This window comes from Pseudomonas serboccidentalis (assembly GCF_028830055.1).
Classification (GTDB): Bacteria; Pseudomonadota; Gammaproteobacteria; order Pseudomonadales; family Pseudomonadaceae; genus Aquipseudomonas; species Aquipseudomonas serboccidentalis.
Window position 1 is genome coordinate 1,343,852 of sequence record NZ_CP101655.1, and the last position, 115,343, is coordinate 1,459,194.

General features: G+C 60.5%; 98 protein-coding genes (2 of these 98 running past the window's edge). 43 read left to right on the plus strand and 55 right to left on the minus strand.

Annotated features, from left to right (window positions below):
* From NN484_RS06200 to tssA, 12 genes are all read right to left on the minus strand, one after another.
* Window positions 1-16: the beginning of a sigma-54 interaction domain-containing protein gene (locus NN484_RS06200; RefSeq protein ID WP_127648118.1), read on the minus strand. 1,505 nt of this gene lie to the left of the window's left edge; the window shows 16 of its 1,521 coding nt (coding positions 1-16); the start codon lies at window positions 14-16; its stop codon lies off the left edge, out of view.
* Window positions 17-26: 10 nt separating this feature from the next.
* A complete protein-coding gene (gene tssH / locus NN484_RS06205; RefSeq protein WP_127648119.1) occupies window positions 27-2,684 on the minus strand; it encodes a type VI secretion system ATPase TssH in 2,658 nt (885 codons plus the stop codon).
* 11 nt (window positions 2,685-2,695) lie between these two features.
* Window positions 2,696-3,703 carry a type VI secretion system baseplate subunit TssG gene (gene tssG / locus NN484_RS06210; protein WP_127648120.1) on the minus strand — a complete coding sequence of 336 codons (1,008 nt, stop codon included), beginning with the start codon at window positions 3,701-3,703 and terminating at the stop codon, window positions 2,696-2,698.
* The gene (gene tssF, locus NN484_RS06215; RefSeq protein ID WP_095667998.1) at window positions 3,667-5,454 is read right to left on the minus strand and encodes a type VI secretion system baseplate subunit TssF; all 1,788 of its coding nucleotides are present in this window, start codon (window positions 5,452-5,454) and stop codon (window positions 3,667-3,669) included. The genes tssG and tssF overlap by 37 nt, the downstream gene beginning before the upstream one ends.
* Before the next feature lie 69 nt (window positions 5,455-5,523).
* Window positions 5,524-5,946, minus strand: coding sequence for a hypothetical protein (locus tag NN484_RS06220; protein WP_274658740.1), 423 nt, complete (start codon window positions 5,944-5,946; stop codon window positions 5,524-5,526).
* 270 nt (window positions 5,947-6,216) lie between these two features.
* Entirely contained in the window at window positions 6,217-6,603 is a 387-nt protein-coding gene (locus NN484_RS06225; protein WP_215500527.1) for a hypothetical protein, read from the minus strand.
* Window positions 6,600-7,592 carry a DUF6402 family protein gene (locus NN484_RS06230; RefSeq protein WP_215500526.1) on the minus strand — a complete coding sequence of 331 codons (993 nt, stop codon included), beginning with the start codon at window positions 7,590-7,592 and terminating at the stop codon, window positions 6,600-6,602. Before NN484_RS06230 ends, NN484_RS06225 begins: the two co-directional genes overlap by 4 nt.
* Window positions 7,593-7,603: 11 nt before the next feature.
* Window positions 7,604-8,128 (minus strand): PAAR domain-containing protein, encoded by a 525-nt coding sequence (locus NN484_RS06235; RefSeq protein ID WP_274658741.1) that lies wholly within the window; start codon window positions 8,126-8,128, stop codon window positions 7,604-7,606.
* An 11-nt stretch (window positions 8,129-8,139) separates the two neighbouring features.
* Window positions 8,140-8,547: a type VI secretion system baseplate subunit TssE gene (tssE, locus tag NN484_RS06240; RefSeq protein ID WP_003229582.1), complete on the minus strand. Its 408-nt coding sequence runs from the start codon at window positions 8,545-8,547 to the stop codon at window positions 8,140-8,142.
* A gap of 9 nt (window positions 8,548-8,556) precedes the next feature.
* A complete protein-coding gene (gene tssC / locus NN484_RS06245; protein WP_064589845.1) occupies window positions 8,557-10,032 on the minus strand; it encodes a type VI secretion system contractile sheath large subunit in 1,476 nt (491 codons plus the stop codon).
* A 25-nt stretch (window positions 10,033-10,057) separates the two neighbouring features.
* Complete coding sequence (tssB, locus tag NN484_RS06250) at window positions 10,058-10,561, minus strand: type VI secretion system contractile sheath small subunit (protein WP_003229587.1); 504 nt, start codon at window positions 10,559-10,561, stop codon at window positions 10,058-10,060.
* A 32-nt stretch (window positions 10,562-10,593) separates the two neighbouring features.
* The gene (gene tssA, locus NN484_RS06255) at window positions 10,594-12,156 is read right to left on the minus strand and encodes a type VI secretion system protein TssA (RefSeq protein ID WP_274658742.1); all 1,563 of its coding nucleotides are present in this window, start codon (window positions 12,154-12,156) and stop codon (window positions 10,594-10,596) included.
* Window positions 12,157-12,871: 715 nt separating this feature from the next.
* Between tssA and tssI the strand changes: the two genes are divergently transcribed.
* From tssI to NN484_RS06270, 3 genes are read left to right on the plus strand one after another with little or no spacing between them, the layout of a single operon-like run.
* Window positions 12,872-16,222: a type VI secretion system tip protein TssI/VgrG gene (gene tssI / locus NN484_RS06260; protein WP_274658743.1), complete on the plus strand. Its 3,351-nt coding sequence runs from the start codon at window positions 12,872-12,874 to the stop codon at window positions 16,220-16,222.
* Complete coding sequence (locus NN484_RS06265) at window positions 16,215-16,886, plus strand: DUF2931 family protein (protein WP_274658744.1); 672 nt, start codon at window positions 16,215-16,217, stop codon at window positions 16,884-16,886. Before tssI ends, NN484_RS06265 begins: the two co-directional genes overlap by 8 nt.
* Window positions 16,873-17,574 (plus strand): DUF2931 family protein, encoded by a 702-nt coding sequence (locus NN484_RS06270; RefSeq protein ID WP_274658745.1) that lies wholly within the window; start codon window positions 16,873-16,875, stop codon window positions 17,572-17,574. The genes NN484_RS06265 and NN484_RS06270 overlap by 14 nt, the downstream gene beginning before the upstream one ends.
* Window positions 17,575-17,876: 302 nt before the next feature.
* Here NN484_RS06270 and NN484_RS06275 read toward each other — a convergent pair whose 3' ends face one another.
* The 4 genes from NN484_RS06275 to NN484_RS06290 form a co-directional block, all read right to left on the minus strand.
* A complete protein-coding gene (locus tag NN484_RS06275; protein ID WP_215500519.1) occupies window positions 17,877-19,151 on the minus strand; it encodes a glycoside hydrolase family 68 protein in 1,275 nt (424 codons plus the stop codon).
* Window positions 19,152-19,572: 421 nt separating this feature from the next.
* Window positions 19,573-19,848, minus strand: coding sequence for an HU family DNA-binding protein (locus NN484_RS06280; RefSeq protein ID WP_003213368.1), 276 nt, complete (start codon window positions 19,846-19,848; stop codon window positions 19,573-19,575).
* Window positions 19,849-20,038: 190 nt separating this feature from the next.
* The gene (locus tag NN484_RS06285; RefSeq protein WP_215500518.1) at window positions 20,039-21,187 is read right to left on the minus strand and encodes an NAD(P)/FAD-dependent oxidoreductase; all 1,149 of its coding nucleotides are present in this window, start codon (window positions 21,185-21,187) and stop codon (window positions 20,039-20,041) included.
* A 20-nt stretch (window positions 21,188-21,207) separates the two neighbouring features.
* A complete protein-coding gene (locus NN484_RS06290) occupies window positions 21,208-21,375 on the minus strand; it encodes a rubredoxin (protein WP_003229600.1) in 168 nt (55 codons plus the stop codon).
* 199 nt (window positions 21,376-21,574) lie between these two features.
* Here NN484_RS06290 and NN484_RS06295 point away from each other — a divergent pair, with 199 nt between their 5' ends.
* Window positions 21,575-22,135: a chorismate--pyruvate lyase family protein gene (locus NN484_RS06295; protein ID WP_274658746.1), complete on the plus strand. Its 561-nt coding sequence runs from the start codon at window positions 21,575-21,577 to the stop codon at window positions 22,133-22,135.
* Window positions 22,135-23,025 carry a 4-hydroxybenzoate octaprenyltransferase gene (gene ubiA, locus NN484_RS06300; protein ID WP_127649604.1) on the plus strand — a complete coding sequence of 297 codons (891 nt, stop codon included), beginning with the start codon at window positions 22,135-22,137 and terminating at the stop codon, window positions 23,023-23,025. The genes NN484_RS06295 and ubiA overlap by 1 nt, the downstream gene beginning before the upstream one ends.
* A gap of 88 nt (window positions 23,026-23,113) precedes the next feature.
* Here ubiA and NN484_RS06305 read toward each other — a convergent pair whose 3' ends face one another.
* A complete protein-coding gene (locus NN484_RS06305) occupies window positions 23,114-23,497 on the minus strand; it encodes a COG4315 family predicted lipoprotein (RefSeq protein WP_127649603.1) in 384 nt (127 codons plus the stop codon).
* Between the two features lie 151 nt (window positions 23,498-23,648).
* Here NN484_RS06305 and phoB point away from each other — a divergent pair, with 151 nt between their 5' ends.
* From phoB to NN484_RS06320, 3 genes are all read left to right on the plus strand, one after another.
* Window positions 23,649-24,338 (plus strand): phosphate regulon transcriptional regulator PhoB, encoded by a 690-nt coding sequence (gene phoB, locus NN484_RS06310; protein ID WP_007896474.1) that lies wholly within the window; start codon window positions 23,649-23,651, stop codon window positions 24,336-24,338.
* Window positions 24,339-24,475: 137 nt separating this feature from the next.
* Entirely contained in the window at window positions 24,476-25,762 is a 1,287-nt protein-coding gene (phoR, locus tag NN484_RS06315) for a phosphate regulon sensor histidine kinase PhoR (protein ID WP_252191522.1), read from the plus strand.
* Window positions 25,763-25,885: 123 nt separating this feature from the next.
* Window positions 25,886-27,226 (plus strand): hemolysin family protein, encoded by a 1,341-nt coding sequence (locus NN484_RS06320; RefSeq protein ID WP_003229612.1) that lies wholly within the window; start codon window positions 25,886-25,888, stop codon window positions 27,224-27,226.
* A gap of 179 nt (window positions 27,227-27,405) precedes the next feature.
* On the opposite strand, the gene NN484_RS06325 is transcribed toward NN484_RS06320, so the two are convergent.
* The 8 genes from NN484_RS06325 to NN484_RS06360 all read right to left on the minus strand — a co-directional run bounded on the left by NN484_RS06325 (window position 27,406) and on the right by NN484_RS06360 (window position 38,051).
* Complete coding sequence (locus tag NN484_RS06325) at window positions 27,406-28,302, minus strand: peptidoglycan DD-metalloendopeptidase family protein (RefSeq protein WP_215500517.1); 897 nt, start codon at window positions 28,300-28,302, stop codon at window positions 27,406-27,408.
* A 185-nt stretch (window positions 28,303-28,487) separates the two neighbouring features.
* A complete protein-coding gene (locus tag NN484_RS06330) occupies window positions 28,488-29,444 on the minus strand; it encodes a response regulator (RefSeq protein WP_274658747.1) in 957 nt (318 codons plus the stop codon).
* A 180-nt stretch (window positions 29,445-29,624) separates the two neighbouring features.
* Complete coding sequence (gene phoU, locus NN484_RS06335) at window positions 29,625-30,386, minus strand: phosphate signaling complex protein PhoU (RefSeq protein ID WP_007962290.1); 762 nt, start codon at window positions 30,384-30,386, stop codon at window positions 29,625-29,627.
* Window positions 30,387-30,458: 72 nt separating this feature from the next.
* A complete protein-coding gene (gene pstB / locus NN484_RS06340; protein WP_007962289.1) occupies window positions 30,459-31,292 on the minus strand; it encodes a phosphate ABC transporter ATP-binding protein PstB in 834 nt (277 codons plus the stop codon).
* Between the two features lie 93 nt (window positions 31,293-31,385).
* Window positions 31,386-33,056: a phosphate ABC transporter permease PstA gene (pstA, locus tag NN484_RS06345; RefSeq protein ID WP_215500516.1), complete on the minus strand. Its 1,671-nt coding sequence runs from the start codon at window positions 33,054-33,056 to the stop codon at window positions 31,386-31,388.
* Window positions 33,057-33,071: 15 nt separating this feature from the next.
* On the minus strand, window positions 33,072-35,105 hold the full coding sequence (locus tag NN484_RS06350) for an ABC transporter permease subunit (RefSeq protein ID WP_215500762.1): 2,034 nt from the start codon (window positions 35,103-35,105) through the stop codon (window positions 33,072-33,074).
* Window positions 35,106-35,593: 488 nt separating this feature from the next.
* The gene (locus NN484_RS06355; protein WP_127649597.1) at window positions 35,594-36,595 is read right to left on the minus strand and encodes a phosphate ABC transporter substrate-binding protein PstS; all 1,002 of its coding nucleotides are present in this window, start codon (window positions 36,593-36,595) and stop codon (window positions 35,594-35,596) included.
* A gap of 157 nt (window positions 36,596-36,752) precedes the next feature.
* Window positions 36,753-38,051 (minus strand): MFS transporter, encoded by a 1,299-nt coding sequence (locus NN484_RS06360; RefSeq protein ID WP_274658748.1) that lies wholly within the window; start codon window positions 38,049-38,051, stop codon window positions 36,753-36,755.
* Between the two features lie 377 nt (window positions 38,052-38,428).
* On the opposite strand from NN484_RS06360, the gene NN484_RS06365 reads away from it, so the two are divergent.
* Together NN484_RS06365 and NN484_RS06370 are read left to right on the plus strand one after the other, a co-directional pair.
* A complete protein-coding gene (locus NN484_RS06365; protein ID WP_003229628.1) occupies window positions 38,429-38,833 on the plus strand; it encodes an acyl-CoA thioesterase in 405 nt (134 codons plus the stop codon).
* A gap of 58 nt (window positions 38,834-38,891) precedes the next feature.
* On the plus strand, window positions 38,892-39,791 hold the full coding sequence (locus tag NN484_RS06370; RefSeq protein WP_215500515.1) for a D-hexose-6-phosphate mutarotase: 900 nt from the start codon (window positions 38,892-38,894) through the stop codon (window positions 39,789-39,791).
* Window positions 39,792-39,874: 83 nt separating this feature from the next.
* Here the strand turns inward: NN484_RS06370 and NN484_RS06375 are convergent, their stop codons facing one another.
* The 4 genes from NN484_RS06375 to purE form a co-directional block, all read right to left on the minus strand.
* Window positions 39,875-40,411, minus strand: a complete 537-nt coding sequence (locus NN484_RS06375; protein ID WP_064379774.1) for a DUF3299 domain-containing protein — start codon at window positions 40,409-40,411, stop codon at window positions 39,875-39,877.
* 101 nt (window positions 40,412-40,512) lie between these two features.
* A complete protein-coding gene (locus tag NN484_RS06380; RefSeq protein ID WP_008030708.1) occupies window positions 40,513-40,758 on the minus strand; it encodes a GlsB/YeaQ/YmgE family stress response membrane protein in 246 nt (81 codons plus the stop codon).
* Window positions 40,759-40,872: 114 nt separating this feature from the next.
* Window positions 40,873-41,955: a 5-(carboxyamino)imidazole ribonucleotide synthase gene (locus tag NN484_RS06385; protein ID WP_127649592.1), complete on the minus strand. Its 1,083-nt coding sequence runs from the start codon at window positions 41,953-41,955 to the stop codon at window positions 40,873-40,875.
* Window positions 41,956-41,965: 10 nt separating this feature from the next.
* Window positions 41,966-42,457 carry a 5-(carboxyamino)imidazole ribonucleotide mutase gene (gene purE, locus NN484_RS06390; protein WP_003229641.1) on the minus strand — a complete coding sequence of 164 codons (492 nt, stop codon included), beginning with the start codon at window positions 42,455-42,457 and terminating at the stop codon, window positions 41,966-41,968.
* 509 nt (window positions 42,458-42,966) lie between these two features.
* Between purE and NN484_RS06395 the strand changes: the two genes are divergently transcribed.
* The gene (locus NN484_RS06395) at window positions 42,967-43,536 is read left to right on the plus strand and encodes a zinc metalloprotease (RefSeq protein WP_274658749.1); all 570 of its coding nucleotides are present in this window, start codon (window positions 42,967-42,969) and stop codon (window positions 43,534-43,536) included.
* A 63-nt stretch (window positions 43,537-43,599) separates the two neighbouring features.
* On the opposite strand, the gene NN484_RS06400 is transcribed toward NN484_RS06395, so the two are convergent.
* On the minus strand, window positions 43,600-44,511 hold the full coding sequence (locus NN484_RS06400; protein WP_215500512.1) for a LysR substrate-binding domain-containing protein: 912 nt from the start codon (window positions 44,509-44,511) through the stop codon (window positions 43,600-43,602).
* Between the two features lie 180 nt (window positions 44,512-44,691).
* Between NN484_RS06400 and aspA the strand changes: the two genes are divergently transcribed.
* The 8 genes from aspA to NN484_RS06440 all read left to right on the plus strand — a co-directional run bounded on the left by aspA (window position 44,692) and on the right by NN484_RS06440 (window position 62,023).
* The gene (gene aspA, locus NN484_RS06405) at window positions 44,692-46,116 is read left to right on the plus strand and encodes an aspartate ammonia-lyase (protein WP_127649589.1); all 1,425 of its coding nucleotides are present in this window, start codon (window positions 44,692-44,694) and stop codon (window positions 46,114-46,116) included.
* Between the two features lie 447 nt (window positions 46,117-46,563).
* Window positions 46,564-48,012: an alanine/glycine:cation symporter family protein gene (locus tag NN484_RS06410; protein WP_127649588.1), complete on the plus strand. Its 1,449-nt coding sequence runs from the start codon at window positions 46,564-46,566 to the stop codon at window positions 48,010-48,012.
* Between the two features lie 171 nt (window positions 48,013-48,183).
* Window positions 48,184-49,188, plus strand: coding sequence for an asparaginase (locus NN484_RS06415; protein WP_274658750.1), 1,005 nt, complete (start codon window positions 48,184-48,186; stop codon window positions 49,186-49,188).
* Window positions 49,189-49,390: 202 nt separating this feature from the next.
* Window positions 49,391-50,383: an AraC family transcriptional regulator gene (locus tag NN484_RS06420; protein ID WP_215500510.1), complete on the plus strand. Its 993-nt coding sequence runs from the start codon at window positions 49,391-49,393 to the stop codon at window positions 50,381-50,383.
* Between the two features lie 207 nt (window positions 50,384-50,590).
* A complete protein-coding gene (locus tag NN484_RS06425; protein WP_274658751.1) occupies window positions 50,591-51,616 on the plus strand; it encodes a histone deacetylase family protein in 1,026 nt (341 codons plus the stop codon).
* Entirely contained in the window at window positions 51,613-52,713 is a 1,101-nt protein-coding gene (locus tag NN484_RS06430) for a polyamine ABC transporter substrate-binding protein (protein ID WP_274658752.1), read from the plus strand. The genes NN484_RS06425 and NN484_RS06430 overlap by 4 nt, the downstream gene beginning before the upstream one ends.
* 152 nt (window positions 52,714-52,865) lie before the next feature.
* A complete protein-coding gene (locus NN484_RS06435) occupies window positions 52,866-57,467 on the plus strand; it encodes a coiled-coil domain-containing protein (protein ID WP_274658753.1) in 4,602 nt (1,533 codons plus the stop codon).
* A 26-nt stretch (window positions 57,468-57,493) separates the two neighbouring features.
* Window positions 57,494-62,023, plus strand: a complete 4,530-nt coding sequence (locus NN484_RS06440) for a hypothetical protein (protein WP_274658754.1) — start codon at window positions 57,494-57,496, stop codon at window positions 62,021-62,023.
* Between the two features lie 34 nt (window positions 62,024-62,057).
* On the opposite strand, the gene pdxR is transcribed toward NN484_RS06440, so the two are convergent.
* Complete coding sequence (gene pdxR, locus NN484_RS06445) at window positions 62,058-63,614, minus strand: MocR-like pyridoxine biosynthesis transcription factor PdxR (protein ID WP_274658755.1); 1,557 nt, start codon at window positions 63,612-63,614, stop codon at window positions 62,058-62,060.
* A 92-nt stretch (window positions 63,615-63,706) separates the two neighbouring features.
* Between pdxR and NN484_RS06450 the strand changes: the two genes are divergently transcribed.
* Genes NN484_RS06450 through NN484_RS06460 form a run of 3 tightly spaced genes read left to right on the plus strand, consistent with a single transcriptional unit; the run spans window position 63,707 to window position 65,470 of the window.
* Window positions 63,707-64,330 (plus strand): FMN-binding negative transcriptional regulator, encoded by a 624-nt coding sequence (locus NN484_RS06450; protein ID WP_127649579.1) that lies wholly within the window; start codon window positions 63,707-63,709, stop codon window positions 64,328-64,330.
* A gap of 9 nt (window positions 64,331-64,339) precedes the next feature.
* Window positions 64,340-64,786 carry a GNAT family N-acetyltransferase gene (locus NN484_RS06455; RefSeq protein WP_127649578.1) on the plus strand — a complete coding sequence of 149 codons (447 nt, stop codon included), beginning with the start codon at window positions 64,340-64,342 and terminating at the stop codon, window positions 64,784-64,786.
* A gap of 12 nt (window positions 64,787-64,798) precedes the next feature.
* Complete coding sequence (locus NN484_RS06460; protein WP_127649577.1) at window positions 64,799-65,470, plus strand: GNAT family N-acetyltransferase; 672 nt, start codon at window positions 64,799-64,801, stop codon at window positions 65,468-65,470.
* Window positions 65,471-65,553: 83 nt separating this feature from the next.
* Here the strand turns inward: NN484_RS06460 and NN484_RS06465 are convergent, their stop codons facing one another.
* Window positions 65,554-66,450 carry a homocysteine S-methyltransferase family protein gene (locus tag NN484_RS06465; protein ID WP_127649576.1) on the minus strand — a complete coding sequence of 299 codons (897 nt, stop codon included), beginning with the start codon at window positions 66,448-66,450 and terminating at the stop codon, window positions 65,554-65,556.
* A 110-nt stretch (window positions 66,451-66,560) separates the two neighbouring features.
* On the opposite strand from NN484_RS06465, the gene NN484_RS06470 reads away from it, so the two are divergent.
* The 3 genes from NN484_RS06470 (at window position 66,561) to NN484_RS06480 (ending at window position 70,711) form a co-directional block, all read left to right on the plus strand.
* Window positions 66,561-67,382, plus strand: a complete 822-nt coding sequence (locus NN484_RS06470) for an ABC transporter substrate-binding protein (RefSeq protein WP_274658757.1) — start codon at window positions 66,561-66,563, stop codon at window positions 67,380-67,382.
* Window positions 67,379-68,215, plus strand: coding sequence for an amino acid ABC transporter permease (locus NN484_RS06475; RefSeq protein ID WP_127649574.1), 837 nt, complete (start codon window positions 67,379-67,381; stop codon window positions 68,213-68,215). The genes NN484_RS06470 and NN484_RS06475 overlap by 4 nt, the downstream gene beginning before the upstream one ends.
* A gap of 237 nt (window positions 68,216-68,452) precedes the next feature.
* Window positions 68,453-70,711: an autotransporter outer membrane beta-barrel domain-containing protein gene (locus NN484_RS06480; protein ID WP_274658758.1), complete on the plus strand. Its 2,259-nt coding sequence runs from the start codon at window positions 68,453-68,455 to the stop codon at window positions 70,709-70,711.
* A gap of 170 nt (window positions 70,712-70,881) precedes the next feature.
* Here the strand turns inward: NN484_RS06480 and oadA are convergent, their stop codons facing one another.
* Both oadA and NN484_RS06490 read right to left on the minus strand, forming a co-directional pair.
* On the minus strand, window positions 70,882-72,690 hold the full coding sequence (oadA, locus tag NN484_RS06485; protein WP_127649573.1) for a sodium-extruding oxaloacetate decarboxylase subunit alpha: 1,809 nt from the start codon (window positions 72,688-72,690) through the stop codon (window positions 70,882-70,884).
* Between the two features lie 98 nt (window positions 72,691-72,788).
* Window positions 72,789-74,204: an acetyl-CoA carboxylase biotin carboxylase subunit gene (locus NN484_RS06490; RefSeq protein ID WP_090287702.1), complete on the minus strand. Its 1,416-nt coding sequence runs from the start codon at window positions 74,202-74,204 to the stop codon at window positions 72,789-72,791.
* Window positions 74,205-74,394: 190 nt separating this feature from the next.
* Here NN484_RS06490 and NN484_RS06495 point away from each other — a divergent pair, with 190 nt between their 5' ends.
* Entirely contained in the window at window positions 74,395-75,357 is a 963-nt protein-coding gene (locus tag NN484_RS06495; protein ID WP_127649572.1) for a LysR family transcriptional regulator, read from the plus strand.
* On the opposite strand, the gene NN484_RS06500 is transcribed toward NN484_RS06495, so the two are convergent.
* The 3 genes from NN484_RS06500 to NN484_RS06510 form a co-directional block, all read right to left on the minus strand.
* On the minus strand, window positions 75,299-75,511 hold the full coding sequence (locus tag NN484_RS06500; protein ID WP_215500500.1) for a PA3496 family putative envelope integrity protein: 213 nt from the start codon (window positions 75,509-75,511) through the stop codon (window positions 75,299-75,301). The genes NN484_RS06495 and NN484_RS06500 overlap by 59 nt on opposite strands.
* A 182-nt stretch (window positions 75,512-75,693) precedes the next feature.
* Window positions 75,694-76,560 (minus strand): transcriptional regulator HexR, encoded by an 867-nt coding sequence (gene hexR, locus NN484_RS06505; protein WP_007962240.1) that lies wholly within the window; start codon window positions 76,558-76,560, stop codon window positions 75,694-75,696.
* Between the two features lie 127 nt (window positions 76,561-76,687).
* Complete coding sequence (locus NN484_RS06510) at window positions 76,688-79,618, minus strand: putative bifunctional diguanylate cyclase/phosphodiesterase (RefSeq protein ID WP_215500499.1); 2,931 nt, start codon at window positions 79,616-79,618, stop codon at window positions 76,688-76,690.
* 201 nt (window positions 79,619-79,819) lie between these two features.
* Here NN484_RS06510 and uvrD point away from each other — a divergent pair, with 201 nt between their 5' ends.
* The 4 genes from uvrD (at window position 79,820) to NN484_RS06530 (ending at window position 84,186) form a co-directional block, all read left to right on the plus strand.
* On the plus strand, window positions 79,820-82,003 hold the full coding sequence (gene uvrD / locus NN484_RS06515) for a DNA helicase II (RefSeq protein WP_127649569.1): 2,184 nt from the start codon (window positions 79,820-79,822) through the stop codon (window positions 82,001-82,003).
* A 147-nt stretch (window positions 82,004-82,150) separates the two neighbouring features.
* The gene (locus tag NN484_RS06520) at window positions 82,151-82,591 is read left to right on the plus strand and encodes an EamA family transporter (RefSeq protein ID WP_016984014.1); all 441 of its coding nucleotides are present in this window, start codon (window positions 82,151-82,153) and stop codon (window positions 82,589-82,591) included.
* Window positions 82,592-82,766: 175 nt separating this feature from the next.
* Complete coding sequence (locus tag NN484_RS06525) at window positions 82,767-83,642, plus strand: Tim44 domain-containing protein (protein WP_007962237.1); 876 nt, start codon at window positions 82,767-82,769, stop codon at window positions 83,640-83,642.
* A 136-nt stretch (window positions 83,643-83,778) separates the two neighbouring features.
* Window positions 83,779-84,186, plus strand: coding sequence for an SMI1/KNR4 family protein (locus tag NN484_RS06530; protein ID WP_215500497.1), 408 nt, complete (start codon window positions 83,779-83,781; stop codon window positions 84,184-84,186).
* A gap of 21 nt (window positions 84,187-84,207) precedes the next feature.
* On the opposite strand, the gene NN484_RS06535 is transcribed toward NN484_RS06530, so the two are convergent.
* Window positions 84,208-85,971: a cation:proton antiporter gene (locus tag NN484_RS06535; RefSeq protein WP_215500496.1), complete on the minus strand. Its 1,764-nt coding sequence runs from the start codon at window positions 85,969-85,971 to the stop codon at window positions 84,208-84,210.
* Between the two features lie 283 nt (window positions 85,972-86,254).
* Between NN484_RS06535 and NN484_RS06540 the strand changes: the two genes are divergently transcribed.
* Window positions 86,255-86,737 (plus strand): acyl-CoA thioesterase, encoded by a 483-nt coding sequence (locus tag NN484_RS06540; RefSeq protein ID WP_003229693.1) that lies wholly within the window; start codon window positions 86,255-86,257, stop codon window positions 86,735-86,737.
* Window positions 86,738-86,830: 93 nt separating this feature from the next.
* On the opposite strand, the gene pdxY is transcribed toward NN484_RS06540, so the two are convergent.
* Entirely contained in the window at window positions 86,831-87,703 is an 873-nt protein-coding gene (gene pdxY, locus NN484_RS06545) for a pyridoxal kinase PdxY (protein ID WP_127649565.1), read from the minus strand.
* A gap of 117 nt (window positions 87,704-87,820) precedes the next feature.
* On the opposite strand from pdxY, the gene NN484_RS06550 reads away from it, so the two are divergent.
* Window positions 87,821-88,234 (plus strand): DUF3301 domain-containing protein, encoded by a 414-nt coding sequence (locus NN484_RS06550; RefSeq protein ID WP_215500495.1) that lies wholly within the window; start codon window positions 87,821-87,823, stop codon window positions 88,232-88,234.
* Between the two features lies 1 nt (window position 88,235).
* Here NN484_RS06550 and NN484_RS06555 read toward each other — a convergent pair whose 3' ends face one another.
* Window positions 88,236-89,207: a CobW family GTP-binding protein gene (locus NN484_RS06555; protein ID WP_215500494.1), complete on the minus strand. Its 972-nt coding sequence runs from the start codon at window positions 89,205-89,207 to the stop codon at window positions 88,236-88,238.
* Between the two features lie 28 nt (window positions 89,208-89,235).
* On the opposite strand from NN484_RS06555, the gene NN484_RS06560 reads away from it, so the two are divergent.
* The gene (locus NN484_RS06560) at window positions 89,236-89,592 is read left to right on the plus strand and encodes an NADH:ubiquinone oxidoreductase (RefSeq protein ID WP_215500493.1); all 357 of its coding nucleotides are present in this window, start codon (window positions 89,236-89,238) and stop codon (window positions 89,590-89,592) included.
* Window positions 89,593-89,596: 4 nt separating this feature from the next.
* Here the strand turns inward: NN484_RS06560 and NN484_RS06565 are convergent, their stop codons facing one another.
* Both NN484_RS06565 and zigA read right to left on the minus strand, forming a co-directional pair.
* Window positions 89,597-90,247 carry a DUF1826 domain-containing protein gene (locus NN484_RS06565; protein ID WP_274658759.1) on the minus strand — a complete coding sequence of 217 codons (651 nt, stop codon included), beginning with the start codon at window positions 90,245-90,247 and terminating at the stop codon, window positions 89,597-89,599.
* The gene (gene zigA, locus NN484_RS06570; RefSeq protein WP_274658760.1) at window positions 90,247-91,452 is read right to left on the minus strand and encodes a zinc metallochaperone GTPase ZigA; all 1,206 of its coding nucleotides are present in this window, start codon (window positions 91,450-91,452) and stop codon (window positions 90,247-90,249) included. The genes NN484_RS06565 and zigA overlap by 1 nt, the downstream gene beginning before the upstream one ends.
* A gap of 236 nt (window positions 91,453-91,688) precedes the next feature.
* On the opposite strand from zigA, the gene NN484_RS06575 reads away from it, so the two are divergent.
* The gene (locus tag NN484_RS06575; RefSeq protein WP_215500490.1) at window positions 91,689-92,063 is read left to right on the plus strand and encodes a glutamine synthetase; all 375 of its coding nucleotides are present in this window, start codon (window positions 91,689-91,691) and stop codon (window positions 92,061-92,063) included.
* Here the strand turns inward: NN484_RS06575 and NN484_RS06580 are convergent.
* On the minus strand, window positions 92,060-93,262 hold the full coding sequence (locus tag NN484_RS06580) for an N-acetylmuramoyl-L-alanine amidase (RefSeq protein ID WP_274658761.1): 1,203 nt from the start codon (window positions 93,260-93,262) through the stop codon (window positions 92,060-92,062). The two genes, NN484_RS06575 and NN484_RS06580, sit on opposite strands and share 4 nt — an antisense overlap.
* Window positions 93,263-93,346: 84 nt before the next feature.
* Here NN484_RS06580 and folE2 point away from each other — a divergent pair, with 84 nt between their 5' ends.
* From folE2 to NN484_RS06610, 6 genes are read left to right on the plus strand one after another with little or no spacing between them, the layout of a single operon-like run.
* Complete coding sequence (folE2, locus tag NN484_RS06585; RefSeq protein ID WP_127649557.1) at window positions 93,347-94,243, plus strand: GTP cyclohydrolase FolE2; 897 nt, start codon at window positions 93,347-93,349, stop codon at window positions 94,241-94,243.
* Window positions 94,240-94,908, plus strand: a complete 669-nt coding sequence (locus NN484_RS06590) for a metal ABC transporter ATP-binding protein (RefSeq protein WP_274658762.1) — start codon at window positions 94,240-94,242, stop codon at window positions 94,906-94,908. The genes folE2 and NN484_RS06590 overlap by 4 nt, the downstream gene beginning before the upstream one ends.
* A complete protein-coding gene (locus tag NN484_RS06595; protein ID WP_127649555.1) occupies window positions 94,908-95,774 on the plus strand; it encodes a metal ABC transporter permease in 867 nt (288 codons plus the stop codon). Before NN484_RS06590 ends, NN484_RS06595 begins: the two co-directional genes overlap by 1 nt.
* A gap of 11 nt (window positions 95,775-95,785) precedes the next feature.
* Window positions 95,786-96,661, plus strand: coding sequence for a metal ABC transporter substrate-binding protein (locus NN484_RS06600; RefSeq protein WP_274658763.1), 876 nt, complete (start codon window positions 95,786-95,788; stop codon window positions 96,659-96,661).
* Window positions 96,658-97,218 carry a gamma carbonic anhydrase family protein gene (locus tag NN484_RS06605; protein ID WP_215500485.1) on the plus strand — a complete coding sequence of 187 codons (561 nt, stop codon included), beginning with the start codon at window positions 96,658-96,660 and terminating at the stop codon, window positions 97,216-97,218. Before NN484_RS06600 ends, NN484_RS06605 begins: the two co-directional genes overlap by 4 nt.
* 3 nt (window positions 97,219-97,221) lie before the next feature.
* Entirely contained in the window at window positions 97,222-98,553 is a 1,332-nt protein-coding gene (locus NN484_RS06610) for a dihydroorotase (RefSeq protein ID WP_215500484.1), read from the plus strand.
* 82 nt (window positions 98,554-98,635) lie between these two features.
* Here NN484_RS06610 and NN484_RS06615 read toward each other — a convergent pair whose 3' ends face one another.
* A complete protein-coding gene (locus tag NN484_RS06615; protein WP_215500483.1) occupies window positions 98,636-99,154 on the minus strand; it encodes a DUF3617 domain-containing protein in 519 nt (172 codons plus the stop codon).
* Window positions 99,155-99,286: 132 nt separating this feature from the next.
* Between NN484_RS06615 and cls the strand changes: the two genes are divergently transcribed.
* Complete coding sequence (gene cls / locus NN484_RS06620; protein ID WP_215500482.1) at window positions 99,287-100,726, plus strand: cardiolipin synthase; 1,440 nt, start codon at window positions 99,287-99,289, stop codon at window positions 100,724-100,726.
* A 37-nt stretch (window positions 100,727-100,763) separates the two neighbouring features.
* Here the strand turns inward: cls and cfaB are convergent, their stop codons facing one another.
* The 8 genes from cfaB to hflK (NN484_RS06660) form a co-directional block, all read right to left on the minus strand.
* Window positions 100,764-101,951, minus strand: coding sequence for a C17 cyclopropane fatty acid synthase CfaB (gene cfaB, locus NN484_RS06625; protein ID WP_215500481.1), 1,188 nt, complete (start codon window positions 101,949-101,951; stop codon window positions 100,764-100,766).
* Window positions 101,952-102,038: 87 nt separating this feature from the next.
* Window positions 102,039-102,824 (minus strand): HvfC/BufC N-terminal domain-containing protein, encoded by a 786-nt coding sequence (locus NN484_RS06630; RefSeq protein ID WP_274658764.1) that lies wholly within the window; start codon window positions 102,822-102,824, stop codon window positions 102,039-102,041.
* Entirely contained in the window at window positions 102,815-103,660 is an 846-nt protein-coding gene (bufB, locus tag NN484_RS06635) for an MNIO family bufferin maturase (protein WP_215500479.1), read from the minus strand. The genes NN484_RS06630 and bufB overlap by 10 nt, the downstream gene beginning before the upstream one ends.
* 64 nt (window positions 103,661-103,724) lie before the next feature.
* Window positions 103,725-103,976, minus strand: coding sequence for a BufA2 family periplasmic bufferin-type metallophore (gene bufA2 / locus NN484_RS06640; RefSeq protein ID WP_025112611.1), 252 nt, complete (start codon window positions 103,974-103,976; stop codon window positions 103,725-103,727).
* A 109-nt stretch (window positions 103,977-104,085) separates the two neighbouring features.
* A complete protein-coding gene (locus NN484_RS06645; protein ID WP_215500478.1) occupies window positions 104,086-105,993 on the minus strand; it encodes a heavy metal translocating P-type ATPase in 1,908 nt (635 codons plus the stop codon).
* On the minus strand, window positions 105,990-107,051 hold the full coding sequence (gene hflK, locus NN484_RS06650; RefSeq protein WP_215500477.1) for a protease modulator HflK: 1,062 nt from the start codon (window positions 107,049-107,051) through the stop codon (window positions 105,990-105,992). Before hflK (NN484_RS06650) ends, NN484_RS06645 begins: the two co-directional genes overlap by 4 nt.
* Window positions 107,048-108,088, minus strand: coding sequence for a protease modulator HflC (hflC, locus tag NN484_RS06655; RefSeq protein WP_127649544.1), 1,041 nt, complete (start codon window positions 108,086-108,088; stop codon window positions 107,048-107,050). The genes hflK (NN484_RS06650) and hflC overlap by 4 nt, the downstream gene beginning before the upstream one ends.
* Window positions 108,085-110,052 (minus strand): protease modulator HflK, encoded by a 1,968-nt coding sequence (hflK, locus tag NN484_RS06660; protein ID WP_274658766.1) that lies wholly within the window; start codon window positions 110,050-110,052, stop codon window positions 108,085-108,087. Before hflK (NN484_RS06660) ends, hflC begins: the two co-directional genes overlap by 4 nt.
* A gap of 210 nt (window positions 110,053-110,262) precedes the next feature.
* Here hflK (NN484_RS06660) and lpdA point away from each other — a divergent pair, with 210 nt between their 5' ends.
* A complete protein-coding gene (gene lpdA / locus NN484_RS06665; protein WP_274658767.1) occupies window positions 110,263-111,663 on the plus strand; it encodes a dihydrolipoyl dehydrogenase in 1,401 nt (466 codons plus the stop codon).
* 101 nt (window positions 111,664-111,764) lie between these two features.
* Here the strand turns inward: lpdA and NN484_RS06670 are convergent, their stop codons facing one another.
* Window positions 111,765-112,238, minus strand: a complete 474-nt coding sequence (locus NN484_RS06670) for an Lrp/AsnC family transcriptional regulator (protein WP_007960832.1) — start codon at window positions 112,236-112,238, stop codon at window positions 111,765-111,767.
* A gap of 144 nt (window positions 112,239-112,382) precedes the next feature.
* Between NN484_RS06670 and NN484_RS06675 the strand changes: the two genes are divergently transcribed.
* Complete coding sequence (locus NN484_RS06675) at window positions 112,383-113,012, plus strand: LysE family translocator (RefSeq protein WP_274658768.1); 630 nt, start codon at window positions 112,383-112,385, stop codon at window positions 113,010-113,012.
* Here NN484_RS06675 and NN484_RS06680 read toward each other — a convergent pair.
* Complete coding sequence (locus NN484_RS06680) at window positions 113,009-115,141, minus strand: tetratricopeptide repeat protein (protein WP_274658769.1); 2,133 nt, start codon at window positions 115,139-115,141, stop codon at window positions 113,009-113,011. The genes NN484_RS06675 and NN484_RS06680 overlap by 4 nt on opposite strands.
* On the minus strand, window positions 115,128-115,343 hold the 3' end of the coding sequence (locus NN484_RS06685) for a DUF3142 domain-containing protein (protein WP_274658770.1). Its footprint extends 972 nt past the window's final position; 216 of the gene's 1,188 nt are visible here — the last part of the coding sequence; its start codon lies beyond the right edge, outside the window; the stop codon is at window positions 115,128-115,130. Before NN484_RS06685 ends, NN484_RS06680 begins: the two co-directional genes overlap by 14 nt.

The window sequence follows — 115,343 nt, forward strand, 5'->3', positions numbered from 1 at the left end:
GCACTTGAGTGAACATCACACCCACCTCAGGCGAACTCGCACGTCACGCTGGCGTTGCCATCGAGCGTGGCATGCACACGCTTGAGGCTTTCACCGGTGGCCATCGCATCGAGCAAGCGGTCAGCCACCAGCGGCAGCACGTGCTGATCGAGCAGATGGTCGATCAGGCGCGCACCGCTTTCGCTTTGCGTGCAGCGCTCGGACAGGTGATCGACGAGGTTCTGGCACCAGCTGAAATCCAGCTGACGACGGTTCAGGCGCTCGCCCAGACGACCGAGTTTGATCTCGATCAGCTCGCGCAGCACCGGGCCGCCCACCGGGTAGTACGGCACCACTTTCATCCGCGCCAGCAGCGCCGGTTTGAAGTGTTTGCTCAGCACCGGGCGAATGGTCTCTTCAAGCAGCTCGGCGGTCGGGCGTGCGCCGTCTTCGCAGAGGTCGCTGATCTTGTCGCTGCCCAGATTCGAGGTCATCAGGATCAAGGTGTTGCGGAAGTCGATTTCGCGACCTTCGCCGTCGTTGGCCACGCCCTTGTCGAAGATCTGGTAGAACAGGTTGAGCACGTCCGGATCGGCCTTCTCGACTTCATCGAGCAGCACCACCGAGTACGGCTTCTGGCGCACCGCTTCGGTGAGCATGCCGCCCTCGCCGTAACCGACGTAGCCCGGTGGCGCACCAATCAGACGCGATACGGTGTGCTTCTCCTGGAATTCGGACATGTTGATGGTGGTGATGAAACGGTCGCCGCCGTACAACAGGTCAGCGAGGGCCAGCGCGGTTTCGGTCTTGCCGACGCCGCTCGGGCCGACCAGCAGGAATACGCCGACCGGTGCATCCGGTTTGTTCAGACCGGCCGCCGTGGCGCGCATCGAGCGGTCCAGTGCGTGCACGGCTTGTTCCTGACCACGGATGCGCGTGCGCAGGTCGGTGGCGAAACTCGCGACCTTGGCGTTGTGCTCGCGTGCCAGCTGTGCCAGCGGCACGCCGGTCCAGGCGCTGATCACTTCGGCCACCAGACGCGGGCAGACTTCGAAGCTGACCAGACGCTCCTTGACCTGTGCGGCGGTCAAGGCGCTGTGGGTTTCGTTGAGCTGGGCTTCCAGCGCTTCGACGCTCTGGCCTTCCTCGACCTCGGCAACGAGGGTTTCGATCACGGTGCCTTCGGCGTCTTCTTCAACACTGACGGTCGGCTCGACGGCGGCGGCTTCACGGGCCTTGGCCAGTTGCTGACGCAGTTCCAGCAGGCGCTCGGCCAGTTGTTTCTGTTCAGTCCACAGGCTTTCCAGCGCGACCATTTCGCTTTCGGCTTCGTCCAGCCGCGCTTCCAGTGCATCCAGCGCTTCGTGGTCGATCAGCAAACCGGCTTCGGCATCACGACGCAGGGCCTGACGCTGACGGCCACCTTCGGCCAGTTCGCCACGCAGGCGCTCAAGGCTTTCCGGGGCGGCGGCGAGGCTGATGCGCACGCGGGCACACGCAGTGTCGAGGACGTCGACAGCTTTGTCCGGCAGTTGGCGACCGGCCAGATAGCGGGCGGACAGCTCCGCGGCGGAGACCACCGCGTCATCACGCAGGTAAATGCCGTGGCTCTTCTCGTAAACCTGCGCCAGACCGCGCAGGATGGTCACCGCTTCGCTGACGGTCGGTTCGTGCAGCTGCACCGGCTGGAAACGACGGGCCAGCGCCGGGTCTTTCTCGAAGTATTTCTTGTACTCGGCCCAGGTGGTGGCGGCGATGGTGCGCAGTTCGCCACGGGCCAGTGCCGGTTTCAGCAGGTTGGCCGCATCGGAACCGCCGGCATTGCCGCCAGCGCCGATCAGGGTGTGGGCTTCGTCGATGAACAGGATGATCGGTTTCGGCGAGGCTTTGACTTCGTCGATCACGCCTTTGAGACGACGCTCGAACTCACCTTTGACGCTGGCGCCCGCTTGCAGCAGGCCCATGTCCAGCGACAGCAGTTCCACGCCCTTGAGCACTTGCGGCACTTCACCGGCAGCGATGCGCGAGGCGAGGCCTTCGACGATGGCGGTCTTACCGACACCGGCCTCACCGACCACAATCGGGTTGTTCTTGCGCCGACGGGCGAGGATGTCGACCATCTGGCGGATCGCGCCATCGCGGCACAACACCGGGTCGAGTTTGCCGTCGCGGGCCTGTTGGGTCAGGTTGTGGGTGAAGCGCTGCAGCAGCGATTCGCCCTGGGCCGCCGGCTTGCCGTTGGCGGCTGGTTGCTCCTGTTGCGACAGGGCGAACTCTTTCAGGCGATCGATGTTCAACTTGGCGAGCAGCGGCTGATAACGGCTGCCGGCATAGCGCATCGGGTTACGCAGCAGCGCGAGGATCAGCGCAGCGTCTTCGACCTGGGTCTGGCCCAGTTCGAGGTTGGCCACCAGCAGCGCATCCTGCAGCCACTGCACCAGCTCCGGGGCGAACACCGGGTTACGCGAGGCACTGTGTTCAACGCGAGATTGCAGCGCGGCGCTCAGTTCGCCGGCATCGACGTCTGCATCCTGCAGCGCGCGCGACAGCAAGCCATTCGGCCGCTCCAGCAGCCCCAACAGCAGGTCTTCGACGAGGATCTTGCTGCCGCCACGGGCAACGCAACGTTCAGCCGAACGCTCCAGATCGCGACGGGTTTCGGCGTCCAGCGCCTGGATGAGTTGTTGCAGGTCTACGTTGATCATGGCTCACGTCCTTAATGAATTTTGCTGCCCAGAGTCACCACGCCGTCTGCTTTTTCGCAGCCCAGCCAACTGGTCCACCCCAGGCGACAGTCGTTCTTTTCACCAATGCGCAGTTCGCGGATTTCTTCCGGGCGCAACACCAGGCGAATGTCGTAATCGAGCGGGTCACGCAGGGTGAACCGCACCAGCGCGCACAGCGGCTGGTAACCGAACCCGATCGGCAGGAATTCGTGGAATCGCTCCCAGTCGAGTTCGGTGATGTGAATGCGGAATTTGCCGCTGCGGTCGCGCACCCGCTCACCCAGCACCAGGTCTTCACCGAGCAGGCTGTTGGCGCGACCGAGGCGGTTACGCTGCTCGTCGAGGATCTCGACGCGGCGCTCGATGCATTGCTCGATGACCAGGTCTTCGTGCTTGAAGTAGTAACGCAGCACCGCTTCAATCAATGCCGCCGAATGCGCCCGCAAGCTGAGCAAACCGAGGTACGGCAGCAGGCGTTTCCAGTTCAGTTCCTTGGCCTTGCGGATCTCTTCGCCGCCCAGACCGATCAGCGCAAACAGCTGCGAGGAAAACGGGTCGATCGCGCCGCTCTGGAAGCTGGCGCGATAGCGATACTTGCGCCAGATCGGCAGCATCAACCGTTGCAGGCGATGGTGGAACAGGTCGAGGAAGTTGCGCGTCGGGTTGCCGTCCTCGCTGTCGCCCAAGGCCTGCTCACCGTAGAACGCTGGCAACGGAGACCCCGAACCGACCAGACCGATCAGGTTGAAACGCATGCGCGCGCGCATCTGCCCGTGTTCTTCGAAAAACTCCACGCGATCGACGTCGCTGCGCGGAAAGCCCAGGCTCGGGTTGGCCTGGAACTCCACCTGATCGTACAGATCGTCTTCGCTCAGGTACGGGTGTGCCTCGCGCAGCCGATCGATCACCAGCAGCACGGCCTGAAACAGCGAGTACTCGCGTATTACCTTCGTCAGCCCGCTTAAAGCAGGGGCTGAAGGCCCATACGTGGTGTCCATTGGTACACCTCTCCCTGTGTGCTTTTTACTCGCAGCTCGTGGTACGAATTGAGACTGGCGTAAAGCGCGAAAAACTCGTTAAGAACCGAAGCGAAAACGAACAGGTCGCCTTCGCCGATATACCCTTCCGGGTCGATGGTCAGTTCGGTGCGCAGACCACGCACCGGCAAGCCACGGTGCAGCCGGTCGACGTGGTGATGCTTGATGTGCTTGAGGCCGCCGAGCAGGCGTTTGCTGACCTTCTCCGCGTGCTGGTCGTAGTAGCGCGGCAGGTCGTAGGTTTCGAGAATCACCTTCAACGCGTTGACGTCGGCCAGCGACAGATAGTTGAGCGACATGTTGCTGATCAGCTTCCACAGGAAGTCACGGTTCAGCGGCGGTGCAAAACTCGACGTGGCCGGGGTGATGTTGCGGAAACTGAGGAACTCCGGGGTCTCTTCGCAGGCCATGCAGATGTCGCCGAGCTTGAGCTTGCGCGGCAGGTTCTGGTTGGTGCACATCAGCTCGATCGACAGGGTTTCGTGGGCTTCGGTGTGGCGGATGCCGAAGCTCAGGTAGGTGTCGAGACCGTCGTGCAGCAACGACGAGCGCTGGCGGATGCTGTAGTGCGGACGGCTGTTGGGCACGTCGAAACTCGGGTCGTGTTCGAAGGATTCGAACGGCACGTATTCCTGATAACCGAGGCCGCCGGGCTTCCAGCCGGTCACGGTTTCCACCGAGAACACGCCGCAGTTTTCCAGATCGTATTCCGCCGGCAGCAACAGGTACTCGTCCTGCTTGCCGTCGAGGCGGATCGGCAGTGCGTCGTGCGCGAACAGGTTGGCAATCGGCGTGCAGAACAGCTTCACGTTATCCAGGGTCGGACGCATGCGCATGATGCCGCTCTTGCGAATGTCGAAACGCAACTCCAGGCCGCGCATCTGCTTGAGCGTGTCTTCCGGCAGCGCCTTGAGGATGTCCAGACCATTGACGTCGACGAACAGGAACTTGTCCTGGAAGGCAAAATATTCCTGCAGGTAGCGATAGCCACGGAAGGTGTTCAGCGGATACGGGATCAGCGCTTCTTCTTCGGCAAAACCCACCGGCTTGACCCGGTCACCCGGAATCTTGAACGCCATCGGCTTGCCGCTGACGCCATCGATGGGTTTGCCAGCACCGTCGAGCGGGATCAGTTCGATGCCTTCAAGGTTGCGCAACAGGCTCAGGTAGAGCATCTGGCTGATGTAGCGCTCGCCGGCAAAGTGCAGGCGCAACTTGCTCAGCTCCAGCTCACCGAGGTGGCCATCGGCGCTCATCTCCAGACGCAGGCTGAGCAGCGAGCCGTCACCTTTCACCGAGTAATTCAGCGCGGCCAGATCCAGCGGCAAGACTTCGGTTGGATAGCAGGTGCGGAAGCGGCACCGCACGTCTTCGATCGGCTTGCTTTCAATCGGCGTGTCACGCTCGACCACCAGCGCCGGGCCCGAACGCTTCAGCGGATCGAACTGCAGAATGCTGAACGCCGGCAGCGGACGCATGTAGTTCGGCCACAGCAGTTGCATCAGCGAATGGCTGAGCTCCGGCAGCTCGTCATCGAGTTTCTGCCGCAGGCGCCCGGTGAGGAAAGCAAAACCTTCCAGCAACCGCTCCACATCCGGATCCCGCCCGGCCTGCCCCAGGAACGGCGCCAACGCAGGACTACGCTCGGCGAAACGGCGACCGAGCTGGCGCAGTGCGGTGAGTTCGCTTTGGTAGTAGTGGTTAAAGGACACGGGTTACCTGCCTGGTAGTGGAAATCATGAAAATACCAACCTGATGATTACGCTCGATACCTGACCTGCTCATTGGATGGCACTCTCAGGCTGGCTCGGCTGGATGCGCCCGACCTTGTTTCGCGATGCCCAACGCAACTCGGTAACTTGAGAAGCGAGGATTGCCAGCAACGTGACGCAACCTTGAGCCACACCATAAAACAAGGCTCTCAATGGGTTGTCGGGTAGCATCCAAAGCAGGATGAAGCCCACCATAAGGCTCAGGATCATCAGCTTGGCGACAAGATTCGGGATCAGCGCAGCTATCAAATTGACACCAAGAAAAATGTAAAACAGCGCGTAGCTGGCCATACCGATAGCAACTCCACGGGTGGTGAACCCGCCGTTCAGATGCTTGTAGGCATGTACGACTGCATTATTCAAAAACACGTAGGCCACACATCCCACGGCATGGAAAAACAAGCAAATGGCAAGACGGGGGTGGTTGCTCATGCTGGTCTCAGATTTCCGTACCACGATCCAAAGCCATGAATAGCTACAACAGCGGCCAAAACCGAAAGCGTTAGGGCACGGTGAAGGCGCGAGTGTCGAGCCGCGCGATGCGAAGCTGTCAGTAGCAATACCAAACTCAATATCGCCAGACAGCCAAACAGGTCACTGTCAGCAACGCCGGCCAGATACCCCTGTAAGCTCATTGCGTCCATGCTTACCGTTCTCCTACTTTCTCAGCTGGCGAGGCCAACTTATTTTTGAAATCAGGCATTAACGACACTCTGAAACTATCCAACTTTCCCAACCTTCAGAGCCTGGATAAACAATCATCTCTCCGCGAAACTCAGGGGTAATACCGGGACTGCCCTCGTCTCGCCAGAGATACCATTCTGATGTTTTTAGCAGATCATCATTTTTTGTATAAACACGATAAAAATACGGACTGCTGAAATACTTGAAAAGACGCCCGACCACTACGCCCAAAAAATTGTAATTGGGCACATAGGTTGCGATATAGCAACTACCAGAATCATTCCAGTCAACGTACAGGGGCTTCGCGGCCTTCGAGCTAAGCACCTTCAAGCTCAAAAGAATCAAAACCGGCACAAGCGCGCACAGTGAAAGAATTAAGACCCACTTTTTAGGTGAAGCTTTCATGGCATCGCCTTTGGCTTGATCGATCGTTGCGAAAATTCGGCAAAGTCTGCAGCGGTGAAACGATGATGAATTGATACGGGGATTTTCTTGACCGTAGAGTACACAAACAAATCACCACCCTTTCCAAAACTATTGCGGTAATTGTTGTAGCTATCGTTGGTCACCTTGAAATAAAGCTGCCCCTCGTCTTCGTATGTTTTTGGCGAAGTTAAATATGCATAAACGCTAGGCCTGACAACACTGTCGTGATTCCAGTATCCGAGCAACTGGTCGTCACCATCTTCATTCAAAAACTCATAGGTATCACGTACATAACACCCAATCTCTTCAATCGTTAATGTAGCAGGCATTTTTTTCGTCTTGGGCGTGGTACTGAATTTCGTGACTGCAAACTTAACCACGAATCCACCCAAAGTACCGTACACGTCATCAAGTGGATTGTTCTTCTTTTCCGAAGTGGTAATCCCGATCGATCGAAAATTATATTGGGTAGCAGTCTCCAGCATTCTTGCGCTCAAGGCACTGTAGTCATGAGAGCCCCTTACGAGATCCTGGCCAGTTTCATCAAGAACTCCGAGTGTTCTCATGCAAGTCATAAATTGCAAAAGTCCCGGTGCTAACTGCGTTAGTCCTCTCTGACGACCGATAAACTCATTGTATTGACTGGGGCTTGTGGCCTTCGCAAGAAGCTCCTTGATGGTTTCACCTGTGTGGGGCGAGGAGGAGGTGAGCCATTCAAAATCCAAATCATCAAACAGCTTTTCTGCGGTGATTTTGTCAACAGCGAGACGCCCCCGCTTCTCGCTTGGGGACATCTCAAAAGGCGCACCGTCGAACCAGCGCTGCATGAGTCGAGCACTTTCCTTCCAGCCCATTTTCCTCATCACACCCGGAATATCTGTGATCTGGAAGCTATCGACAGCCGCCTCCGCTGGCTTCTTGTCAGAGGAAGGGGTGAGTTGAGCTGTTACAGGAGTGGGTGCCGGCATGCGATAGTCCCTCAAGCAATCACGAGCGAAGACTGTTCTTCGACGATAAGCGTGACACTTTCAGCAAGGTGAGAAGCGATAGGCTTTGTTCGGCCTTGCGCATCAGTAACGCCCTTGACCTCCTTACCGGAGGCTGTACGCAATGTGTATGACCGGTCAGCAACCGGTGCTCCGTTTCTAGGATTACGAACCACAAAGTGCTGGCTGAACGGCCACTGAATCTCCACCGGCAACGGCGGCACAAATGGCGCCGGTATATGCGAGTTGCCGATAATCACCGTTCCGGAACCCGCCGTAACCTTGTTGCCATGCGTACCTTCAGAATCAACAGTGACAGCAGACTTGCCGTTGATTTTCACCGTCGTGGCCAAACCGCCGACCATCGCACCACCACACGCAGAGGCATCGCCTTCACGGGCGGCCGCGAGGCCGTCGAAGAACACGTCGCCGGAACCGGCGGCGATCGGGTTGGTGCCGTGGCCGGGGAGCGGGCAAGCGGTGGGGTCGGATACGCGTGCTGCGGGTTTGCCAGACATCGGGAATCTCCTTAGGTGACCTTCACTTGTCCGCTGCCATCCAGGCGCGCGGAAAAACTGACCTGACGCTTGAAACCCTCGACTTCCAGCAGGCCTTCGATACTGAAGGCCAGACGAAGCTGGTCGTGGTCACGCGGCAGGGAAATGACACGCACATTGCTCAGGCGCGGCTCGTAGGCTTCGATGAAGCTTTCGATGGCCAGGCGGGCCTGACTCAGGGAGTCGTGCAGGCTCAGGCGCATGTCATTGAGATCAGGCAACCCGTAGTCGGACAGCGTTTGCACGCTGCCCGCCCGGGTGCTGAGCATTTTGGCCAGATGGGCAGCCACCGACGCCATGGCAGAAGCCTCGAGGCTCCTGCCCTTGCGTAGTTCCGCATCGCCGTTGAGGCGTTCGAAAAGGCTGCCGTATCCGTCCATGAGTCGCTCTTACTCTTTGTCCAGCTTGCCAACCAGCGACAGGGTGAAATCGGCACCCATGTACTTGAAGTGCGGGCGCACGTTCAGGCTGACGCGGTACCAGCCCGGCTCGCCTTCAACGTCGCTGACGATCACTTGCGCAGCGCGCAGCGGACGACGGCCACGCACTTCGGCGCTCGGGTTTTCCTGGTCGGCCACGTACTGGCGGATCCACTTGTTCAGTTCCAGCTCGAGGTCGGTACGCTCTTTCCACGAACCGAGTTGCTCGCGCTGCAGCACTTTCAGGTAGTGAGCCAGGCGGTTGACGATCATCATGTACGGCAGTTGGGTACCGAGCTTGTAGTTCAGCTCTGCCGCCTTGCCTTCTGCGCTGATGCCGAAGAACTTCGGCTTCTGCACCGAGCTTGCGGAGAAGAACGCCGCGTTGTCGGAGCCTTTGCGCATGGTCAGGGAGATGAAGCCTTCCTCGGCCAGTTCGTATTCACGACGGTCGGAGACCAGAACCTCGGTAGGGATCTTGGTTTCGATTTCGCCCATGCTTTCGAAGTGGTGCAGCGGCAGGTCTTCAACCGCGCCACCGCTCTGTGGGCCGATGATGTTCGGGCACCAGCGGAATTTGGCGAAGCTGTCGGTCAGCTTGGTGCCGAACGCGAACGCGGTGTTGCCCCACAGGTAGTGCTCGTGGCTGTTGGCAACGGTTTCCTTGTACACGAACGACTTGACCGGGTTTTCTTCCGGATCGTACGGGTTACGCAGCAGGAAACGCGGCACGGTCAGGCCAACGTAGCGGGAGTCTTCCGACGTACGGAAGCTCTGCCATTTGGCGAATTGCGGGCCTTCGAAGTGGTCTTTCAGATCTTTCAGATCCGGCAGGCCGGTGAAGCTTTCCAGACCGAAGAATTTCGGGCCGGCCGCCGCGATGAACGGCGCGTGGGACATGCAGGATACGCTGGCCACGTACTGCATCAGCTTCACGTCCGGGGAGCTTGGGGACATGTAGTAGTTGGCGATGATCGCGCCAACCGGCTGACCACCGAACTGGCCGTATTCAGCGGTGTAGATGTGCTTGTACAGGCCCGACTGCATGACTTCCGGCGAATCTTCGAAATCGTCCAGCAGGTCTTCTTTGGAGACGTTGAGGATTTCGATCTTGATGTTTTCGCGGAAGTTGGTGCGGTCGACCAGCAACTGCAGACCACGCCACGAGGATTCCAGGGCCTGGAAGTCCGGGTGGTGCAGGATTTCGTCCATCTGACGGCTGAGCTTGGCATCGATCTCGGCGATCATGCGGTCAACCATGGCCTTCTTGACCGGCTCACCGTTGTTCTGCGGCTTGAGCAGTTCTTCGATGAACGCCGACACACCGCGTTTGGCGATGTCGTAGGCTTCGTCGTCCGGAGTCAGACGGGTTTCGGCGATGATGCTGTCGAGAATGCTGTATTCGCCGCTGGCGGCGCTCTTCTCTTGTGCTGCGCTAGTGCTCATTGTGTTGGCTTCCTTGGCTGGAGTCTCAGGCGTCCGGGGCTGCGGCGTTCAGGCCCAGCTCACCGAGTACGCGACCGCGGGATTCGTCGTCGGCGAGCACGCCTTCGATCGCTTTACGGAACGCAGGCGCGTTACCCAGCGGGCCTTTGAGGGCCACCAGCGCATCGCGCAGTTCCATCAGTTTTTTCAGCTCAGGCACTTGCTCGACCAGGCTGGCCGGGTTGAAGTCCTTCATCGAATTGACGCGCAGTTGCACAGCCAGCTCGTCGGCCTCGCCATCTTCTTGCAGACGGTTTGGCACGCTCAGCGTCAGACCCAGTTCTTGCTTGGCCAACACTTCGTCGAAGGTCATCTTGTCGATGCTGATCGGCTTGCGATCTTCGATTTTGCGATCGTCCTTGCGGTGGGTGTAGTCACCGATTGCCAGCAGTTTCAGCGGCAGTTCAATCTCTTCCTGAGCACCGCCAGTGGCGGGTTTGAAGGTGACGTTGATGCGTTCCTTGGGGGCTACCGAGCCTTCTTTGGCCATGGCTTTTCTCCTTGCGGTTGTGGCCCTGGGGCCTATTCGAGTACCACTTCGAGGTCGAGGTGGCACAGCCTGCGATAAATCTCTTCCTTGCGTTCACGCACTGCATGGTTCTGCGGTAACAACTCGCAGCAACTGTGCAGCAGATGCAGCACTTCCAATGCAAGATCGGGCTCCCAGGCGTGCAGGCCTGAGTCCTGTAATGTCTGATCGAGGGTCTCGAGCTGGTTCTTGGCCAGTTCGTACTTCTTGGCCATGAAGCACAGCCGGGCAAGGGTGAACTGCCAGAAAAACCGCTCGCGCCCACCGTGGGCCGATTGCAGCCCTTGCTTGAGCGTCTGCACGGCAGGCTTCAGGCCTTCCTTGCGCAGCAGCGGCAGCACTTCCTGCAAGGCCTTTTCCCAGGCGGGCTGGGTTTCGACGTCGTCGGTTTCGACCTTGCGCGGCGCACTGGCGCTTTGCAGGTGCGGCATGACATTGCCGGCGATCCACGCCCGGGTGGACGGATCGGCAAACGGCGCGCCGTCATGGAAACGACATTCGATGATGCCGGGCAGGCGCTGAACCAAAAGCGCGAAGTGGATTTCCACTTCGCGCATTGCCATCTCGGCGTTGAGGTTCTGGAGACATTCCCAGACCATCCTCTGGCCATCGAACCAGAACGGCGCCTTCGCCAGACTCGCCTCCAGTTCCACCAGCAGGTCGGCGTATTTGCCCTGATCGAATCGGTCCTGGTACTGCTTGAGTTTGTCGACAGGCAGGCCGCGCAGCACGGTGATCTGCTCGGCGTTGCGCTCGGGCACCGCGTCGATCGGCAGCCAAAGCAAGGTGCGGTTCAGGCGCAGGGCGCGCAGGTCGGTAGCCTTCTGCTTGAGCCACCAGGCACACAACGGGCGGGCGCTTTCCTGCTGGGCGCGCAAGGCCTTGTAGGCGTCCTTCTCGTTGTCGATCGGGGCGCCGGGCGTGAGCAACTGGCTCGCGGCCTGCTTGACCTGCGCCACCGCCGCGCCCACCACACCGGGGGCCGGCTGGTTGTCGGCCGCACGCTGGATCATGGTTTTCAGGCGACGGGAGAGCGGCAGCAGCAGCGGCGCATCGTCGCCCAGATGCTGGGTGCAAGCGGCATCGAGGCCGGCCAGGTGCTCGGACAACTGCCGGAACATCGGCAGCTGTTCCTTGATCGCGATGTTTTCGGTGAGCACCTGCTCCAGGCGCGGCACCAGCCAGCCGATGGCGGCGGCACGGGTGCGGGGTTTGAGCGGGTGAACGTCGGCCCAGTTGTTTTCCGACAGATGGTGCAGCAAGCCGAGGCCGGCCAGCAGCCCGGGGAAGGATTCACGCTGGTACAGCGACCAGGTCAGCCAGGCGCCGACCCGCAAATCCTTGGATTGGGTACGCAGCAGGTTTTCGCTGTTTTCACGGATTTTCAGCCAGTCGATCTGCCCGCTTTCGTGCATCGACGAGGCTTTGGCCAGCTCGCTCTCCAGCGCCTCGAATTCGCTCGAAAAACGAACGTCTTCGCCCGCGAAATTCTCTTTGGAAACAGAGACTTTTGCGAGTTCGAGGTAATGGGCGGAAAGTTTGCTTGAGTAGGACATCCATGGCCTTTATTTAGGATTACAGTCATGCGCCTATTGGAGTTGCAGCGGCGCGGGACAGTATCGAAGAGCAGTAAAGCGACTCATCCAATTGAGATGTGCTCTTTCAAGTGGGCGCATCGTAATCACTATGATGGCCACTAGCAAGCATCTGGTTAAACAACAAGACGAAGTGTTCATTGGGCTGTGTAGGAGATCGCCCTATATGTGGCAGGGGAATCCCTGATAGCGATTTATATGGCACGCATTTGCCCTCCCCCCTCAGAACCCTTGATCCAGAGCGGCCCGCCCCAGCCTGAGCGTTTCGATCCGAACGCCCGTCCCGTTACTCGGCGGCAAGCATGACAATTCTTGGAAAAAATAGAAGTAGGACACTTCCGAAAATCCGATGAGCTTTTTAAAAATTTACCGGAGACAATGACACAGAATAAAAGTGCCATCAATTTGATGTCATTTCATTTTTCTGAAACTTTTACCGCCTCGAGAAAAACTGTACTTCAGTGCTAACTCAATAATTATCGAAGTGACTTCCTACAGTCATTTCCCCCGATCCGCACGACACTTTCACGCCCGGAACGCTCTGACGAATGTCAGAGATACTTCTTACATCAATTTATTTCCTGCGTTGCTAGCGTGCCTTGGCAAATTCTTTTCGCGTGGCGATCAGGGACGATCGAACACCGCGCATCGACTCACGTTGCTTAAGGACAAGCGTATGTTCAGCACGGGCAGTTGCGCGCTGTTTACCCTGCAAATTCCCGGAGTTCGCCACGACTTCAAGGTGCTCGCGTTCGCTGGTGATGAAGCCATCAGCAGCCTTTACGCTATCCGGATCGAGCTGGTCAGCGAGCGAGCGGATATCGATCTGGAAGGCCTGCTGAGTCAGCCGGCGTTTCTGCAATTCGGGTTCAACAACGAAGGTATTCACGGGCGTATTGAAGATGTGCGAGCGGGTGAAAGCGGAAAACGCCTGAGCCACTATGAGCTGACGCTGGTGCCTGCGTTGCATTACTTGCAGTTCAGCCAGGATCAGCGGATTTTTCAGCAGCGTACGGTGCCGCAGATCATCGCGCAGGTGCTCAAGCGTCATGGCATTCAAGGTGATGCGTTTACCTTTCATGTCACCCCGAACCCGTCACGCGACTATTGCACTCAGTACGCGGAAAGCGACTTTGAATTCATTCAGCGTCTGTGTGCCGAGGACGGGATCGCCTGGCATCACCAGCACTCGGCTGACGGCCATTTGCTGGTGTTCACCGATGACCAGGTGTTTCTTCCGAAGTTGGCTGCGACGCCATATCAGCACGAATCCGGCATGGTGGCCGAGCATCGGGTGATCAGCCGATTCCGTGTGCGCAACAGCACTCGCACCAGCACTGTCACCCGTCGTGACTACGACCTGAAACGCCCGAGTCTGTTGCTTGAAAGCCGCTTCACCGCCGGGTTCACTCCAACCCTGGAGGACTACCGTTATCCACTGCTGATCGAAAACGAGAAGCGCGGCAAGCAAATTGCCCGTCAGGCACTGGAGCGCCACCGTAGCGATTACGAACGGGGCGACGGAGAAAGCGATCAGACGAATCTGCGTTGCGGTCACTTGTTTGAGCTAACCGGACACCCGCGTAAACAGTGCAACGACCTGTGGCTTCTGCTGAGCGTTGCCCATGAAGGCCGACAGCCACAAGTGCTTGAGGAGTCCAGCACCAGCGACGTCAAAACCGCCGATGGCTTTACCCAAGGCTACCGAAATCGCTTTAGCGTGATTCCCGCCGAGGTGGTGTTCAGGCCTGCGCTGCCGGCGTCACGCCGCCCGCTGGTGACTCAGACCGCACGGGTTACCGGCCCCGAAGGCGAAGAGATTTACTGCGATGAGTTCGGTCGCGTGAAGATAGAACTGCCCTGGGATCGCACAGAACTCAACAGTGAGCGCAGCAGTTGCTGGGTACGCGTGGCGAGCAGTTGGGCCGGGGATCATTTCGGTGCCGTGACCCTTCCGCGCATAGGCATGGAAGTCGTGGTGACCTTTCTGGAGGGCGATCCGGACAAACCGCTGATCACCGGTTGTGTGGCCAACAGAGTTACAGCGCCGCCCTACTCTTTACCCGAGCACAAGACCAGAACCGTCTTGCGCAGCGAAAGCTCGCCGCGCAATGGCGGATACACCGAACTGTCGATCGAGGATCGCGCCGGGCAGGAACTGATCTACCTGCACGCGCAACGCGACATGGCCCGGAAAGTCGGCCACGACAGTCAACTGGAAGTAGGCAACGAACGACGCGAGAGCATCAACGGCAACAGCCTGACGAACGTTGGTAAAAACCTCGACCTCCAAGCCGGTCTACACGTGCTGCTCAAGGCCGGAGCCAATGTGGTGCTGGACGCCGGAGCCAGCATCACGTTGAAAGCCGGCGGCCACCATATCGTGATCGACGCTGACGGCATTTTCAGCAGCACCGAAATCGAGACCGGCGGCAAACTTCGCAACAGTGCAGGCGCCAGTCTGCTGCCGATGCTGGATGGCGCATTACCCGCCGACTCAGCCCTCCCGCCAAAGGCCCTTGTGGAGGACGAGCTCGAAGAAGAGGAGGAAGAAGTCGATCTGGAGGACGAGGTGCCGGATGGGGTTACCTTGCGCATCGGCGTGTTTTTCGATGGTACGGGGAACAATAAAGCCAACAGCGAGACGGTCGCCGCCTGCTACGCCCCGGATGCCAACCTCGCGGAAGCGGCCGAAGAGATACAGAAACACTGCGCCGCCTATGGCTATGACGGGAATGGGAGTTCGCCGGATAACAGTTATGGGAATGATGTGAGCAATATTGCGAGGTTGTATGAGTTGTATACGGATCATGCCTTCGAAGCACTACCGGGGAATGCAAAAAACGCTTCTTTGCGTGTGTACATCGAAGGTATTGGCACTACAGCTGACGGGAACGACTCACTTTACTCACAAGCAACGGGCAGAGGTGATACAGGAGTCTCAGCTCGCGTGGAACAGAGCCCTGAAAAAATCATTGGTCGAATGCGGTTACTGATGGAAAAGAACCCCAGCTTGCTAATTGAAAAAATCGAGTTCGATATCTTCGGTTTCAGTCGAGGTGCAGCATCTGCTCGACACTTTGTAAATGAGGTGCTCAAGGGCGAGCGCAGTATTCTTGCAAGTGCCCTGCCGGCCGGTTCTCCAGCATTATCCAGCAGCTTTGATTGGCACCCACAATCGAGCATCACCATTAATTTCATTGGCTTGTTTGACACCGTCGCAGCAATCGCCAACCCATGGCTGTTCGACTTTACCGGCGCCAATAGCAGAAACCCCGGCGTCAATTTGAAACTCCCGGACGGTTGTGCCAACAAGGTGGTGCATCTGGTTGCGCGTGACGAATTCCGTGAAAACTTCGCGCTTAACAGCCTGGGTGACATCGACCTGGTTTTGCCCGGCTCACACTCGGATCTGGGCGGCGGCTACTTGCCCAGAGCCAAGGAAAAACTTCTGTTGGGCAACCCGATCACCAGCACCATCGGCCAAAGCATGCTGGCGACCCGCAGTTCCGCCTACCTTGCTGCCGAAAAGGAAGCTTATTCCTGGTATGCAAAAGGTGTCATCGAAGATGACGGTTCGGGTAACGAACTGGGAGTGGCACTCTGGGAAAGAGCCTTGACGCAATCACCTGGAAAGGGGAAACCCGATCAGGAACCTCAGAAGCGGGTTTATGCGGCGGCCAGCATTGAACGCCCGGTACACGGTGAGCTGTCGCTGGTATATCTGCGCATCATGCGCGAACTTGCCGTCAGAGCGGGTGTGCCGTTCAAGGCTATTCCTGACATGCCGGCTTTAAACCTGCCCGAAGAGTTGATACCTATCCATAAGAAACTCCAGGCTTACGCATTGGGTGAGTCTTCCGTTGAAGGATTGACGATCAAAGAGCGCGCGTTGTTGCGAAGTCGCTATATCCATCTTTCTGCTCACTGGAATGCCGCCAAGGGCCTGAGCAGCAGCGACATGAACATTGTTTTCATCAACCGACCAGCCAAAAACAGCCAACGCGTGGTGCACCCCCATGAGTAACTTCGCTCGACTCATCAAAAAATGCACGAGCCTGTCTTTAGGATTGCTTTTGGCTGGCTGCACACAAAGCCACGCTCAACCGACTGACAAACAGCCATGGTTCCTCGGCTTTGGAGCACCGGACTACATGGAGGTCTGGATTGAAACAGCAGACGTTGTAGATGTCCGAGAGCGAGTGTTTCGGCGTGCAGGAGCAGGGATCGCATCGGTACGAAGGCCGCACGATAACCAGGGCACCCCAGTGGGCTGGCCTGACAGTCCCGGCAGCGGTGCCGGTCGCGACGTCATCGGCGCCGGCCTACCCCGTTTGATCTACGTCCGCTGGCAATCCCTGGCTGAGCCGCAAACCTACGAGGCGTACATCGTCATTTCAGAGTCGGCCCGGGAGATCATGCGCAAACCCGAAAAAGCTTTCTGCAGGGCTGATGGCAAATGGATCACCGACTACCGCGACGACATCGGTATTGGTCTGGCACCCGGCGGCATCGCCAAGGTCTGGCTGGGTGGGCCCTGCCTGAAGGCAATCGAGATTACTCGGGTCGAAGGCAGCGTAGTAAAGCGAGGCCCGTATCAAGGGGAAAACGGGGGGCGGTATGCCTTACCTCTATCACCGGAGTCCAAAGCCTACATCGACAAATTCGGCATTCCTTATGGTTCTTGGTAAAGACAATCCGGCCATCACGCCGAGGAAACCGACCCATCGCATCAAAAGATGCATAAGCCTGTTCTCATGGTTGCTATTGGCGGGTTGCACGCAAAGCCATGCTCAACCGACTGACAAACTTCCATGGTTCCTTGGCTTCTCAGCACCGGCCTATATGGAGGTATGGATCGAAACAGCGGATGTAGTGGGTATCAAGGAACGAGTATTTCAACGTGCGGGAAGTGGCATTGCGTCTGTCCCTACGCCTCCGAACAATCAAGGCAAAGCAAGAGGCTGGGTTAGTAACAATGGTGCAGGTAAAGGCAAGTATGTAACCGGCGCCGACCTGCCTCGCCTGATCTACGTGCGTTGGCAATCCCTGGCCGAACCCCAAACCTATGAGGCTTACATCGTCATTCCCGAGTCCGCCCGGGAAATCATGCGTAACCCCGAAAAGGCGTTTTGCCGCTTTGGTGCAAAGTGGATCACCGAAACCCGCGACAACATGGGTATTGGTCTGGCTCCGGGCGGCATCGCCAAAGTGTGGCTAGGAGGGGCTTGTCTGAAGGCAATCGAAATTGCCCGAGTACAGGGAACGATTAACCCAATAGGTCCTTACGAAGGAAAATCCGGTGGTAAACACCGACCTCTCTCAGAAGAATCCAAAGCCTACATCGACAAATTCGGCATTCCGTTTGGAAGCTGGTAAGGAGAGCGGCGATTCCCGCCAGGAAACAAAGTACTCCGCCCTCCATAAAAAAGGTTCTTCCCGGAAAACCGTGAAGAACCTTTTTACAGATGCGCCAGACATGGCGAACAGGAGGCGGTAGCGGAGGGAAGATACCCGTTACTGGCTGCATCCTTGCAGCCAGTAACGAAGGACTATTGCTACACACTATTCAATGGGGCTTGCGATCAACGTCGCAGTGAATCAGGCGGGATATCTCGATCATATCCACAACGTTTTTTTCATCGACCTCAAACCCGCTGCCTGAAAGCCCTGTATCGCTATTATTTGAGCGTGACGTCCAGCATCGGCGGGATATAGCCGTAGTCGTACTCGGCCACCACGAACGTCTGCTGCCCTTTTATCTTCATGCCCACCGTCGGTGCCTCAGTGCCGCCGATACGAATCTGCGTGCCGGTTGCGTCGGTCGGTACGCTGTCGATAAAGGAGGTCACCAGCCCGTTGGGCATCACATAGTGCGAGTAGGTCTGGAACGGCTGCGAAGACGGGTTGCCCAGCACCAGGCCAGAACCGTTCAACGGCACGTAAGGGCCGAACAGCGAATCCGCGACAAAACCGTATACCCCGTCCGGCCCGGTCACACCGTCGGCATAGGTGAACGTATGGCTGATGGTGAACAGGTAGTACTTGCCGTCCTGGAACACGAAGTGCGGGCGTTCCGTCTGGTCGTTGACCCCCACGGCGGTCAGCAGCGGCGGTAGCATTTCCCAGTCGTCGCCGTCCGCATCACGGGCCACGGCGATGCCGACACAGGCAGTCTGAAAACGCGAGTTGCCGACGTTCTCATAACCCGGCGGCACATCGCCAATTTCCGCTTCGCCCACCTTGTGCGAGCCGCGCTCGCCGGCCACGTTGCCCTCGAACAACATATACAGCTTGCCGTCCTTCGGGTCGCGGAATGGCCATGGGTCACGGAAGCCCCAAAAGGAGTTCTGTGCTTCGGTCTGGTACATCTTGCCGTCGGCCTCGAACAACGGCTTGACCTTCTCGAAGCCGACCATGCTGACGCCATGTTCGGTAGTCACCACCCGGCCCCGCACCTTGACGATGGTCGCGCCCGGGGTGACAGCGGTGTAATACAGGTCCACCTCACCCTGGTCGTTCAACAGGATCGGCGTACCGGCCCATTCGCGAGCGGTCGGCGAAACCCCTTCCGCCATCACACGGCCGCCGAGTTTCCAGTCCTTGCCGGTACGAGAAAACCAGTAGTACATCTTTGCCCGACCGTGGCGGTCGTTCCAGTCGCGGGTGATGTCGTAGTTGCCGTTCTCGTCGATGTACTCAGGGTCGTCTGGATGTCGATCAGCGGTCAGGGTGAAGATCACCGACCAGCCATCGACGGACGTCACGTTACCGTCCAGGTCGCGCAGCGGCATGGTGTCCCAGATGAACACTTCGTTGCTCAATACCGGGAAATCCGCACTGACCAGCGGCTGAGTGGTGGTGGGATCGTCCGCACGGACTTTCAACGCATCAGCGCGGGTCCAGAGGCTGGATTGATGGGGGGTTTTGCCAAACTTTTCAGTGTTGCTTGTCATAGGGTAATACCTCGTCCATGAATGAATTCGAATAAATATTCGATCCAAAAAATACTGTATATGCATACAGCAAATTCACTTTAAGAGACTCGCTCCTGCGGGTCAACAAAAAAATGCATTTGTGCATAATTTGATATTTTTCTGAAGCTGATACGTTTCAGCTCGCGAGGTTTCCAGAAGTTCATTCGCGACCAGTTCGGCGACGTTGCTTGCAAAAGAGGGTTTTGAGCCACTGGTCGATCGAGGGGGCGTCACTGATGCAACAGGTGGAGCAAGCCTGGGTGGATCAGTCATCTGAGTCGGCGCATCCTGCGCAAAACCCAGCAAGAGGCCGTGAAAAATCAAAAAAAATGGACACCCAACCTCGTTGGCGTGCCCATTTTTTATCCCGCTCACCCGCCAGGCGGGTAGTCGGTGCGTGTTACGGATTGACGCTGTCTTTCAACGACTTGCCTGGCTTGAAGGCGACGGTGTTGCTGGCCTTGATTTTGACTGGCTCACCGGTTTGCGGGTTTTTGCCGGTGCGGGCGCCGCGGTGGCGTTGCAGGAAGGTGCCGAAGCCCACCAGCGTGACGCTGTCCTTGCGGTGCAGAGCGCCGGTGATTTCTTCGAGGACGGCGTTGAGAACGCGGTTGGCCTGTTCTTTGGTCAGATCTGCTTTTTCAGCGATTGCAGCGGCGAGTTCTGGTTTACGCATTAGTGAAGCCCCTTTGACGGTTTTTTGTTGTTATGTCCGTGCTGTTCTCGTTGGAACAGCGCCCAAGGCGCCGCAGGCTCTACTCTGCGGCAGACGGGAGTGAGGATGGCACGCGGATACCGGCGGCGCCAGTCTCCCCGCGACCTTTGTAGGGGCAAAAGCGGGGTGATTCCGACAGAACGACCGGCATTTACGCCAGCAGGGCCGGAAGCTGTTTGTTCAGGGCGAGTTTTTCCATCACTGCCGCGCCGGTGAGCGCGTAGCCGAGCAACTGGCCATCGGCGCGGTGGCACAGGGCCTTGATGTCGGCGCCCTGCCCTTCGACGGTCCAGACACCTTCGCTGCCCCGTGGCGGGGGCGAAACGACCAACGGGCACACCGGGGTTTTCACAGTGATCGGCATCGGGCCGTAGCTCACGGCGGTCGGATTGCCGGCCAGGGTCTGTGCCAGCGCACGCGCACAGCTCATGAGGGGCATCACGTACAACAAGTTCAGCCCATCGACCTCGGCGCAGTCGCCCAAGGCATAGATATTGGCGTGGGAGGTCTTCAGGTGCCGGTCGACAACCACACCGCGATTGACCTGCACCCCGGCAGCCGCCGCCAGATCGATGCGCGGACGCAGGCCGATGGCCGACACCACCACATCGCAGGCAATGACCTGACCGTCGGACAGATGCGCCTCCAGCCCGTCGGCAACCTTTTGCAGACGGGTCAGCACCGGGCCGAGGTGAAAACGCGCGCCCAGGCTTTCCAGCCCGGCCTGCACCGCTGCCGCAGCGGCCGGGTGCAGCAGCATCGGCATCACTTGCTCGCACGGCGCCACCAGTTGCACCTCGTAACCGCCGAGGATCAGGTCGTTGGCGAATTCGCAGCCGATCAGGCCCGCACCCAGCAGCAAGACGCGGCGCTTGCCCGCAGCGGCGGCGCGAAAGCGCGCGTAGTCTTCAAGATCGTTGATCGGGAATACCAGATCGGCGCCATCGCCCTCGATCGGCACACGCACGGTTTCTGCGCCCCAGGCGAGGATCAGGTCGCGGTAGTACACCGCTTCTTCGCCGATCCACAGGCGCTTGTGGCCGGCGTCGATGCCACTGATGCGCGTGTGGGTGCGCACTTCGGCCTTCAACTGCTCGGCCATGGTGCCGGGTTCGGCCATGCTCAGGCCGTCGGCGTCCTTGTTCTTGCCGAAACCGGTGGAGAGCATCGGCTTGGAGTAAGAGCGCCCGTCATCGGCGGTAATCAGCAGCAGCGGGGTTTCGCCATCGAGTTTGCGAAACTCCCGGGCCAGGTTGTAACCCGCAAGCCCGGTGCCGACGATTACGACAGGTGCGTTCATGCCTTACTCCTTGGTTTTTCTCAGTTGATTTCGATCATTTCGAAGTCCGACTTGCCCACGCCGCAATCCGGGCACAGCCAGTCTTCCGGCACGTCTTGCCACAGGGTGCCCGGCGCGATGCCGTCATCCGGCCAACCGTCGGCTTCGTTGTAGATCAGGCCGCAGACGATGCATTGCCACTTTTTCATTCAGGTACTTCCTCAGGGTTCAGGCTTTTGTCGGCGCGGACGGTCGATGGAGGGACGCTGCCATCCGGCTCAGGGCGTTTTGTACTGATGGTGCCGGGCAGATGCAAGCCTGTTCGGCGCAACGGCGCCCCGGATCAATCAAAATCGCAGCACGCCATGTTAAGCTCGCCGCCTCATTTGCGGCCAATAATGACTCATTGTGCACCATTCAAATGCCTGCCCGGCCCCGCTCTGGCTGACCCAAAGCCAACTGACGCCCCTTCCCGATTCGTTGACCCTGGACTGGTTGTTCGACGAAGGCTCGCTGACCCGCCGCCTGACGCGGCTGTCCAATGACGGCTTCAGTGTCACGCCGTTATTCGAAGGCTGGGCCACCCTGCGCAGCGACGAATGCGCGGCGCTGGAGCTGGCTGAAGGCAGCGAAGGCTGGGTGCGCGAGGTGTATCTGCGCGGTCACGGCGAGGCCTGGGTGTTCGCCCGCAGTGTGGCGTCGCGTGCGGCCTTGCAAGGTGACGGCTTGCACATGGATGAACTGGGCAGCCGCTCGCTGGGCGAACTGCTGTTTTGCGATCATGCGTTTCAGCGTCGCGCCATTGAGGTCTGTCACTACCCGCAAGACTGGTTGCCGCCAGCATGCCGTGCGCCTGAACTGTGGGGTCGCCGCTCGCGCTTCGACCGTGGCGCCTTGAGCGTGCTGGTGGCGGAGATTTTCCTGCCGACCTTGTGGAGCGCGGCCCGCGCCCATCCGGAGAATTGCTGATGTACCAGAGCCTGCTCAAGTCCCTGAACCGCTTGAATCCGCGCGCCTGGGATTTCATTCAGCTCACGCGCATGGACAAGCCGATCGGCATTTACCTGCTGCTGTGGCCGACGCTGTGGGCGTTGTGGATTGCCGGCAAGGGCTCGCCATCGCTGGCCAATATCGTGATTTTCGTGCTCGGCGTGGTGCTGACCCGCGCCGGCGGCTGCGTGATCAACGACTGGGCCGATCGCAAGGTCGACGGCCACGTCAAACGCACCGCACAACGGCCGCTGGCCAGCGGCAAGATCAGTTCGAAAGAGGCGCTGGTGTTCTTCGCGCTGCTGATGGGTGTGAGCTTCCTGCTGGTGCTATGCACCAATGCGCCGACCATCTGGCTGTCGCTGGGCGGCTTGGCACTGGCGTTCACCTACCCGTTCATGAAGCGCTACACCTATTACCCGCAAGTGGTACTCGGCGCCGCGTTCTCGTGGGGCATGCCGATGGCGTTCACCGCCGAGACCGGCGAACTGCCCGCCGCCGCCTGGCTGCTGTGGATCGCCAACCTGCTGTGGACGGTGGGTTACGACACCTATTACGCAATGACCGATCGTGACGACGACCTGACGATCGGCGTGAAATCCACGGCGATCCTGTTCGGTGATGCGGACCGGATAATCATCCTGACGCTGCAGGCGTTGTCGCTGGGGTGCCTGTTGCTGGCGGGGTCGAAGTTCGAGCTGGGGACGTGGTTCCACCTCGGTCTGCTGGTGGCGGCGGGTTGTTACGCGTGGGAGTTCTGGTACACCCGTGATCGCGACCGGATGCGTTGCTTCAAGGCGTTCTTGCACAACCATTGGGCCGGGTTGGCGATCTTTGTCGGGATCGTGCTGGATTACGCATTGCGCTGAATGCCCCCCTTTGTAGGAGTGAGCCTGCTCGCGATGACGGTGTATCAGTCAGATACACCGTCATCGCGAGCAGGCTCACTCCTAGCGTTTACTTGGCCTTGGCGACGTGCCAGGCGCCGTCCATTTTGCCCTCACCGGTCATGTCACCAGCCTTCTTGTCCATGACGAAGGTGTACAGCGGTTTGCCTTCGTAGGCCCATTGCATCTTGCCATCGTCACGCTTGATCACGGTCCAGTCGCCCATGGACTTGTCACCGGCCGTGGCCATCAGCGGTGGCCAGTTCGCAGCGCACTTGTCGTTGCACATGGACTTGCCCGCAGAGTCCTTGGCGAAGGTGTACAGGGTCATGCCCTTGTGATCGGTAAACATGCCGTCCTTTTCCATCGCCGGATCAGCGGCGAACGCCATCGATGGCAACGCCATGGCAGCGGCAAGCAGCAGGGCTTTGAAAGAAGCAGTCATTTGAGTCATGGAAACCTTCTTTTGTGGTTGTCAGGATTCGGACTTAGAGCTTAGTTCAGGATCACGCCAACCGCCGGGCGACTAAAATACTGTCACACGACTGCAATAATTCCGTTATCTAATGCGGCGCAAGACAGTTAAATGACAAGAGGATTAAGGCATGGTTGGCAGGAGCATTCTGATCGTCGACGACGAAGCGCCCATTCGCGAAATGATCGCCGTTGCGTTGGAAATGGCCGGCTATGACTGCCTCGAGGCAGAGAACTCGCAGCAGGCTCACGCCATCATCGTTGACCGCAAACCGGACCTGATCCTGCTCGACTGGATGCTGCCCGGCACCTCCGGCATCGAGCTGGCCCGACGCCTCAAGCGGGACGAGCTGACCGGGGACATCCCGATCATCATGCTCACCGCCAAGGGCGAAGAGGACAACAAGATCCAGGGCCTGGAAGTCGGCGCCGACGACTACATCACCAAGCCGTTCTCACCGCGCGAACTGGTCGCCCGCCTCAAGGCTGTGCTGCGCCGCGCCGGCCCGACCGATGGCGAAGCGCCGATCGAAGTCGGTGGCCTGCTGCTCGACCCGATCAGCCACCGCGTGACCATCGATGGCAAACCTGCCGAGATGGGCCCGACCGAATACCGTCTGCTGCAATTCTTCATGACCCACCAGGAACGCGCCTACACGCGCGGGCAATTGCTGGATCAGGTCTGGGGCGGCAACGTCTATGTTGAAGAGCGCACCGTCGACGTGCACATCCGGCGTCTGCGCAAGGCTCTCGGCGATGCTTACGAAAATCTGGTACAAACCGTGCGCGGCACCGGCTACCGGTTCTCCACAAAAGCATAAAAACAGCTGCAAGCTTCTAGCTACAAGCGGCAAGAAACAGCGAGCTGCTCTGACTTTTAGCTTGCAGCTTGAAACTTGAAGCTGCGGCTAAGGACGCCCTCGTGAATCAAAACTGGCATGGCACCCTGATTCGCCACATGCTGTTGCTGGTCACCGCCTGTCTGGTGATCGGCCTGATCACCGGCTATTACGGCTGGAGCCTCGCTGCAGGCCTGGGCCTTTACCTGGCCTGGACGCTCAAACAACTGCTGCGCCTGCACGAATGGCTGCGCCTGCACCAACCTGATGAAGCACCGCCCGACGGCTACGGCCTGTGGGGCGAGGTGTTCGACAGCATCTACCACCTGCAGCGCCGCGACCAACGGGTGCGCGGGCGCCTGCAAGCGGTGATCGACCGGGTGCAAGAGTCCACCGCCGCGCTGAAAGACGCAGTGATCATGCTCGACAGCGACGGCAACCTGGAATGGTGGAACCGCGCCGCCGAAACTCTGCTCGGCCTCAAGACCCCACAGGACAGCGGCCAACCGGTGACCAACCTGGTGCGGCATCCACGCTTCAAGGAATACTTCGAGCAGGAAAGCTACGCCGAGCCGCTGGAAATCCCCTCGCCGACCAACGATCGCGTGCGCATTCAGCTGTACCTCACTCGCTACGGCAACAACGAACACCTGATGCTGGTGCGCGACGTCACGCGCATCCATCAGTTGGAGCAGATGCGCAAAGACTTCATCGCCAACGTGTCCCACGAACTGCGTACGCCGCTGACGGTGATCTGCGGCTACCTGGAAACCCTGCTCGACAATGTCGAGGAAGTGAACCCGCGCTGGAGCCGCGCACTGCAGCAAATGCAGCAACAGGGCGGGCGCATGCAGACGCTGCTCAACGATCTGTTGCTGCTGGCGAAGCTGGAAGCCACCGATTACCCCTCGGACAACCAGCCGGTGCAGGTCGACACCCTGCTGCAATCGATCAAGAGCGACGCGCAGCAGTTGTCCGGGCAGAAAAACCAGACAATCACCCTCGACGCTGATGCGCGCATCCTGCTTAAGGGCAGCGAGGCGGAATTGCGCAGCGCGTTTTCCAACCTGGTGTTCAACGCCGTGAAGTACACCCCGGCCGAGGGCAACATCCGCATTCGCTGGTGGGGTGACGAGCAAGGTGCGCACCTGAGCGTGCAGGATTCGGGGATCGGCATCGACAGCAAACACCTGCCGCGCCTGACCGAGCGTTTCTATCGCGTCGACTCCAGCCGCAACTCCAATACCGGCGGCACCGGACTGGGCCTGGCGATCGTCAAACACGTGCTGCTGCGCCACCGCGCGCGAATGGAGATCAGCAGCGTGCCCGGTCACGGCAGCACGTTCACCTGCCATTTCGCCCCGGCCCAGGTGGCTCAGGTACGGGCGATCAGCACCGCCGAGTGATACCGGCCAGCACGCGCCACTAGGCAATCGCCATGTCAGCCGCTACATTGGCTGACTTGCGCCTGCCTTTCAGGCGCGATTTCTTCTCTCTTACGAATCACACGGAACCCGCAAAACTCCATCATGGACCCTTCCCCTGGCTTGTCCCTCGCAACAATATTCGCCGATTTCGGCATGATTCTTTTCGCTCTGATCCTGGTTTTGCTCAACGGCTTTTTCGTTGCGGCGGAATTCGCCATGGTCAAACTGCGCTCGACCCGGGTCGAGGCCATCGCCGACAAGAACGGCTGGCGCGGGCACATCCTGCGCACCGTGCACAGTCAGCTCGATGCGTACCTCTCGGCGTGTCAGCTCGGCATCACCCTCGCCTCCCTGGGCCTGGGCTGGGTCGGTGAACCGGCGTTCGCGCACATTCTCGAGCCGCTGCTGAGCGCGGTCGGCGTGCAGTCGCCGGAAGTGGTCAAAGGCATTTCGTTCTTTACCGCGTTCTTCATCATTTCGTACCTGCACATCGTGGTCGGTGAGCTGGCACCCAAGTCGTGGGCGATCCGCAAACCCGAGCTGCTGTCGCTGTGGACGGCGGTGCCGCTGTACCTGTTCTACTGGGCGATGTACCCGGCAATCTACCTGCTCAACGCCAGCGCCAACGCGATTCTGCGTATCGCCGGCCAGGGCGAACCCGGCCCGCACCACGAACACCATTACAGCCGCGAAGAACTGAAACTGATCCTGCACTCCAGCCGTGGTCAGGACCCGAGCGACCAAGGCATGCGCGTACTGGCCTCGGCGGTGGAAATGGGCGAACTGGAAGTGGTCGACTGGGCCAACTCCCGGGAAGACCTGATCACTCTGGAATTCAACGCGCCGCTGAAAGAAATCCTGGCGATGTTCCGTCGCCACAAGTTCAGCCGTTACCCGGTGTACGACAGCGAGCGCCAGGAGTTCGTCGGCCTGCTGCACATCAAGGACCTGCTGCTGGAACTGGCAGCGCTGGACCACATTCCCGAGTCGTTCAACCTGGCTGAACTGACCCGCCCGCTGGAGCGCGTGTCGCGGCACATGCCGCTGTCGCAGCTGCTGGAGCAGTTCCGCAAGGGCGGCTCGCACTTCGCCGTGGTCGAGGAGGCTGACGGTAACATCATCGGCTACCTGACCATGGAAGACGTGCTGGAAGTGCTGGTGGGCGACATCCAGGACGAACACCGCAAAGCTGAACGCGGAATCCTCGCCTATCAGCCGGGCAAGCTGCTGGTGCGGGGCGATACGCCGCTGTTCAAGGTTGAGCGCCTGCTCGGCATTGACCTCGACCACATCGAAGCCGAAACCCTCGCAGGACTCGTTTACGAAACCCTGAAACGGGTGCCGGAAGAGGAAGAAGTGCTGGAAGTCGAAGGCCTGCGGATCATCATCAAGAAAATGAAAGGGCCGAAGATTGTACTGGCCAAGGTGTTGATGCTGGATTGATGGGGGCCCTGGGGCTCCTGTGGTGAGGGGGCTTGCCCCCGTTCGGCTGCGAAGCAGCCCCGCCCGGCTAACGCGTCAGTTCTGATACACCGCATTTGAGGTTTTGGGATGGCTTCGCCATCCAACGGGGGCAAGCCCCCTCGCCACAGAGAACATCCCCCGTTTGATCTGCGCTGGATTTACTGTTTGCCCAACGCAAAGTTGGGCAACGCCCCCAGCGGCTGGTTGAACTGATACGGAATCGATACCAGCCCCTGCCCGGTATTGCGCTGCACCACAAAGTGCAGGTGCGGGCCGCTGCTGTTGCCGGTGTTGCCGGACAGCGCCAGCGGGCTGCCGACCGTCACCCGCTGTCCCTCGCGTACGCTCACCGAACCTTGCTTGAGGTGCAGGTACACGCCCATCGTGCCGTCATTGTGCAGCACCCGGACGAAATTGCCGGAGGCATCGGTGCCGCGCCCGCTCTGTGAATTCTCGACTTTCACCACCACCCCGGCCCGCGCCGCGATGATCTGGGTGCCGACCGGCATGGCGATGTCCATCGCATACTTGTTCTTCGGCCCATAGTGGCTGTACTGACCGTTGGCGCCCTGACTGAGGCGAAACGGCCCGCCCCGCCACGGCAACGGATAGCGATAGCTCTGTGCGGCACCGGCAGGGTCGCCCAGCGAATACTGGAACTGCGGCGTATACACCAGCGGCTTGCCGCCGGTGATCGCCGTCAGCAGCGCCAGACGCGTGTTGCTGCGCGCCGGCAACACCCGGCGGATAGTCTGGGCCGGCGCGCCACGCACGTTGCTCATCCCGGTAAATGCCAGCGCCACCTCGACCGGCGCGTACAGATCGTTGCGCACGAACACCACGTCGCTGCCCTTCTGCTTCTTGATATCGAGATACACCTGGCGCTCCAGGTGCTCGACCATGCGGTCCTGAAACACGAACACCTGCGAGCCTCTGCTCGGCCGGTCGCTGTACGAGACCACGCCGTTGGCATCGGTGGATTTGTAGATCGTCATGGCCACAGCCGAGGTGGAGGCCACGAAGAGACCACAGAAAAACAGCAGGCGCGCGAGCATGGGCAAAAGTCTGTCGAAGTGAGGCCTGGGAATGAGCCTAGCAGGTGAGACAGACCAGGCTAGTCGACAGATGTTTCAAAATGGGCAGCACACAAAGCAAAAGATCGCAGCCTGCGGCAGCTCCTACATTGGAATGCGATCCCTGTAGGAGCTGCCGCAGGCTGCGATCTTTTTCGATGCGCCGCTTACGCGCCCGGAACGAAGTGCTTCTGCGCTGTGCCGCGGGCGATCAGGCGGGAGATGTAGTCGAGCTTCTGCGCGTCCTGGTCGACGAAACGGAAGGTCAGTTGCAACCAGTCGCTGTCCGGCTTCGGCTCGTGGGCGACGACGGCATGCAGGTAGCCGTTGAGGCGGGCGATTTCGGCGTTGTCGCCCTGCTCCAGATCGAGCACGGCGCTGTCGAGGATCTGCGGCAGGGTGTCGGTGCGTTTCACCACCAGCAACGCTTCCTTGATGCTCAGGGCCTTGATCACGCATTGCTGGGTGCCGCTCGGCAGGCGCAACTGGCCTTGACCACGACCACCGGCCGGCGCTTTCGAGGCTGCCGGGGCCTGGACTGGCGGGCTGTTGAGCAAACCACGGGACGGCGCAGCAGCAGGCGCCGGCGCCGCAGCGGCTGGTTTGGCGAACGGATTGACCGCCGCGGCGGCCGGAGCGCCACCCACCACGGCAGGCTTGCCACCGGTCAACGCGCTCAGGGAGTCGTTGCCGAAGGCCGAATTCATCTTGGTTGGCGCGCTGTTCATCAGGGTGTCGAGCTTGCCGACTTTGTTCAGCGCCTGCTTGACCTTGGTCAGCAGTTGCTCGTTGGTGAACGGCTTGCTGACATAGCCGGAAACGCCGGCCTGGATCGCCTGGACGACGTTTTCCTTGTCGCCACGGCTGGTGACCATGATGAACGGCATGGTCTTGAGATTGTCCTGCTCGCGGCACCAGGTCAGCAGTTCAAGGCCGGACATTTCCGGCATCTCCCAGTCGCACAGCACCAGGTCGAACGCTTCCTTGGCCAGCATGGCCTGGGCCTTTTTGCCGTTGACGGCGTCCTCGGTGCGGATCCCCGGGAAGTAGTTACGCAGGCATTTTTTCACCAGGTCGCGAATGAACGAAGCGTCGTCCACGACCAACACACTGATCTTGCTCATCCAACACCCCTATAAAAATCCCGGCAAGCATACCGCTTTTACTGATGGCACATTGCCAACAATCTTCAGTCACGCCGGGACTTTTCGTTCGCGGGTGCTGCTTTTTAATTCGATTTCCTGATTCAAGCGTCCAAAACAAAAACGCCCGGCCAAAGGGCCGGGCGCTTTTCTCAGGCAATCTTACTTATCGTCAGCATCGCCCGGAACATTAGCGGTTTCGCCGCTTGTACCTTGAACTTCTTCTTTCATGCGCTTGAGGCCCAGGTGACGCACGTCGGTGCCGCGCACCAGGTAGATCACCAGTTCCGAGATGTTGCGCGCGTGGTCGCCGATCCGCTCCAGCGAACGCAGGACCCAGATGATGCTCAGAACCCGCGAGATAGAGCGCGGGTCTTCCATCATGTAGGTCGCCAGCTCACGCAGGGCGGTCTTGTATTCGCGGTCGATGACTTTGTCGTATTGCGCCACCGACAGCGCCAGATCGGCGTCGAAGCGAGCAAACGCGTCCAGCGCATCACGGACCATGTTGCGCACCTGATCGCCGATGTGACGCACTTCGACGTAACCGCGCGGCGCCTCACCTTCTTCGCACAGCTGAATGGCGCGACGGGCGATCTTGGTCGCTTCGTCACCGATGCGCTCCAGGTCGATCACCGACTTGGAGATGCTGATGATCAGCCGCAGGTCGGACGCCGCCGGCTGACGACGGGCGAGAATGCGCAGGCATTCTTCGTCGATGTTGCGTTCCATCTGGTTGATCTGGTCGTCGATCTCGCGCACCTGCTGGGCAAGGCCCGAGTCGGCCTCGATCAGCGCGGTGACCGCGTCGTTGACCTGCTTCTCGACCAGCCCGCCCATGGCCAGGAGGTGGCTGCGCACTTCCTCGAGCTCGGCATTGAACTGCGCGGAGATATGGTGGGTAAGGCCTTCTTTACTAATCATGGTGGCGTCCTTGGAGCGTCCGGTAAGGTGCGGCGGGCCGCAGCGTCAAATTCTGTGAGCAACCGCCATCTGTTAGCCGTAACGACCGGTGATGTAGTCTTCGGTCTGCTTCTTCGCCGGATTGGTGAACAGGGTGTCGGTGTCGCCGAATTCCACCAGTTTGCCCATGTACATGAACGCCGTGTAGTCGGAAACCCGCGCGGCCTGCTGCATGTTGTGGGTCACGATGACGATGGTGAACTTGGACTTCAGCTCGTAGATCAGCTCTTCGACTTTCAGGGTCGAGATCGGGTCAAGGGCCGAGCACGGTTCGTCGAGCAGCAACACTTCCGGCTCAACCGCGATGGTGCGGGCGATCACCAGACGCTGCTGCTGACCACCGGACAGACCGAGTGCCGAGTCATGCAGACGATCCTTCACTTCGTCCCACAACGCCGCGCCTTTCAACGCCCACTCGACGGCTTCGTCGAGGATGCGCTTCTTGTTGATGCCCTGGATGCGCAGACCGTAAACCACGTTTTCATAGATGGTCTTGGGGAACGGGTTCGGCTTCTGGAACACCATGCCGACGCGACGACGCAGCTCGGCAACGTCTTCGCCCTTGCGATAGATGTTGTTGCCGTAGAGGTTGATCGCGCCCTCGACACGGCAGCCGTCAACCAGGTCGTTCATGCGGTTGAAGGTACGCAGCAGCGTGGACTTGCCACAGCCGGACGGGCCGATGAAGGCGGTCACGCGCTGTTTCGGGATGTTCATGCTGACGTCGAACAGCGCCTGCTTCTCACCGTAGAACAGACTCAGGCCCGGGACTTCGATGGCGACGGTTTCCTGCTCAAGGCTCAGGCTCTGTTTATCGCGACCCAGGGCTGACATGTTGATGCCGTGGGTATGTGTTTCGTGCTGCATGGTTCTCACTCCGTTCGTAGCTGCGAGCTTCTGGCTGCAAGCTGCAAGTTTGAGCAAAAGCGGCGTGTAGCTTGCCGCTTGTGGCTAATGGCTTTAGCTGTCCAGCGCTTTGTATTTTTCGCGCAGGTGGTTACGAATCCACACTGCCGACAGGTTCAACGTGGCGATCACCAGCACCAGCAGCAGCGCCGTGGCGTACACCAGCGGACGGGCCGCCTCGACGTTCGGGCTCTGGAAGCCGACGTCATAAATATGGAAGCCCAGGTGCATGATCTTCTGGTCCAGGTGCAGGTACGGGTAGTTGCCGTCCAGCGGCAGCGACGGTGCCAGTTTCACCACACCCACCAGCATCAGCGGTGCTACTTCACCGGCGGCGCGGGCCACGGCGAGGATCATGCCGGTCATCATCGCCGGGCTGGCCATCGGCAGGACGATTTTCCACAGCGTCTCGGCCTTGGTTGCGCCCAGTGCCAGCGAGCCTTCGCGGACAGTACGCGGGATACGCGCCAGCCCCTCCTCGGTCGCCACGATCACCACCGGTACCGCTAGCAGCGCGAGGGTCAACGACGCCCAGAGCAGGCCCGGTGTACCGAAGGTCGGGGCCGGCAGCGCTTCAGGGAAGAACAGACGGTCGACCGAGCCACCCAGCACGTAAACGAAGAAGCCCAGACCGAACACCCCGTAAACAATGGCCGGAACGCCGGCGAGGTTGTTCACCGCGATGCGAATGATTCGGGTCAGGGCGTTCTGCTTGGCGTATTCACGCAGGTACACCGCCGCCAGCACGCCGAACGGGGTCACGATCATCGCCATGATCAGGGTCATCATCACGGTGCCGAAGATCGCCGGGAAGATCCCGCCTTCGGTGTTCGCTTCACGCGGGTCGTCGGACAGGAACTCCCAGACCTTGCTGAAGTAGAAACCGATCTTGGTCATCGTGCCCATGGCATTCGGCTGGTAAGCGTGAACCACTTTGCCCAGGCTGATTTCGATTTCTTTGCCGTTGGCATCGCGAGCCGTCAGGGCGTCGCGGTTGAACTGCGCATGCAGATCGCTCAGACGTGCTTCGACGTCCTGATAACGCGCGTTCAGCTCGGCACGCTCGGAGTCCATATCCGCTTGCGCGGTGGCGTCGAGCTTGCCATCCAGTTCCAGTTTGCGGCCGTGCAGACGGATGCGTTCCAGACCGGAGTTGATCGCACCGATGTCGGTCTTCTCCAGGGACTTGAGCTGCGCGGCGAGCTTGTTCACGCGGTCGATCCGCGCTTGCAGCTCTGGCCACGCAGCCTCGCCCTCGGCGATGACCTTGCCGTCCTGTTTGACGTTGACCAGGTAGCCGTAGAAGTTGCCCCACTCGCGACGCTCGATCGCCATCAACTCTGGCGGCCTGGTCTGGTTGGTCAGCCACTCGCCGACGATCCAGGTGAAGTCGTTGCCATTCAAGTCACGGTTGCCGACCTTGATCAGCTCGCGGGTCATGAATTCCGGGCCCTGATCGGGCACCGGCAGGCCAGCGCTTTTCAGGCGGGCGCGGGGCACTTCTTCTTTCTGCACCACTTCGCCGATGACCAGGTGATTGGCCTGGCCCGGTACGTCGTAGTTGGCGTGGATCAGATCCGCCGGCCAGAAGTGACCCAGGCCGCGCACGGCGATCACCGCCAGCAGGCCAATGGTCATGATGACCGCGATGGACACCGCGCCACCGCTGATCCAGACGCCCGGGGCGCCGCTCTTGAACCATCCATTCAGGGAGTTCTGTTTCACAGACTTCTACCTTTCTTAAAGCGACGAGTATTTCTTGCGCAGACGCTGACGAATCAGTTCTGCCAGGGTGTTCATGACGAAGGTGAACAACAGCAGCACCAGCGCCGAGAGGAACAGCACGCGGTAGTGGCTGCCGCCGACTTCCGACTCTGGCATTTCCACCGCGACGTTGGCGGCCAGGGTGCGCAGGCCTTCGAACAGGTTCATTTCCATGACCGGGGTGTTACCCGTGGCCATCAGCACGATCATGGTTTCCCCGACCGCACGGCCCATGCCGATCATCAGCGCCGAGAAGATGCCCGGGCTGGCGGTAAGGATCACCACGCGGGTCATGGTCTGCCACGGCGTGGCACCGAGGGCCAGGGAGCCGAGGGTCAGGCCACGCGGCACGCTGAACACGGCGTCTTCGGCGATCGAGTAGATGTTCGGGATCACCGCAAAGCCCATGGCCAGACCGACCACCAGAGCGTTGCGCTGGTCGTAGGTGATGCCCAGGTCGTGGGAGATCCACATGCGCATGTCACCACCGAAGAACCAGTTCTCCATGAACGGGCTCATGTACAGCGACAGCCAGCCCACAAACAGGATCACCGGAATCAGCAGCGCACTTTCCCAACCGTCCGGAACTTTCAGGCGGATCGACTCAGGCAGGCGGCTGAAGGTGAAACCGGCGACCAGAATGCCGATCGGCAGCAGCATCAGCAGGCTGAAGATGCCCGGCAGATGCCCTTCCACATACGGCGCGAGGAACAGACCGGCGAAGAAGCCGAGAATCACCGTTGGCATCGCCTCCATCAGCTCGATCACCGGTTTGACCTTGCGGCGCATGCCCGGGGCCATGAAGTAGGCGGTGTAGATCGCGGCGGCAACGGCCAGCGGTGCCGCCAGCAGCATCGCGTAGAACGCGGCTTTCAGGGTGCCGAAGGTCAGTGGCGAGAGGCTCAGCTTCGGTTCGAAATCGGTGTTGGCTGCGGTCGATTGCCAGACGTATTTAGGCTCGTCGTAGTTCTCGTACCAGACCTTGCTCCACAGCGCACTCCACGACACTTCCGGGTGCGGGTTGTCGAGCAGCAGCGGTTGCAGCTTGCCGCCAGCTTCGACGATCACCCGGTTGGCGCGCGGCGACAGACCGAACAGGCCCTGCCCTTCGGCGACCGGCTCGACCAGCAACGTGCGGTGCGCGGTACTGTGGAACACGCCGAGCTTGCCGGACGCATCGAGGGCAACGAAGCCTTTACGACGCTCTTCGGCAGTGATTTCAACGATCGGCGTGGTGCCCATCTGGAAGGTGCGGATTTGCTTCAGGCGCAGCTCGCCATCGGTGTCGCGGGCCATGAACCACTGGGCCAGACCACCCTTGGAATCACCGATGATCAGCGAGATGCCGCCCACCAGTTGGGTGCTCGCGGTGACTTCGGCATCGGCATTTTCCAGCAGCTTGTAGCGACCGTTGAGACTCTTGTCGCGCAAGCTGAACACATCGGCCTGGGCACGCCCGTTGACCACGTACAGCCATTGCTGGCGCGGGTCGACGAAGATGTTTTTCACCGGCTCGGTCATCTGCGGCAGATCGATACGCTTCTGCTCGTTGGTGACTTCGCCGGTCATCATGTTTTCTTCGCTGGTCAGCGCCAACACGTTGAGTTGCGAACCGGTCGAGCCCACCAGCATCAGGGTCGAATCGGTGGCGTTGAGGCTCACGTGCTCCAGCGCCCCGCCGCTCTCGTTCACCGCGATCGGCGTGTTGCCGTACGGGTATTCGATGGCCGGGGTGATGGTTTTCTTGCCTTCCGGGTAGCTGACTTTATAGGTGTGACGGAACACCAGCGCCTGGCCGTTGGACAGACCCACGGCCACCAGCGGATGACCTGGCTGGTCTTCACCGATGGAGGTGACGGTAGTGCCTGCCGGAAGCGGCAGATCGACGCGCTTCAATTCAGCGCCATTGTCGATGTCGAAGAACAGTGCCTGGCCCTTGTCGGAAACGCGCATCGCCACCTGATTCTGCTCTTCGAGCGAAATCATCAGCGGCTTGCCGGCGTCCTGCATCCAGGCCGGGGTAATGGCATCTTTCGCGGTCAGGCTGGCACCCTGGAACAATGGCGCAACGACGTAGGCGAGAAAGAAGAAGATCAGGGTGATGGCTGCCAGCACCGCCAGCCCGCCAACGAGGACGTACCAACGGGTGAAGCGATCCTTGAGCGCACGAATGCGGCGCTTGCGTTGCAGCTCAGGCGTATTGAAATCAATGCGCTTGGGAGGGGAAGTCGTAGTCATTGGGGAATTGGCCAGATCATTCATGCGCTCACCCTAGCGATCCTGTATGACAGAAAGATGACAGTGCAGTGACGCAGCAAATCCACCGCCAGCGGAACTGGCAGAGGATCGAAAATTTGAGGGGTTGCAGGAGCTGTCGAGGGGACCTCGGCTGCGATCTTTTGATCTTGCCGCTCACAAGGCCAGATCAAAAGATCGCAGCCTCGTTTCACTCGACAGCTCCTACAGAGTCCGGCGGGGTTCTCCCCGGACTCAGTTTGTTACTTTTTTGCGACTTCAGCGCCGCCTTCCTGCAGACCCAGGTCAGCCAGTGCTTTTGCAGCAACCTTGGCTGGCAGAGGGATGTAGCCGTCTTTCACTACAACTTCCTGACCCTGTTTGGACAGAACCAGTTTCACGAACTCGGCTTCCAGCGGGGCCAGAGGCTTGTTCGGGGCCTTGTTGACGTAGACGTACAGGAAACGGGACAGCGGGTACTTGCCGTTCAGGGCGTTTTCTTCCGAGTCTTCGATGAACTCGGTGCTGCCTTTTTTGGCCAGCGCTACGGTTTTCACGCTAGCGGTCTTGTAACCGATGCCCGAGTAACCGATGCCGTTCAGCGAGGAGCTGATCGACTGCACGACCGAAGCCGAACCTGGTTGTTCGTTGACGTTTGGCTTGTAGTCGCCTTTGCACAGGGCTTCTTCCTTGAAGTAGCCATAGGTGCCGGATACCGAGTTACGACCGAACAGTTGCACCGGCTTGTTGGCCAGGTCGCCGGTCACGCCCAGGTCGCCCCAGGTTTTCACGTCGGCTTTGGCGCCGCACAGACGAGTGGACGAGAAGATCGCGTCAACCTGTTCCATGGTCAGGTGCTGGATCGGGTTGTCCTTGTGTACGAATACCGCCAGGGCGTCCACGGCAACCGGGATAGCGGTTGGCTTGTAGCCGTACTTCTGCTCGAAGGCCGCCAGTTCGGTGTCCTTCATCTTGCGGCTCATCGGGCCCAGGTTGGAGGTGCCTTCAGTCAGCGCAGGTGGCGCAGTGGCGGAGCCAGCGGCCTGAATCTGGATATTTACGTTCGGGTATTCTTTTTTGTAGTTCTCAGCCCACAGGGTCATGAGGTTGGCCAGAGTGTCGGAACCAACGCTGGACAAGTTGCCCGACACACCAGTGGTCTTGGTGTAGCTCGGGATAGCAGGGTCAACAGCGGCGAACGCGTTGGCGGTCGCAACGCCAGCAGCGACAAACGTCATTGCCGCCATCAAACGCTTCAGTTTCATGCCTTACTCCTAGCAGATAGGGTGTGTTAAGTCGGGGCCAAGTATCAGCAGGCCGTGTGAACACTCTATGGCTGAAATATGACAATTGGATGAAAGGCCAGCATGTCGCTTGATCGTTCCCACGCTCTGCCTGGGAACGATCAAGCGGGACGGAAAATCAGCGCCCCTTTTTCCACAGCCAGGCACCGACCAGAATCCCCATCGCGCAAAGCACCGCTACATAGTAGGCAGGCCCCATCGCGCTTTCTTTCAACAGCAGACTCACCACCATCGGTGTCAGGCCACCGAAGATCGCGTAAGCCACGTTGTACGAGAACGACAGCCCGCTGAAGCGCACCACTGGCGGGAATGCCTTGACCATCACATACGGCACCGCACCGATGGTACCGACCAGCAAACCGGTCAGGGCATACAGCGGGAACAGCCAGTTCGGGTGATCGGCGAGGCTGTGATAGAAGGTCCAGGAGCTGATCAGCAAGCCCAGGCAACCGAAGACAAACACCCGGCCGGCGCCGAAGCGATCCGCCAGGGCGCCGGAGATGATGCAGCCAAAGCTCAGGAACACGATCGCCAGGCTGTTGGATTGCAGCGCCACCGTCGGCGAGAAGTGATAGACCGTCTGCAGCACGGTCGGGGTCATCAGGATCACCACGACGATCCCGGCCGACAGTAACCAGGTCAGCAGCATCGAGATCGCAATCGCCCCGCGATGGTCACGCAGCACCGCGCGCAGCGGCACTTCTTCGGCCAGCGCCTTGCGCAGTTGCAGCTCGGCGAACACCGGGGTTTCGTGCAGCCAGCGGCGCAGGTAGACCGAGAACAGGCCGAATACGCCACCGAGCAGGAACGGAATCCGCCAGGCGTAATCCGCAACTTCCAGCGGTGTGTAGAGGCTGTTGATCGCGGTGGCGACCAGCGAACCCAGGAGGATGCCCGCCGTCAGGCCGCTGGTCAGCGTGCCGCAGGCATAGCCGACGTGCTTTTGCGGCACGTGTTCGGAAACGAAGACCCATGCCCCCGGCACTTCCCCGCCAATCGCCGCGCCCTGGATCACCCGCATCAGCAACAGCAGGATCGGTGCCCACAGGCCGATCTGCGCGTAAGTCGGCAGCAGGCCCATGATCAGGGTCGGCACGGCCATCATGAAAATGCTCAGGGTGAACATTTTCTTGCGCCCCAGCAGGTCGCCGAAGTGCGCCATGACGATGCCGCCCAGCGGCCGCGCGAGGTAACCGGCGGCGAAAATGCCGAAGGTCTGCATCAGGCGCAGCCATTCGGGCATGTCGGCCGGGAAGAACAGCTTGCCGACCACGGTGGCGAAGAACACGAAAATGATGAAATCGTAAAACTCCAGCGCACCGCCCAGGGCCGATAGCGACAGAGTCTTGTAGTCATTGCGGGTCAGGGGTCGTGCAGGTTGCTCGGGCTGCGCGAGGCTCGAAGGCGCTGTGGTCATGGCAAGGGCTTCTCTTATAGTCGGATCTACCGCCACAACAACGCTGGCTGTGGCTTGGGCAGGTTCGGCACCATAGCAAATTGTTCGAAAAAGCACATAGAGGCGCGTATTTGACAGTCAAAATCAGAACCCGATGGTCGTCGCGGAGTCTACCGACCGATATACTCGCAACCTTGCTCCGGTTTGTAGGGGGTTGCTGTGCGAAAACGTCGTTGGTCGCCTTGGTGCGTGGATCCAGCCGCTTTCGCAGAGTTTCCCTTTAGGCGCCTTATGGAAAACGTGACGAACGTAGTATGTTCGGTGCTGAATCGTTTTTCCTGAAGACGGCTACCACCAGCAGTACCAACGAAGAGTCACGGGTCAGAGGCACCCCCGGCATGATAGAGCTCGAACAAGAAGATCCGATCCCGCAAGGCGACCTGGCCCTGCAAATTACCGCACTCCCCCGCGAAACCAACGGCTTTGGCGATATTTTCGGCGGCTGGCTGGTGGCGCAGATGGATCTGGCGGGCACCGCGATGGCCAGCCGCGTTGCCGGTGGCCGTGTGGCGACCGTGGCCATCGACCGCATGGCATTTCTGGTGCCGGTCGCGGTGGGCGCGCAATTGTCCTTTTATACCCAGACCCTGGAAATCGGTCGCAGCTCGATCCAGATGATGGTCGAAGTCTGGAGCGACGATCCGCTGTCCAGCGAGTGGCGTAAAGTGACCGAAGCAGTGTTCGTCTTCGTCGCCATCGACGGCAGCGGTCGCACCCGTTCGGTGCCACCACGCGCGCGTTAAACCTCGCCGCGGTTTTGCGGTCGATAGTCGTCCCAAGTGTCTGATCGAGAGCTGTCCCATGAACACGCCCAACGTTGAAGCCGTGAAACTGGATGAACTGAACTGCTGGCGCATCCGCCACGGTCAGGCCGAAGTGCTGGTCGCCCAGCAAGGCGCGCACATCCTCAGTTATCAGATCGACGGCCAGCCGCCGATCATCTGGCTCAACGACAAGGCCGTGTTCAAGACCGGCAAAAGCATCCGCGCCGGTGTGCCGGTGTGCTGGCCTTGGTTCGGCAAGTTCGAACGCAACCCGCAGAGCGTGCAGGCCATGTACACCGGCGAGCAACCGGCACCCGCGCACGGTCTGGTGCGGGCGATGGATTGGGAGTTGGGCGGCATCGAATCAGAGGCTGACGGCGTCAAGGTCGAATTCAAGCTGCCCTACCCCGAAGGTGGCCTGCCGGGCTGGCCGCATCAGGTCGATCTGACCCTGACCTTGCATCTGTCCGAGCAACTGAGCTTCAGCCTGACCAGCCACAACCGTGGCAGTGACACCGTCAGCCTGAGCCAGGCGCTGCACACTTACTTCGCGGTCAGTGACGTGCGCAATGTGCACGTCGATGGCGTGAATGGTTTGAATTACATCGAGACGCTGGATGACTGGAAAACCAACACCCAGCAAGGCGATCTGCATTTTGCCGGTGAGACCGACCGCATCTACCTCGATGCTCCACCACAGTTGAGCATTGTCGACGCGGCTTGGGAACGACGCATTGTGCTGACGGCTACCGGTTCGCGCACCGCCGTGATCTGGAACCCGTGGATCGACCGCGCGGCGGCACTGACCGACATGGACAACGATGGCTGGCAGCGCATGTTGTGCATCGAGACGGCGAATGTGATGGATGACGTGGTGACTTTGGCACCGAGCGCCAGTCACACCATGGGCGTCAGCATCGACAGCAAACCGCTTTAAGATCAAAAGATCGCAGCCTTCGGCAGCTCCTACAGGGAAATGCATTCCAATGCAGGAGCTGCCGAAGGCTGCGATCTTTTGCTTTAGAGATCAGACTCTTGCACCACCCGCACCTTGTCCGCTTCCAGCGCGTACGCCGCATCGGCCAGATCATTGCTGACCTTCTCGATCTTCAGCGTGCCGGTGACCCACAGCGGCGTGTAGATATCATCCAGCTTCAAGCCTTTGGGATAACGCACCAGCACCAGCTGATTCGGCGGCGGTGGCGGCACGTGGATGCATGCGCCCGGGTACGGCACGAGGAAGAACAGCGTGCTGCGGCCCTTGGCATCGGACTCCAGCGGCACCGGGTAACCACCGATGCGGATGTGCTTGTCGTTCATCGACGCCACGGTCTTGGTCGAATACATCACTGCCGGCAGGCCCTTGGCCTGCTTCATCCCGCCCTTCTGGGTGAAGGTGCCGGTGGCTTCCGGGGAGTTGTGGTCGATTTCGGGCATGGCCTCGAGGGCTTTCTGGTCCGACTTGGGCATCAGTTCCAGCCAGTCGGTTTCCGGCAGTTCGCCGGCGTGGGCCAGACCGCTGCCCAGCAAAAGGAGAGTCAACAAAAGACGGCGCATGGAGGTGCTCGGTAAAAGATGCTCGGATAAAGGAAGGACGTTGAATCGCCGAGCATTCTAGCCCTCCCTGCCGCGTCGGCAGAGAGGACTTGGTGCTTGGATCAGTTCTTTTTGATCAGGCCGTAGATCACCAGCAGCACGACCGCGCCGACCAGTGCGCCGATGAAGCCTGCGCCCTGACCTGCCTGATAGATACCCAGGGCCTGGCCGCCGTAAGTGGCTGCCAGCGAACCGCCGATACCGAGGAGGATGGTCATGATCCAGCCCATGCTGTCATCGCCCGGCTTAAGGAAGCGTGCCAGCAGGCCGACGATCAAGCCGATAAAGATGGTTCCGATAATTCCCATGGCATTTCCCTCTGACGCTGAATAGTAGATATGCCAAAGCCTAGTCAGACTTTGGCATCCTGCCATGAGAGAACGGCGGCTCCCGAAGGTTCCGCCGCTGCCACATGAAACTGCTTACTCGGCGATCAGCGCTTCGACCTTGACGATCTGCGCCTGGAGCGTGGCCATGTCGGCGCAGCGCAGGTTGGCGTGACCGACCTTGCGCCCGGCCTTGAAAGCTTTGCCGTAGTGGTGCAGATGGCAATCTTCGATGGCGATGACTTTCTCCACCGGCGGAACCACGCCGATGAAGTTGAGCATCGCGCTCTCACCGACCTTGGCTGTCGAACCCAGCGGCAGGCCGGCAACGGCGCGCAGATGGTTTTCGAACTGGCTGCACTCGGCGCCTTCGGTGGTCCAGTGCCCGGAGTTGTGCACGCGCGGGGCGATTTCGTTGGCCTTGAGGCCACCGTCGACTTCAAAGAACTCGAACGCCATCACGCCCACATAGTCGAGCTGTGTGAGCACACGGCTGGAGTAGTCTTCGGCCAGGGCCTGCAACGGGTGATCGGTGCTGGCGACCGACAACTTGAGAATGCCGCTGTCGTGAGTGTTGTGCACCAGCGGGTAGAACTTCGTTTCGCCATCGCGGGCACGCACGGCAATCAGCGAGACTTCACCGGTGAACGGCACGAAGCCTTCCAGCAGGCAGGCAACGCTGCCCAGTTCGGCGAACGTGCCAACCACGTCCTCCGGTTTGCGCAGGACTTTCTGACCCTTGCCGTCATAACCCAGGGTACGGGTTTTCAGCACGGCCGGCAGACCGATCGAAGCGACGGCGGCATCCAGATCGGCTTGCGATTGAATGTCGGCGAAGGCCGGGGTCGGAATCCCCAGATCCTTGAACATGCTTTTCTCGAACCAGCGGTCGCGAGCGATGCGCAAGGCTTCGGCGCTCGGGTACACCGGCACGAATTGCGAGAGAAACGCCACGGTTTCGGCCGGGACGCTTTCGAACTCGAAGGTCACCAGGTCGACTTCGTCAGCCAGTTGGCGCAGGTGATCCTGATCGCCGTAATCGGCCCGCAGGTGTTCACCCAGTGCGGCGGCGCATGCGTCCGGCGCAGGGTCGAGGAAAGCGAAGTTCATGCCCAGCGGAGTCCCCGCCAGCGCCAACATGCGGCCCAACTGGCCGCCACCGATTACACCGATCTTCATCTCAACAACCTCAGGCAATACGTGGGTCTGGATTGTCCAGGACGCTGTCTGTCTGCTCGGCACGGAAGGTTTTCAGTACCGCGTGGAACTGTGGATGCTTGGCGCCCAGAATGCTCGCCGAGAGCAACGCGGCGTTGATCGCGCCTGCTTTGCCGATGGCCAGGGTAGCCACCGGAATGCCGGCCGGCATCTGCACGATCGACAGCAGCGAATCGACGCCCGAGAGCATCGACGACTGCACCGGAACGCCCAGCACCGGCAGGTGGGTCTTGGCCGCACACATGCCTGGCAGGTGGGCTGCGCCACCGGCACCGGCGATGATCACCTCGATGCCGCGGCCCTCAGCCTCTTCGGCGTACTGGAACAGCAGATCCGGGGTGCGGTGAGCAGAAACCACCTTGACCTCGTACGGGATGCCGAGCTTTTCCAGCATATCGGCGGTGTGGCTAAGGGTGGACCAATCGGACTTGGAGCCCATGATCACGCCAACCAGTGCACTCATCGTCGCGCCTCTTCTCTCTGGGCGCCCGCAGGCGCGTCAAAAACAACAAGCCACGCAGGATTGCGTGGCTTGATTGTACGAAAAATGGCCGGACGGACCGGCCGAAGGCCGCGCAGTATACCGCAAAGAAGCCAATAAACAGCCCCCGTCACGACCATCTGTCTTGTGATGCAAAACAACAGGTTTATTGACTCGAAAATCAAGAACCCTGCACTACCAATAACATCGGCTGGAAGTTAACGCGCGCTCGCGCTGGCACACTAAAACCTAAACAACAGAACATCAGGAAATAAAAACTAAAGAACCATCAATGGCGTGCAGACCTTCAATGCTATACAAATCCCATAACACTTATTACAACAGCCACATTAAATTAGAAAGCTTGAATCACCGACAACTACAACAACAAAACTGCAAAATAAACTTATACAAAATTCTAACAATCATTTCGACGGCCAGACGCGTCTTTGGCCGTTATCACTGATAACAATATCTACTGGAGTTTCGCCATGTCACGTTCGCTTGTGCTGTATGTCTTTATTCATAAAGATTTATCGGAACATGATTCCAAAGCCCTCTTTGAAAGCCATTTCAGCTGGCTGGCTGACGAATTCGAAGAAATTTCAGGAAAGCCGTTCGCACTCTTTATGATACAGCCGTCAGACGCACCCGGCCTCAGTGATCACGCCTATAAAATCGGTACGCCTGAGCAAGCGATTTTCGATTGGCGCGAGAAAGTCGATGAACATAAGGATCTTCGCGTTAGCGACTACTACGACGATCACACTCGAAAGTTTCTTTTACTGACACGCGACAACCTCAGCGATAGTGTTGCCGGTATAGCAAGCCAGACCGGCTACTGCGCAATTTCCTCGATTAATGGCGAGCAGACACCTGCTCATGAAGTCGGTCATATGTTTGGTGCAGAGCATGAAGACTTTGAGGTCTATTACAACGGCTGGTGGGATGAAACCATTATGGCGTCCGGGACCGTTGCATCGGTATTCCGAGGAAACGCCAAGCGTTTCAGCGATAAAAACCGGGAACGCATCCGCAACTACCTCAAAGAACACGACTAAGCCCTATTGAGTCCCTGCACTGACAAGAGTGAACGCGAAAATCGCCTTCACTCTTGCTGTCCGTCAAGCAGTAGAACCCGCCACTCCCCCTTCCAGCTTACGCCACAGCAACCGCACGTTGGCCTTGCGCACCAGCGCGCAGCGATACAGACGAATCTCCAGCGGCACATGCCATTGCGGGCCGCCGCAGACGACGAGTTCGCCGCGGGCCAGTTCGGCACGTACGCTCAGTTGCGGCACCCAGGCAATCCCGAGGCCTTCCAGGGCCATGCTCTTGAGGCTGTCGGCCATGGCGGTTTCGTAGATGGTGGTGAAACGTAACTGACGCTGACGCAACAATCCGTTCACCGAACGCCCGAGAAACGCTCCGGCGCTGTACGCCAGCAACGGCACGCTGGCGTCGCCTTCCAGATCGAACAGCGGCTTGCCATCGGCATCCGCCGCGCACACCGGCAGCATCTCGGTCTGGCCCAGATGCAGCGACGGGAAGATTTCCGGGTCCATCTGCATCGCCGCGTCCGGGTCGTAGAACGCCAGCATCAGGTCGCAGCCGCCTTCGCGCAGCGCATGCACGGCGTCGCCGACATTGGTCGCCACCAGCCGCGTGGCGATGTTCAACCCTTCGTTGCGCAGTTGTGCGATCCAGCGCGGGAAAAACCCCAGCGCCAGCGAGTGCGCCGCGGCGACTTGCATCACCTCGCCCTGCCCGCCTTCCAGGTGATGCAGATGACGCAGCACTTCACCGAGCTGTTCGACCACCGTGCGCGCGGTCACCAGAAACAGCTGTCCGGCCGCCGTCAGCTCGATCGGCGTGCGCGAGCGATTGACCAGCGTCAGCCCGAGCGCTGCTTCAAGGCTGCGGATCCGCCGACTGAACGCCGGCTGAGTCACGAAGCGCCGTTCGGCCGCCTGCGAGAAGCTGCGAGTGGCGGCCAGAGCACTGAAGTCCTCGAGCCATTTGCTTTCCAGATTCATCACGCCCTCCCGGGAACGCACCAAAACAGGTCACACGTCTGCCGCGCGCGCGGCGTCACACGGGCATTATGCCGAATGTGCATAGGGCAGTGTTTAACAGCATTGGCCCAAAAAATCCTACAAGCCTAGCATTCGCAGCGTTCCGGCATAGACCGGGTCCATATCGAGATGATTTCTATCATGTCCTCCGCTGCATCTTTCCGCACAGAAAACGACCTGCTTGGCGCCCTCGAAGTACCGGCTCAAGCGTATTACGGCATCCAGACCCTGCGAGCGGTGAACAACTTCCGTCTCTCCGGCGTTCCGATTTCGCATTACCCGAAACTGGTTGTGGGTCTGGCGATGGTCAAACAGGCCGCCGCTGACGCCAACCGTGAGTTGGGTCACCTGAGCGAAGCCAAGCACGCTGCCATCAGCGAAGCCTGTGCCCGATTGATCCGCGGTGATTTCCACGAAGAGTTCGTGGTCGACATGATTCAAGGTGGCGCCGGTACTTCCACCAACATGAACGCCAACGAAGTGATCGCCAACATTGCGCTCGAAGCAATGGGTCACCAGAAAGGCGAGTACCAGTACCTGCACCCGAACGACGACGTCAACATGGCGCAGTCGACCAACGACGCCTACCCGACCGCGATCCGCCTGGGTCTGCTGCTGGGTCACGACGCGTTGCTGGCCAGCCTCGACAGCCTGATTCAGGCCTTCGCGGCCAAGGGTCAAGAATTCAACCACGTCCTGAAGATGGGTCGTACCCAGCTGCAAGACGCCGTGCCGATGACCCTGGGTCAAGAGTTCCGCGCATTCGCCACCACCATGAGCGAAGACCTGGCCCGTCTGAAGACGCTGGCCCCGGAACTGCTGACTGAAGTGAACCTGGGCGGCACCGCGATCGGCACCGGCATCAACGCCGACCCGCGCTATCAGGCGCTGGCGGTACAGCGTCTGGCGCTGATCAGCGGTCAACCGCTGGTTCCAGCCGCCGACCTGATCGAAGCCACCTCCGACATGGGTGCCTTCGTGCTGTTCTCCGGCATGCTCAAGCGCACCGCAGTCAAGCTGTCGAAAATCTGCAACGACCTGCGCCTGCTGTCCAGCGGCCCACGCACCGGCATCAACGAGATCAACCTGCCGGCCCGTCAGCCAGGCAGCTCGATCATGCCCGGCAAGGTCAACCCGGTGATTCCGGAAGCCGTTAACCAGGTGGCCTTCCAGGTCATCGGTAACGACCTGGCGCTGACCATGGCAGCCGAAGGCGGCCAACTGCAACTGAACGTGATGGAGCCGCTGATCGCCTTCAAGATCCTCGACTCGATCCGCCTGCTGCAACGCGCCATGGACATGCTGCGCGAGCACTGCATCGTCGGCATCACCGCCAACGAAGCCCGCTGCCGTGAACTGGTCGAGCACTCGATCGGTCTGGTCACCGCGCTGAACCCGTACATCGGCTACAAAAACGCCACCCGCATCGCCCGTATCGCCCTTGAAAGCGGCCGCGGCGTGCTGGAACTGGTGCGCGAAGAAGGTCTGCTCGACGAAGCCATGCTCGCCGACATCCTGCGCCCGGAAAACATGATTGCACCGCGTCTGGTTCCGCTCAAAGCCTGAGCCGACGCGTTACTTGTTGCACCGCTCACCAGGTCGAGGGACTAGACACCTCTCACCTTTTGAGGGCTTGGGGATTGGTCCCCAAGCCCTTTTTTTTAACTGTTTGACCCTGAGCCCCGTATGTCTGGGGGTTGCGCCAACAAGAAAGCAGCCTCCAAACAAGCCCGGCGCCGGTAACGCCGGGTGTTTCAAAGCTTCGTTTCGTCGCTTGCACCACAAGCGTGCAGACGGGCGCCGCACTGATCGGTATAGTGCCGCCCCTCTTCGCGTGAGCGGTCGTCGGTAACGAGGCCATAACCCATGCGAAACCCGAACTAATAACAAACCCGCGAAATGGAACCGGGACGAAACATTCGCCTCACCTGTCGTGCCGCGTGCACACCGGCGTAACACGATGTTTCTGACCATCCAGTATTTGCTTACACAAAAAACAGCGAGGAAAAATCCATGCTCGAAGTCATCAACGACTTCCTCTCAGGGAAAGTACTGATCGTGCTCATTGTCGGGCTCGGTAGCTACTTCACGATTCGCTCGCGTTTCGTTCAATTGCGGCACTTCTTCCACATGTTCGCGGTGTTCCGCGACAGCCTCAAAGGCAGCGCCGGGCAGCTCAGCTCGTTCCAGGCCCTGATGCTCAGCCTTGCCGGCCGTGTCGGTGCAGGCAACATCGCCGGTGTCGGCATCGCCGTGACCCTGGGTGGTCCAGGTGCGGTGTTCTGGATGTGGGTGACCGCACTGGTCGGCATGTCCAGCAGCTTCTTCGAATGCACCCTGGCCCAAGTCTACAAGCGCGCCGATGGCGACGGCCTGTACCGTGGCGGCCCGGCTTACTACATCCAGCACGGCCTGAAACTCAAAGGCATGGCGGTGGTGTTCTCGATCCTGCTGCTGGTCACCTACGGCTTTGCCTTCATTGGCCTGCAGTCCTACACCGTGACGCACTCACTGCAGAACGCCTTTGAATTCAATCCACAACACACCGGTATCGTCCTGGCGGTGCTGCTGGCCATTACCTTCATCGGCGGCATCAAGCGCATTGCCTCGGTGTCCGACCTGCTCGTACCGATCAAGACCCTGGCCTATATCGGCGTGACCCTGTACGTGATCGGTACCCAGATCGAACACGTGCCAGCCATGCTGGAAACCATCTTCAAGAGCGCCTTCGGCCTCGACCCGGCCTTTGGCGGCCTGCTCGGCAGCGCCATCGTCATGGGCGTGAAGCGCGGCGTGTTCGCCAACGAAGCGGGCCTGGGCAGTGCGCCGAACGTTGCCGCAGTGGCCGCCGTGAAGCACCCGGGCGCCCAGGGCGTGGTCCAGGCCTTCAGCGTGTTCCTCGACACCTTCGTGATCTGCACCTGCACCGCGCTGCTGATCCTGCTGTCGGGCTTCTACACCCCGGGCTTCGAAGGTGACGGCATCGTCCTGACCCAGAACTCGCTGGCCGCCGTGGTCGGTGACTGGGGCCGCATGTTCGTCAGCGTCGCTCTGTCGCTGTTCGTCTTCACTTGCATCCTCTACAACTACTACCTGGGCGAAAACAGCCTGCAGTTCCTCACCCGCAACCGCGCCGCGCTGATGATTTTCCGCGGTCTGGTCCTGGCGCTGGTGGTATGGGGTTCGATGCAGGACCTGTCGACCGTGTTCGCCTTCGCCGACATCACCATGACCTGCCTGGCCTTCGTCAACCTGATAGCCCTGGCCATGCTGTTCAAGGTCGGCATGCGCGTGATGCGCGACTACGACGAGCAGCGCCGCGCCGGCGTCAAGCAGCCCGTGTTCGACTCCAGCAAATTTACCGATCTGGACCTGGACCTGAAGGCCTGGCCGACCAACCCGCCAGCCGCCGCCGGCAAGACCGAAGTCGAGCCGCAAGGCGCCCCTGCAGCGCAACGCTGACAGGTGAATGACGGGCGCATCCCCTGCGCCCGTCAGTTATTGTGATGCAATAACTTGTAGGAGCGAGCCTGCTCGCGATAGCTGTCTTTCAGCCAACATCAATGTTGAATGATGAACCGCTGTCGCGAGCAGGCTCACTCCTACAATGTCATCTCTTGTGGAGACCCTCAGATGATTGCCAATTCCTTCCCCGCCGCCCAACACGTCATGGTGCTCTACACCGGTGGCACCATCGGCATGCAGGCCAGTGCCAACGGCCTGGCCCCAGCGTCCGGTTTCGAAGCGCGGATGCGCGAGTACCTGCACAGCCAGCCTGAGCTGGTGGTGCCGCAGTGGCGCTTCCGGGAAATGTCGCCGCTGATCGACAGCGCCAACATGACCCCGGCCTATTGGCAGCAACTGCGTGAAGCGGTGGTCGATGCCGTGGACGTGCAAGGCTGCGACAGCGTGTTGATCCTGCACGGCACCGACACACTGGCCTACAGCGCCGCGGCAATGAGCTTCCAGTTGCTCGGCCTGCATGCTCGTGTGTGCTTCACCGGTTCCATGCTGCCGGCGGGCGTGGCTGACAGCGATGCCTGGGAAAACCTCGGCGGCGCACTGGTTGCCCTCGGCCAAGGCTTGGCGCCGGGTGTGCACCTGTACTTCCACGGCGAACTGCTGGACCCGACCCGCTGCGCGAAAGTGCGCAGTTTCGGTCGGCATCCGTTCAAACGCCTCGAACGTCAGGGCGGCGGGGTGAAAGCATCTTCGATGCCGGCCGCGTTGAACTACAACCAACCGAAACAACTGGCGAATGTCGCTGTGCTGCCGCTGTTCCCCGGCATCAGCGCCGGGATTGTCGACGGTCTGCTCGACGGCGGTATCCAGGGCCTGGTGCTGGAGTGCTACGGCAGCGGCACCGGACCGAGCGACAACCCCGAGTTCCTCGCCAGCCTCGGCCGAGCCCGGGACAACGGCGTGGTGGTGGTCGCAGTCACCCAGTGCCATGAAGGCGGGGTCGAGCTGGACGTTTACGAGGCCGGCAGCCGGCTGCGTGGCGTGGGCGTGTTGTCCGGTGGCGGCATGACCCGCGAAGCGGCGTTCGGCAAGTTGCAGGCGTTGCTGGGTGCTGGTCTGGAGTCGGCTGAAGTGCGGCGCCTGATCGAACTCGACCTGTGTGGCGAGCTGATCTGACACCACGCAATACCCCTGTAGGAGTGAGCCCCTGTGGCGAGGGAGCTTGCTCCCGCTCGCCTGCGAAGCAGTCGCAATATTTCGGGGCCGCTGCGCGCCCCAGCGGGAGCAAGCTCCCTCGCCACAATAGCCCTCCCACAGTTTGATCGGCGTCCGGCATGCAACTTGCTGCGTTCCAGTCATCTCAAGGCTGGAAGATTTTATGCTGCACTCCCACCTCACCACCCTCAACGCCGTTTCGCTGGTGCTCAACACCTTCAAGGCCGAAGGCTTGTCGAGCGAGGCATTGCTGGCCGGCAGCGGCATCAGCGCTACAGATCTGAACCGCGCCGACACGCGCATCACCACCAACCAGGAGATGCAGGTCTGCGCCAACGCGGTCGCGCTCAAGCACGATATCGGTCTGGAACTGGGCCGGCGCATGCATGTTTCCTGCTACGGCATCCTCGGTTATGCGCTGCTGACCTGTGCCACCTTCGGTGACGCTTTGCGTCTGGCGATCCGTTATCCGGCGCTGTTGGGAACACTTTTCGAACTGAGCCTGGAGGACGACGGCGAGCGCGTCTGGTTCGTTGCTGCCGATTACCGCGAGAGCCCGGCGATGGCGGTGTTCAACGCCGAGTTCTGCCTGGTGTCACTGAAAGTCATTTGCGACGACCTGCTCGGTCATCCCCTGCCCTTGCTCGCCACGCGGTTTGAACACGCGGCGCCGGATTACCGCGACAGCTACGCCGAACACTTCGCCAGCCCGCTGCACTTCGCCGCCAGGGACAACGCGTTCGCCTTCGACCGCCGCTGGCTCGAGCAGCCGCTGCCACTGGCCGATGCCATCACCCATCAGGCCATGGCCGAGCGCTGCCGCAAGCAGAACCTCGAATTCACCGGCCGCCAGGCCTGGCTCGGGCGTATCCGCCAATTGCTCAGTGCCCAGTTGAATGCCGCGCCGGGGCTGGAGGGCCTGGCCCAGCAGATGAAGTGCTCGCCGCGCACCTTGCGCCGTCACCTCAAGGACATGGGCAGCAGTTATCAGGAGCTGCTCGACGAACTGCGTTTCGAGCGCGCCAAGCAGATGCTGTGTGAAGATCAGTTGCCGATCTACCGCATCGCCGAAACCCTGGGCTTCAGCGAAACCGCAAGCTTCCGCCATGCGTTCGTGCGCTGGAGCGGTGTGGCGCCGAGCCAGTTCAGAACCTGAAAGATCAAAAGATCGCAGCCTTCGGCAGCGCCTACACCGATCTCTGTAGGCGCTGCCGAAGGCTGCGATCTTTTGATCTAAAAAGGGGCGAATAACGGTCAGTTTTTTTGGCCATATCGATCCCCTTTTGGCCTTTCCTGCCGTTCTCCGATTCACCGCACGCCGCAACACTGGGGGCCACCGAATCAGCCCTGCGGAGAACAACAAATGCTGACGATCTACTCAGACGATCACCACCTGCACCATGGCCGCTGCGAGCTCATCGACGGCCAGCTCAAGCCATGCTTCGAGATGCCTTCGCGCGCCGACCACGTGCTGCAACGGGTACAGCACCAGAACCTCGGCCCGGTCGAGGCACCGAAGGATTTCGGCCTGGAGCCGATCGCACGAATCCACAGCCGCGACTACCTCGACTTCTTCAAAGGCGCGTGGGAACGCTGGACCGAATTCAACACCGACGGTGACTTGCTGCCGTACACCTGGCCGGCACGCACACTACGGCAGATCAAACCGACCAGCCTGCACGGCCAGCTCGGTTACTACAGCTTCGACGGCGGCGCACCGATCACCGCCGGCACCTGGCAAGCGGCCTACAGCGCTGCGCAAGTGGCGCTGACTGCCCAAGCGGAAATCCAGCGCGGTGCACGCAGTGCCTTCGCCCTGTGCCGTCCGCCGGGACACCACGCCGCCAGTGACTTGATGGGCGGTTATTGCTACCTCAACAATGCTGCCATCGCCGCCCAGGCGTTCCTCGATCAGGGCCACAAGAAGGTCGCGATCCTCGACGTCGACTATCACCACGGCAACGGCACCCAGTCGATTTTCTACGCGCGCAGCGACGTGTTGTTCACCTCGATCCACGGCCACCCGGAAGCCGAGTTTCCGTTTTTCCTCGGTTACGACGATGAGCACGGCGAAGGCGCCGGTGAAGGCTTCAACTTCAACTACCCGCTGCCGGCCGGCTCCGGCTGGGATGTGTGGAGCGCGGCACTGGATCAGGCCTGTAACGAGATCGACCGCTACGGCGCCGACGTCATAATCGTGTCGCTGGGCGTCGACACGTTCAAGGACGATCCGATCTCACAATTCAAACTCGACAGCCCGGATTACCTGGCAATGGGCAAGCGCATTGCCGCCCTTGGCAAGCCAACCCTGTTCGTCATGGAAGGCGGCTACGCGGTGGAGGAAATCGGCATCAACGCGGTGAACGTGCTGGAAGGGTTTGAACAATGAACCGCCTCAAGCACCTTATCGCGCCAGCCCTGTGTGCGACGTTGTTGAGCACCGCTGCCCACGCTGAAGAACGCACCCTGCGCGTCTACAACTGGTTCGACTACATCACGCCCAAGGCACTGGAAGACTTCAAGGCGCAGAACACCCAGACCAAACTGGTCTACGACATCTTCGACACCAACGAAGCGCTGGAAGCCAAACTGCTGACCGGCAACTCCGGTTATGACGTGGTGGTGCCGTCCAACGTGTTCCTCGCCAAGCAGATCGAAGCCGGGGTGTTCCAGCCGCTGGATCGCAGCAAGCTGGCGAACTGGAACCACCTCGACCCGAAACTGATGAAGCTGATCGAGGCCAACGACCCGGGCAACCGGTTCGCCGTGCCGTACATGTACGGCACCATCCTGATCGGCTTCAACCCGGCCAAGGTCAAGGCAGCGCTGGGTGACAACGCGCCGGTGGACAGCTGGGATCTGATCTTCAAGGAAGAGAACATCAGCAAGCTCAAGCAGTGCGGCGTCGCCCTGCTCGACTCGCCGTCGGAGATCCTGCCGCTGGCCCTGCAACACCTGGGGCTCGATCCCAACAGCAAGAACCCGGCGGACTATGCGAAAGCCGAAGCGCTGCTGATGAAGATCCGTCCGTACATCACCTACTTCCACTCCTCCAAGTACATGGCCGATATCGCCAACGGTGACATCTGCGTCGCCGTCGGCTACTCCGGCAGCTTCTCGCAAGCGGCCAACCGCGCCAAAGAAGCGAAGAACGGCGTGGTGGTCGACATGCGCCTGCCCAAGGAAGGCGCGCCGATCTGGTTCGACATGCTCGCGATCCCCAAGGGTGCGAAGAACCCGGAGGACGCCTACACCTTCATCAACTACTTGCTGCAACCGGCGGTGATCGCACCGGTCAGCGACTTCGTCGGCTATCCGAACCCGAACAAGGACGCCACCGGCCTGGTGGACCCGGCGATCCGCAACAACCCCAACCTGTACCCGACCGAAGCGGCGATGAACACGCTGTACACCCTGCAGCCATTGCCTCGCGATGCCGAGCGGGCGCGGACGCGGGCCTGGACCAAAATCAAGTCCGGCACCTGATACCCGCCGCTGTACCGAAAAGACCTGCGCTCGCGCAGGTCTTTTTTTGCCCGCGATATTTATCTACCACCCGCCCCGACGCGTCCGTCACTACCGTGAAACGGCATGCGCACCGAATGCCCAACGGTGCCTAACCCACACAGGATGTGAACATGACCGACGTTTCCACCCCCTCCTCCGTGCCCGTCCCCACGGACGAACAGGATAAATTGCTGACCCAACTGGTGACCGGGCCGTCGATTCGCGAAGTGGCCACACGCACCCTCTTGCCGGCCCTGAAATCGCTGTACCCACAGCTGACGATCGATCCGCGTCTGGCGATGGTGGTGACCCCCACCTGGCGCCTGCTCAAGGAACAGGTCATCCCGGGGATCCAGCACTGGGAATCGCTGACCGACACCCTCGTTCGCCATGGTGTCGAGGGCACTCCGGTGGTTTTTTTCGACGGTGAGCACTACCTCACGCTAGAGCCAATGGAGCCAGCTCCGGCGCAATTCCCCGTGAGCCTGGAAGCCATCGCCCGTTTGCTCAATGAGCTGGCGCCGCTGCTGTTTTTTGCGTTCCAGGAACAGCAAGTCGATTACTGGAACCAACTGACGTCCGACACGACCCCGCGCTGGAAACACCTGTCCAAATCGCTGCGTGAACAGTGGAACATCGAAAAGACCGCGGGCCTGGATACCGACCAGTACGCCATGGCGCGCAACCTTTACCAATACCCGGACAAGCACCTGCGCAGTGCGCATGACCGCTATCGGTCGCGCGCCTGCCTGATCGACCTCGACACCGTGAGTGACAAGACCGGCAACGACGTCTCGACGCACCTCAATGTCCTTGACCTGGCCGTACTGATCGGCGAGCACGACAGCCGCACCTTGATCCTCACGCACTCGGTGACCAACGGTTTGCGCACCTACGAGTCGTTGGAGCAACTGGGCAACTCCCTGCTGGTTTACAGCGCAGGCCAGACAAGCGGCCACACCCTGAAATGGCGCTTGATCGAACCCGAGGGCGAGTACTTCGATCATCTGGCATGCAACCTGATTGCGCTGCAGGCGGACTCGATTGGCGCGCTGTCGAACGAACCCGGCGCAGCAAATGCCGACCTTGCGCCGCACATCAGTCGCACCGCGAACGAGCTTGACCCGACAGACCAACAGGCTCCTTCACGCTTCAACCGGGTCGAGCAGACGCTGCCGTCGTGGATAGCCAACGCCTCGTCCAGCGACCTCACCGCTTACAGCCGCCACCTGATGGATCTGGCGACGGTGCGCACGCAGGACGACGAGAAGACCTTTCTGGACGGCATCAAGCCGATCCGCGAGTTCGCCCTCGACACCCTGCGCGAGGCCATGCTCAAACAGCATCCCGATGCCACCTCGTTAAACCTGACGGACATCGAGATCGCTGTCGAAAGCGTCGTGGTCTGGGGGGCGTTCGTGCCACAGGTCGGGCCCGAACGCATGTCGCTGAGCCTGGTGGATCTGGCGCTGCAGAACCTGATCGCGCTGCCCTTGGGCAACAAGACCGTACGCAGCATCAGCGGGCAATCATTGCCCGAGTGGATGACCGTGGACTACCTGGAGGGATTGATCGTCAACGCCGACATCGGTCAGAGCTACCCGACACTGATCAAGAACACCTTGCTCGACGTCCCCACAGAAAGCCTTCGCCGGCAGAACCTGTTCACCGCTCACTTGCGGGTCGAACTGCCGCTGCTGGCGTTACAGCACAAGATTCGTGGTCAGGCCGGGATCAACGAACTGGGCTACCGGTATGTCGCGGCGGCGGTGCAAGTCGCCGCCGAAAACCGTTGGGTGGACGGCGAGGAAATCGTCATCCGCCCGCTGGCGTTCAAGCCCGGCTGGCGTTTGGCGGGCGCCGCCGACAAGGTGGCCAACATGTTTGTGATCGGCCCTCGCCAAATGAACAAGGGGCCGTGCCTGCTCTACCGGCCAATGCTCGATCAACCCTTGAGCCAGTACCCGACACCGGCCAACCTGATCTACGCCATCAAGCATTCGCCGACGCTGCACCAATCCGTGCTCGCCTGGCTGCCGGACAGCGTACGGGCTGATTACGCCAACTACGTGTTCACCGCGAACCGGCCTTCTGTCTGGACGCTTTCGCAACTGCTGGGCGACCCGCTGACTCCGCTGCGAATGGGCGGCACGCTGACGCTGGGCACAGCGGTCATCGACCCCGATTACCTGGACGCGCTGTTCACGTCCAACGTCAATGCACTGGTCCGGCAGGCAGAAGAACAATCGGTGTCCAACGCACAAAGCCGTTGGGAAACCTTCAAGCATGGCGCGTGGATGATCCTTAATGCAGCCTTGCCCTTTCTCGGTCGTACGGTCGGCACCGCCGCGTGGATCTGGCAGGTACTGGACGACATACAACAGACTCTCGACGCCGGCGACCAGGGTGATCGACAGCAACAGGCCAGCGCGATGACGGACCTGTTGCTGACCCTGGCGATGGTCCTCGCCCATCACGCCAGTACACGATCGTCGACGGCCCCCGGCATCGAGAAAAAGACTTCGAAGGCCAAACCCGTCGCGCTTGAGGAAAAACCGCGGACACCGCTCACCATCGTCCAGTCCTCCGAAGTCGTCGGCGAAGCTGCCGCTGCGCCACACCGTATCAGCGTGCTCACCGATACCGCCTTGAGTCTCACGCAGACTTTGGAACGCTTCGCGGTTCCCAGGCCCGAATCACTGATCCCGCCTGACAGCACCAGCGCGCTTTACCGTCATCTCCATCGCCTGGGAACCCGCTACTACGCCACGATCGACGAGCGCTGGTTCGAGGTAGCCGTCGATGACACAGGCGCGGTGTCGATGATCGACACCCGACAACAACCGATGCGCAGAGGCCCGGCGTTGATCAGCAATACCCACGGCCAGTGGTTCGTCGACACCCGTTTGCGCCTTCGCGGCGGTGGCTTTTCCGCCCGGCGCAAAGCGCTGAAACAGCAAAACCGTCAACGCATTGCCGAACTCAAGCAACAACTGACCGAATTCGATAACGAACGCGATCACGCAAAAACCGAGCTGATCGACGCCTACCAGAAAATGAAACGTGCCGAGGACCAGGCTTCGTCCGGACTGCAGCAGGCGTTTCTCGAAAAGCTCGACCAGCGCACCCTTCAGTACGAGGCGCCAATTGAACAGCTCAAGGCCTTGAGTCTGCTGGAGACGGTTCCCAACTACCGCCCGGCCATGATCTCGATGCTCGATACCCAGTTGCATTTCAATCAGACATGGCTTGATCAGAACACCCCCGTTTTCGTGCGGACACTGCAAGAAACGCTGACATTGCTGGAAGCCGAAGACACCACGGCAGGTGCTGGTGACCGGGCGACTTATCAGCAAATGGTCGATCTGTCCGAAGGCGTGATCGGCAAGCTCGAATTCGCCCGCTCGAAGTTTCAGGAACTGGATCGCCTCGGCAGAAGTGCCGCCGAAATTGTCGTGCAGTATCGCAAGCGCTTGCCCACCTTCAGCGCCGATGATCTCAAAGCCCTGCAAGTTTCGCTGGCCCGCGAGGTGTGCCTCAAGGAGGGCGACAGTGCCGCAGTGAACGAGGCGCAGGCGGACTTTTCCCGCTTGCTCGACACCACCAATCTGGTGATCCAGACCTCTCAGGAACTGATGCTGGAGGACAACCCGGCCGGGGCAGGAGAACGCACCGAGGGCCTCGACGGACTGCTCGAACAGTTTGTCGCCATCGACCAGTCACTGGAGGACTTCGCCCTCGACCACAAAGAGGTCTTGCTGGAGCAACCGTTCAAACATCTGCGCCAGCGTATCGGCGAATTCCAGAAGCGCACTGAGGATCATCTGGCGCAATTGCTGCGCGAGCATGCTCCGGCGCAGGCTCGGCCGGGCCCCTCGAAACCCGCCCGCGCGCCCCGCAAACGGGTGGTCAAGACCCGTTTCAAGGGCACGGTCGTCGGCGAAATGCGGCCCTCGGCGCCGGGCGAGCCGGTACTGCTGGAAGTCCGCGCGCCGATGACTGGCAAAGTCATCGCCACGTTCCACGAAAAAACCCCGGGCGTCTGGGTCGAACGGGTACCCGCCCGACGTCGCCGACCCGCGTCCCGACCTGCGCTCGATGCACAACTGGCCCAAGGGCAAACCCTGCTCGACAGCCTGGAAGATTTCATTCGGCGAACCGAAGCCAGCGCGAAAAAACCCGGCCGCATCCCGGTGGAAATCGAGGATCTGTTCCGCCAGAAAAGCGAACACTTCGATCACAGCGCAAGTGCCCTGGAACGTGCCCTGAGTTCGAGTACGGCTGAAGCCCAGCGCCTGGCAGCCACGAAGCTGAAGAGCGAACTGCAGCAGGCCCGCGAACGGCTGAATACCGAGGGCTACCGGCTGCGCGTCGAAATGATCAAACAGCAGCCACCCACTGCCTCGCGCATCGAATGGCTGCTGGGCAAGAATGAAATCGACATCTTGTCCGGCACCGCACGGCGTCGGCTCAAGGGCCCGCGCAGGGATTACCTGACTGAATTCGAGATTCGCGATCGTCGCAGCCAGAAAGCGCTGTGGTACGCGCACTTCCATTACCCCCAGCCGGACGGGCCGGCGGAAAACTTCACCGCCGCCCACTTGAAGACCAGCGATCAACGCTTCCTGGCCGGGGCGTTCGAGGTGAATCCCAAGACCTCCAACCCGCAAGTGATCGCCATTTATCGCAGCGAGATCAGTGCACAACTGGCCCGCAAACTGTTTTTTTCATAACCGAAACGTCAAAAAGGAAGAGGACGATGACCGAACATACCGACAACCTTCGCGTGCCCATACAACTGAAAAACAATCTGATTGTGCAGCACGACAACCAAGGCCCTACCGTCGATGAAGTCGCCGCTCGTATGCTGCGCAATGCCTTGAAAAAACAATTCCCGGATCGGGCTCTGGACCCTGATCTCACACTGATCGGCACACCCCGCTGGCAATGGGCCGAGGGCAAGCTCCGGGCGCTGCCGATGACTTTCGAATCATTGACCCAGGCCCTGGTGCGCCTTTTTTTTTCCGACACCGACGCCAATTACCTGGAGGGCGAGCACTTCCTGACAGCGGATCCGCAGGCGTCTCCCGTGGTGCATCTGGACATCAGCATCGAAGCCATCGCCACGATGCTCAATGACTACTCGCCGCTGCTGTTCGTGGCCTTTCGCGAGCGCCAACTGGCCTTCTGGAACAGCAACGGACACAAGGCGCCGCGCTGGCAGGAACTGGCCGATGCACTGCGCAAATCCCTGGATGTACAAAGTGTCAGCGGCTGGGATGCAGATCAGTGCCATGTCGCCCGGGCCGTCTCGCAGTATCCCGACAAACAACAACGGGACAGCCAGCAGCCGACGCTGTCAGAGATCAAGGTTCAGCTCATCGATATCGACACGGTCGACGCCGCAGGCAAGGCCCGGCATCTGACTGTCGGCGGTGTTGCGGTACTGACCGGCCGTTATCGCGAACGCGACCTGGTGATGATGTACACCTTGGACGGCTATGAATCGTTCGCGTCTCTGGAGGCATTGGGCGCGGCGTTGCTCGAACGCCTCGAAGAACGCCTGGATGGACGCAGCATGAAGTGGCGACTGTTCGAACCCGAGGGCAATTTCTTCGACCATATGGCCTGGGCGCTGATCGCCAGCCAACTCGATGCAATCGCCGAAATCACCCGCGAATCCGTCGCCCGCGAAACCGATACCGGCAGTTCCCTGTCCGAACTTGCGCAATATCCCGGCACCGAGGAAAAAGACACCTTCGCGACCCTCGATGAAGCCATGCCCGAATGGCTGGCCGGCGCCACGGCTGCCGACATGGATCAATACAGCCGATCCGTCAGTGCCCTGGGCAAGCTGTACAAGCACATCAATAAAAACCTGTATCACCTGCCCGCCATCGACACTTTCGCCCAGCAGCGAATGCGCGAAGCGATTCTTGCCGACCAGCCATCCGCTACCCGGTTACCCCTGGATTCGTTCGAGATCACCATCACCAACAGTTTCGAATCCGGTGGCTTGACGCTGCCCAACCCGCTCGACAGTCATACCGAAACCCTGGGCGAGTTCGCACTGCAGAATTCACCGCCCTATGAGGCTACGCTGCGCTTCAAACCGCCGCAGCCTGTTCCCGACTGGCTGGACGTCGCCTACCTGACGCAAATGGCGAAAAAAGTCGACATCGGCCAAACCTACCCTCAGTTGATCAAGGACAAACTGATCAACGATCCAATCCAGGGAGCCATACAGAAATACTTCTACCTGCGCCAACTGCATGCCCTGCTTCCGCTGATCGCTCTGGAGTGCAAGATCCGCCGTATCGGCGGCATTGATGAACGCGGCTATGCGTATATTCGCGAATGGCTCAAACCGACACCCGGCCACGCCCAACCAATAGTCGTTCGTCCGCTGACGTTCATACGCAACGGGGACACCGAAGGCGACACGGTGACCAACATGTTCGTCATCGGCCCACGCCAGGCTGAAAGCGGGCCGTGCCTGCTGTATCGCCCTCTGTTCGATCAGCCGTTGTTGCAATTTCCGTCTGCGCAAAACCTTGTGTACGCCCTGCATCATCCGGGGGAATTAAGGGATTCGGTCCTGGCCTGGTTACCGGACTCGACCCTCAGTTTCAAATACGCCCAATACACGTTCCCCGTCGGCCTGCCCAGTCCGTGGACGAGCGCGCAAATGCTTTCCGAACCGTGGACGAGTGTGGACTGGGCCGGCCCGGTTCAGCTTTCCTCAAAAGCGCTGCATGGCGATGTATTCGGCATCCTGTTCAAGACCCATGCCCAGACCATGGCCGAGTTTGCCGACCGGCAATCACAGTCCAACGCTGAACGGCGCTGGGCACTGCTGCGCGACAGCGGCTGGGCACTGTTCAGCGTCGCCGCGAATTTCCTCAGCGGCCCGGCCGGCGCCGCGCTCTGGATCTGGCAAGGCATCAGTGAGGTCGAACAAGCGCTGCAGGCGCGTCAACGAGGTGACAAGCTCGCTGAATGGGACGCGATCGGCGATATGCTGCTGAACCTGGGGCTGCTTCTCGCCCACCGCGCGGCCGTTCGGCGCCAGAGCGGCCGCCGCCCGGCGCCATACCCGGCTGAGCGCGAATCGCCCGCCACTGTGCCTGCTGCCGTTCAGCCAGCGGCGCCCAGCGTGACTCGCGACCCCACGGCGCTGAGCGGAGAACTGCCGTCCAGCCATTACTCCTCTCTGGAAGTACGCGGCTCCGTTCCTCGCCGTACGACCGAGGCATTGACCGCCTACCTGCTGAAGGCGAGCGTGACGCCTATCGATCCGACAGAATCGGACCTGGAAAAAATCCTCTTCGGCACTGCGCCGGTGTATCGCCGCGATGATCATCTGTACGCGCAAGTCGGTGAGCACTGGTACGGCGTCATCGAAAATGACGATCAGCAGATCCAGATCGAATTCCCGGGCAATCCTCCAGAAACAGGGCCGCTACTGACCCATGACAGCCAAGGAAAATGGTTTGTCGATACCCGTCTGCGCCTGCGCGGTGGAGCCGGCGGCAAGAGCCTGCAAAGTCAGTTGCGCGCGCAACGTTGGGTGAAGGAGCAACAACGCAAACAACTGGAAGCCAAACTAAACACCTTCAAACGCCAGGAGTCCATTGGCAACGACGCCTTGAAAACCGCTCAGGAGAAAATGCTGGCCGCCACCGGAACGGCGCACGAGCAGGCAACCCGGCAATACCTCACCCAAGTGGAAAAACTCATCACGGATTACCAGCAGGCGTTGAACAACCTTCAGGAGTGGCGCCAGAAGGGTGGCAGCGACGGCTACTTTCATGACTTGTTGCGCATGACCACCCACCTGCAGAAAAACCTCTGCCTGTGGTTCGCTCTTCAGCGTAATGCCTATGCCAAATTCAATCAGAAGCTGAGCGGGAACAGCGTCATCGAGAAGGCTGCAGCGTTGCAGGCGCACATCGAGACGGTCAAGCAGACGCTGAAACTGAGCCAGGACATGGTCGCTCGCCTGCAATTGTCGCAAACCTCGCTGGTGGATCTGGAAGCCACCGGCAGCGCCGGCATCACCGCAGCAAAACCCCTGCGCGACTTGTTGCCGGCCTTCACCGCCTGGGACTTGAAGGCCAACGAAGTCGGCATGTCCCATGAGCTGTGCCTGCGGGGTGCAGCCAGCGTCGATGCCTCACAGCGCGACGCCGTGGGTCAGTTGATTATCGACGCCGCGTCCGCCGCCCATCGGCATGCTGGACTGCTCAAGGCGCCCGAGGGCGGTGAACCGCTGACCGGACGCATCGACACCCTCAGCGGGCTGCTCGATGTCTATGCAGATACCGATCAGCGCTTCAAGGATCTTGCAGATCAATACCCCGGCAAGGTCGAACCGCTCGAGATCGATCGAGTGCGCGGACTGATCGGCGAATTCCGGCAACTGGCGCAGGATCAGTTAGATCAATTGTTGCCCGAGACCCCGGACATCCCCGCGCCCGCCGCGCCGAAACCGGCCGTCGCGGGTCCTTCCCGTCCGGCAATGAAGGTCACCAAGAGCCGTCCCCGTGATCCCGCGCCCGCCAAGGCTTCGACCTCCACCGAGCAGGCGTTCCACGACATCCTGCCGTCACGGCCCCGTCCCGCCGCCCAGCCACTGCTGAACGATACCGACACGATCGACAATGGCCAGACACTGAACGAAAACGTGCAGAGCTTCATCGATCAGACGCGAAAGGACGCGTTCAGACCCAATCGCATCCCGGCCGACATGCAGGACCTGTTTGATCAGCAGGCACAGCGCCTTGAACAGGCCGCACAAGATGTCCAGCAGGTGCTGGCACGGGAGCGTGACAGCGGCAGCTCGCGCTTCCCGGTGGGCAGCCTGCCGACGGAGCTGCGAAGTGCCGCCGAGCGCTTGCGCGCCGAGGGCATCAGTGTCCGTGCCAGCCTGCTCAAGGAGCGCCAGCCACGCCAGGCGTACCTGCAATGGCTATTGGACAATCATCAGGTGCGCATCGAGAAAAACCGGCAGGGGCGAATCAGGACCAAAAAGCGTCGGGACTATTTTCAGGAGTATCGGATTCTCGACACCGCCGATAAGCCTTTGTGGTTGGCACACTTTCACTACGACTCCCTGCAAGCGCCGCTGGAGGCCTTCACGGCTGCGCATCTGAAAATCGCCGACGCCCATCTGCAGCAGTTCAGTGCCGAACGCCAAAACGTCCTGACTGACTTGGCGCCGATCGACTATGTCCTGCGGCGCATCAGTGATCCGGCGCTGTTCTTCAAACTTGAAGTCAGTCGCTGAGGTCATTATCCGGGCGGGTCGCCAACGACCCGCTTCAACCAACGCGCCAGGCCGTGCGCAGGCGCGCCAGTGCAGACTCGATGGCTTTTTCGGGCACAGCGGCAAACCCCATCACCAGTCCGGCGCGTCGATCAGGCGCGGTGGTCGAGTCGGGTAGCCAATAGCTGCTCAGGCCATTGATCTCCACATCGACGCTGGCAGCCTGTTCAATCAACGCCTGCTCACGGGCGATGCTGTCGACCGGTACCGTCAGGTGCAGGCCGGCAGCGACTGTCGGCAGCGGGCCGACCCCGGGAACCTCCATTGGCCAGCCACTGAGCAAGGTATTGCGGCGACTCAGGGCGGCTCGCCGCATGCGCCGGATATGTCGTTGAAAATGCCCGGCGGCCATGAACTCCGCCATCACGGCCTGGGTGCTGACTTCGGAATGCCGCACATCCACAGCACGCCGCTGGGCAAACGCATCCACCAACCCCGGCGGCAGCACCAGATACCCCAGGCGCAACGCCGGGAACGCGACCTTGCCGAACGTGCCGACATACAGCACCCGCCCCTGTCGATCGAGCGCGGCCAAAGGCGCCAACGGAGCACCGCTGTAGCGGTACTCGCCATCGTAATCATCCTCGACGATCCAGCCTTGCGTACGCTCGGCCCAGGCCAGCAGTTCGAGCCGTCGCGCCAGACTCATCACCACGCCCGTCGGGTACTGGTGGGATGGCGTGACATAAGTGAGACGGCAATCGCTGAGCCCGGCCAATTGCTGGCAGTCGATGCCCTCGCTGTCCACTGCCACTCCGTGCAACCGGGCACCGGCCACGGCGAAGGCATGACCGGCAGCGCGGTAGCCTGGATTCTCGATCGCTACTCCGTCGCCCGGCTCCACCAGCAACTGTGCACAAAGGCTAATCCCCTGCTGCGCGCCACTGGTGATCACAATTTGCTCAGCCGTGCACTGCATGCCACGGGAGCTGCGCAAATAGGCCGCGATCATCCCCCGCAACCGCGCATCGCCGGCCGGGTCGCCATAACACAGCTGCTGCAAATCCGGTTTGCGCCAGAAAGCCGCATTCAGCTTGGCCCAGACGTCGAAAGGGAACAGATCGAAGGCCGGAACACCGACCCGAAACGCCCGGGGCGGACCACTGGGCGGACGGGCCAAATGATTGTTTTTGACCCGGGTCAGCGCGTCGCTGTGGATAACTTTGCTGGATGGATCCACAGGTAAATCCAGCCAATTTGTGGATAAGGCTGTGGGTAAGCCTGTTGAAAACCCTGTGGATACTTTTGTGGATAGTTTTTTCGCCGGCAACACCGCCTGCGGCAATTGCGCAACGTAAGTGCCGTCGCCGACCCGGCCTTCGATAAAGCCTTCGGCGTACAACTGATCGTAGGCGCGCACCACGCTGTTGCGCGAGATCGCCAGCGCCGCCGCCAGATCGCGGCTGGCCGGCAACCGCGTGCCACTGGCAAGACGTCCGTCCAGTACGCGCAAACGCAACGCCTGGTAAAGCTGCCGGCTCAAGCCCTGACGGCGGTCGAGTTCGATTCCCGCCGGATTGAACGGCATGGACAGCGTGAGCGATTCGGGCATGGCAATGGACCTATGAAATTGGTCATCAATGGCTCTTACAACAGTCCAATAGCCTGCCTAGGATGCAGGCATTCGCCAAGGAAAATCTCTCCATGTACACGCCACGCGCTTTTGCCATCGACGAGTTGTCCCAACTGCACGAACTGATCCTCGCCACCCGCCTCGCCATTCTCGTGACCCACGGTGAAAGCGGCCTGCAGGCCAGCCATGTGCCGGTGCTGCTGCATCGCGAACAAGGCCAGAACGGCACGTTGTACGGGCATCTGGCCAAAGCCAATGCGCAGTGGAAAGATTTGCGCGACGGCGCCGAAGCCCTGCTGATCTTTGCCGGCCCGGACGCCTACGTCAGCCCCGGGTTTTATCCGAGCAAGGCTGAGCACGGCAAAGTCGTGCCGACCTGGAACTATGTCGCCGTGCACGCCTACGGTCACGCCGAAACCTTCAGCGATGGCGGACGCCTGCTCGACATCGTCAGCACGCTCACCGATCGCCACGAAGCCGGTCGCGCGCAACCGTGGAAGGTCGACGACGCGCCCGCCGACTACATCGACGGCATGCTCAAGGCCATCGTCGGTTTTGCCATTCCCATCGATCGCCTCGAGGGTAAGCGCAAGCTCAGCCAGAACCGCAGCGCCGAAGACATCGCCGGCGTGCGTGAAGGCCTGTCCGCCAGCCCCGACATCAACGACCAGACCCTCGCCCACTTGATGCGTTAAGGAAATAGCATGAGTCAGATCCAGATCCGCCCGGTGACTGCCGGTGATCACGCCGCCTGGTTGCCGTTGTGGCAGGCCTACCTGCGCTTTTACAACACCGAGTTACCGCAGGCCGTCACACACAGTACCTGGCAGCGTTTCCTCGATACGAGCGAACCGACCCACGCCGCCCTCGCCTGGGCCGATGGCAAAGCCGTGGGCATGGTCCATTTCATTTATCACCGCTCGAACTGGAGCATCGAAAATTCCTGCTACCTGCAGGATCTGCTGGTCGAGCCGCAAACCCGTGGCACCGGCGTCGGGCGTCTGCTGATCGAGCACGTCTACGCCACCGCCAAGGCTGATGGCTGCTGCAAGGTCCACTGGCTGACCCACGAGAGCAACGCAACCGCGATCCAGCTCTACGAGCGCATCGCCGAACGCCCCGGATTCATCCAGTTTCGCAAAGCCATTTAAGGAGCCGCGTACATGACCACTTCACTTGCCGACTGGAAAGGCGTCCCCGCCCCCACTGCCACCTTGTTCGAAGGCCGCTTCATCCGCCTGGAACGACTCGACCCGGCACGCCATGGCGACGAGCTGTTCAACGTCCTCCAAGGCCCAGGTGCCGACCCGAAACTCTGGGACTATTTGCCCTACGGCCCGTTCCCGCAGCGCAGCGTTTTCAATGACTGGCTGAACAACCATGCGGCCAGCAGCGATCCGTATTTCTTCAGCATCGTCGACCGCGCCACGGGTCAGGTGCAGGGCATTCTCAGCCTGATGTCGATTGTCCCGGCTCACGGCCGCATCGAAATCGGCCACGTCACCTTCGGCGCGCCGATGCAACGCTCACCGAAAAGCACTGAAGCGGTGTACCTGCTCGCCAAATACGCCTTCGCGCTGGGCTACCGTCGCCTGGAATGGAAATGCAACAACGGCAACGCCCGCTCCAAATACGCCGCCGAGCGCCTGGGTTTCAGCTTCGAAGGCGTGTTCCGCCAGCACATGGTGGTCAAGGGTCAGAACCGCGATACCGCGTGGTATTCGATCCTGGATTCGGAATGGCCGGCGATTGCGGCGGGGTTCGAGCAGTGGTTGAGCGATGAAAACCAGACACCGACCGGGCAGGTGAAAGGATTGGTCGAGTGCCGTTCCTGAGTCTGTAAACGTAGAAAATCGCAGCCTGCGGCAACTCCTCACCCTGTAGGAGCTGCCGCAGGCTGCGATCTCTTGATCTTTATTTACACCAGCTTCTGCGCCAGCACCGCGATGTGTTCCGGGCCGATGCCGCAGCAGCCGCCCAAGTGGCTGGCACCACGCTGCTGCCAGTCCTGCGCCCAATGCAGATACCCCGGCGGATCCAGATCGTCACGCAACGGGTCGAGGCCATCGTTGGCCGTCGCTTCTTTGGGTTGCGGCGGAAACGCATTGGCGTACGCGCCGATGTGGATCTTCACCCCCAGGCGTTCGAAGGTGTCACGCGCCGCGTCAATCGCGGCACCGATCACTTCCGGCTGACTGCAGTTGAACAGCAGCGTCTCGACGCCCAACTCGGCCGCCACGGCCGCCGCTTCGGCCACCGGCTCACCGGAACGCAGACGCGGTACATCGTCGGTGTCTTCATCCTTCAGCGTAAACGACAGCCAGAACGGCTTGCCGTCCTTTGGCAGACCCGCGCGGATGGATCGCGCCTCGATGATCGAACTCTGGGTTTCCGCCAGCCACAAGTCGACATGGGGCGCCAGGCCGCTCACCAGTGGCGCCAGCAATTCGTTCACCCGCGCCGCCTCGAACAGGTCCGGGCGATAGGAACCAAACAGCGGCGGCAACGAACCGGCCACCCGCACCGCCTTGCCCGACGCCTGTACTGCACGCTGCGCCAGCTCCCCGGCCAATGCCGCCAGTGCCTCACCTTCAGCGGCAAACCGCGCTGCGCCGATGTGAAACGGTACCACCGCATAGCTGTTGCTGGTGATCACATTGGCGCCGCTGGCGATGTAGGCAGCGTGCACCGCTTCGACCGCTTGCGGCGCCTCGATCAAGGCCAGCGCCGACCACTCGGGTTGCCGAAACGGTGCCCCTGCGCGCTGCAATTCACGGCCCATGCCGCCATCAAGAATTACCGTTGCTGTGCCCATATGCGATTCGCTCATATGCTTATGAAAATAACTCACTACCGGAGTAGTTCTTATAACTATTTAATACGCACCATCCGGTTAATAACAACCCCTTTTTTCAGGTATCGACTGTGAAACTTCAACCGCTACTGGCCCTGGGCCTGACGATTCTGGCCGCCTCCACCCAAGCCTTCGGTGGCGCCACACTCGATCGCGTCGAGCAGAAAAAAGAACTGGTCGGTGTGCTGATGGAAAGCTATCCACCGTTCTCGTTTCTCAATGAGCAGAACCAGCTCGACGGTTTCGATGTGGATGTCGCCAAAGCCGTCGCTGACAAGCTGGGGGTCAAGCTGCGCCTCGAAACGCCATCCTGGGACGTCATTGCGGCTGGCCGCTGGAGCGGACGCTATGACATCTGCATCTGCTCCATGACGCCCAGCAAGGCACGCGCCGAAGTGTTCGATTTTCCGGTCGAGTACTACGCCTCGCCAGCGGTGATCGTGGTCAACGCCAAGGACGATCGCATCCACGGCGCCAAGGATCTGAGCGGCAAGAAAGTCGGTCTGACCAGCGCCTCCAGCTATGAAAGTTATCTGAACAAGAACCTGGTCATCGAAGGCGCCGAAGACACGCGCCTGGAGTACCCGTTCGAGGACGTGCAGATCGCCCCGTACGATACCGACAACGTCGCCTTCCAGGACCTGGGCCTGGGTGCCGGTGTGCGTCTGGATGCCATCCTCACCAATCTGGTCACCGCGCAACCGCGCCTGAATCAGGACAAACGTTTCAAACTGGCCGGCGAGCCGCTGTACGCGGAGCCCAACTCGGTCGCCATCGAAAAGGGTGACGCGCAGTGGGACGCCAAGGTGCGCGAGGTGTTTGCGCAACTCAAGCAGGACGGCACGCTGAGCAAGCTGTCGCAAAAATGGATCGGCACCGATATCAGCCAATGACTGCCTTCCCGACACCTCCACAACCGCCCCTACCGGTAGCTGAATCGCGCCTGCAACGGCTGTTTGGTTTCCGCACGCGCCTGTACCTGACGTGGGCGGCGATGTTCAGCCTGTTCGCCAGTTTTTTCCTGAGCTTCGATCTGAAGCTCTCGATCATCCTCGACAAGCTGCCGAACCTGCTCGGCGTGCACCTGGCGCCCAACGGCTTTTTGCAGGGCGCGGCGCTGACTCTGTTTCTATGTGCCTGCGCGATTGTCGCCTCGTCATTGCTGGGCTTCATCACGGCCCTGGCGCGCCTGTCGAAAAGCGCCGTGGCATTCGGCATCGCCAGTTTCTACACCTCGTTCTTCCGCGGCACACCGCTGCTGATCCAGATCCTGCTGATCTACCTCGGCCTGCCGCAACTGGGCGTCGTGCCCGGTGCGGTGGTAGCCGGGATCATTGCCCTGTCTCTGAACTATGGCGCGTACCTCAGCGAGATCTTCCGCGCCGGCATCCTCGGCGTGCCCTATGGTCAGCGCGAAGCCTCACTGGCGCTGGGGATGCGCGAGAGTGTGATTTTCTGGCGGATCACCCTGCCCCAGGCCATGCGCACCATCATCCCGCCGACCACCAACCAGTTCATCTCGATGCTCAAAGACTCGTCACTGATCTCGGTGATGGGCGTGTGGGAAGTGATGTTCCTGGCCCAGTCCTACGGGCGTTCGAGCTACCGCTACATCGAGATGCTGACCACGGCGGCGATCATTTACTGGCTGATGTCGATCGGCCTGGAATTGATTCAGGCGCGAATGGAGCGCCATTACGGCAAGGCCTACGCGCATCGCCGTTGAGGTGATCGGCTGCCCTCGGGCGCGCTTCAGTCGTTCATACCCCGAGCCTGTGCAGCGACAACGTCACTTGTAGGAAAGGGCGACGGGCCGGTAGGAAGTATTTCGCAATTCTGCGCCAGGTCGTCGTTTTCCGCTGTTCAATCCGACGTCGCCTGCAACCGTGTGCGATCCAGCTGACATCGGTGTCGCCCGGCGCCAACTTAGAGTTTGGCCTCCTTCCAAGAGAGGCTGAACTCGATGCCCGTTCAATTTCACTATCGACCTAAACATCTGGCTCTGGCCATTTCACTGGCGCTGGGTTGCGCAGACCTGTCCATGGCCCAAGAGATGCCGGTCGACGTTCAAGACTTTACGCTCGCAACGCCCGAAGCACTCAAGTCAGCCGTCGACGCTTTCATTCATCATCCGGAGACCGTTACGCACAGGATCAACAAGGGTTACAAGGCGCAGGACGGCGTATCCCTGGCACTCGATGAACGCAATGACCTCGTCACAGTACAGGCCCGAGGGAGTTTCGCCGGACGGGTCGATGGTGGTGGGGGTACCAACCTGCTGCAACTCGATGCGGACAAAAAAGGAGCGCTCGATGAAACCCGGAACTTCGACGGGCTGGAGGTCAGGCGGGGCAAATGGACACGCAGCGGGCCGAGTGATTTCAGTCTCGGCGTGCTGATTCATCCCAAGGCGTTGCTGGTCAACGAAGGGGACATTTCCGGTACTGCCTTGACCGACGGCATATTGGTCAACAAAGGTGCAATTGGCAGCGGCGCCACCGTTTCATCTGGTGGCGATCTGACCAATCTGGGCGTCATCCACGGCATTGTGAATGTTCAGGAGAACGGCCACTTCGCCGGGGCTGGTTTGGTCAATCATTTGAACGTAAACGGGCGCATGACCCTCGACGAGGTGTATGGCGCCCCCCAAGTGCTGGGAGACCTCAATCTGTCCCGTACCGCCGTAGTGGCCTACGCGGTGGATGCCTCCGGCAATAGCCAGACCCTGGTCGTCAAAGGCACAGCCCATCTGGCAGACGCCACCCTTAAACTGGTCACCACCGGTGATTACCCCCTAAGCAGCCACCACGCCATCCTTGAGGCCGGGAAAGTCGAGGGACAGTTCGCATCGGTCGAGAACGATCTGGCATTCATGACCCCCACGCTGCAGTACGAAGAACAGCGAGTTGGCTTGCTCTACACTCGTAACGATGTACCACTTGAAAGTTTCGCGACCACGGCAAACAGCCAGTCGTTCGCTGAAAGCATTGACGAGCCCCCCGCCCAGACTCAACAACACCAACCATCTCAGCAACCTCAGCAACCTCAGCAACCTCAGCAACCTCAGCAACCTCAGCAACCTCAGCAACCTCAGCAACCTCAGCAACCTCAGCAACCTCAGCAACCTCAAAAGCCTGAGCCATCCAGTCAGCCTGCAAAAGTCATAAACCCTTCTACCGCAGCCAACGCGGCTGTCGTTGCCCTGATCGGCGCCAGCAAGCCAACGGCCAGCGCGGCACTCGAGCAACTCGCTGCCGGCAGCAACGCCAATCTCGCCAAAGCCACACTGAGCAGCGTTAATCCAGTCAGCGCCAGCATGCTCTCGGCCATGCACCAGCTGGACAACCGCAAGGGTGCGCAGGATTCAAGAAATGCGCCGCGTCTGGCGGCGGGCGGCGAAGGTTCCGGACGGGTCTGGCTGCAAGCTCTGGGGCATGGCGGCGAGGTTGATCGTGATTTCGACAGCATCCTGAAACATTCCACCCAGGGGTTGGTACTGGGTTCCGACTGGCAATTCGGCGAGCAATGGCATATCGGCCTGATGGGTGCCAAAGCGCAAACCCGGTTCGATGCCCGGCAGTTCGACGGCGATCTCGACAGCTGGCATCTCGGTGCTTATGCCGTGCGCCAGGATGGGCCGTTTGCCCTGCGTCTAGGCGCGGCCTATGGCAGTCACAATGGCAGCAGCAAACGTCATGTTGATTTCAACGCGTTCAGCGACCGGCTCAAGAGCAACTACGACGCCAACACCCAGCAGCTCTTTGCCGAAGTCGGCTACAACCTGGGCCGTGGCAATGTCAGCATCGAACCGTTCGTCAACCTCGGTTATCAGCGCTACCAACGAGATGCTTACACCGAGAAAGGTGGCGATGCAGCACTGAAGGTCGAGGGTCAGACCCGAGCAAACCCAAACAGTATCGTTGGCCTGCGCCTGGCGAAAACCAGTCATCTGTCCAACGGCATGCAACTGACGCCGCGTCTCAGTGCCAGCGTGAAACACACCTACGGCGATCTCGACAACGCAACACGTCAGCACCTGGTCAAGGGAGGCAAAAACTTTGAAGTCACCGGAGCCGAGATGGATCGCAACAGCTTTACGCTGGATGCGGGCCTGGATCTGACTCTGTCTGCCCGCAACACCTTGGGCGTTGGCCTCACCGGCGAGGCTGGCAACGACAGCCGCAGCTACGGCGTGACGGGCCAGTGGCGCATGGCGTTCTGAGCCAACACCTGGTGTAGGAGCTGCCGCAGGCTGCGATCTTTTGATCTTCAAAAGCAAAGTCAAAAGATCGCAGCCTGCGGCAGCTCCTACAAAGAGAAGCGCATAGCGCGCAAAAAAAAGGGGAGCACATGCCCCCCCGAGGTTTAAAACGTTGAATCGTGGCGATTATCTCAGCCTTCGATCTCGATCAGGATTTCGCCCGGATTGACCCGGTCACCCTTGGCGACATGAATGGCGATAACCTTGCCGGCAATCGCTGCCTGGACTTCGGTTTCCATCTTCATCGCTTCGGTGATCAGCACAGCCTGACCGGCCTTGACGGTGTCGCCCTCCTTGACCAGGACATCGACGATGTTGCCTGGCATGGTGGTGCTGACGTGGCCCGGTGCCGATGCTTGCTTGCGCTTGCTGCTGCCACCGCCGACGAATTCGTTGAGCGGTTCGAACACCACTTCTTCCGGCATGCCGTCGATGGACAGGTAGAAATGACGCTTGCCTTCGGCCTTCACACCGACACCGGTGATGTCGACGCGATAGGTCTCGCCGTGGACGTCGATGACGAACTCGGTCGGCACGCCTTCGCCGCCAACTTTCGTCACGCCACCAGCCTCAGGGATCGGCAACAGCACTTCCGGAACGAGGGTGCCGGCGGCACGCTCTTCGAGGAACTTGCGACCGATGTCCGGGAACATGGCAAAGGTCAGCACGTCTTCTTCGGACTTGGCCAGTGCGCCGATGTCGGCACGCAGTTTGGTCATTTCCGGCTTGAGCAGATCGGCCGGACGCACATCGATCACTTCTTCACTGCCGATGGCCTGACGGCGCAGCTTCTCGTTCACCACGCCTGGCGCTTTGCCGTAACCGCCCTGCAGGTACAGTTTCACCTCGTTGGTGATGGTCTTGTAGCGCTCGCCGGCCAGCACGTTGAAGAACGCCTGGGTGCCGACGATCTGCGACGTCGGGGTTACCAGTGGCGGGAAGCCGAGGTCTTCACGCACCCGCGGGATTTCCGCCAGCACTTCGGCCATGCGGTTCAACGCGCCCTGCTCTTTCAACTGGTTGGCGAGGTTGGAGATCATCCCGCCCGGCACCTGATTGACTTGCACACGGGTGTCAACGGCGGTGAACTCGCTTTCGAACTGGTGGTACTTCTTGCGCACGGCGTAGAAGTAAAGGCCGATTTCCTGCAGCAGCTCCAGGTTCAGACCGGTGTCGTACTCGGTGCCCTTGAGCGCAGCAACCATCGACTCGGTACCCGGATGGCTGGTGCCCGAGGCGAAGCTGGAGATCGCGGTGTCGATGTGGTCGGCGCCGTTTTCGATAGCCTTGAGCTGGCACATGGTCGCCAGACCGGCCGTGTCATGGGAATGGATGAACACCGGCAGCGACTGCTCGGCTTTCAATGCGCGGACCAGTTCACCGGTGGCGTACGGCGTCAGCAGACCGGCCATGTCCTTGATCGCCACCGAGTCGCAACCCATGGCTTCCATCTGCTTGGCCTGCGCCACAAAGGCGTCGATGGTGTGCACCGGGCTGGTGGTGTAGGCGATGGTGCCCTGGGCGTGTTTGCCGGAGGCCTTCACCGCTTCGATCGCCACGCGCAGGTTACGCACGTCGTTCATCGCGTCGAAGATGCGGAACACGTCGATGCCATTCACCGCAGCCTTGGCGACGAAGGCTTTGACCACGTCGTCGCTGTAGTGGCGATAGCCCAGCAGGTTCTGCCCACGCAGGAGCATTTGCAGTCGGGTGTTGGGCAGTGCGGCGCGCAGCTGGCGCAGGCGCTCCCACGGGTCTTCTTTCAGAAAGCGCACGCAGGCATCGAACGTCGCACCGCCCCAGCATTCCAGCGACCAGTAGCCGACTTTGTCGAGCTTGTCGCAGATCGGCAGCATGTCTTCGGTACGCATGCGGGTAGCGAGCAGCGATTGGTGAGCGTCGCGCAGGATGGTGTCGGTTACGAAGATCTTCTTAGTCATTGGTATCTCCTCATAGCGGCAAGCTTCAAGCTACGAGTCGCAAGAAAAAACCGAGTCGGTTTCACTTGAAGCTTGTAGCTGAAAGCTCGCAGCTGCATTTATAGGCCTGCGTGGGCGGCGATGGCGGCGGCGATGGCCAGGGCCAGCTCTTCGGGTTTGCGCTTGATCGAGTAGTTGGTCAGTTCAGGATGGCTTTCAACGAAGCTGGTATTGAACTGGCCGCTACGGAATTCCGGATTGCGCAGGATTTCCTGGTAATACGCGGCAGTGGTCTTCACGCCTTGCAGGCGCATGTCGTCGAGGGCGCGCAGGCCACGGTCCATGGCCTCTTCCCAGGTCAACGCCCAGACCACCAGTTTCAGGCACATCGAGTCGTAGAACGGCGGAATGGTGTAACCGGTGTAGATCGCCGTGTCGGTGCGCACGCCCGGACCGCCGGGAGCGTAGTAGCGGGTGATCTTGCCGAAGCTCGGCAGGAAATTGTTCTTCGGGTCTTCGGCGTTGATCCGGAACTGCAGCGCGAAGCCACGGTGCTGAATGTCTTCCTGTTTCACCGACAGCGGCAGGCCGGAGGCGATGCGGATCTGTTCGCGAACGATGTCGATCCCGGTGATTTCTTCGGTGATGGTGTGTTCCACCTGCACCCGGGTGTTCATCTCCATGAAGTACACCTCGCCCTCGGCGAGCAGGAACTCCACAGTACCGGCGTTCTCGTAACCCACGGCTTTGGCTGCGCGCACCGACAGGTCGCCGATGTAGGCGCGCTGTTCCGGGGTCAGTTGCGGGCTCGGGGCGATCTCGATCAGCTTCTGGTTGCGGCGCTGGATCGAGCAGTCACGCTCGAACAGATGCACGACGTTGCCAAAGCTGTCGCCGAGGATCTGCGCTTCGATGTGTTTGGGATTAACGATGCATTTTTCCAGGAACACTTCCGCCGAACCGAAAGCCTTGGTTGCTTCGGAAATCACCCGAGGGAAATTCTGTTCGAGCTCTTCGCGGCTGTTGCAGCGACGGATGCCGCGCCCGCCACCACCGGAGGTGGCCTTGAGCATGACCGGGTAACCGATGCGGTCGCCTTCGGCCAGTGCTTCTTCGATACCGGAGACGTTGCCTTCGGTGCCCGGGGTGACCGGTACGCCGGCCTTGATCATGCTGCGCCGGGCTTCGGTCTTGTCGCCCATGCGGCGAATGACTTCCGCCGACGGGCCGATGAATTTGATGCCGCGTTCGGCGCAGATTTCTGCCAGCTCAGCGTTTTCCGAAAGGAAGCCGTAACCGGGGTGCAGGGCATCGCAACCGGTTTCCACCGCCAGGTTCACCAGCTTGCGCGGGTTCAGGTAACCGGCCAGAGGCTCGGCACCGATGCTGTGAGCTTCGTCCGCACGCTTCACATGCAAGGCATGGCGGTCGGCGTCGGAAAAAATCGCAACCGAGCGAATGCCCATCTCGGCGCAGGCTCGCACGATTCGTACGGCAATCTCACCACGGTTGGCGATCAGGATCTTTGTTATCACTTGGAGGTTCCCTTGAGCCGGTGGCACCACGACCTGCTAGACCCAGGTCGACGCGTGACTAAATGTTTCAATTTAGTCGCAGCCCCACACTAGCGCTCGCAAGGGATTAACAAAAATGAATAAAAATTGGGTCAGGCATAAGCAAAGACTTATAGTTAAACCATCAGCCTGCCGTCAGAGCCTATAAGAAATGCGTAAGTCCTTGATGCGTATGACATTACGCCAGTTGCAGATTTTCAACGAAGTGTGTGATTTGCGTTCCTACAGCCGTGCAGCTGAAGAAATGTCTCTCACACAACCGGCCGTCAGCCTACAGATTCGTCAGCTGGAAGAGCTGATCGGCCAGCCATTATTCGATTATGTCGGCAAAAAACTCTACATGACCGAGGCCGCCGAGGCCCTGCAGCGGGCAAGCCGGGACATCTTCGGCCGCCTGGAAAACCTCGACATGCAGCTGTCGGACATGCAGGGCTCGCTGCAAGGTCAGCTGAAACTGGCGGTGGAATCCAGCGCCAAATACTTCGTGCCGCACCTGTTCGCCGCCTTCAAGCGCCAGCACCCGGAAGTGAACCTGCAACTGACGGTGGTCAATCGCGGCCAGGTGATTCGTCGCCTCTCGGACAACCGCGATGATCTGGTGATCATGTCGATGGTGCCGCAGGACATGGGCCTGGAGTTTCTGCCGTTTCTGAACAATCCGATTGTCGCCGTGGCACGCCCGGACCATCCGCTGGCGCATATGGGGCCGCTACGCCTGCAGGATCTTGAACCCTACACGCTGCTGATCCGCGAACCGGGTTCGGGCACGCGACTGGCGTGCGAGGAGTACTTCAAAGAGAAACGCGTGCACTTCACTCAGACTCAGGAAGTGGCGTCTGCCGAGGCCCAGCGTGAATGCGTGGTGGCGGGTCTGGGCCTGGCGCTGTTGACGCGCCACGCCCTGAACCTGGAGCTGGCGACCGGCGGCCTGGTCGAGCTGCCGGTCGAAGAATTGCCGCTGTTTCGCAGTTGGTGCCTGGTGCAAGCCAAGGCCAAGCGGCTGTCACCGGTGGCGCACGCCTTCCTGGCGTTTATCCGCAACGAACGGGTGCAGATCAGCGCGCTGGTTGAGCGCTTCGACGGGAAGCTGCCGGTGCGGCCTGCCAGTAGTTGAGTTCGATGTCCGCGGGAAAATCGCTGATTTCGCTCTGAAGCTGGCGGAGTTCGAAGCGATCTTCGATGGCGCGACGGAATTCCATGCGGCGCTGGTCTTCCTGTTGACGACGGGTTTTCGCGGCGCTGTTGCGTTCTTCGTAGGGCTGAGCCATTTCGAGTCTCCCAGGGCGAGTACGGGAGTTTCACGATAGGCGCGGGGGATGACGGTTTGGCTGCGCGGGGATGACAGGCAGATGAACGTTTGCGCCCAAAAGCAAAGATCGCAGCCTTCGGCAGCTCCTACAGGGAATCACGCTCATCTGTAGGAGCTGCCGAAGGCTGCGATCTTTTGATCTCAATCATCCAGCGCTTTCACGGCCTTGGGTGACAAGCGCAAGCTGCGCAGACTGCGCTTCACGCTCTTCAGGTGATTGACCAGGCTCGGCCCGCGCGCCATCGCCACGCCCATCGCCAGCACGTCGATCACCACCAGATGCGCTATGCGCGAGGTCAACGGTGTGTAGATTTCAGTGTCTTCGTGCACATCGATCGCCAGGTTGACGGTCGACAACTCAGCCAGCGGTGTCTGGCTCGGGCACAGGGTGATCAGCGAAGCGCCGCTCTCGCGAACAAGATTGGCGGTGATCAGCAGATCCTTCGAGCGCCCGGACTGGGAAATGCAGATCGCGACGTCGGTCGGTTTCAGCGTCACGGCCGACATCGCCTGCATATGCGGATCGGAGTACGCCGCCGCGGTCAGCAGCAAACGGAAAAACTTGTGCTGCGCATCCGCCGCCACCGCGCCCGACGCGCCAAAGCCGTAGAACTCGACGCGCTGCGCCTGGGACATCAGCGTCACCGCGCGTTGCAATTCCACCGGATCGAGCTTCTCGCGAACCTCCATCAACGTGTGCAACGTGGTGTCGAAAATCTTCAGGCTGTAGTCGGCGACCGAGTCGTCTTCGTGGATCGCGAACTGGCCGAAGCTGGCACCGGCGGCCAGGCTTTGCGCCAGCTTGAGCTTGAGATCCTGAAACCCGGAGCAGCCGATGGCCCGGCAAAAACGCACGATGGTCGGCTCACTGATGCCGACGCTGTGGGCCAGGTCGGCCATGGAACTGTGCATCACGGCCGCAGGGTCAAGCAGCACGTGGTCGGCGACCTTGAGCTCCGACTTGCGTAACAGGTGACGTGACTGGGCGATGTGTTGCAGCAGATTCAAGGGGCTGGACTCTTCTTATGGGCAAGGATGTAGCACGCTTGTAGTTATACTACACGAATTGGCTTTTTGCCTGCTCAATGCGTAACTCCATGTCCCCATATCAGGCGCGATGGGGTGCATGTAGCCCTTAAAGCAGTTTTTCCTGTTCGCGCAACAGCCCGGCCAGACGGTCGGCCTCCACCGGGCGGCTGATCAGATAACCCTGCACTTCGTCACAGCGCTCGGCGCGTAAAAATTCCAGCTGCTCGGATCGCTCGACCCCTTCGGCCACCACTTTCAATGACAGCCCGTGGGCCATGGCAATGATCGCCCGAGTGATCGCCGCATCCACACTGCCCTGCCCCAGACCACGAATGAACGCCTGATCGATCTTCACGTAATCCACTGGAATGCGCTTGAGGTAACTCAGCGACGAATAGCCGGTGCCGAAATCATCGATCGCCAGCTTCACGCCCAGATCGCGCAACTGCTGAAAGGTGGCGATGATGTGTTCGACGCTGTCGAGCAACTGGCTTTCGGTGAGTTCCAGTTCCAGGCAGTGCGGCGCCAGCCCGGTTTCTTCCAGCACTTGCCGCACCAGACTGACCAGTTTGCCCTGACGCAGTTGATGCACCGACAGGTTCACCGACACCCGAATCGGCGCCAGCCCCTGACGCTGCCATTCGCACGCCTGCCAGCAAGCCTGACGCAGCACGAATTCGCCGATCGGGCCAATCAGTCCGGTTTCCTCGGCCAGGCCAATGAAGTCCCCCGGCGGCACCCGGCCCATGCTCGGATGATCCCAGCGCACCAGCGCTTCCGCCGCATTCAGGCGCCCGGTTTGCAGGCACAGCTTCGGCTGGTAGAACACCTTGAGCTGTTTGTCTTCGATGGCTTTGCGCAGTTGGTTTTCCAGCTGCAGACGCTCAAGGGTGCTGGCCTGCAGGCTGTCGGTATAGAACTGGAAATTGTTGCCGCCCAGGTGCTTGGCATGTTGCATGGCCATGTTCGACTGACTGACCAGTGCGGAAATCTCCCGGGCGTTGTCCGGCAGCATGCTGATGCCCATCGAGGCGCTGACCACCAGCTCATGCCCTTCGACCGTCAACGGCAGGCGCAGCTTGCTCGACAACCGCGTGGCGACCCGCGCCAGGCTCGACAGGTTGCCGTAGGCATCGAACAGCACGGCAAATTCATCACCAGACAGTCGGGCGATGGTATCGGCCTCCGGTAACGCGTTGACCAGCCGCCGAGCGATTTTCTGCAGCAACTGATCAGCGATTTCGTGGCCAAGACTGTCGTTGAGCAGCTTGAAGCGATCGAGATTGATATGCAGCAACGCCAGACTGCGCCGTCCGCCCTGACGCACACGCTGATGGGCTTCGTGCAGGCGCTCACGGAACAGCGAGCGGTTGGCCAGCCCTGTCAGTTCATCGTAGTGCGTCAGGAAGCGCATGCGCTCTTCGGATTCTCGCCGCGCCGATAGATCGGCGAAGAAGCCAACGATATGGCTGACATTTCCACGATTGTCGCGCACCGCGTTGAGTTGTAGCCACTGCGGATACAGCTCGCCGTTCTTGCGCGTTTCCACCAGTTCGCCCTGCCAGCTGCCGTGTTGCTCCAGCGCATGACGAATCGCGACGTAATGGCGCCGCGCGTCACGACTGCAGGGCAGTTCGACGACATTGCGCCCGAGCATGTCTTCGATGTCATAACCGGTGACGCGGCTGAACGCCTGATTGATCGCGATCAACGCGTAGTTCGGGTCAAGAATCACGATGCCTTCGCTGGCGGCTTCGAACACCGTGGCGGCCAGTCGCTGCTGCTCTTCAAGGCTTTTGCTGGCGCTGATGTCGCGCCGGGTGCCGACCATGCGCACCACCCGCCCACTCTCACTGCGCTCCACCGCACGCCCGCGATCCTCGATCCACACCCAATGACCGTCACCGTGACGCACGCGGTATTCGATCTGATAGTCCTCGGTGCGCCCCTTCAGGTGCTCGATCAGCGCCAGCTTGAGCGACGGCACGTCCTCGGGGTGCAGGCGTGGCTTGAGATCGCGCAGGATCGCCGTGACGTATTCCGGGGCCAGGCCGAACAGTTCCTGGATCTGCGTGTGATGGACTTCGTCGGTTTGCAGGTTCCAGTCCCACAGACCCAGCTCGCTGGCCTTCAAGGCCAGAGCCAGCCGAGCCTCGCTTTTGCTCAGTGCCTGGTTGGCCACGTCCAGTTCGCGGCTGCGCTGCGCCACCCGGTCTTCCAGCTCGACCTGCGCTTCACGCAATGCACCTTCGGCACAGCGCCGTTGCTCGACCTCGTTGCCCAGCGCCTGATTGAGCTGCTCGCTGCGGCTCTGCGCCTGCTGCAGGTGCTCGATCAGGTGCTGATTCTGAAAGCGCCGCAACAACCCGCGATCAATCAGCCGATTGACCTGCCACGCCACCACACTCAGCGAGCCGAGCAGGATCAGCCCCAGCCAGCCCCAGCCGCGTGCCTGTTCATCGCCACCCCAGAACAGGTAACCGATCGCCGGCAGCAGGCACGGCAAGGTAAAGGACAGAAACGCCGGCAGGCTGACGGCGTAGGCAACACTGGCCGACAGTGTCGCGGCGCCGATCAGGCCGAACACCCAGGCTTGCTGTATGAAGTTGTCAGCGGGAACCAGCGCAATGCCGGCACCGGCCAGGGTCAGACCGGTCATGGTCGAGCCGAGCAGGAACATGCGGAACCAGATCGCCTGGGCCTGACGGTCCGGGATCGCCGAATCGAACGCGGCGACCTGAATCACCCGCAGCGCCACCAGCGACAACAACCAGACCAGCCAGACGCTGACCACAAAATAGCGCTGCGGACTCCAGAGCAAACCGGCGCAGACCAGACCATTGAGCAGCATGAACAACGTGGGCAGCAGCGAGCCCTGATAGAGCAGACGCGTGCGTTCAACCGCCATTTCGGTGGCGTAATGCTTGCGGATGACCCGGGGTTCCACAGAGGGGCCCGACAGGTCTGAGCTGAGGGTCTTTTGCAATGTTTTTGTTCTTATAAGAGTGAGCGTGGGCCCGAAACGTGGATGGAGCATACACAAGCCGATCCCGTTGCCAAACTGCTCCGGATCATAATTTGACCGAAACTTTTCCCCGCCTGATCACCGGCAAAACCCGCAGAGCGAGGCGGGCCAAAGCCTGTAGCCGGTGACCGACCGGTCGTCATCGGCGGCACTTTCATCGGCTAATGCAAAGCTCGGTTTGCCCGGGCCTGCGGCGCACCCTAGAATGCCCCGATGCGCGATGATCTCTCCCTTCTGCTGAACTCCCTCAACGATGCCCAACGCCAGGCCGTAGCGGCCCCCGTTGGCCGTCAGTTGGTCCTGGCCGGTGCCGGCTCCGGTAAAACCCGAGTGCTGGTGCACCGTATCGCCTGGTTGATCCAGGTCGAAAACGCCTCCCCCCACTCCATTCTGTCGGTGACTTTCACCAACAAGGCCGCTGCCGAGATGCGTCACCGCATCGAGCAGTTGCTGGGTATCAACCCGGCCGGCATGTGGGTCGGCACCTTCCACGGCCTGGCGCACCGCCTCTTACGGGCGCACTGGCAGGAAGCGGGCTTGAGCCAGACCTTCCAGATTCTCGACAGCGACGACCAGCAACGCCTGGTCAAGCGGGTGATCCGCGAGCTGGGGCTGGACGAACAGCGCTGGCCGGCCCGTCAGGCCCAGTGGTTCATCAACGGGCAGAAAGACGAAGGTCTGCGTCCACAACACATTCAGGCCAGCGGCGACTTGTACCTGGCCACCATGCGCGGCATCTATGAGGCCTACGAGGCTGCGTGCCAGCGCGCCGGCGTCATCGATTTCTCCGAGCTGCTGCTGCGCGCCCTCGACCTGTGGCGCGATCATCCAGGCCTGTTGGCGCACTACCAGAAGCGCTTCCGGCACATTCTGGTGGACGAGTTCCAGGACACCAACGCCGTGCAGTATGCGTGGTTGCGTTTGCTGGGCAAGGGCGGCGACAGCCTGATGGTGGTCGGCGACGACGACCAGTCGATCTACGGCTGGCGCGGCGCGAAAATCGAGAATATTCATCAGTACTCGTCCGACTTCCCGGATTCGGTGACCATTCGCCTGGAGCAGAACTACCGCTCCACCGCCGGCATCCTCAAGGCTGCCAACGCCCTGATCGCCAACAACACCGGCCGTCTGGGCAAAGAGCTGTGGACCGACGGTGGCGACGGCGAAGCGATCAACCTCTATGCCGCGTTCAACGAACACGACGAAGCACGCTACGTTGTCGAAACTATCGAAAGCGCGCTGAAAACCGGCCTTGCCCGCAGCGATATCGCGATTCTCTACCGCTCCAACGCCCAATCGCGCGTTCTGGAAGAAGCGTTGCTGCGCGAGCGCATTCCCTACCGCATCTATGGCGGCCAGCGCTTCTTCGAGCGCGCGGAAATCAAGAACGCCATGGCCTACCTGCGCCTTCTCGAAGGTCGCGGCAACGATGCGGCGCTGGAGCGGGTGATCAATGTGCCGGCCCGTGGCATTGGCGAAAAAACCGTCGAAGCGATTCGTGACCATGCACGCCACAGCGATGTGTCGATGTGGGAAGCGATGCGCCAACTGGTGGCCAACAAAGGCCTGACCGGTCGTGCCGCCGGTGCGCTGGGTGCGTTTATCGAGCTGATCGAAAACCTCGCCGCCAAGTGCATGGAGATGCCGCTGCACCTGATGACCCAGACCGTCATCGAGCAATCGGGGCTGATCGCCTATCACGAAGCGGAAAAAGGCGAGAAAGGCCAGGCCCGGGTAGAAAACCTTGAGGAACTGGTCAGCGCCGCACGCAACTTCGAGAACACCGAAGAAGACGAAGAGCTGTCGCCACTAGCAGCGTTCCTCGGCCACGCTTCGCTGGAAGCCGGCGACACTCAGGCCGACGAACACGAAGACAGCATTCAGTTGATGACCCTGCACAGCGCCAAGGGCCTGGAATTCCCATACGTGTTCCTGGTGGGCATGGAAGAAGGCCTGTTCCCGCACAAGATGAGCCTGGAAGAACCGGGGCGTCTGGAAGAGGAGCGGCGGCTGGCCTACGTCGGTATCACTCGGGCCATGCAGAATCTGGTGATGACCTATGCTGAAACCCGACGCCTGTACGGTAGCGAAACCTACAACAAGGTCTCGCGTTTCGTCCGTGAAGTGCCGAAGGGGCTGATTCAGGAAGTACGCCTGTCGAACAGCGTCAGCCGACCGTTCGGCGGCAACCAGTCGATGAGTGGCAGCAACCTGTTCAGCGGCAGCGAGATTCCGGAAACCGGCTTCAGCCTCGGTCAGGCCGTGCGCCATTCGATCTTCGGCGACGGCGTGATCCTGAACTTCGAGGGCGCCGGCGCACAGGCGCGGGTGCAGGTGAATTTCAGTGAAGGCAGCAAGTGGCTGATGCTGGGGTATGCCAAGCTGGAAGCGATCTGACGGCCCTGCGCGATAGCTTTCTGTAGGAGTGAGCCTGCTCGCGATAGCGATTTATCATTCAATATATTTGTTGTCTGATACGCCCTCATCGCGAGCAGGCTCACTCCTGCAAGGCTTCGTGTTGGCTCATCTATCAAGGACATTTTCATGGGCTCAGGCTTCTTTTCTTCCTGGACATTCTGGGCCCTGCTCTCGGCGACTTTCGCCGCACTGACCGCGATCTTCGCCAAAGTCGGTATCGAAAACGTCAATTCCGACTTCGCCACCCTGCTGCGCACCATCGTGGTACTGGTCAGTCTGGCCTTGATTTTGTACGCCACGGGCCAATATCAGTCCTTGGGATCGATTTCCGCCAAGAGCTATCTGTTCCTGCTGTTGTCCGGTCTGGGTACCGGCGCGTCGTGGCTTTGCTACTTCCGCGCGCTGAAAGTCGGCCCGGCCTCGCTGGTCGCCCCGGTGGACAAGCTCAGCGTGGTGCTGGTGGCGGTGCTCGGCGTGATCCTGCTGGGTGAGAAACTCGACCTGCGCCAATGGGGCGGCATCGGCCTGATCACGGCCGGTGTGGTGATGCTGGCGTTTCGGCGCTAAGCAATTTCTCACTGAACCTATCCAATTTTCCTACAGACAAAAGTACATGGCCTGATTGCCTCGACCGAGCTGAACGTAACCTGTCAGGCAAAAGCCCGAAACACTCTCTCGCTAGCCAGTAACACTTCAGCTGTGCAACATGGCGCGCGTGTCTCCACAAACGGGAATTCCCTTTATGAAACGTTTTCTTAGCATCGCCATGGCGTTGTGCATCGGCCTGACGATGAGCCTCGACGCCAACGCCAAGCGCTTCGGTGGTGGCAAAAGCGCCGGCGCTGCGCCGACGCACCAGACCAGCCAGATGGCTCCTTCTTCCCCAGGCATGGGCGGCGCAGCAGCGACCGCGGGTGCTGCCGGTGCCGCAGGCGCTGCGGCCAAGGCCGGTGGCGCGTCGAAATGGCTCGGCCCTCTGGCCGGCATCGCCGCCGGTGGCCTGCTCGCGTCCATGTTCATGGGCGGCGGCTTCCAGGGCATGCAGATCTTCGACATCCTGATCATGGCCGTGATCGCGTTCGTGATCTTCCGCTTCATCGCCGCCCGTCGACGCAAGCAGCAGGAGCATCTGGCTCCGGCCGGCGCGCCGATGCAGCGTGAAGTGTTCGAACAGAAGCCAGCAGCCATGGGTTCGATCTTCGGTGGTTCCGCCGCTCCGGTTGCCGCTCGTCCGGTGATCAATGCGCCAGCCTGGTTCAATGAGCAGAACTTTCTTGCCGCCGCTCGTAGTCACTTCCAGTCGCTGCAGCAGCACTGGGACGCCAACGAAATGGACAAGATTGCCGAGTTCGTGACCCCGCAAATGCTCGACTTCCTCAAGCGTGAGCGCGCGGACCTGGGCGACGGCTTCCAGTCGACCTACATCGACAACCTCCAGGTACAACTGGATGGCGTGGATGACCGTGCCGACAAGACCATCGCCACCCTGACCTTCAGCGGTGTGTCGAAGACCTCGCGTTTCGACCAGGGCGAAGTGTTCAGCGAAAGCTGGAACATGGAACGTCCGCAGGGCGAGAACCAGCCTTGGCTGGTGGCCGGTATCCGCCAGAACGGCTGATCCCTCTGCGCTACGCATGCAGTAATAAAAACCCCAGCCTCGGCTGGGGTTTTCTATTTCACGGTTGCATCTATAGCGAGCTACTGTATAAACCGGCCCATATACACCGCGCCATTCAAGCAAGAGGATCCCGGACGTGGAAGAAATCATCGAACAACTGCGCGAAGCCAATGAACCCGTACCGGTTCCCCTGGAGTTGCCTGACGAAGATCTGCTGGTCGAAATCGAAGAACAACTGTTCATCGATATCCCGTTTGTCTTTAAAGAGTTTCTGCTGACCGTCAGCGATGTGGTTTATGGCAGCCTCGAACCGGTGACCGTTACCGATCCACAGTCCCACACTTACTTGCCTGAAGTTGCCGCCAACGCCTGGGATGCAGGTGTGGATCGCAGCCTGATTCCGATCTGCCAGGACGGCGACGACTACTACTGCGTCGAAGAAGACGGCACAGTGGTGTTGTGGCAAGCCGAAGAAGAGCTGATTGCCGAAGAAACCTGGGAATCGGTCTGGCACTGGGCGCGGGACGTCTGGCTGGAAAGCTGATACGCAAAACGCCCCCGGCGGTCAGTGCCCCGACGATTCCTTGTGGTTGTCGAGGGTTTCCAGCAGGGCCACCTGCATCCGCGTGTGTACGCGGATGAACCAGCGCCAGAGCAGCGCCGCCACGGCGGCCGTGACCACGGCGATCAGCACCAGCAACTTGTTGGTCGGTAAAATACTGGCCGACAAGGCTGCCAACAGCAGAAAGATCACCAGCAGCGAGAGGATCGGGATCACCTCGGAGATCACCCGTCGCACTCGCTGCGTGTGCCGCCCGGCCATCTCCGGCTTCACCCCCATCTCCGCCAGCAGCATCGACAGCGCCTTGAGCTTGCGATAGGCCGCGATCAGAAACGGCAACGACAGCAGCAGCGCCCCGCCCCAGATCAGTGCTTTCTGCCAGCTCGGATCACCGATCCAGTCCTGCATCCACGCCGACAGCCGTCCGGCAAAGAATGCACCACTGAAGAAAATCGCGATCACCAGCGCCAGGTTGACCCCGACCTGCAACAGGATCCGCCGGATCATCGCCGCCAGCATCGCGCCCTCGCCTTGCGGCTGGATACTGCGCAGCCATTCGCCGTACATCCCCAGAACACGTCCCAGGCGCTTGGGCACGGCAGCGGACAACTTGATTGAAAGAGGATCGGCCGCGCGGATCAGGTACGGCGTCAGTAACGTGGTGATCACCGATACCGCCACTGCCACCGGATAAAGGAAGTTGCTGGTGACCTGCAGCGTCATCCCGAGCGCGGCGATGATGAAGGAAAATTCGCCAATCTGTGACAGCCCCATCCCAACGCGCAGTGAGGTGCGTCCGTCGTTACCGGCGATAAAGGCACCGAGGCCGCAGGACAACATCTTGCCGAGCACCACGGCTACGGTGATCACGGCAATCGGCCACGCATATTGCAACAGGATCATCGGATCGAGCATCAGACCGATCGCCACAAAGAAGATCGCACTGAACAGGTCGCGAACCGGCTCGATCAAACGCTCTATTTTCAACAACTGCCGCGACTCGGCCATGATTGCGCCGATCAGGAAGGCGCCGAGCACCATGCTGTACTCGAGCTTGACCACCAGCAGACAGAAACCGAAACACAGGCCCAGCACGGTGATCAGCAGCATCTCGTTGCTTTCGAATTTGGCGACATACGCCAGCAGACGCGGCACCAGCAGAATGCCGACCACCAGCGCGACGATCATGAACAGCGACAGCTTGCCGACCGTGGAAAACACCTCGCCCGAGCTGACCGTGCCGCTGACGGCGATGCTCGACAGCAAGGCGATGATACCGATGCCGAGGATGTCCTCGACGATCAGTACGCCGAAGATCAACTGGGCGAAGCGCTCGTTCTTCATCTTCAGGTCGTTGAGCGCCTTGACGATGATGGTGGTCGAGGAGATTGCCAGGATCGCGCCGAGGAACAGCGAGTCCATGGTGTTCCAGTCGAACCAGCGGCCGATCTCGTAGCCGATCCAGATCATAAGTACGATCTCGAGGAACGCCGCGATAAACGCCGTGGCACCGACCTTGAACAACTTGCGCAGGCTGAATTCGAGACCCAGACAGAACATCAGGAAGATCACCCCCAGCTCGGCGAGGGTCTTGATGGTTTCTTCGTCGTGGATCAGGCCGAACGGCGGGGTGTGCGGGCCGATGATGAAACCGGCAACGATGTAGCCGAGCACCACCGGCTGCTTGAAGCGGTGAAACAGCACGGTGACCACACCTGCAACCAACATGATCACTGCCAGATCCTGAATAAAGCTGATGGCATGCATGGTGTGGGCTCCTTGTATGACGTGACCCGCAGTCAGACATCAGAAAGGTCTGAGCGAGTTAGGTAAAAAATCCGCTTTTCGTGTGGGAATTGCCCTTGCGCAGGGCCTTTTGCAGGTTAACACCGCGACTTCCGGCTGGAAGGCGGTGCAATATAAGGAAACAGATCGATCCCGGCGTGACGGCAGCCCGTCGCCTGGCGTCCCGATAACGGTGCTTTCGAAAAAGCGACCAGGCACCCGCAGAGGTGCTTCCAGCCACCCAGCCTTGATCCGTGAGAACGTTATGGAACCCGGAAACGCCCAACTGTCGATGACGGTACTGATGACCCCCGACATGGCCAACTTCTCTGGCAATGTCCACGGCGGTACCCTGCTCAAATACCTCGACGAAGTGGCCTACGCCTGCGCGAGCCGTTATGCCGGCCGCTACGTGGTGACGCTGTCGGTGGATCAGGTGATTTTCCGCGAACCGATCCATGTCGGTGAACTGGTGACCTTCCTCGCGTCGGTCAACTACACCGGCAACACCTCGATGGAAGTCGGCATCAAAGTGGTGACCGAGAACATCCGCGAGCGCTCGGTGCGCCACACCAACAGCTGCTTCTTCACCATGGTCGCAGTGGATGACCAGCGCAAACCGGCTGCGGTGCCGCCGCTGCAACCGCAGAACAGCGAAGACAAACGCCGCTACATGCAGGCCCAGCAGCGCCGGCAGATTCGCCAGGAGCTGGAGAAGCGTTATCAGGAGATCAAGGGCGACGCTTAAAGCAAAAGATCGCAGCCTGCGGCAGCTCCTACAGGGTTTTGCATTCCCATGCAGGAGCTGCCGCAGGCTGCGATCTTTTGAACGATAACGCGATTACAGACTGATCGCCGTCGCCTCGAATTTCACCCGCGGATGCGCGATCCGGTCCTGCGCCCGCACCAGTTGCAGCTCATAACTGGCACACGCCTGGGTCTCCAGCAGCACTTCATGCACCGCCGCGGCGGTAAATTCAAACGCCGCCACCAGACTGTCGCCCAGCAGCACCCGCGCCAGGAACAGCCCGGACGTCAGATCACCCACGCCCACCGGCTGACGCGGAAACGCCAGCAGCGGGCGGCGCAGGTGCCAGCTTTCTTCAGCGGTCACCAACAACATCTCGAAACCATCCTCCGGCTTGCCCGGATAATCCAGATGCTTGACCAGCACCGCTTTCGGCCCGCGCGCCAGCAACGCCCGGGCCATCGCCAGACAGTCGAACAGCGACTGCGGTTTGCGCCCGGAAAAGCTGTCCAGCTCAAGTTGGTTCGGGCACATGATGTCCGCCACCGCCGCTGCTTCCTCCAGCAGGAAGTCGCTGACTTCGGCCGGCACACTGCAGCCTTTCTGCGGATGACCCATCACCGGGTCGCACAGGTACAACGCCTTCGGATTGACCGACTTGATGCGCTCGACGCCACTGAGAATCGCCCGGCCCTGCGCCGCGCTGCCCAGATAGCCGGAGAGCACCGCATCGCAGTTGCCCAACTCGCCGATAGCGTCGATGCCTTCGACCAGTTCGGGAATCTGGTGCGGCGCCAGCACTTCACCGGCCCATTGGCCGTACTGGGTGTGGTTGGAAAACTGCACGGTGTTGAGCGGCCAGACATTCACCCCGACCCGCTGCATCGGAAAAACCGCAGCGCTGTTGCCGGCGTGGCCGAAGACCACATGGGACTGGATGGCGAGCAGATGAGGCGTACGTTTCATTCGGGTTATTCCGTAAAACGATTGAAATTCAAGCCGCGCAGTATGCGACGAAACACAGCCTGTACGACAGACCGGCGACGCAGTTAAGCTGGGCTTATCTTTTGGAGTTTCCTGTTGATGCTGACCCTTGAAAACATCTTCGTGCTGATGCTGTTCGCCGCTGCTGGCGCATGGCTGTGGCACAACCACGGCTTGCGCGAGCGGGCGCTGGCGCGGGTCAAGCAGCACTGCATCAACGTCGGCGTCGAGCTGCTGGACGGTAACGTCGCGTTGAAGAAAATCGGTTTGATCAAGGATGCCAGCGGTCGGCGGCGCCTGGCCCGAATCTACACCTTCGAGTTCACCGTGACCGGCGAAACCCGCCACAACGGCACCATCACCCAGTTTGGCGCGCACAGTGCACAGATCGAACTGGCGCCCTACCCGGTACCGTTCGACGACACGCCACCGGTGGTCGAAGTCACCCGCCCACGGGCCGAAGTGATCGAACTGAGCCAGTGGCGCCAGGAACACAACAAGTGGAAGCCGTAAGCTAATCCGCCTGAGCCCGGCATTGCGCCAGGCCTGCCTGCAAAGCATCGACATCCTGCGGATCGGCGAAAATCAGCTCGATACGTGAATCCCGTCGCCATTCGCTGAGCTGCCAATTGAGCTCAGCGTTATCCAGGGCATTGGCCGAGACCCAGCCCCCAGCGCTGTGGATAACCAGCTTGGCCCGCCGCCAATTCAGGGCCTTCAGCCAATCGCTCAGGCGTTGCGTATCGAACGTCTGCCCCGGGTGCCAACGCCAGCCGATGCTCCAACCGCCCTCCTGCGCCTGACTCAGGCAAATCGGCACTGCCGGGTCGCTCCAGAGCACCGGAATCATCCCCAATCCCTCGGGCACAGCGAGGTTATCCACACCCACGACTGCTTGCGCAGTCCCACCCGGCAACTCGTGCAAAGGCAGTTGCGCCTGTTGCGTCCAGATCAGCCTGACCGGTGGCAGGCGCTCGGCGATTGCCTGCCGTACTGCCTCATCCAGACTCTCGGCCTTGTTCAGCAACAGCAGACCGGCGCTGGCCAGTGCCTCTTGCTGAGCGGTCGGCAAGGCTTTCCCGGCGGCAAGCGCCTGTGCGTCCAGCACCAACACACAGGGCTGTACCGCCAGTACACCCAGCCACGGCGCCTCGCTCAACTGCTTGAGCAATTGCGCCGGATGGCCCAATCCGGAGGGCTCGATGAACAGCCGGTCCGGCCTCGCCTTGCGCAGTAAACGGCCGAGGCCGACTTGAAACGGCGCGCCATTGACGCAACACAAACAGCCTCCGGCGACCTCACCCAGTGCGATACCATCGCCGTCGCGGGTCAGCAGCGCGGCGTCGAGACCGATCTGGCCGAACTCGTTGATCAATACCGCCCAGCGCTCGCCTTCCGGGCGTTGCGCCATGAGTTGGCGAATCAGGCTGGTCTTGCCTGCACCCAAAGGGCCGGCGATGACATGAGTGGGAATGTTCTGCAACATGGCGGGGAGTTTTCTGAGGGGATTGGATATGCGTTGGATGGGATGGTCGTTGCTGTTGATGCTGGTGTCGAGCGAAGCCTTGGCTCAAGCCTGCGTGGTACACAGCCAGGGCGAACGGCTCGACGTCAAGGTCTGCCAGCAGAACCGCAATATTCCCGAAAAACTATTTAGCGATGGTTTCTGCCAACCGACTCTGGCCGGGCAGAAAGTCGACGTGCAGTACGTCGATCAATGCCCGAGCGGCGCATTCGGCGTATGCAGCAACGCGCAAGTCGCCAATATGCCTTATCGCCAGGATATCCACTATTACGGTGTCGCCTCCGACGCGGCGTATTTGCAGCCATACTGCGAAGACCAGAGCCAGGGTAAATGGCTCAAGCCTTGAGTTGTCAGCCGAGCCAGTCGAGGGTCAGCAGCAGCCTTCGTTCGCCCGCTGCCGGTTGTGGGGAACGATGAATCAGGCCGAAGCCTTCGTTGCCGTGCCATTTCTCGCCTTTCAATAGCGCCACGTCACCGCTCTGCAGTTGCTGGATGTTCGCCATGTCCTCTGGCTCGGCGTTCGCCTGGCCCAACTGCTCGCGGTCCATTGCTCCTTCCTTGAGCCACTGACTGCCGATACCGCCATATGTGCTGATCAAGCGCACCGGTACATGATCGACATGGAATCGCGGGCACATGGCCTTGTCCAGCACCCGCAAGCGCAGGCCGACACGACGCGCGCCCAGCAGGCAAGCGAAGGCACTGACCAGCCATTTCAGGTCGGCGATAACCCCCTCATAACCCTCCAGATCACGAAACCCGGCAGCCAGTCCGCTGAGATCGGGGTCGGCGTCTTCGTCCGGTAATTCCAGGCAGAGCGACTCCGCCAAGGGCTCGTTGAGCGACAGCAGCAACGCTGCGAAATCGGCGATGTGCAGTGGCAGTTGGCGCTGCCACACCGCGAGATTGACGTCGTCTTCGAGGATGCGTGTCAGCGTTTTCGGTGTCGCACCCTGATGCTGGTAGCGCGCTCGATTCTGTTGCAGTTTAAACGCAAGCATCAGGCGACCTCATCGTGCCAGGGGCCGAACGGATCCGGCAGCATGCGCCAGCCTTCGACGCCAGCGGCCATTTCCGCATCCGTCAGCAAGCAGGCGTCGAGCTCGGCAGTGAGCTGCAGGAAATCGATGTTCTGCCCAATGAATACCAGCTCCTGACGGCAATCTCCAACGCTCGGTATCCAGTTTTTCATGATTGCCGCAGTACTTTCCTGATCCTGCGGCCATTGGTTTTTCGGTACGAAACGCCACCAGCGCCCAGCAAAACCGTGGCGCATCAAGCCGCCAGCCTGCGACCAGCTGCCCGCGTCGTTGGCCTTGCTGGCGAGCCAGAAGAAGCCTTTGGAGCGTAGCAATTTGCCGTTAGTCCACGGACGGTCGATGAAGTTGTAGAAGCGCTGCGGATGGAACGGGCGGCGTGCGCGGTAAGCCGTGGAAGCAATGCCGTATTCCGCGGTTTCCGGCACATGCTCGCCGCGCAACTCCTGCAACCAGCCAGGGGCCTGGGCGGCTTTATCGAAATCGAAACGGCCCGTGTTGAGGATCTTCTCCAGCGGCACTTCGCCCATCACCATCGGGATGATTTCTGCCTGGGCGTTGAGGCGTTTGAGGATGGCTGTCAGCTCGTCACGCTCCTGGCGGCTGATGAGGTCGATTTTGCTGATAAGCAGGACGTCGGCGAACTCGATTTGCTCGATCAACAGGTCGGTGATCGAGCGTTCGTCTTCCTCCCCCAATGTTTCGCCACGGGAAGCGAGGCTCTCGGCGGCCTGGTAATCGAGAAGAAAGTTCATGCCGTCGACTACTGTCACCATGGTGTCGAGTCGCGCAACGTCGGCAAGGCTCTGGCCCTGCTCATCACGGAAGGTAAACGTTTCGGCGACCGGCAGCGGTTCGGAAATTCCGGTGGATTCGATGAGCAGATAATCGAAACGCCCCTCGCGGGCGAGCTTGCTGACTTCTTCAAGCAGGTCCTCGCGTAACGTACAGCAGATACAACCATTGCTCATCTCCACCAGTTTTTCTTCGGCACGGTTCAGGCTGACATCGCGCTGAACTTCGCTGCCATCAATATTGATCTCGCTCATATCGTTAACGATGACAGCAACGCGCAAACCTTCTCTATTACGTAGTACGTAATTCAAAAGTGTACTTTTTCCGGCGCCGAGAAAGCCCGAAAGGACGGTCACGGGAAGTAGCGATGACATTGGATAATCCTCATCAGATGGTGGCCGATGGGCGTTTAAGCCGGGTATTGGCGTAACGCAGCGCGTTCTCAGGCTTCAAAACAGCGTTGTGGCAGAAGCAGACGCTTTAAATCGGCGAGCTCAGGCTCAATTCAAAATTGATGTTATAGTATAACAATATGAATAAGCCAGCCTTGCCCTTGCCCAAACCGATAAAGAGCAGGAAGCTGCATGCCATCTGCGCATCGGAAACCATGATGAAAAATGCCCTGAAATGCTCGCTGTTGAGCCTTGCGTTGCTGTCGGGTGCCAACGCCTGGGGACAGCCAGCACTCGCCAACTGCACACGCAGCGCCAACCTGCTGGCCTGCATCGATGCACAAGGCAATGCTTACAGCGTGAACACGGTGGGCAGCACGATTTACCTGCGAGGCTTTGAAAAGGACGGCAACCGCTACTGGGCTCAGACCAATAGCCGTTTCGGCCAACTGACGTTTTTCACTGGTATCGCCTCTGACGGGGAAGCCTGGGTTGGCTACACCCGTCGAGTCGGCTGGACGACGATCAATCGCTTTTCCAGCTCGGGAGGCAGCAGTGCGAAATTCACCTGCAGCCGGATCACCGGCTGCTAAACCTGCGCTTTTTGCTGCTCCTGCTGCCAGGCGATGTAGCTGTCGATTGGCGGATTCTTCTGAAAATAACGCTGCAATCCTTCGAACAAACCGTCAGCGATAGCCTGCTGGTGTCGGGCAGTCACCAGACGCTGGCTGTCACGCGCGTTGGAAATGAAGCCGGTTTCCACCAGAATCGACGGCACATCCGGTGACTTCAACACCGCAAATCCTGCCTGTTCCACGCGTTTCTGATGCAGCGTGGTAATGCCTTGCAGACTGCCCAGTACGGTGCTGCCGAGTTGCAGGCTGGCGGCGATCGTGGCGTTCATCGACATGTCGAGGATCACGCCAGCGAGCATCGGATCCTTGTCCTTGAGGTTGAGCAGACTGGTCGCGCCGAGCAGATCCGCACCGTTCTCGCGCTGCGCCATGAAACGCGCCGTCGCTGACGTCGCACCACCTTCGGACAGGCAATACACCGAAGCGCCCGACGCTGTCAGACGCGGTGCTGCGTCGGCATGCACGGAGATAAACATGTCGGCCTTGTGCTGACGGGCGATGTCCACACGCTTGCGAAGTGGTACAAAAAAGTCGTCATTGCGCACCAACTTTACGTCGAAACCCTTCTCCCTTTTCAGTCGTTTGGCGAGCAATTGCGCGATGGAAAGCACCACATCTTTTTCCCGCTCACCCTTGGCACCAATCGCGCCAGGATCTTTTCCGCCGTGTCCCGGATCGACCACGACGATGATGTCGCGTTTAGGATGAGTCCTGTTCGCGGGTGTTTCACGTGGAACCATTGCCATGGTTGATGCCTGTTTAGCGTTCACCAGATCGAGCACCAAGCGGTGTCCTTGACCATCCTGGGGCGCCAAAAGAAAGCTGTTCAATAGCACTGGATTATTCAGATCGAGAACGATGCGGGTATCACCCTGACCGAAGTGCCCGGAGCGGATGGAGCGAATTGCCGTATCCGCCAGCGCCAATTGACTGAAATCACCGCTCAAACTCGCCCCGAACAGATCAATGATCAAGCGCTCTGGCGCACTGAGCGTGAAGGTTTTGTAGCGCACCGGACCGCTTAAATCGAACACCAGTCGTAGCTTTTCATCCGAGCGCCAGAGTCGCGCATTACGTACTTGGGTAGCCGAAACACTGAACGGCAAAGCGAAGGCTGCGCTGGCCAGGAACAAATTGAGCAGGTGGCGTCTGTGCATATGAAAACCCGTTCATGAAAAAGGCATCGTGATTTGAATTGTTATAATGTAACATCCAATTCAATCAACACGATGGTCCCGAACATGAATTCGCTGACACTTCCGGATATCGCCACTCAAGCCGCTCGCCAAGCACTACCGCTTGAGTGGGTGGGAATGCGCGGCATTGCCTTGCCCGTTTTATTGGAGGGCCAACGCCTGAGCGCGAAAGCCGATGCGGGCGTAAGTCTCGATGATGGCGAGGCACGCGGTATTCACATGTCACGCTTGTATCTGGCCTTGGCAACACTTGAGCAGCAGAATCTTTCTCCACGGCTTTTACGTCAGGTGCTGGATGATTTTCTGGATAGTCACGACGGTTTATCCAGCAACGCCTATCTGAATATCCATAGCCAAGTGCTGCTGAAAAGACCGGCGTTGGTCAGTCCGCTGGCCGGGTGGAAAAGCTATCCAGTGAGCATTTCTGCCAGTTTGAAAAACAAAGTGTTCCACGTGGAACTGCAAATCGATGTGCCCTATTCCTCAACTTGCCCATGCTCGGCAGCGTTAGCGCGGCAGCTGATCCAGCAGCAATTCATCGATGATTTTGCCAACAAGCCACTGCAGCACGCCGACGTCCTGGCCTGGCTTGGATCAAGCCACGGCATCGTTGCCACTCCGCACAGCCAACGCAGTACCGCGCAATTGCACATGCACCTGGACGAGTTCATTGATGAACTGCCCCTGAGCGTCATCATCAACGACGCCGAAGCAGCGCTAGGAACGGCCGTACAAACCGCGGTGAAACGTGCCGACGAGCAAGCCTTCGCGCTGGCTAATGGGCAGAACCTGATGTTCTGCGAAGACGCCGCGCGGCGACTCAATCTGGCCCTGCGTCGCTCTCCAGGCGTCAGCGGTTTCCACCTACGGGTGATTCACGCCGAAAGCCTGCATGCCCACGACGCGGTGGCCGAAAGTCATTGGGCCCGGGAGTCCGCATGATTCGTTGCCAAGCCCTGAGCTGGGGCGCGCCCGGCCATCCGCTGACGTCACCGCTGAACCTTGAGCTGGACAGCGGCAGCCTGACCGCCATCATCGGCGCCAACGGCTGCGGCAAAAGCAGCCTGCTGAAAGTCATCGCCGGACTGCAAAAGCCGTTGGCTGGCAAAGCCCTGCTGAGTGTTCCGCGGCAAAGCGGACTCACCTTCCTCCCACAACAACAGCACCTCGATCGACAGTTCCCCATCAGCCTCGAAGAACTGGTCGCCGCCGGGTTCTGGGGCCGCCGGCTCTCGACGCAATTGCGCAAGCAACGCCTTACCAACGCCCTTGAACAATGGCACCTCAGCGGCCTGGAAAAGCGCCCTCTCATGGCCCTTTCAGGCGGTGAGTTACAACGCGCCCTGCTCGCCCGATTGAGCCTGACCGACGCGCCGCTGCTGTTACTCGACGAGCCCCACGCCGCGCTCGATGAGCTGGGTCAACAACTGTTGTGGCAACACATCCACTCCTGGAACGCCGAAGGTCGAACGTTGCTGATGGTCTGCCACGACCTCGCCGCCGTCCGCCAACACATTCCGCAAACGCTGTTGATCAAAAACCGTGAATGCGCGCTCGGCGCCAGCGTCGAACTGATCCAGCAAACACCCAACACGCAGGTGGCCTGATGCTCACCATCGCCCACCTCTGGCAACCGTTCAGCGAGTTCGTATTCATGCGCCGAGCGCTGCTTGGGGGACTGGTGTTGGCTTGCAGCACAGCACCACTCGGCGTGTTCCTGATCCTGCGGCGCATGAGTCTGATCGGCGACGCCGTCGCCCACGGCATTCTTCCCGGCGCAGCGTTGGGGTTCTGGTTCGCCGGTCTGAGTCTGCCCGCACTGACCGTCGGTGGTCTGGGTGCGGGCCTGAGCATGGCCGGACTGGCCGCCTGGATTACCCGTCGCACCGGTCTGCGCGAAGACGCCAGCCTCGCCGCGATCTACCCGATCTCACTCGCCAGCGGAGTGTTGATTCTCGGCATCGCCGGCAAACGCCTCGACCTGCTGCACTTGTTGTTCGGCTCGGCACTGGCGGTCGACGGCCCGACTCTTCAAGGCATGTTATGGGTCTCGGCTGTCAGCCTGATCGCCATGGCGGCGATCTACAAACCGCTGCTGCTCGACACCCTCGACCCTTTATTCCTGCAAACCGTCAGCCGTCTCGGCCCCCTCGCCCACGGTGTATTCCTGACCCTCGTGGTGCTCAATCTGGTGATCGGCTTCCAGGCCATCGGCGCACTGATGGTGGTCGGTCTGATGATGTTGCCAGCCGCCGCTTCGCGTTTCTGGAGCAGACGCCTGCCGATGCTGATCGCCATTGCGGCGCTCATCGGTTGCCTGTCGGTGTGGCTCGGATTGCTGCTGTCGTTCGACTACTCGCTGCCCAGCGGCCCGGCCATCGTGCTGGTCGCAGGTTTCGCCTATCTGCTGTCCGTGGTGTTCGGGCCGGTCCACGGTCTGCTGCGCCGCCCACCTTCGCTCACATCCCAATGAGGTGTTTTCCGATGCGCGTTCTACTCGTGCTGTTCAGCTTACTGCTGTCGATGTCGTTGTCGGCGGCGGAGAAATTACCGGTGGTCACCAGCTTCAGCATCCTTGCCGACATGGTGCACCAGGTCGGCCGCGAGCATATCCAGATCACCAACATGGTCGGCCCGGACGCCGACGCGCACACCTATGAGCCGACACCGGACGACGCCAAAGCCCTGCTCAAGGCCAAACTGATCATCAAGAACGGTCTCGGTTTCGAACCATGGCTCGATCGCCTGGTGACCAGCACCGGCACCAAAGCCCCACTCATCAGTGCCAGCCACGGTGTGATTCCGCGCTCGCTCGATGAAGACGGTGAAACCATTCCCGACCCGCACGCCTGGCACAACCTGGCCAACACCGAGTTGTACATCGCCAACATCACCAAGGCGCTGATCGCGGCCGATCCGGCGAACAAGGCCGACTACCAACGCAACAGCCAGACCTACCTGAAACAGATCTACGCCCTGCTCGCCGACGCCAAGGCCAAGCTCGGTTCATTGCCACCGGACAATCGCAAGATCGTCACCAGCCACGATGCCTTCGGTTATCTCGGTCAGGCCTACGGCATCGACTTCATGGCGCCCCAAGGTCTGTCCACCGAACGCGAACCGTCGGCCGCCGAAGTCGCCGCGCTGATCACCCAGATCCGTCAGGCCAAGGTCAAAGCGGTGTTCATGGAAAACATCAAGGACGCGCGCCTGCTCAAGCAGATCGCCGAGGAAAGCGGCGCGCACATCGGCGGTACCTTGTACTCCGATGCCCTCGCCGCCAGTGGCCCGGCCAGCACCTTTGCCGGGCTGTTCGAATACAACCTCAACACCCTTTACAACGCGCTGAGCCAACCATGATCCGCAAGAATCCTTCAGGTGATCTGCCGCAGATTGCCGAGTCGGCCTATGTCGACAAAACCGCGATCATTTGCGGCAAGGTGGTCATCGGCGAGAACGTATTCGTCGGTCCCTACGCCGTGATTCGCGCGGATGAGGTGGACGCCGGCGGCGCGATGGAGCCGATCACCATCGGCGCCAATTCGAACATCCAGGACGGCGTGGTGATCCACTCCAAATCCGGCGCTGCCGTGACCATCGGCGAATTCACTTCGATCGCTCATCGCTCGATCGTGCATGGCCCCTGCGTGGTCGGCGACCGGGTGTTCATCGGTTTCAACAGTGTGCTGTTCAATTGCGTGGTCGGTGACGGCTGCGTGGTGCGGCACAACTCGGTGGTCGATGGTCGTGATTTGCCGAACGCGTTCTACGTGCCCTCCACCACCCGCATAGGCCCCAACACCGACCTTGCGCAATTCCCGCCGGTGAGTGTCAGCGCCTCGGAGTTTTCCGAAGACGTGGCACGGACCAACGTCGATCTGGTGCGCGGCTACAAAGCCTTGCAGAACGAGTTCTGAACCATGAGCAGCGTGCTGATTCGCAACGCCAGACTGGTCAACGAAGGACGCGAGTTCGACGGCGATCTGTTGGTCAGCCATGGCCGCATCGTCAAGATCGCGCGCAGCATCGACGGCGAAAATGCGAGCGTGGAAATCGACGCTCGCGGCCAATGGCTGTTGCCGGGCATGATCGATGACCAAGTGCATTTTCGCGAACCGGGCGCGCCGGCCAAGGGCTGCATCCACACCGAATCACGCGCGGCGGTGGCGGGCGGCATCACCAGTTTCATGGACATGCCCAACACCCAACCGGCCACCTTAACCCTGGAAGCGCTGGCTGATAAAAAGCGCCGCGCGGCGATCAACTCCGTGGCCAACTATGGCTTCCACTTCGGTGTGAGTCAGGACAACCTCGAGACCGTCGCCGCACTCAACCCCTGCGAAGTGGCCGGGGTCAAAGTGTTCATGGGTGCGTCCACCGGCAACATGTTGGTGGACGACCCGAAGATTCTCGAGCGCCTGTTCGCCGACGTGCCGACGATTCTACTGGCCCATTGCGAACACACGCCGAGCATCGAAGCCAACGCAGCCCGACTGCGCGAGCGCCTGGGCGAACGCCTGCCGGCGAATGTCCACGCACTGATCCGCGATGCCGAGGCTTGCTACCGCTCCTCTTCGCTGGCAGTGGAACTGGCCAGACGGCACGGCACCCGCCTGCATGTCTTGCACCTGACCACCGCTCGCGAGTTGGCGTTGTTCGAGGACAAACCACTCGCACAGAAACACATCACGGCTGAAGTCTGCCTGCATCACCTGCTGTTCGATGATCGCGACTATCCGGCTCTCGGCAACCTGATCAAATGCAACCCGGCGATCAAGACCCAGGTCGACCGAGATGCGCTCCGTCAGGCCTTGTTGAGTCACCGACTGGATGTGATCGGCAGCGATCACGCACCGCATACCTGGGCGGAAAAGCAGCGCCCGTATGCCGAAGCGCCTTCCGGTCTGCCACTGGTGCAACAGGCGTTGCCCGCGCTGCTGGAACTGGTGGCCGACGGCGTGCTGCCGATCACCACACTGGTGGCAAAAACCAGCCACCGCGTGGCAGATCTGTTCGCGATTCCGGATCGGGGTTATTTGCGTGAAGGGTATTGGGCGGATCTGGTGTTGGTGGAGCCAACAGCTTTGGAGGTGTCTCGACAACCGATTCTGTCGCAGTGCGGATGGACGCCATTTGCCAACAGGACTTTCCGATATCGGGTAAATACAACACTGGTGTCAGGGCAGATCGCCTGGGATGGCGGGCGGGTGAATGAGGGGTGTCAGGGGCTGCCGCTGCGGTTTATGCGGTGATCATCAAAACGCTTTCGCGAGCAGGCTCGCTCCCACAGTTGGAATGCATTTCCCTGTGGGAACGGGCTTGCTCGCGAAGCTTTTAAGCTCTTGGCTTCACAGCGCCGCAATCCTGCCCCAGCCACACCGCGCGGGTTTCCAGGCTGCCCTTCTGGTTGATCCCGATGGCATTGAACGTGCCGTTGGCGACCGTGGTGAACTCACGATCACTCTTGAACGTGGCCACACCGGTGCCTTGCGCTTTCGGGCAACTGAAGCGGAATTTCCACTGGTTGCCGGTGCGCTCGGTGATCTGCTGTTTGCAGCCCGATTGTGGATCGGCCAGCGGGATATCGTTGGTCGCGACCTGCTGCGGCGTCAGACAGGCGCGGATGCCCTGGCCGCCGATATTGATCCCGTTCTTCTCCAGTGCCGCGCGCTGTTGCGGGGTCATCTGGCCTTGCAACTGGCCCAGGATCGATTGCACATCCATCGGCTGGTCATCGACCTTGACGTTGCTTGATGTCATTTCCCACAAACCCGGCTGCAGCATTTGCGCCTGTGCAATCACCGGCATTGCCAAACCCAGGCCCAGCGCCAAACCCAGCAGACGAACGTTCATCGAAAAAACTCCTGATCAGTAGTGGCCGTTAGACGTCGGCCAATGGCTTCGGTTCATGGGCCAATTAAATAGCGACAATCGCTCGGGAACATGGTCTGTTAGACATTGAATCTTCAGGAGCAAGGCTGCCTCATGGATTATTTTGGACCGCACATTTTCGGTTATCTGATCGCCCTGATCCATAGCCTCGGCTTGATCGCCGCCATCCATGCGGTGCTGACCGTACGCACCGCCCAAGGCTCGATCGCCTGGGCATTGTCGCTTATTTTCATCCCCTACCTGACCCTCATCCCTTACCTGGTCTTCGGCCGCAGCACGTTCGACGGCTACATCAAGGCACGGCGCCAGGCCAACGAACAGATGCGCCAGGCGATTTCCGAATTGAATTGGCGACCGTGGGTAGAAGAAGCTCTCACCGCCCGCGCCTCAAATGCCTACGCCTCGCTCCGCGCCATGCCCAAGCTGGGGCGCATGCCGTGTCTGGCGAACAACGAAGTACGGCTGCTGGTGAATGGCCACGCAACGTTTTCAGCGATTTTCCAGGCCATCGAACAGGCGCGCGAAGCTGTGCTGATTCAGTTCTTCATTATTCATGATGACCGTCTCGGTCAAAGCCTGCGCGACCTGCTGCTGAAGAAAGCCGCCGAAGGCGTGGCGATTCATCTGCTCTACGACCGGATCGGCAGCCACGCCCTGCCCCACAGCTATGTGCAGGCATTGCGCGATGGCGGTGTCGAGGTCAAAGCCTTCGCCACGCGCAGCGGCTGGCTCAATCGCTTTCAGGTGAACTTCCGCAACCACCGCAAAATTGTCGTGGTCGATGGCGTGCTCGGCTTTGTCGGCGGGCACAACGTGGGGGATGAATACCTCGGTGAAAAACCGCCACTGGCGCCATGGCGCGATACCCACGTTCAAGTGCGCGGCCCGGTAGTGGCCTGCATGCAGGAATCGTTTGCCGAAGACTGGTTCTGGGCCGCGCGCACGCTGCCGCCGCTGATTCTGCCGGATGTCTACCCGGAAGATGGCGTGCTCTGCCAATTGCTGGCGAGTGGCCCGGCCGATGCCTACGAAACCTGTTCATTGTTCTTCGTCGAAGCGATTCACGCCGCCACGGAGCGGGTGTGGATCACCAGCCCCTACTTCATCCCTGATGAGGCGGTATTCGCCGCGTTGCGCCTGGCGGTGCTGCGCGGCGTCGACGTGCGCCTTCTGCTGCCCTCGCGCCCCGATCACCGCATTGTTTACGCCGCGTCCAGCCTCTATGCGTTCGAAGCGGTGCGCGCCGGCGTGCGGGTGTTCCGCTACGAACCCGGGTTCATGCATCAGAAAGTGGTGTTGATCGACAGCGAAATCAGCGCCATCGGCAGCGCCAATCTGGACAACCGTTCGTTCCGGCTGAATTTCGAAGTGATGCTGTTGACGGTCGACAGCGAGTTCGCCGCTAACGTGGAACACATGCTCAACGACGATTTCGAGCAGGCTTACGAAGTCGCCAAAGAAGAAAGCCGGGAGATCCACCGCCTGCAACAGCTCGGAATGCGGATCGCCCGGCTTATTTCACCGATTCTCTAGACGTTTCCCCCCCCACAACCGAGAGAGGGTTCAAGCCTCAAGGGTGATAGATATCGTCGCGAGTCCAGGGCAGTTCATGGCTGCCATCCGGATGCGCCTTCACCGCCAGAATCTGGTGCAGATTGATCCAGCCACGCGCAAACGCGTAGGCACACCCGGCCAGATACAGCCGCCAGATGCGCAATGCCTGATCCGGTACCAGTTTTCCGGCAGCTTCAAGGTTATCCTCCAGGCGCTCGCTCCAGTGGTCGAGCGTACGTGCGTAATGCAGGCGCAGACTTTCGACATCGACGATCTCCAGCCCTGCTTCGCTGATCTGTGCCGAGATCATCGCCAGGTGTGGCAGCTCGCCGTTGGGGAACACGTATTTCTCGATGAAGTCGCCGGCACCGCGTCCCACCGGACGGCCATCGGTGTGTTTGGCGGTGATGCCGTGGTTCATCACCAGACCACCCTCCTTCACTGCGCCGAACAGGACTTTGCAGTATTCGGCGAGGTTGGCGTGGCCGACGTGTTCGAACATGCCGACGCTGACCACCTTGTCGAAACGACCGTCCTGCGGCAGATCACGGTAGTCGAGCAGTTGCAGTTCGACCTGATCTTCCAGCCCTTCAGCCTTGACCCGCTCGCGAGCCAACTCCAGCTGTTCTTTACTCAGGGTGATGCCGAACACCTTGGCACCGAACTCCCGCGCGGCATATCGCGCCAGACCACCCCAGCCACAGCCGACATCCAACAGATATTCGCCGGGTTGCAGGCGCAGCTTGCGACACAGATGGCGGAATTTGGCTTGTTGCGCCTGTTCCAGGGTTTCGCTGCCGGTTTCGAAATACGCGCAGGAATACGCCATGTCGCTGTCCAGCCACAGCTGGTAGAACGCGTTGGACAGGTCGTAGTGATAGGAAATGGCTTTGGCGTCGGTTTCCTTGTCGTGCACCGCACGCACTGGCTGGGCATCATCGTCTTCATCGAGCAAGGCGCTGCTCAATTCGTCGCAGACCCGGATGACCTCGCTGATCGAGCCCTCCAGTTCAAGCTTGCCTTCGACAAACGCCGCCCCCAGCGCGTCGAGACTTGGATGCGTGAACTGGGAGACCATCGTCGGGTCCTTGACCACGATGGTGACGCTGGGCGCCGGCCCCAGATTAAACTCATGGCCATCCCAGAGTCGCAAGCGAAGCGGAAGCTGCAGATTCTGTAAGGCCGGTGGAAGTTGCGCGAGCATGGAAAATCCCCCTTGTTTCAGACGTCAGATCTGAGGGTAGACCATCCTTGAAAAATAGCAGGCTATCGATTTAATTAGCCGAGACTATCATTCCAGACGCTCCAGCATGCCGTCATGCACCCACTGCTTTAACCAGGTAACGGCTCGAAGTGGCGCGCCCTCACCATAGATGACTGCTAACTCGGCGCACAGTTCGGCAAAACTCCAGCCCTGATTGATCATGCCATTCAGGGCATTGGCCTCGGCCGACTCCAGACTGCGGTAATTGCACAGCAGATTACTGCGCCAGATCAGGCACACCTGCGGGGCTTCAAGTGCCTCGCTGTCCGGGAAATCCGTTGCATCCTTGACTGAACGCCACAAGGCCAGACTGTTGAAACGCTGCTCAAGCCACTGCAGCGAGGGCCTCGGTTTGACCTGAAGAGCGGGCCATTCCTGTGGGGAAAACCCCGCCATCGTCTCGATCGTCAACGGCACGCCGGGCGGCGCATCAAAAGCCAGAGTGAACGCCCACTCCAGCGTCGCCAGTTCACTCAACGGTGCACTTTGCTCCGGCACCAGATACTCGCGGATAAACGCCTCGAAACCCTGGCCGAGCCAACGCAGGCTGTAATGCGTCGACGGATGCTGATGGAGGTACGCACCCGCAAGCGTGTCGAACGCTTCATCCCCCAGCCAGTGATAGATCACCGGGAAGTCGTTACGCAGCACCTCGAGCAAACGCGCCTTGTAGGCGTTGTGATAGATCGCCAGCCCGGTGTCGACACCCAGCGTCGGGCCGCCGATCAGGCTGCTGCTCAAGGCCGGCGGTGCTGCCGTCGACTCCTCCAGCAGAAAGGCCTCAAATGCCAATTGCCATTCGTTCAGGCGCATTTCTGTCTCCCGGCCAAAACCCTGTCACCCAGTTCGCGGGCCTTGTGCAGTTCGTCGAGCAGCTCTTCGAACGGCGGGAAGTGATCGTCGCGCTCCAGCAGCGTCGCCACCGGCCCGAAGTGCTCCAGCGTGCGCTGATACAGCGCCCAGACCGGATCGCTCACCGGATGATCGTGGGTGTCGATCACGTAGTCGCCGTAATCGCTATGCCCGGCCAGATGCAGCTGACGCACCTTGTCCTTGGGCAAACTCTGAATGAACGTCCACGGATCGAAGCCATGATTACGTGAGCTGACGTAGACGTTGTTGACGTCCAGCAGCAATTCGCAGCCGCTGACGTGACTAAGGGCCTGCAGAAATTCCCACTCAGTGAAATCATCGGCGGCTACGCGCACGTAACTGGAAACGTTCTCCAGCACCAATGGCCGCTGCAACACGTCCTGCACCTGTGCCACTCGGGCGGCGATGTATTCAAGGCTTTCTTCGGTGTAGGGCAGCGGCAGCAGGTCATGCAACTGATGGGCATTGCCGCGGCTCCAGCACAGGTGATCGGAGATCCACGCCGGTTTGACCCGTTCGGCCAGTTGCTTGAGTTGTTTGAGATAGTCCGGATCGAGCGCATGCGGCCCACCGATGGACAGGGACACGCCATGCATCACCACGGGGTAGCGTTCGGCGATGGCGTCGAGGAAGTACAAGGCTTTGCCGCCCTGCACCATGAAGTTTTCGGAAACCACTTCGAACCAGTCCACGTCCGGCGACTGTTCGAGGATCTGTTGGTAATAGGCGCTGCGCAAACCCAGGCCATAACCCAGGAAAGGAACGGAAGCTGACATGCCAGGACTCCTTTGCAAAGTGGCCGCAGCGGCATCACCCGCTGCGGCAGCACTCACAGGTGGCTTACTCGCCGACCTTGCCACCGGCTTTTTCACAAGCCGACTGAGTCATGGCCTTGAAGCCCTGGCCCTTGCAGGAACCCATGCCTTTGCACGCGTGGTCCTTGGTCTTGCAGTCGTTCTGGCCTTTGCAGGCGTTCACGCCGTAGCAGTGAACCTGGGCATCAGCCGCCATGGCGTTGGTGGCGACACCGGCAAACATCGTGGCAGCGGCCAAAGCGAGAGCGGCACCGGCAGCAGCGGTCTTGATCGTCATTTTTATATCCTCGGTAAGCGTCAGGGGGTGTCGGCTGGAAGGTTGTTCAGTCCCGACATAGCACTAGAGAGGGCTGCCCCGACGGCGTTACAGAGGTGCAGAAATAAATTTAACGATCGTCCTGAAGCTTGAGCAGCGGTTCCTGAAACCGCAACAAACGCCCGGCATTGCCCAGCACCAGCAGCGTGCTGAGGTTATGCAGCAACGCGGCAATCATCGCCCCCGCCGCTCCGAGCCAGCCGAAGGCCGCGAACACCACGATCGCCAGCGTCCAGCCCAGACCAATGATGACGTTGACCTGCAAGGTCCGGCGGCATTGGCGACTCAGCCGTACACAGGTGCCGAGCCGGCGCAGGTCGCTGCCGATCAGCACGATGTCCGCCGAGGCCAGCGCGATGTCAGCACCGCCGGCGCCCATCGCGACACCGACCACCCCGGCCTTGAGTGCCAGCGAATCATTGATGCCGTCGCCCACCACCATCGGCCGGAAACCGTTGTCGATTTCCTTGAGCACGCGATTGAGTTTGTCCTCAGGCAGCGCCTGCGCTTCCACTTCTTGCAGGCCAACCTCCCGGGCCAAGGTCTGAGCGACACTCTGGCGGTCACCGGTCAGCAACAACTGGCGACCCAGGCCGAGTTCGCGCAATTCGGCGAGAGCAAACCGCGCTTCCGGTTTGACGCTGTCAGCCAGCAACAGCCAGGCAACAAACTCGCCGTTCAACGCCAACCCGGCAATCGGCCCGTCATGCTCGGGAACGGTGGTGGTGACGATGCCCAGTTGCGCGAACAACTCAGGCCGCCCCAACGCCGCCTCGCCTTGGGTGGTCATGGCGACCACGCCGAGGCCCTGGCGCTCATGAATATCGGACAGTGGCAGGCTCTGCTCCTGACTGACCAGCCCGGCCAACGCACGGCTGACCGGGTGACTGCTGGCCGCGCCGAGACTGGCGGCCAGTGCCATCACCGAAGCCTGATCCAGACGCGGGCTGCTGATCGATTGCAAACGCAAAGTGCCGTAAGTCAGGGTGCCGGTCTTGTCGACCACCAGCGAGGTCAGGTCCGCCAGCTCTTCGAGGAAGGCCGAGCTGCGGATCAGAATGCCGTGGCGCGCCGCTACCGCCACCCCGGCAATCGCCGTAGCCGGCGCCGACAGCACCAAAGCGCAGGGACAGGCTGCGACCAACACTGCGAGCATCGCTTGCGCGTCGTTGGTGACAAACCAGGTCACCGCCGCCAGCAACAACACCAGCACCATGTAGCTGCCGGCATACCGCTCAAGCAGACGGGTGATCGGCGGCTTCGAGCGCTCGGCGTTTTGCATCAGCGCGATAACTTTGCCCAGTGTCGATTGGTCGCCGGTGCGGGTCACTTCAATGCGCAGCAAGCCATCGAGGTTGATCGCCCCGCCGAACACCGTCATGCCCACCGCCGTTTCGACCGGAACCGACTCGCCAGTGATCGATGCTGTGTCGAGGCTGGCCTGGCCGAACAGCACCCGACCATCCGCCGGGACCCGATCACCGGCGCGCACCTCTACGGTGTCGCCCGGTTTGAGCGTGCCGTTATCCACTTCGATGATTGAGCCGTCTGCCTGAATCTTGCGTGCGTGGCTGCGGGTCAATTGACCGAGGGCGTGAATCGCTTCCTGCGAACCGATCACGCTGCGCTCTTCCAGCACGTGACCGAAAATCATGATGATCGGCAGCAGCGCGGCGGTCAGCAAATCACCGGTCGCCCACGCACCGAGCATCGCCAGCGCAATCAGTTGATCGGTGATGCCGTGCAGGCTCGGGTAACGCAGGCTGTACCACGCCGAACGCATCACCGGCACCGCCACCAATAAAGAAGCAAAACCCAGCAATAACTGACTGACACCGGTTTGCTCCGGCACCAGCCAACGCCAGATCAGACCGAGGCCGAGCAAGCCAAGGGCGAGCATCGCCAGGGTCAATTGTCGTGCAGCGCGGCGCTGTTCGGCCGAGGACAACAGGCTCGGTGCGGCAGTGGTCGCAGTCATTTACTGGCTCCCTGAATGATCAGGCGGGAATCGTCTTTCGGATCGACCGTGGTCACGGAACCGGCCTGGCCAAGAACTTTCGGCATGCGTTCGCGGTACAGACGCAGGAGCATCTGCGGATCGGTGCCCTGTTGCTGCGCCTTGGCCAGGCTCATGACCGTGGCGGTGTCGGTGGAGGCTTTCGCCAGCCGTTCGCCGGCCTGCGCGTGGGCCACTTGCAGGGTGCGGTCGGCTTGTTCGTTGGCGGTCTGAGTGAGTTTTTCCGCCTCGGTGCGCGCGTTAGCGACCGCTTTGTCGGCTTGCTGGCTGGCAGTCAATACAGCGTTGAAGGCGCTGACGGCCGGGTCCGGCAGACTCGACTGAACGTCGACCCGCGCCACTTCGATGCCGATGCCCTGCCCGCTCGCCTTCAGCTCTGCCAAGCGTTTGTTGATGCCTTGCACCAGATCACCGCGCAGACGCTCGCGGCGTTCGGCCGCCTGATTGTCAGCGCCGAGCAACTCCGGGCGGGCGACCAGAATCGTGTCCAGATCCCGGGCGGCGGTCAAAGCTACAGCGCTGCGGGTGACCAGCCGATCCAGGGCTGGCAGCACATGCTCACCCTGCAACACAAAGTCATACGGATCGGTGACCTTGTAAAACACCCGTACATCCAGTTGCACCACACCGGCGTCGCCGGTCAGCAAGTAGCCGGAACCGGCCAAGGCATCGCTCAGCGGTGTGGCGAAGGTCGCAACGCGGTCAGCCTTGATCGCCTCACTGCTGCGCAGCAGGTTTTCCACTCGGCGTTCAATCACTCGATCTGCTGCGGGCAGTAAAACCACTTGTTCGAACGGTTGCGGCCAGGCCAGCAACAGGCCGGCATTCTGGATGCGATCCAGTGCACCAAAGTGCAAAACCACAGCGCGATTCTGCGGATCGATCTGCCGGACATTGGAAAACGCCCACGCCAACGCAGCCAAAACGGTCACCGCGTACAAGGCAAAAAACGCCAGGCGTCCGGCCTGAATCCACGGACTGCTCAACGAATGTGTTCCACGTGGAACTTCATCACTCATGGTTGCGATCCGGATTTGTTATCGACAGCGGGCGGACCGTCCACCAGCACGCGGAATGGCGCGGCGTCGGTGCGCAGGATCAGCTTGGTGTCCGGCGTAACGATGGTGCCGAGGGTATCCAGTGAGCGCAGCAGGTTGTACAGCTGCGGCGAACCGGCGTAGGCACGGCCGTAGATCTGAGCGGCTTCGACCCGGGACTGCGCTTCGATTTCCGCGGCTTTTACCGTGGCATCGGCTTGCACAATCCGCGCATCGCGCTCGGCGGCTGAACGGATCTGCGCCGCTTCACGCTTGCCAATGGCCGTGCGTTCGGTGGCGATTGTTTCACGCTCGGCACGCATCCGATCGACCGTCGCCGTGAGCGTCACCGAGGGCAAGGTCAGCCGTTCGATGCCGACCTGTACCACGCGCACGCCGTAAGTGGCGAGCAGTTGCTGATCGATCTGCTGACGCAATTGCGCTTCGAAATCGGCGATGCGCACCTGACTCGCATCAGTGTTCACCAGATTCGCCAGGTCGAAACTGCTGGCGGTGGTTTCCAGTGCCGAGCCGACAAAGGTCCGAATCTGCCGCGCCGCTTCATCCGGCTGGTTCTGCACTGCACGCATGAAACGCTGCACGTTGTCCGGGTCGCCCTGGACCTGCCACGCCACATAGGCCTGAACGATGATGCGCAAACCGTCGCGGGTGCCGACATCCTGCAAACCGCTGGACGTGGTGCGCAGGCGCAAATCCACCGGGATCGCCGCTTCGAACGGTGCCGGCCAGCGCCAGCTCAAACCGGGTTCAAGCAACACCCGCGACGGATTGCCGAAACGGGTGATGACCGTGGCCTCCCCCGAGCGCACTTGCACCAGGCTCGCCGCCGCGACGGCAAACGCCACCAGCAACACCGCCCAGCCCATGCGCCGCCACGGGAACGGGCCCGCCTCTTCCGGCGCACCGTGGTGATGATGCCCATGATGATGGTGATGCCCGGCGTGGCCGTGATCGTGGCCGCTGTGGTCATGCGAATCGTGAGTGTGCGACTGGCTCAATGGGCAACTCCTGGTTGAGCGGTGGTGCGCGCGGGCGTCGGGTCAGCCGGCAGCGTGAACGTACGCAGGTCGATGGTCGGCGCATTGCTGCTGCCGCCTAAACGGTGGTCGAGCACCAGCAGTTTGGCCTTGCTCAGGCCCTGGCTGAGCTGACTGAAATATTGCTCCAGCACAAATGCCTGGCCGGCGCTGGCATAAGCTTGTTGTTCAGCCTTGAACTTCAGATCCGCCGCTTGCGCCGTGGCGTTGACCTCACGCGCACTGGCGCTGGCCTGGTCGCGGACAAGGCTGGCCTGCAACTGCGCCTGGTTACTGGCTTCAGCCGCAGCACCGCGCTCCCGGGAGATCAACGCCTGTGCACCGATCTGCGCCGCTTGCACGCCGTGATAAGCATTGGCGGCACCGGCAGGTGGATGAATCGCCTCGACCACGGTGGCGAGAATCTCCACGCCGCTGTCGAGTTTCTGCAGATCGTCTTGCACCGCGCGGCCGATTTCTTCGCCCAGTCCTACCCGATCCGCCCCCAGCAGGCCGTCGAGGGTGCGCGAGGCAAAATCGTGAACCAGAATCCGGCTCGCGGTGCTGCGAATCAGCGTCGGTACATCGGCGTTGTTGTAGGTAGCCGCCAAGGCATCCTGATCACGCAGGCCGATGCGATAGACGAAGCGCACGTCCATGTTGACGATCTGAAAGCTCTGCTGATCGCCGCGACTGCTGGCGATGACCTGGGATTTGTCGTTGACGTGACTGGCATCCCACAAGCGGTTGGCGATCATCGGGGCCGGGCCTTCGGCGGGGTCGGCCTGAGTAGGCGGTGCCGGAGCATCGCCGACGCTGGTCGCCAGCTCATGCACCACGCCATTCTCGACGCTCAACACGCGGCCCAGCGGCCACGGTAAACCGGCGTGCAAGCCGGGGCCGAAGACTTGCACCGGTTTGCCGAAACGCTCGTAAATGCCACGCCCTTGCAGCGGGATTTCGTGAATACCGGTCAACAACCAGCCGACCGCGGCGACCAGCACCAGCACCGGGAGAAAGGCCCGGCGCATGTAGCTGAAGGCCCAGATCTGACGCAGGTCGATACCGAAACGGTTGTGCAATTCGTGCTGCAAAGCGAGCAACGGCTGAGGCGGCCAACGCAGCATGTCGGCAACAAAACTACGCGCCAGCAGGGTCGGTTCGAGCTGCTCGCGATGCGGACTGAATATCGACAGAACGGCGCGCAATAGCAACTCGATCGCGACCAATCCTGGCAAGATTCCGATTAACACGGCGAGTCGTACGGGCCATACCGAAGCGTCGCTGGCGAATAACAGACACAACGCACCGAGCACCAGACTGATGATCGCCACCCGCGCCAATTGGGCGAGGGATCCGGCTTCCGGCCATTGCGCCGGGTTTTCCTGGGCCAGTTGGCGCTCCAGCACCAGCAGACCGAAGCCCAGCAGCAACATCAGCGCCGCGCCCACGGTGGCAGACAACCCAACCGCGCCGGCCGGCAACGCAAGGTTCCACACCTGCTCGATGCTCAGCACCACCAACGCTGAACAGCCGCCGAGCCACAACGTGGCGGCACCGATCTGCCCGAGCAAGTGAACTCCACGTTGACTCAGGCGCTCCAGCAACCGCTCGTACCAGCCGTCAGGCGCTGCTGGCTCCACCTCCTCGGTCGGCACCAGCGGCGCCGGCGGGTTCATCACCCGGGCGCGCCACTGTGTCACCCACCCCGCTGATTGCAGGCCGGCAACCAGCACCAGCAACGCCGCGCTCAGATTCACCAGCAACGCCGGCCATAACGATTGCGCGGCAAACAGCCCGACAAAAAACGCCAGTACCCACCCCGCGCCGGCCAATCCGCCGAGGCCGATGGCCAGACGGCGCAAGCGTCGCCCCTGTGCGGCCGCTTGTTGAAAGCGCGGCAACCCGGTCACTTGCGTGCCATCGACATCCAGATCGACTTGCATATCACTCCAAAGCCATTGATTCACCGGTCTTGTCGTTACGATATAACGAAAAGCGTGAAATATTCGTACACAAATACGCTTATCTAAAGATGCGCAACCTGTCGCTTGCCTGAAGCCTTGACCGAAATGTCCGGCAACGCACATATTACGTTCGTAATTTTACTGACCTACTACTTTTAGCGATCCGCATCCCCAACGAGGAGCAAGAGCATGAGTCACTACGACGTGGTAATTCTGGGCGGCGGCCCCGGTGGTTATAACGCGGCGATTCGCGCCGGCCAGCTGGGCCTGAAGGCCGCGTGCGTGGAAGGCCGCGCGACGTTGGGCGGCACCTGCCTGAACGTCGGTTGCATGCCGTCCAAGGCCTTGCTGCACGCCTCGGAGCTGTACGACGCAGCCATGGGTGCGGAATTCGCCAACCTCGGCATCGAGGTCAAACCCACGCTCAACCTCGCGCAAATGATGAAACAGAAAGACGAGAGCGTGAGCGGCCTGACCAAAGGCATCGAGTTTCTGTTTCGCAAGAACAAGGTCGAATGGATCAAGGGCTGGGGCCACATCGATGGCCCGGGCAAAGTCACGGTGACCGATGATCAAGGCAACAAGACCGAACTGAGCGCCAAGGACATCATCATCGCCACCGGCTCCGAGCCCACGCCCCTGCCCGGCGTCGAGATCGACAACCACCGCATCCTCGATTCCACCGGCGCGTTGTCCCTGAGTGAAGTACCCAAGCATCTGGTGGTGATTGGCGCCGGGGTGATCGGCCTCGAACTCGGCTCGGTATGGCGCCGCCTCGGGGCCCAGGTGACCGTGGTCGAATACCTCGACCGCATCTGCCCCGGTGTCGACGGTGAGGCCGGCAAGACCCTGCAGCGTTCGTTGAGCAAGCAAGGCATCAGCTTCAAGTTGAGTTCGAAGGTCACCAGCGCCACGACCTCGGCCAACGGCGTACAGCTCAGCGTCGAACCCGCCGCCGGTGGCAGCGCGGAATTGCTCGAAGCCGACTACGTGCTGGTCGCGATCGGCCGGCGTCCGTACACCCAGGGTCTGGGCCTGGAGAATGTGGGCCTGACCACCGACAAGCGCGGCATGCTCGCCAACCGCCAGCACCGCACCGAAGCGCAGGGCGTCTGGGTGATCGGCGACGTGACGTCCGGGCCGATGCTCGCGCACAAGGCCGAAGACGAGGCGATGGCCTGCGTCGAACAGATTGTCGGCAAGGCCGGCGAGGTCAACTACGAGCTGATCCCCAACGTCATCTATACCCGACCTGAGCTGGCCAGCGTCGGCAAGACCGAAGAGCAGCTCAAGGCCGAAGGGCGTGCCTACAAAGTCGGCAAATTCCCGTTCACCGCCAACAGCCGGGCGAAGATCAACCACGAAACCGAAGGCTTCGCCAAAGTCCTCGCCGACGAACGCACGGACGAGATCCTTGGCGTGCACCTGGTCGGCCCGAGCGTCAGCGAAATGATCGGCGAATACTGCGTGGCCATGGAATTCAGCGCATCGGCCGAAGACATCGCCCTGACCTGCCACCCGCACCCGACGCGTTCAGAAGCGTTGCGGCAGGCGGCGATGAATGTCGAGGGGATGGCGACGCAGATGTAGTCAGCAAAGATATGGGCGACCGCTATCGCGAGCAGGCTCACTCCTACATTGGAACGCGATCAATGTGGGAGCCAGCCTGCTGGCGATGAAGGCCACTCGGTCTAAAGCGGTAGATGCCCCAACGGCAGCGCCCCCGGGGTCTTCACCGTGTGAATCGCGAAGTTGCTGCGAATGTCACTCACCCCCGGCAGCTTCAGCAGGCAGCCGCTGAGAAAGCGGTCATACGCGCGCAGGTCCGGCACCACCACCTGCAACAGAAAGTCCGACTCCCCCGACACCAGAAACGCCGAGATCACCTCCGGCAGCGCCGTGACAGCCGCGTAAAAGGCTTCAGCCTGTTCGTCGTTGTGTCGCTCGACCTTGACCCCGACAAACACCGTCAGCCCCAGCCCCACCTCGTCACGATCCAGATTGGCCTGATAGCCGCGAATCACCCCGGCCTCCTCCAGCATCCGTACCCGGCGCAAACAAGGTGACGCCGACAGCCCGATTTCATCTGCCAACTCGACGTTGCTCAGCCGTCCGTTGCGTTGCAGCGCGGCGAGAATCTTGCGATCAAAGGCGTCGAGTTTCATGGTTGGCAGATCCTGATGGTCAAAGCACTAAAAGAAAGCAGGTTATGCCAATCCTGTGTTTTTTTGAAGCCGACTACGCAAGCACCTGCCCCACCCTTCAGCCATAGACTGTGCTCACCAAATCGACCACGAAAGGGCTGCGACATGGCGAGTATCTGGCTGTTTTTTCTGGCATTGGCGGTGGTCTTCCTGTTGCCCGGCCCGGACATGATCCTGTTGCTGCAAACCGGTGCCCGCCAAGGTCGCAGCGCGGCGCTGGCGACCGCCGTGGGGCTGGGGATTGCCCGGGGCTGTCACGTGGCATTGGCGGCGTTGGGCCTGGCCGCGCTGTTCAAGGCAGCGCCGTGGACGTTTGATCTGGTGCGTCTGGCGGGCGCGGCGTATCTGCTGTGGATCGGCATTCAGTGCCTGCGCAGCACATTGTTGCCGAACCTCAATGCAGCCCCTGACGCCGACACCCACGGACAATGGCGCGAAGCGATTCGCCGTGGCTTGCTGACCAATCTGCTCAACCCCAAGGCCTTGCTGTTCTGCTCGGTGCTGTTGCCGCAATTCATCGTCAATGACGGCGCACCGGTGCTGACCCAATTTGCCACCCTCGGCATGTTGCTGGTGGGCGTCGGGCTGCTGTTCGACAGCGCCTACGCCTTGACCGGTGCTGCACTGGGCCGTTGGCTGCAACACAGTCCAACCGCCCAGCGCGTCCAGCAATGGCTGTTCGGCAGCCTGTTGATCGGCTTCGCCGTACGCCTGACGTTTGTCCAGCAGGCCTAGGGCTTGCGTGCCTTGCGACGACGACGGATCAACGCCAACGCGCCAGCACTGAGCAGCACCAGGACGCCGACCACCGGCCACTTGTACGGGCGCAACGTATTGCGCACCGCATCGGTGACCTGAGTCACGTAACGCTTGTCGGCGTTTTCGAAATCCGGGTACGGGCACTGATTGCCGAAGTCCACCGCCCACGGCACGTAAGGGCCTTCGTTGACGTAACGGCGATACAGCGCGCTCTGCTCTTGCAGGCTGCTGTTGAAACCGGCGGCATTGCACAACACCGCCGCAAACGCCTGACTGGTGTGCGGCAAGTTGTCGGCGGCACGGCCAGCCAGCGCGGTGGCGACAAAGCGGTAGTGATAACGCTCATTCGGCTGCGCCTGACTGGCCTTCTGACGCTGGACTTCGTCCTCGGCCACCAGCGGCCCGCCTTTCAGTTCGGTGTTTTCCAGGCTGTAGTTGCCGCCAAATGTGGCGTAATCCGGCGCCATCTCGTAACCGAGGATATCCATGCCCCATTCGCGCGCCGTCCATGCCGCGTTGTACAAGGCGCTGGCACGTTTGGTCGGCCACCAGGCGGCATCGGCCTTCATCCGCTGCTCGCCGTAGAGCCGGGCCTTGTGTTGCAGATCGGGATTGTCGAAATAGCCGACCGCTTCCTCGTAATGCCCTTCGCGCAGCAAACGCCGCCCCAGCAGGTTACGCAGGCTGGCGGCGACCGGCAGCGGCACGTAGTTGTCGCGCTGCTGCTGGGTCAGCGCCGGCGGCGCCGGCACGTTGTCATCGACATACCGCTTGAGCTCATCGACCGTCAGCACGCGCTCGGCCACCGTCGCCGCGTCGAACCAATAGATGCTGTTGCTGCGATACAACTGCACGAACGCTTGCAGGTATTCGCCGCGTTGCAGCGCGAGGATTGCACTCTCACCTTCGACGCGGCATTTGGGCTGCAGGGTTTCGTAGTCCCAGTCCGGGGTGCGTCGGTAGCCCCAGTCCTCGTTCTGCGGGAAGGCCTGCGCGGCTTTGGCATAGGCGGCAGCGGCAGCATTCCTGTCACCGTCACGCACCGCCAGTTTGGCCCGCAGCCACCACGCCAGTCCGCCGTCACCGGCGTTCTCGAGAAAAGCCTTGGCACCGGCGTAATCACCCTGTTGATAACTCAATGCCGCCAGACGATCCGCGTTTTCGAGGCTGCCGCGCGTGCTGTTCTGCAGCAGTTTGACGAGTTTTTTCTCGTTCGGTGGTTCATCGCCGTACGACCAGCCAAGCCGGCTGACCAAGGAAGCCGTCACCAACTGCTGCACCGCTTTGCGCTGCAGCAAATCCGCCAGTTCATTCTCAGGCAGCTCAGCCAGTTCATTCATCAGTTGTTTCAGCGAGGTGTAACCCACGGCCGAGCCGTGCAGGTTCTGCGCTTCATACAGTTCGATGGCGCCATTCCAGTCGCCAGCGGTACGCAGCACCCGCGCCTCTTCGCCGAGGCTGGCCACACCGAGTTCCAGCGGATCGCTCAAGCCATCGATGCTCATCTGCCGGGTCTGACGGAACGCCTCGCGCGCCTGCTCCAGCGCTTCGATGGCATCGCCCGCCTCGGCACTCATGGCAAACCAGGTCCGGCCCAGGGAATACGCCGCCCAAGTGCTGCGCAGCGGACGCTGATCGGCCGGCAGCGCCAGCACCTTGTTGAAATACTCGACGGCCAGTTGATGATCGCCCGTGGCAAACGCTACCGCGCCAGCCACATACAGACGGATTTCCGCCGGCAGACTGGCGCCCTGAGCCTCGACCTGACGTGCATCGGTGAGGCCGCGCAGCTGCTTGACCAATGCTTGTTGCTCGGCGCTCAGACCGACCTGCTCGGCTTTTTCGCGAACCGCAGCAGGCTCGCTCTCGTCACCGTACAGATCGTCGGGGTTGTGTGTCGCCGCGGTGATGTTCTTCAGCCCGGCAATGGTTTTGCCCAGGCGACTGATCTCGAAGTTGAAGTTGCCCTCCGGCAGATCGGCCAGGGTTTGCCCGCGATTGTCGAGCAGACGCATCGGGAAGTCCGGGCCGCAGGCCAGCGCCGAACCCAGCGGCAGGCTGAGGCTCAGGCAGAGCAGATGGCGGGGCCAGTTACGGGTCAACATGCGAACCTCCTTGATCAATAAATGCACAGCGCGCCCAACCGATGGCGCGTTGTCCGCCCGCGGGAAATCGGCCGTCACGCAGGCGGGTGAAGGTAAGCAGATCCGCGCTCTGTTGCAACGAGTAACCGGCGAGCGCATCGGCGCCTTCACAACCGCGCGCCTTCACGCGCAACTGCGCAGGCCAGGCCGCGTCGAGATTGCC

Bases quoted from the DNA above. Each gene is read 5' to 3' on its own strand.
- tssH (WP_127648119.1), bottom strand. From the start codon at position 2,684: ATGATCAACGTAGACCTGCAACAACTCATCCAGGCGCTGGACGCCGAA.
- tssG (WP_127648120.1), bottom strand. From the start codon at position 3,703: ATGGACACCACGTATGGGCCTTCAGCCCCTGCTTTAAGCGGGCTGACG.
- NN484_RS06220 (WP_274658740.1), bottom strand. From the start codon at position 5,946: ATGAGCAACCACCCCCGTCTTGCCATTTGCTTGTTTTTCCATGCCGTG.
- NN484_RS06225 (WP_215500527.1), bottom strand. From the start codon at position 6,603: ATGAAAGCTTCACCTAAAAAGTGGGTCTTAATTCTTTCACTGTGCGCG.
- NN484_RS06230 (WP_215500526.1), bottom strand. From the start codon at position 7,592: ATGCCGGCACCCACTCCTGTAACAGCTCAACTCACCCCTTCCTCTGAC.
- NN484_RS06235 (WP_274658741.1), bottom strand. From the start codon at position 8,128: ATGTCTGGCAAACCCGCAGCACGCGTATCCGACCCCACCGCTTGCCCG.
- tssE (WP_003229582.1), bottom strand. From the start codon at position 8,547: ATGGACGGATACGGCAGCCTTTTCGAACGCCTCAACGGCGATGCGGAA.
- tssC (WP_064589845.1), bottom strand. From the start codon at position 10,032: ATGAGCACTAGCGCAGCACAAGAGAAGAGCGCCGCCAGCGGCGAATAC.
- tssB (WP_003229587.1), bottom strand. From the start codon at position 10,561: ATGGCCAAAGAAGGCTCGGTAGCCCCCAAGGAACGCATCAACGTCACC.
- tssA (WP_274658742.1), bottom strand. From the start codon at position 12,156: ATGTCCTACTCAAGCAAACTTTCCGCCCATTACCTCGAACTCGCAAAA.
- tssI (WP_274658743.1), top strand. From the start codon at position 12,872: ATGTTCAGCACGGGCAGTTGCGCGCTGTTTACCCTGCAAATTCCCGGA.
- NN484_RS06265 (WP_274658744.1), top strand. From the start codon at position 16,215: ATGAGTAACTTCGCTCGACTCATCAAAAAATGCACGAGCCTGTCTTTA.
- NN484_RS06270 (WP_274658745.1), top strand. From the start codon at position 16,873: ATGGTTCTTGGTAAAGACAATCCGGCCATCACGCCGAGGAAACCGACC.
- NN484_RS06275 (WP_215500519.1), bottom strand. From the start codon at position 19,151: ATGACAAGCAACACTGAAAAGTTTGGCAAAACCCCCCATCAATCCAGC.
- NN484_RS06280 (WP_003213368.1), bottom strand. From the start codon at position 19,848: ATGCGTAAACCAGAACTCGCCGCTGCAATCGCTGAAAAAGCAGATCTG.
- NN484_RS06285 (WP_215500518.1), bottom strand. From the start codon at position 21,187: ATGAACGCACCTGTCGTAATCGTCGGCACCGGGCTTGCGGGTTACAAC.
- NN484_RS06290 (WP_003229600.1), bottom strand. From the start codon at position 21,375: ATGAAAAAGTGGCAATGCATCGTCTGCGGCCTGATCTACAACGAAGCC.
- ubiA (WP_127649604.1), top strand. From the start codon at position 22,135: ATGTACCAGAGCCTGCTCAAGTCCCTGAACCGCTTGAATCCGCGCGCC.
- NN484_RS06305 (WP_127649603.1), bottom strand. From the start codon at position 23,497: ATGACTCAAATGACTGCTTCTTTCAAAGCCCTGCTGCTTGCCGCTGCC.
- phoB (WP_007896474.1), top strand. From the start codon at position 23,649: ATGGTTGGCAGGAGCATTCTGATCGTCGACGACGAAGCGCCCATTCGC.
- phoR (WP_252191522.1), top strand. From the start codon at position 24,476: ATGCTGTTGCTGGTCACCGCCTGTCTGGTGATCGGCCTGATCACCGGC.
- NN484_RS06320 (WP_003229612.1), top strand. From the start codon at position 25,886: ATGGACCCTTCCCCTGGCTTGTCCCTCGCAACAATATTCGCCGATTTC.
- NN484_RS06325 (WP_215500517.1), bottom strand. From the start codon at position 28,302: ATGCTCGCGCGCCTGCTGTTTTTCTGTGGTCTCTTCGTGGCCTCCACC.
- NN484_RS06330 (WP_274658747.1), bottom strand. From the start codon at position 29,444: ATGAGCAAGATCAGTGTGTTGGTCGTGGACGACGCTTCGTTCATTCGC.
- phoU (WP_007962290.1), bottom strand. From the start codon at position 30,386: ATGATTAGTAAAGAAGGCCTTACCCACCATATCTCCGCGCAGTTCAAT.
- pstB (WP_007962289.1), bottom strand. From the start codon at position 31,292: ATGCAGCACGAAACACATACCCACGGCATCAACATGTCAGCCCTGGGT.
- NN484_RS06350 (WP_215500762.1), bottom strand. From the start codon at position 35,105: ATGCAGGACGCCGGCAAGCCGCTGATGATTTCGCTCGAAGAGCAGAAT.
- NN484_RS06355 (WP_127649597.1), bottom strand. From the start codon at position 36,595: ATGAAACTGAAGCGTTTGATGGCGGCAATGACGTTTGTCGCTGCTGGC.
- NN484_RS06360 (WP_274658748.1), bottom strand. From the start codon at position 38,051: ATGACCACAGCGCCTTCGAGCCTCGCGCAGCCCGAGCAACCTGCACGA.
- NN484_RS06365 (WP_003229628.1), top strand. From the start codon at position 38,429: ATGATAGAGCTCGAACAAGAAGATCCGATCCCGCAAGGCGACCTGGCC.
- NN484_RS06370 (WP_215500515.1), top strand. From the start codon at position 38,892: ATGAACACGCCCAACGTTGAAGCCGTGAAACTGGATGAACTGAACTGC.
- NN484_RS06375 (WP_064379774.1), bottom strand. From the start codon at position 40,411: ATGCGCCGTCTTTTGTTGACTCTCCTTTTGCTGGGCAGCGGTCTGGCC.
- NN484_RS06380 (WP_008030708.1), bottom strand. From the start codon at position 40,758: ATGGGAATTATCGGAACCATCTTTATCGGCTTGATCGTCGGCCTGCTG.
- NN484_RS06385 (WP_127649592.1), bottom strand. From the start codon at position 41,955: ATGAAGATCGGTGTAATCGGTGGCGGCCAGTTGGGCCGCATGTTGGCG.
- purE (WP_003229641.1), bottom strand. From the start codon at position 42,457: ATGAGTGCACTGGTTGGCGTGATCATGGGCTCCAAGTCCGATTGGTCC.
- NN484_RS06395 (WP_274658749.1), top strand. From the start codon at position 42,967: ATGTCACGTTCGCTTGTGCTGTATGTCTTTATTCATAAAGATTTATCG.
- NN484_RS06400 (WP_215500512.1), bottom strand. From the start codon at position 44,511: ATGAATCTGGAAAGCAAATGGCTCGAGGACTTCAGTGCTCTGGCCGCC.
- aspA (WP_127649589.1), top strand. From the start codon at position 44,692: ATGTCCTCCGCTGCATCTTTCCGCACAGAAAACGACCTGCTTGGCGCC.
- NN484_RS06410 (WP_127649588.1), top strand. From the start codon at position 46,564: ATGCTCGAAGTCATCAACGACTTCCTCTCAGGGAAAGTACTGATCGTG.
- NN484_RS06415 (WP_274658750.1), top strand. From the start codon at position 48,184: ATGATTGCCAATTCCTTCCCCGCCGCCCAACACGTCATGGTGCTCTAC.
- NN484_RS06420 (WP_215500510.1), top strand. From the start codon at position 49,391: ATGCTGCACTCCCACCTCACCACCCTCAACGCCGTTTCGCTGGTGCTC.
- NN484_RS06425 (WP_274658751.1), top strand. From the start codon at position 50,591: ATGCTGACGATCTACTCAGACGATCACCACCTGCACCATGGCCGCTGC.
- NN484_RS06430 (WP_274658752.1), top strand. From the start codon at position 51,613: ATGAACCGCCTCAAGCACCTTATCGCGCCAGCCCTGTGTGCGACGTTG.
- NN484_RS06435 (WP_274658753.1), top strand. From the start codon at position 52,866: ATGACCGACGTTTCCACCCCCTCCTCCGTGCCCGTCCCCACGGACGAA.
- NN484_RS06440 (WP_274658754.1), top strand. From the start codon at position 57,494: ATGACCGAACATACCGACAACCTTCGCGTGCCCATACAACTGAAAAAC.
- pdxR (WP_274658755.1), bottom strand. From the start codon at position 63,614: ATGCCCGAATCGCTCACGCTGTCCATGCCGTTCAATCCGGCGGGAATC.
- NN484_RS06450 (WP_127649579.1), top strand. From the start codon at position 63,707: ATGTACACGCCACGCGCTTTTGCCATCGACGAGTTGTCCCAACTGCAC.
- NN484_RS06455 (WP_127649578.1), top strand. From the start codon at position 64,340: ATGAGTCAGATCCAGATCCGCCCGGTGACTGCCGGTGATCACGCCGCC.
- NN484_RS06460 (WP_127649577.1), top strand. From the start codon at position 64,799: ATGACCACTTCACTTGCCGACTGGAAAGGCGTCCCCGCCCCCACTGCC.
- NN484_RS06465 (WP_127649576.1), bottom strand. From the start codon at position 66,450: ATGGGCACAGCAACGGTAATTCTTGATGGCGGCATGGGCCGTGAATTG.
- NN484_RS06475 (WP_127649574.1), top strand. From the start codon at position 67,379: ATGACTGCCTTCCCGACACCTCCACAACCGCCCCTACCGGTAGCTGAA.
- NN484_RS06480 (WP_274658758.1), top strand. From the start codon at position 68,453: ATGCCCGTTCAATTTCACTATCGACCTAAACATCTGGCTCTGGCCATT.
- oadA (WP_127649573.1), bottom strand. From the start codon at position 72,690: ATGACTAAGAAGATCTTCGTAACCGACACCATCCTGCGCGACGCTCAC.
- NN484_RS06495 (WP_127649572.1), top strand. From the start codon at position 74,395: ATGCGTAAGTCCTTGATGCGTATGACATTACGCCAGTTGCAGATTTTC.
- NN484_RS06500 (WP_215500500.1), bottom strand. From the start codon at position 75,511: ATGGCTCAGCCCTACGAAGAACGCAACAGCGCCGCGAAAACCCGTCGT.
- NN484_RS06510 (WP_215500499.1), bottom strand. From the start codon at position 79,618: ATGCTCCATCCACGTTTCGGGCCCACGCTCACTCTTATAAGAACAAAA.
- uvrD (WP_127649569.1), top strand. From the start codon at position 79,820: ATGCGCGATGATCTCTCCCTTCTGCTGAACTCCCTCAACGATGCCCAA.
- NN484_RS06520 (WP_016984014.1), top strand. From the start codon at position 82,151: ATGGGCTCAGGCTTCTTTTCTTCCTGGACATTCTGGGCCCTGCTCTCG.
- NN484_RS06525 (WP_007962237.1), top strand. From the start codon at position 82,767: ATGAAACGTTTTCTTAGCATCGCCATGGCGTTGTGCATCGGCCTGACG.
- NN484_RS06535 (WP_215500496.1), bottom strand. From the start codon at position 85,971: ATGCATGCCATCAGCTTTATTCAGGATCTGGCAGTGATCATGTTGGTT.
- NN484_RS06540 (WP_003229693.1), top strand. From the start codon at position 86,255: ATGGAACCCGGAAACGCCCAACTGTCGATGACGGTACTGATGACCCCC.
- pdxY (WP_127649565.1), bottom strand. From the start codon at position 87,703: ATGAAACGTACGCCTCATCTGCTCGCCATCCAGTCCCATGTGGTCTTC.
- NN484_RS06550 (WP_215500495.1), top strand. From the start codon at position 87,821: ATGCTGACCCTTGAAAACATCTTCGTGCTGATGCTGTTCGCCGCTGCT.
- NN484_RS06555 (WP_215500494.1), bottom strand. From the start codon at position 89,207: ATGTTGCAGAACATTCCCACTCATGTCATCGCCGGCCCTTTGGGTGCA.
- NN484_RS06560 (WP_215500493.1), top strand. From the start codon at position 89,236: ATGCGTTGGATGGGATGGTCGTTGCTGTTGATGCTGGTGTCGAGCGAA.
- NN484_RS06565 (WP_274658759.1), bottom strand. From the start codon at position 90,247: ATGCTTGCGTTTAAACTGCAACAGAATCGAGCGCGCTACCAGCATCAG.
- zigA (WP_274658760.1), bottom strand. From the start codon at position 91,452: ATGTCATCGCTACTTCCCGTGACCGTCCTTTCGGGCTTTCTCGGCGCC.
- NN484_RS06575 (WP_215500490.1), top strand. From the start codon at position 91,689: ATGAAAAATGCCCTGAAATGCTCGCTGTTGAGCCTTGCGTTGCTGTCG.
- NN484_RS06580 (WP_274658761.1), bottom strand. From the start codon at position 93,262: ATGCACAGACGCCACCTGCTCAATTTGTTCCTGGCCAGCGCAGCCTTC.
- folE2 (WP_127649557.1), top strand. From the start codon at position 93,347: ATGAATTCGCTGACACTTCCGGATATCGCCACTCAAGCCGCTCGCCAA.
- NN484_RS06590 (WP_274658762.1), top strand. From the start codon at position 94,240: ATGATTCGTTGCCAAGCCCTGAGCTGGGGCGCGCCCGGCCATCCGCTG.
- NN484_RS06595 (WP_127649555.1), top strand. From the start codon at position 94,908: ATGCTCACCATCGCCCACCTCTGGCAACCGTTCAGCGAGTTCGTATTC.
- NN484_RS06600 (WP_274658763.1), top strand. From the start codon at position 95,786: ATGCGCGTTCTACTCGTGCTGTTCAGCTTACTGCTGTCGATGTCGTTG.
- NN484_RS06605 (WP_215500485.1), top strand. From the start codon at position 96,658: ATGATCCGCAAGAATCCTTCAGGTGATCTGCCGCAGATTGCCGAGTCG.
- NN484_RS06610 (WP_215500484.1), top strand. From the start codon at position 97,222: ATGAGCAGCGTGCTGATTCGCAACGCCAGACTGGTCAACGAAGGACGC.
- NN484_RS06615 (WP_215500483.1), bottom strand. From the start codon at position 99,154: ATGAACGTTCGTCTGCTGGGTTTGGCGCTGGGCCTGGGTTTGGCAATG.
- cls (WP_215500482.1), top strand. From the start codon at position 99,287: ATGGATTATTTTGGACCGCACATTTTCGGTTATCTGATCGCCCTGATC.
- cfaB (WP_215500481.1), bottom strand. From the start codon at position 101,951: ATGCTCGCGCAACTTCCACCGGCCTTACAGAATCTGCAGCTTCCGCTT.
- NN484_RS06630 (WP_274658764.1), bottom strand. From the start codon at position 102,824: ATGCGCCTGAACGAATGGCAATTGGCATTTGAGGCCTTTCTGCTGGAG.
- bufB (WP_215500479.1), bottom strand. From the start codon at position 103,660: ATGTCAGCTTCCGTTCCTTTCCTGGGTTATGGCCTGGGTTTGCGCAGC.
- bufA2 (WP_025112611.1), bottom strand. From the start codon at position 103,976: ATGACGATCAAGACCGCTGCTGCCGGTGCCGCTCTCGCTTTGGCCGCT.
- NN484_RS06645 (WP_215500478.1), bottom strand. From the start codon at position 105,993: ATGACTGCGACCACTGCCGCACCGAGCCTGTTGTCCTCGGCCGAACAG.
- hflK (WP_215500477.1), bottom strand. From the start codon at position 107,051: ATGAGTGATGAAGTTCCACGTGGAACACATTCGTTGAGCAGTCCGTGG.
- hflK (WP_274658766.1), bottom strand. From the start codon at position 110,052: ATGCAAGTCGATCTGGATGTCGATGGCACGCAAGTGACCGGGTTGCCG.
- lpdA (WP_274658767.1), top strand. From the start codon at position 110,263: ATGAGTCACTACGACGTGGTAATTCTGGGCGGCGGCCCCGGTGGTTAT.
- NN484_RS06670 (WP_007960832.1), bottom strand. From the start codon at position 112,238: ATGAAACTCGACGCCTTTGATCGCAAGATTCTCGCCGCGCTGCAACGC.
- NN484_RS06675 (WP_274658768.1), top strand. From the start codon at position 112,383: ATGGCGAGTATCTGGCTGTTTTTTCTGGCATTGGCGGTGGTCTTCCTG.
- NN484_RS06680 (WP_274658769.1), bottom strand. From the start codon at position 115,141: ATGTTGACCCGTAACTGGCCCCGCCATCTGCTCTGCCTGAGCCTCAGC.